Raw genomic sequence first — 115,343 nt, forward strand, 5'->3', positions numbered from 1 at the left:
CTGACTAAAACAACATTCGTTTGGTTTAGTTCTCTAGTCTTCTGGTTTAATGCATCATTAATGGACTGTAATTCTTCGTTAGTAAAATTGACTTCTTCGTTCATTGTCTCCAATTCTTCATTAGTAGATTGGAGTTCTTCGTTCATTGTTTCTAATTCTTCATTAGTAGACTGGAGTTCTTCGTTGGTTGTCTCTTGTTCTTGTTTAGAACGTTGTAAATCTTCTTGAAGCTGAATATAACTAGTAACATCCTCAAAGGTTATACTCACACCTGAAATTACATCATTATTATCTAATAAGGGTTTAACTCGCACATCTAGAGATTGAATTTCAGTATTAGACCAATATCTCGTTACATTAGGTATGATGATGGGACGGCGCTCGTTATAAACCTGGTCAATCAGCGATCGCAATTCTAGAGGGCGGTAAGATATTTCCAAATCTTGAAAGGTGCAATTCAAATCTTTATTTGAGAGATTGAATAAAATTTTGGACTGTTCGTTGATCATCACTAATTTATTATCAGTATCAACGACTATTTGGGCGATGGGTGTAGCATCAAACGCTAAATCTCGCAGACGCACTTGCTTAGATAAAAAATAGCTCGATTCCGCTTCTCCCGAATTTGCCATAAACAAGAGGCGCTCGCGTCTACTAGGTTGTGATGCTTTAGTAAATATACGGTTCTTTAAATCTAAAGGCGTAAACATATTAGCATACGTCAACAACATTTCCGCTTTACCCAAAAACAGATAACCTGTATCTTTCAAGGCAAAATGAAACCCTCTCAGAATCCGCCCCTGAGATTCCGAATTAAAATACATCAATGTATTGCGAGCAACCAACAGGTCTAAGCGAGAAATTGGGGCATCTTGCAACAAGTCATGACGACCAAAAATTACATTACGGCGTAAATCTGGCTGAAAAACATAACGGTTATTGATAACTTCAAAATATTTTTTCTGTAGGTGTTGTGGTACTAGATGGATATCTTTAGCTGAATATATAGCTTGCCGCCCTTGGTTGAGAGCTTCTTCATCTACATCAGTAGCATAGATTTTGACTCGATTGCGAAATTCTTCAGCCCCCAACATTTCCGTCATCAGCATGGCGATGGTGTAAGCTTCTTCACCAGAAGCACAACCTGCACTCCAAATCCTGATTTTGTCAGTTTTGTTCTTGCCTTGGATGATATTAGGCAAAACTTTCTCAACTATGGCTTCCCAAGCTACGGGATCGCGAAGAAAACTGGTGACATTGATTAAGATAATATTAAACAAATAATTGAATTCTTCTGGATGTACTTCTAAATAGTCTAAGTAATTTCCAAAAGCTTCTAAATTCAATGATTGCATTCGCTTGCGTATACGCCGCATCAAAGTCGAATACTTGTAACCTGTGAAATCAAAGCCCCGATTTTGCCGCAAATATACAAGTAGATTTTCAAATTCAGGATCTTTATCTTTTTCTATGTAATTCATAAAAAAATCAGCAATCAATCAGTACATAAATCATTACCAATTAGCGGATAAATTTAATTGTGGTAGATTCATCCTCTTGGTTTATTTTTTTTATTTATAGCCGTGGCCAGGGTGGTTAAGCTGTTGCGCTTTTAATTTGTATATCTAGGACGGGCAGGATGTCTAGCCCACAAGAGTTACATTAAATCATGCTATGCAAATTATAGGCTTTTTAGCTTAGGACATCAATTGATAATGAAAATCTCACTACAAGAGGGTTTTACTCCTGACTCCTGACTCCTGTACAGACGTTTCGCCGAAACGTCTCTACTGACTCCTGCTATAAACACCATCCATAACCAAACTCACCAGGGCTGGTGATATTTTATTTAAGGGCAAAATAAAATCTACATTACCGCTTTCAATGGCCGAGCCTGGCATTCCAAAAAATTCAGCCGTGTTTTCATCTTGAGCAATGACAGTACCCCCCATTTTTTTCACTGCTTGTACTCCCATCGTTCCATCACTACCACTACCAGTCAAGACAACAGCAATAGCACGGTTTTTGTAACTATCTGCAACTGATTCAAATAATACATCAGCCGATGGACGCGAGAAGTGTACCACTTCTGACTGTGATAAAGAAAGTGTGCCGTCACAGTTAACTAGCAGGTGTCTGTCGGGAGGGGCAATATAAACTGTTCTTGGGGTAAGCTGATCTCCTTCTTCTGCTTGCTTGACTTGCAACTCGGTACGTCGATCCAGAATATCAGCCATCAGTGAAGGATGACGGGGAGCGAGATGTTGCACAATAGCGATCGCAGCTGTAAAATCTGCGGGTAACGTCGATAGTACGGCACTCAAAGCATTTAACCCACCGGCTGAGGCTGCCATGGCCACAATATCAAAGGCGGCGTTATTAAAGTGGGGTAGATTATTCTTGGCATTGTCAGCCATTTTTTCCTTCTTCTTTAAATATTACTGCCAACTAAGTAGGTAGGCGTTAAGAATTGTCGTTGGGATAAGGCAGGGAGCTTTCTAGCAGGGGGAAAAAGGGTTTTATTCTGCTTACCTACTTACAAGCATCATATTTGATATTTAAAAACTTTTAAACCCAACAAAATCGGTCTATGTTGGATAATGCCCACCCTACGTATATTTTAAAAATCAAATATTAATCCTATATCTAGCATAGCCATCCTAAACCATTTATGAAAAAAAATCATAGTCATAAAGTTTAGTACTGTCAAAAATTTGACGAAGCATTTCTCTGAGAAGTTGGATATCTTGTGGTACGCTATCTGCTTTAGAAGTATCGAGGTAGAGAAGATGACTAAGCTGCGGGTAGGCTTGCTGTTTGGTGGACGTTCTGGAGAACATGAAGTTTCAATAATTTCAGCAAGAGCGATCGCTAAAGCCTTAAGTGCAGAAGACAATAGCAATAAGTACGAAATTCTGCCTTTCTACATTCAAAAAGATGGCTTTTGGCAAACTGGGGAAACTGCACAGCAAATTTTAACATCTGGTGTGGCTATGGAAAATCCCGCCGTTACACCTAATTTATGGCAATTTCCACCACAAACCGCACAAATTGATCTGTGGTTTCCCATTCTCCACGGACCTAATGGAGAAGATGGTACAATTCAAGGCTTACTCACCTTAATGCAAAAGCCTTTTGTGGGTTCTGGGGTGTTAGGTTCAGCTACAGGAATGGATAAAATCGGCATGAAAACCGCTTTTGCCCAAGCAGGGCTACCACAAGTAAAATATAAAGCCATAACGAGAGCGCAAGTTTGGTCAAATTCTTGTGTGTTTCCCAAACTCTGTGATGAAATTGAAGCAACATTGGACTATCCCTGTTTTGTCAAACCTGCTAACCTAGGTTCATCGGTGGGAATTACCAAAGTGCGATCGCGCCGAGAATTAGAAGCAGCCTTAGATAAGGCCGCCACTTATGACAGACGGATTATAGTAGAAGCGGGAGTTGTAGCCAGGGAAGTAGAATGCGCCGTTTTAGGGAACGATAACCCCAAAGCTTCTGTAATTGGCGAAATTACTTTTGATAGTGATTTTTACGATTACGAAACTAAATACACCGAAGGTAAAGCCGATTTATTCATTCCTGCACATCTTCCAAAAGCAATTGTCGAGCAAATTCAAGAAATGGCATTACAAGCCTTTGCAGCCGTTGACGCTGCTGGTTTAGCGAGAGTAGACTTTTTCTATGTAGAAGCTACCGGAGAAATCTTAATTAACGAAATTAATACCTTACCAGGGTTTACAGCCACAAGTATGTATCCTCAACTTTGGGCTAATACTGGTGTTCCCTTTCCCCAACTTGTAGATCAATTAATTCAATTAGCGATGGAAAGACATTCTGCTGCCAAAATATAGCAATTGCCAATTTTATGCGAAGCTGCATAGAATCATGAAATCCATTGATTTATCTGCTTAATCTTCTCTTCTCCTGTCGGAGACACTACGTGAACGAGACGCTGCGCGTTGGCGTTAGCCTCGCTTTTGGCGATACGAGAAGCCACCTAAAAGATATCTCCAGAAAAGAATGTAGAGACGTTCCATGGAACGTCTCTACTAGGAAATGAACATTTAATTTTCACTGCTATGTCTAAAGGGAGTCCATATCTGCGGTCAATTAGCCTTTATCTCTTATTCTATGCAGCTTCATCTTAATTGGGTATAGCCTCGGTTAATATTGACTCTGGCTCTTCTTCTGGCAAACCGTAGATTGATCTGTACAGTTTATCGTATTGCTTGGCAGAACGATACCAACTGAAGTCCTGGTTCATGCCGCGTTTTTGTAATTCTTGCCATTGCGGTTTGAAACGGAAACCTTCCCAAGCACGAATCATGCAGGTAAAAAGGTCTAAGGGTTCATAACGGTCAAAGCAATAACCAGTACCTGCCTCATTTACTGGGTCGTAATGTGATACGGTGTCCACTAATCCACCTGTACGACGGACAATTGGTACAGAACCATAACGCATAGACATCATTTGACTGATACCGCAAGGTTCAAAACGGCTAGGCATTAAGAAGGCATCAGTACCAGCGTAAATGCGACGAGAAAGGGCATCGTTATAGAGCAAATAAGTTGCCATACGTCCAGGGTAGCGAGATGCGAGTTGCCACATTTGGGTTTCATAATAGCGATCGCCTGTTCCCAACAAGACAAATTGAGCATCTGTATAAGCCATAAAGCGGTCTAAAATTTGTAAAACCAAATCCAGACCTTTTTGTTCTACCAACCTACTTACCATGCCAATCAAGAAGGCACCAGAGTTAACTTCTAAACCCATTTCTTCTTGCAAGGCAATTTTGTTAGCTTTGCGTTTGTCTAGGGTATCGGTGGTGAAAGTTTGGGTGATGTATTTATCATTGGCGGGGTTATAAACTTCAGTATCTATACCGTTGATAATCCCTGATAACTTACTGCTAATAAAAGACAACAAACCTTCGATTTGTTCTCCGTAAGCAGGTGTTTTAATTTGCTCCGCATAAGTCGGAGAAACTGTATTCACCTTGTTGGCAAACTGCACTGCTGCGGCCATGGTGTTGTGTCCTTGCATATACCAGGGACACCAAGTAATTTTCTCCAAATACCAACGCCACGGCCCTTGATATGCCAGGTTATGAATGGTAAAGACAGTGGTGATATCTGGAGATTGGTTCAACCATACTGGCAACATTCCTGTGTGCCAATCGTGACAATGGACAACTTCCGGTTTCCAGTAATTCCAGCAAAATTCCGCTGCACCATTGGAAAATAAGGTAAATCTCCAATCTTCATCTTCTCCCGAATAAATACGGCGAGGTAGGAAAGATGGATGTCCAAATAAATATAATGGAACATCAGTACCAGGCAGAACACTTTCGTAAACTGCAAACTCCTGGAACATGGCATATCCGCGCCATACAGGTTCTTTAGGAACCTCCATTTTGTCTGGGAGAAAGCCATAGTAAGGCAAAAATATGCGGACATCATGACCCATTTCTCTTAAAAATTTGGGTAATGCACCTACAACATCACCCATTCCGCCAACTTTAGCAATGGGGGCAGCTTCTGCTGCAACAAATAAAATTTTCATGGTGATTGGATTTTGGATTTTGGATTTTGGATTTTGGGTAAGAATTCAGGAGTCAGAAGGGGCGTATTGCAATACGCCCGTACAGGAGTCAGGAGACGCTTCGCAGACCTTTGGTTCAGAATGCTTATGAAATGAAGAATAGAGAGAAGTGAGATTTTATCCAAATCATCAAAGTTGACTAAAAAAGCCTTTATTCTCCTGAATCGGAGTATTCTCTATCCTGAATACTTACGATTTTGGATTTATTAACTCAAATCTCAAATCTCAAGTTTTTGTTTTGCCTGTTACCTATTGTGTATAACCTATCACCTTATGCACCGCGTTGGATATCGGTAAAGATTTCCTCCAAAATTTCTGTAGCACCTTGTTGACGTAAAATACTGGCTAGTTCTGCTCCTAATTTTTCAGCCTCAGCAGCAGCACCGCTAACAGTATCTTTAACGAGTCGTTGACCATCAACACTGGCAACTAGACCTTTTAGTGTTAATTCATCACCATTAATTTCTGTATTTACACCAATGGGAACTTGACAACCGCCTTCTAAAACTCTTAAAAATGATCTTTCAGCCAAACAGCGATCGCGTGTTTGTGGGTGTTCAATGGCTTTCAGTAAGGAAATTACTTCGGTGTCATCTGCCCGGCATTCTATGCCCAAAGCCCCTTGTCCGACTGCATGGAGGGAGATTTCTGGGGGAAGAATTTGGTGAATGCGATCGCTCATTTCCAATCTTTCTAAACCAGCTACCGCTAAAATTAAAGCATCATATTCACCTTTATCCAGTTTTGCCATGCGTGTAATCAAGTTGCCCCGAACATCTTTAAATGTAAAATGAGGGAACTTATGGCGTAACTGTGCCAGTCTTCGCAGGGAAGAAGTACCAATCACCGCACCTGCTGGTAAAGTCTCGATTTGCTCACCTTTATGCTTTTCATGTAGCACCACCGCGTCTGCGGGGTTTTCCCGTTCTGTAATAGCTGCTAATGTTAAACCTGGGGGTAAGTTCGTGGGTAGATCCTTGAGGGAATGAACAGCAAAATCAATCTCATTATTGATCATGCCCAATTCCAGTTCTTTGGTAAATAGTCCTTTATCGCCAATTTTGGCCAATGCTACATCCAAGATGTTGTCCCCTTGGGTAGACATAGTATGGACTTCAAAAGTAATGTCGGGAAAGCTTTTCTGGAGTTGCGCTTGTACCCAGTATGTTTGAACTAGAGCTAGTTGGCTTTTGCGTGAACCAATACGAATAGTGCGTGCAGGACTAGAAACTGAAGTCATAAAACTATATGTCAAACCAGGCAATAAATTAACATCTATCTAGACTACCGCAGCACGTGACGGACTGGATTAGATCACGCTAATTCTATGAAGATTTTATTTGCCAGTAGCTTTACATTTATTTACAATTTTTGAAATAGATCCCCGACTTCTTTGAGAAGTCGGGGATCTGGAAATTAGATAAATTAGAATATAATTAAGTTAGCAATAATTCGGTTTTAAGAAATTCTATGCTTTTACTTCAAGAATTATCTGAACTATTGCCAGCCGAAGATCCCGAAGCACGGCAAACAATTACCGGCGTTAATTGGGAAAATTATGAAGCTTTACTCAATGATTTAGGATGTTTTAAAAGTCTAACTTGGGCGATTAGAAATCACGCCTACACTGACAAAACCTGCCTACGCAGGTTTGAAACCCTTAATTTTTCATTAGTCCAAGCAAGTGGACTTAGCTTGTGTAGTAGTGTATCCCTTACGGGAGCCGGAGGCTCTATTATATTCGCCGAAAACTTTTAAGACATCCTCTTAGATATATCATCACTATGTTTTGTAACTCATTATCAGCGATACTAAAATAGTCAGAATTTTTCTAGTATTTTATTTTCCCATGTTCAATATTTTTAAACTCTTGCGTATCTGGGTAATTTGTAGCTTACTGTGTTTGAGTCTTTGCTGGTCACTTCCTGCTCAAGCTGATACCAAAATCGATCCCCAACTAGAACAGCAAGTACTACAAATTATCCGCAAACACCCAGAGATAATTATCGAATCTGTGCAAACCTATCAACAGGAACAGCAGCAAAAAGTACAGCAAGCAAGGCAGGAGTTTTTACAGAATTTCAAAACTAATCCTCAAGAGATAATAGGTGATTCTCCCACCACAGGTTCAACTCAATTAAAAACTGTGTTGATAGAGTTTTCTGATTTTGAATGTCCCTATTGTGCAGAAGCACATACAAAACTCAAAGACTTGTTAGTAAAGTATCCAAATCAATTTACTTTAGTATATAAACATTTGCCATTGAGCCAAATTCATGAGCAAGCTTTACCAGCGGCAAAAGCAGCTTGGGCGGCATTTCAACAAGGTAAATTTTGGCAATATCATGATGCCCTCTTTACTAATCAGAAGCAACTAGGTGAGACTTTGTATTTAGATATTGCTAAAAATCTCAAGTTGGATTTAGCAAAATTTAAAACTGATCAAAATCGAGCTAATCAAGCAATTGAAAAAGACCTGGAAATGGCTTATAAATTGGGACTTGCTGGCACACCTTCCTTCATAATCAATAGTCAGAATTTTTCTGGGCCAGTTCAGCTATCAGAAATCGAGAATATATTGACAAGTCAGAAGTAATACCAATTTAATATAAGGTTGCACAAAATCAGATAATCCATGAATTCATCTGGTATCTATTTGCGTACTCTTGGAGAAAATACCCTACAGATATCTATATCTATATCTATAGATAGTTGTTGTCCTGGAAATCTGATTTTATGCAACTTCATAAGAAAAAAGGTATCACACTTTATCCTTTATATATAATAGTCACCATGCCCTCACTTGGGAAGAGTGGGGCTTTTCAGAACTTGTCTCAGGTGTTGGTTAATCTCTTAACATAAAAATTGTTTGCCATAAAATCGTGAGGTTATTAAATGCGTAAATTGGGATTTTGGATATTTTTGCCGATTACTCTGGGAGCTAGTTTTTATGATCAACTGCTGCAATCTAGACCATCAATAGCACAATTGGCTCCAAATATAGTTAAGAAGAATAATTCGACTTTGTTAGCAAAGAACAGTTACTTGTCATCGTTAGAACAACAAGTGATTGATGAAACTAACAAAGTCAGAACTAATCCTCAGTCATATTTACCCATCTTAGAAAACTATAAAAAACGCTTTGAGGGTAATAAAGTCAAAATTTCTAATAATACCTATTTAATTACTCAGGAAGGGGTAAAACCAGTCAATGAAGCGATCGCATTTCTCAAATCAGTCCGCCCTGTAGGTACATTAAAAGCCTCTAAGGGAATGTCTTTAGGTGCTAGAGATCACGTCAAAGACCAAGGAGTAAAAGGTTATACAGGACATAATGGTAGCGATGGTAGTACTTCTGCTAGTCGCATTAATCGTTATGGTAAATGGCAAACCACTGCTGGGGAAAACATCAGCTATGGTATCAACAATGGACAAGATATCGTCATGCAATTAATTATTGATGATGGTGTACCCTCTCGCGGTCATCGAAAAAACATTTTTAACCCGGCTTTTAAGGTGACTGGTGTCGCTTACGGTTCTCATAAATCCTATAGAAATATGTGTGTAATTACTTATGCAGGCGGCTATATCGAAAAATAAACAGGAGTAGTGGCAAGTCATGAGCGATCGCTATCATACTAAATCTGTACCTCTGAATGTTTACATTCAAGGTCAAGGATTTCCTGTTCTGGGTTTACATGGTCATCCTGGAACTGGTCGTAATCTTTCTCTGTTTACAAATCATTTATCAAAACGCTTTCAAACATTTGCTCCAGATTTGCGAGGATACGGCAAAAGTCGCTGCCATAGCAAATTTGAAATGCATAACCATTTAGATGACTTAGAAGCTCTTCTAGACCAGTTTCAAATTGAAAAATGTCTAATATTGGGATGGTCACTTGGTGGTATTTTGGCGATGGAATTGGCACTCCGCCTCCCACAGCGTGTCACTGGGCTAATTTTAGTAGCAACCTCAGCTAGACCTTGGGGTAATCATCCCCCTATTTCTTTGCAGGATAATGTCTATACCGCTATTGCGGGGTTATTAAATTATGTCAAACCTGGTTGGCAGTGGAATATTGAAACTTTTGGCAAGCGATCGCTCTTTCGCTACTTAATCCAACAACACACACCCGCAGCCTACAGCTACATCGCCAAAGAAACTATAGAAGCCTATTTACAAACCTCAACTCATGCTACCAGCGCCCTCTATAGCGCCATTAAAGCAGGGTATAACCGACTTCCAGACCTAAGACATATCGAATGCCCCAGTTTGGTACTTGCTGGTTCCCAAGATCGTCACATTACAGCTGATTCTAGTTTAGAAACAGCGCGACATCTTAAAAATTCTCAGTGGCAATGTTATCCCAACACAGCCCATCTTTTCCCTTGGGAAACTCCCCAAGAGTTGTTATCTGATATTGATGGTTGGTTGGAAGCCCACCCACAGGTAATTAAAGTTTAGACTTTGAATTTTGATTTGAATTTTGAATTGTTATTGTCATCGTTCCCAGAACCAGTCTGAGAAAGATGACCGCCTAATGATTACTTTTAAACTTGACCGCTAAAGGCAGGCTTTACTTTACGGTCAATCCTTTCCCCCAAGTCTTCAGCAATAGTCAAAACATAAGGTTTGCACTGCTTGACATTGACTATAATGCCTTGAGCTTCTTCAATTTCCAAATCTTCTACGTAGCCTTTGCTGGCGGATACCGCCTCTACTGAGCTTAGAAATGGACCGAAATAGTATGTGCAACGGGGATTCTGGGTAACAATCTCTACCCACCAAGCTAATCCTAAACCGTTGGATAAACTAATCAGTCCTTCTTTAAAGTTATGCCAAATTGTTTTCATGGTTTTCACCAGTTTATAAACGTATTACAGGGTGTTCAACAATATGTTGGATTTATTCTCTGTTACATTTCTTTATACTCTTTTCGGCCTATTTTTTCAAAGAAATTGTACGTAGTTTATCAAGATAGTGAGTATTTAACGAACGTTGGCGATAAATTTCATAAAGCGCCATACCCGCTGCCACCGATGCATTCAGGCTGGGAGTCTTACCCTGTAAGGGTATGGATACTAAAACATCGCAACCACGTTGTGTCAACATACTAAGACCTTCGCCTTCAGCACCGATTACCAAAACACTAGGGCCACTGAAAGTTACTGTATGCAAAGGTTCGCTACCTGCCGCAGCAGTTCCATAAATCCAAAACCCAGCTTCTTTGAGTTGTTCTAAAGCACGGCTGAGATTAACGACTCTGGAAACGGAAAAGTTTTCTAAAGCACCTGCCGCCACTTTCACCACAGTGGAAGTGATCCCCGAAGCCCTTCTTTGGGGAATAACTAATCCTTGAGCGCCTATGGCTTCGGCTGTACGAATAATGGCACCCAAGTTATGGGGGTCAGTGATCCCATCAGCGACAACAATTACAGGATCTGAGACAGATTTTGTCTGTTCAATTAAATCTTCTATTTCTATGTAGGCGTAAGGAGCAATTTGGGCTGCTATACCTTGGTGATTAGCCCCTTCAGTGATTTGGTCTAACCGTTTAGGCTCAACTTCATCAATCACTGAGCCATTTTCTTTAGCTTGGAGAATCAAATGATGAAAACGATGGTCATAGCGAAGGCGAGTAGTAATCCAGATGCGGTTGAGATTGCGCTGACTTTCCAACGCACTTAATACTGGATGACGACCGTAAATGAGATCATGATCTTTATCTTGATCTTCTGCGGGTTTGATGACTGGGGAAGGCAGGGAAAGGTGATGAGATATTCGTGGTTTACTAGAGATGGGTTTGCTTTCGCCCTTGGCTTGATGGCGAATCGGGTTAGCAATAACGCGTTTACCCTTAATTTTCACGGGTTGTCCACGTTTGGGTTCACTAGCAGTATTGATTTTTCTTGGTTGATTTGTCATGGAAGTATTTGATGTGAACAAATGGGTGAGCATCACGATGATCTCAAATTTAATGAACTATGACGACAGATTTTCCTATCAGCAGATGTAGCTACTAACTATCTCTCTAGATGGAGTTTTTGTAATAGTTCCGTTAAACGTGGATGATCGGTCAGGTATAGGTAGCCAACTAAAGTTTCTAGACTAGTTGCTTGTTGATAAATTTCGGGATTAAGTCGCTTAGGACGGCTTGTAACAGCGTTGCGACCTCTACGGACAATTTCTAACTCGTTACTCCTCAAGTGAGGAATCAGCGATCGCAAATGTAGCGCTTGTGTTTCCGCTCTGACCTGCGCCACTACCGAACGATGGTAAAGTTCTGACCGCTGCTGTGGCCACAGGTAATACATTCTAACATAAAGTTCGTAAATTGCATCCCCCAAGTAAGCCAAAGCCAAAGGAGAAATCTGTTTAATTTGTGCCGGGGATATTTGCTGGGATAATGCTGCTGTCTTTACTAACAATTCTGTTATCTCTGATGAATCTTCTATGGTAGATTCATCTTCTTGATTTAATCGCTGTTCCTCCTGTGAATTCACAAGTTAATCATTCCTTGACTGACTTTGGGTGGATTATTTTCGCCCACATTTTTTTGTGGGAATTATCAGTTGCTGATGTACTGAGAATATATAACACTAGTAAAAATTACTAAATCTTTGTTTATTCTTGGCGATTGGAATTTGACATCCAGAGGTATCTGGACACAAAAACCTTTCAACGTACTTCGCGGGGTTTACGCGTAACTCGTCATTATTCAAACTTAGTCTGCCAATTCTATAATTTTCCTGGGATAACTAGTATAAATCTTAATTGAACTTTCAAACATATAACTTTTAGCAGATGGAATTCCTATTTGATTTTTGTTGCATAGCGCTTCATTGCCACTAGTACACAACGGCATGAGTCACCTAACCCGTTTAAAAATCCTAAAAAGCTTGCGTCATCTACTTTTTAAATTTTGAATTTTGAATTTTGAATTCCGAGAAAACGGTACTAGTGGCTCAGATAATTTTTTTACCGAAGAGGACGCTCCAGAGTGGGAGACGCGGCGACGCGGTGAGGTTATCCCCGTGTCCCCGTGTCCCCGTGTCTTCTTCAACTCTCCCACAAGGAGAGAGGTTTTTTGCCCAATTGTTAAAAATTAAGCTATCCGATGTTGAATCTGGATAGCCAAATTGATTTTCTTTGGTCAAGCAATCAAGATGACTTGATGTTTTCTAGAGCCGCCTCAACCGTGGATTGAAGGGCGAGAAACTTCTCTAAGCGAACAAGCTTGACCGTTTGAGTGACACGAGCATTGGTGACAATTTGCAAAGTGCCTGTAGCGGTTTGAGCTTGCTTGGCCAACTGTACCAGCGCACCTAAACCAGAGCTATCAACAAAGTCAATTTGTGAGAGATCCAGAATGATGTGCTTTGGACCTTCGTCAATCTTACTGCCCAGTACCTTGCGAAATGTCGGCTCAGAAAAAGCGTCTAACAAACCTGTGAGGCGGAATAGCTGACAGTTATCCCGGGTTTCGCGAGTGCCTCTCAGGCTCACGGTTAGATTTAGTGGTTCAGCAATAATTCCCTCCTCGTCCTTGGAACTGAAAGTAAACGCTCAAGTATAGATGGTTTTGGCGTAAATTGTCTAGTTTGGGTATTGGATTTTGGATTTTAGATTTTGGATTTGGGATGTTAGTTAACTTCAATCTCAAATCTAAACTCTAAACTCTAAAATTTATTTCCTCATCTAGTGACCCATCGAGACATTTTTTTATTTTTACTTCACCTAAGCGATCGCAGCTTGGCGTGCTGTTTGCATTTCTAGCACAAATTGCTCAAATAAGTAATCAGCATCGTGAGGTCCCGGACTAGCCTCTGGGTGATATTGTACCGAAAATACAGGTAGAGACTTGTGACGTACCCCTGCCACGGTGCGATCGTTTAAGTTCAGGTGACTAACCTCTACAACTGCTGACGGTAAGGAATCCGGATCAATAGCAAAACTGTGGTTTTGGCTAGTAATTTCTACTCGTTGTTGTAAACCCGCTGGCTGATTTAAACCACGATGCCCAAATTTAAGTTTAAAGGTTTCTGCTCCTAGAGCATGACCTAAAATTTGGTGTCCCATACAAATACCAAACATGGGTTTTTCGCTTGCCAGCAGGGCTTTAGCGGTGCTAATACCTTCTGTGACTGCGGCTGGATCGCCGGGACCGTTAGAGAGAAAAATACCATCTGGATTGTAGTTGAGGATTTCTTCAGAAGATGTATCGGCAGGGACAACTATCACCCGACAACCATAACTGGCTAAACGGCGCAAGATATTCCGTTTAACACCAAAATCTAGGGCGACAACGGTGAAAGTTTCGCCAATTTTAGCCACAGCCTCTGAGTTGAATTCCCAAGCCGCAGTGGTGGCCTCTGACCATTCATAAACTTTTGATGTGGTGACTTCCCGCACCAAATTTAATCCCGTCATGTTGGGAGCAGCTTGCACCAGTTCCAACAATTCTGATTCATCTAAAATGGATGTAGAAATGCCACCGTTCATAGCGCCAAACATCCTAATTTTGCGAGTCAGGGCGCGGGTATCGATGCCATATATACCGGGGACTTGGTGTTTTTTTAGGTAGTCTGGTAGGGATTGTGTGGAGCGCCAATTACTTGGTTTGTGACAGATATTGCGAGCGATCGCACCCTGCACTTGAGGTTTAGCTGATTCCTCATCTTCGGGATTGACCCCAGTGTTGCCTAATTCAGGATAGGTAAAAATGACAATTTGACCAGTGTAACTCGGATCAGTTAACACTTCTTGATATCCGGTCATGCCCGTGTTGAACACCACTTCACCGATGGCAGTTCCCGTAGCACCGAAAGACCAACCGTGATAAGCAGTTCCATCTGCTAAGACAAGTAGAGCGGGTATTGCATCAGACATAGGTTATTGGTAATTGGTAATTGGAGCCAGAAGAGGGTTTTCTCTCTTCTATAATTTAAATTTAGTTCTTTATAAGACTACAAAATTATATTTTCTCATGGTTTATTCTGGTGGATACTCTACATCTACAATATTCATTTCTATAATTGCAAGTTGCTCTTTCAACTCCTGATCACTAGGTCTTTTAGGGTATTCTTCGTGCGTATAGACCCATACCGGATAAACAGAGCAAGAAGCTTGATGAACAACATACATAAATCGGCCTTTACGAGAAGCACCTTGAAGTTCCGGCATCAAAAACCGAATTTTTCTAAATTCAAAATCTGGTTTGTAAGCACCTTTAGGAAAGTTCTCGCTATCTGAATCATCAAAAAGGGGATCTTGGGCAAGGGTATCTATATAGGTCTTTATCAAAACCTCAAATGAATCTCTAGCTCTTTTGTTTTTTTGTAGTGAGTTTTAACAAGCCTAGCAAGACTAAGCTCAAACTTCTGCAATGGCCTTATCGAATATGTTTCGCAACCAGGCACTACTATCCTCCGGCTTTACTTCTGGAATACGTTCGTAATTTAAACGCAATTCCTCTAAAGTATCAGATAAAACAGCCTGATATTCGGGATCATTCTGCTCAATACAATCAAGAATTGTATCAACTAAGAAATCAATAGCATCAATACAAGCATCATAAGATTCTCTTTGGGAAGTAAGATTCAAAAAGAGCAAATAAATTTTTGCTTTGAGGATATCCAAAAACCCTGTAACTTCTTCCGTTGACTCAATTAAAGAGTAGGCAAAATCTCTTAATGCATCACGTTGTTCAGAAGAAAAATTGTTCCACTCAGCCTTAATCTCCCTAGAAGCTTGTTTAAAATATGAGGCATATTCATCAAATTGTGCAGATGAACTAACTTTATTGCCCCGAACTTGATAAATTTGCTCAAAATCAATTAAAACTGCACTAGACACAGGTAATACCTCTACTTGTATATAAATGACAACCTTAAATACCTTTCTAGAGAATATGACTCTCCACGGGTAATATCTGGTAATGCCAGACATAACTAGACATAAATATTTATATATTCATCAGAAAGTAAGAAACTTCCTGTAATTAGTATACAATCCTTTACAAAAAAATAATATATGTGTATACAAAAATACAAAAAAATCTTATTGAAAATCTTGGTTTGAAAATGATTAAACTTAAACCATATTTAATTCGGTGGGGGCGCTACACTGGGATAGAGCCAGGGCGGTTAAACCGAAAAGTCATTATGCTTCAGCCTTTTTTATCCCGCACAGCCCTAATTATCCTCTCCAGTAGTCTAGCGGTTTTCACTGTTGCCTGTGGTGAAGACAAACAGACAACGACGACTGGTAGTCAACAGCAATCTGTGCCTCTTGGTAATCTGGCAGCAATACAGCCACCTGCAAAAAAGCCAGCATCACTACAAGCTAACCCAAAACCACAGCCGTTAGAACCGTCGGAAATTGACCCAAATGTTTTGGAATCGGCGCTGGATAAAGCTACCAGTGGTTTGACTATCAGTCAATCTGCTCAATCAACGGATGATTGGAATTTAGTAGCAAGTCAGTTTCATGATGCGATCGCTCTCATGAGACAGGTACGCCGAGACAGTCCTAATTTTCCCTTTGCTCAAAGAAAAATCGCCGAATACAAGGGTCAAATTCAGTTAGCACAACAGAAAGCTAACCCTAGCAGTTTCGCATCTTCAGTGACTCAACCCCAAAGGGTTGTTGTTGTTCCCCAAATAAAACCGAAAACACCAAGTAACTCAAGTCTTGCTTCTACTAGACAAAAACCGCAATTACCACCACCACAGCCTGTTTTCCCCTCATCGGAAATCTCCGGCCAAAATCATGAGGTATTCGTAGCACCAATTAAGCGGCGAATTGCTGGCACACCGATTGTGGAAGTTACTTTTAATGGTAGACAGCGATTTGAGATGATTGTTGATACGGGGGCTAGTGGCACTGTGATCACTCAAGAGATAGCGAATGCTTTGGGTGTAGTTCCCGTGGGGACAGCTAAAGCCAACACTGTTAGTTCCAAAGCTGTGGAATTCCCGGTTGGCTATCTGGATTCGATGGAAGTGGGCGGGGTAATGGTAAATCAAGTCCCAGTAGCGATCGCTGGTACAGAATTAGAAACAGGATTGTTAGGACATGATTTTTTTGGCAACTACGACGTTACTATCAAACGCAATGTTGTCGAATTTCGACCCCAAACCCACTCAGAAATTAATCCCCCAGGAATTCAACTAACTGTTCCAACTTTGTCCAAGGGCTACCGGTTTGTAGAATTTCCCTAGCCAATGTTACTCCTTGAGTATGGTTCAGCAGGGGAACTACACCAGCCACTTGCAATGCCAATGACGCATTCAGCGCTACCGCATCCTGTTGGGCTTGAGTCCCTTTTCCTTTCAGCACGTCTTTGAGAATTTGGGCGTTTTCTTGGACATCCCCACCTTTTAAGGCTGTAATGGGCGCAGGTGTGATTCCAATTTCTTGAGGATTTACAGTTGTTAGCTGCACTTCACCATCAGCTAAGACGGCTAAGTCTGTGATATCGCCTAACCCCGCTTCGTCTAATTTTTCTCGCCCATGCAGTACAATCGCCTTTTGCGTTCCTAACTGGTTTAAGGTTTGTGCGATCGTTTCTATCAATTTGGGATCAAATACTCCAATTACTTGCCCAGTCGGACGCAAGGGATTTACTAAGGGGCCAAGTAAATTAAACACTGTCCGTACTTTTAGATTTCTCCGTATTGGTGCAACTGCCTTTAGTGCTGGATGCCAACCAGGGGCAAACAAAAAGGTAATTCCGATTTCTTGGACTGCTGCTTGCACTTTCTCGCTAGAAGCACTTAAATTGACTCCCAACGCTTCTAAAACATCAGCACTTCCAGTTAAACTAGAGGCAGAACGACTACCATGTTTAGCAACAGGCACACCAGCCGCCGCCGCAACAAAAGCAACTGCTGTGGAAATATTAAACGTTGATGCCCCATCCCCACCTGTTCCACAAGTATCAATAAGCCGTAGGGGCGGGGTATCCCCACCCTTATTTGTCGGTACAGCAGACAGAGATTTTAATACTTCAGCCATTCCTGTCAACTCTTCCACAGTTACACCTTTAAAGTGCAGCGCTGTTAAAATTGCTCCCGATAACTCTGGGGGAATCGCTTCATTTATCCATCCTTGCATCAATACTGCTGCTTGAGTACGGGATAATGATTGGCGATCTAATAATTGTTGCAGCAGAATCGGCCAATTAATAGGAATTGGGGGAATAGTCATAGCTTCTGGTTTCACTTGATCGGACTGGGGATTATCCTACCGAAAAAATGGCAAAGTATCAAAATTTAGCCCTAGACATCAAGACTTAACTGCAAAGCTAAATTAGGTAGATTCTTATTTTTTACTGTTTTCTCTACAGTTTGTTTAACTTTATAGTTGCTAATGAATAACTCTTGACCTTTTTCAGCTTTTTTTTGCTTATAGTTATTCATCCCATACTGCAATTGCCACTCAAAAATATTTGCCCCTTGAAAATTTTCGCGGATTTGTGGTGAGTCGTCATAGGTAATTAAATATCGGTGTTCACATAGTTTTAAATCTTCAGCAAATTTTTGATCATCAAATCCAGTATGTAAATCACCATCTTTACCATATAATCTTGACTTTTTGGCAATTAAATAGGGCGGATCTAAAAAAATAAATACATTTTCCCCTTCGGCATTTATCACTTGACTATAATCTAAATTAGTAATTTTGACATCTTCTGTTAATATAGTTTCTAATTTTTCTAACCGATCTATAGATGAATCAGTAAACCTTTTATGAAAAGATTCCAGAGACAAACCACCAGATTCTATAGTTCCCGAAAAGGTAATTCTGTTAAGAACAAAAAAACGCACTGCTCTTTCTAAATCTGATAAACTACTGGCATCAACACTTGTTAATTCTGAAAATAGCAATCTACCATCTTTATAAGTTTTTTTAACATGGCGAATTTCCGAAACTAATTTAGATAAATCAGATTGAGCAAAATGCCAAAATAAAAACAACTCACGATTTAAATCATTAATCCAAATCTTTAAATCAGGGAATTTTTGTTTTAAATAAATAAATACGGAACCACCACCCACAAAAGGTTCTCTGAATTCTGAAAAGCTTTCTGGTAAATGTTCTGATATTTGCTTGATTGCTCTTGATTTACCACCAGGATAACGGAGAGGACTTTTAATCATAATGAACGATATTTAATTTTTTTACCTCAAAATATGTCTGAATAAGTTAAATTCTATTCTCTCTGAGTGATTTATAATCTCTCGGTCATAAATTAGACTTGACAAACATACTCTAATAAAGTTGTATAAGTTACTCCTTTGATAAATTCTGTAAAATGTATGATCTCAGCCATTAATACACCATTTTCTCAAATTATGAACAGCCAAAAAAAATATCTTTCGTCTCTGATTTTATTAGCCCTTTGCACCAGCATTAGTAGTTGTGCTACCAACGATACGGCTGATAATAGTCAAAGTCAAATCTCAACACCCATAACAACACCAAACATTGCAGTTTCCCCAACTCCTCAACTAACTCCAAGCACGACTCCACTAAAGTCTCCACCTAGCAAAGTTGAGCCATATTCAACTACAGAATCTCCCAGGGAAGAGCTACCCACTTCAGAGTCTAAAGCTGTCTCTGGTAAAACTACTAATGTTACCCTATACACAAGTGATGAACAATGTCAAGAATTAATTCCTAAAACAGCTTCAGTGTCAGCGGATGAACCCATGACAGAAGCCATAGGTAAAATCATAGAGCAACGAGATACAGCGGACTTGAGCTTGTCTGGGTATCGGGTAAATGTTAATAATGGTGTCGCTACCGTTGATTTACGAATCTCTCCTGAATCAAAGCGGCAAATAGCTTCTCTTTCCAGTTGTGAACAGTTTGCACTCTTTGGTAGTCTTCGCAAAACCTTAACCAGTAATTCCCAATGGAAAATTAAAGATGTGCGTTTCACAGACCGAGGTAAGGAAATTGTTCTTTAATCAGGAAGTAGTGGGAAAAACAGTTTTATGGGAACTTCAAAACATACAGCAGGAGTCAGGAGTCAGGAGTCAGGAGTAAAACTGGCTTGCTGTCTAGGTTTCAATTTTGATTCTGTACCTCATTGATCTGCAATCTGCTATAAATTATCCAATTTCACAGAATTAAAACAACTTTTCTTCCCCCTGCTCCCTGCTCCCTGCTTCCTGCTCCCTGCTCTGAAAACAATGGGATATTGGGAAGTCCTAAGTTGGACAGATTAGCGGAAAAGGTTTAGAATCTACATTATTAGGGTAATTTTACCTATTGCTCAATGTACCCAAGCATAGTAAAGATTTTCTAGTGATTATGCCCAGATACAGAATTACACTATTAAGATAAAAAAGTCTTTAGTCAAGGAGGGCAAACACATGGATGTTAAGCTGATTTTAGTAGGATTAACCGTTATATTTACTATTTCGTGCTTATTTTTCGGCACGAAGAACGGATTTTATGATTCAGATAACTATCATGGCAACGGTTCTGCACATTGATAGAATTCATTGATCTTTTGTGGGGTTAAGGCTCTTCCTGTGGGCATTAACCAAAATGCCGTTATTTAGATAGGGTGTTATATCAATTCACTTAATTAAACAATACCTTGTCCAAATCGAAAAAAGTCTTGATTTGTAGGTTGGGTTGAGGTACAAAACCCAACAAATGCGTCGGGTTGCGCTGTCGCTTAACCCAACCTACAAAAAATGGACAAGGTATTGTTAAAGCTACAAATGAATCTCCGCGTCACCGCGTTCGTCCATTTGTATCAATCTTAAAGTGAAACGGTATTAGTCTAGATCAAGACTTAAACGCTGTGATTAATCTATCAAAGGCGGCTGGCTTAGTCGTGTCTGCCTGTGGACGGGGAGAAAAACCGACAGTCCCGGAGGAAGCAGGAAGTAAATCTCAATGTCTGGATAATTCTGACGTTGTATTAGTTTTATGGAGCAGGAGAGCATGAGGGATGATCTGTCGGTATCCTCTCACCCTGATACTGGGGAAGCGCCTAGTGAATTAGATTGTTTTCCCTACAGTGTTCAACATCAGGATGAAGGCTTGTGTTTATTAGTGCGGATGGGTCCACACCGCATTTTGTTAGATTGTGGTTTGGCGGATATTTCATCGCTGACGAGAGATTTGACTCAATCGACAGCGCGGGGTAGTTCGGAGCTACCAGCCGATGTAGTATTAGTTAGTCATGCTCACCCAGATCATGCTAGAGGTTTGCTGGGGCTAAATCAAGCTTTTCCCCATTTACCAATTTATGCCAGTGAAGTAACTAGTAAGTTATTGCCACTAAATTGGCCAGAACAAGACACTGAAGTGGTTCCGGCATTTTGTCAGGCGCTGCCGTTGCGATCGCCTGTAGAAATTCAAGAGAATCTGGTGGTAGAATTATTTCCCGCCGGTCATATGCCAGGCGCTGTAGCTATTCTACTCACTTATCATACTCAGCACCGAGATTACAAATTACTTTACACAGGGGATTTTTTCTTATCCAATTCCCGGCTAGTAGATGGATTACGCTTGGAGGAATTGCGCGGATTAGAGTTAGATGTGTTGCTAATTGAAGGCAGCTATGGCACATCTCGCCATCCCCACCGCCGCAATCAAGAAAATCAACTAGCTGAAAGAATTCATCGCGCCATTACCTCCAGTGCCTCAGATGCGATCGCAGATCATTATTCTGTAATTCTCCCTACACCTGCTTTAGGGTTAGGTCAAGAACTACTGATGCTGTTACGCTCTCATCACCATTTTACCGGACGAGACTTAGATATTTGGGTGGATGGTGCTGTTGCTGCTGGCTGCGATGCTTATTTAGAACTTTTATCCCATCTGCCGGCATCAGTCCAGAACTTTGCTCGTCATCAACCTTTATTTTGGGATGAACGAGTACGTCCCCGTGTGCGGCGGTTGAAGGCAGAAAATCTAGCAACTCTGGGCAATTCACCCTGTATTCTCCTCACTGACTCTACAGCGGATTTGGCTAAATACTGCCAGCCCAACACAGGACCTTGGCTGATTCTGCTGCCAGAAAAAATTGATATAAAAGTTAATCAAGAATATTTAGCAAAGACTACTGTGGAAAGCTATCTCATGGCTCAACATAGTGATGGTCCGGGGACAACACAGCTAATTCATAATTTACGTCCCCAGCACGTTGTTTTTGTTCACGGTTCCCCTGCCTACTTAGCCGACTTGACAAGCTTAGAAGAGCTACAAAATCGTTATCATGTGCATTCTCCTGCGGCGGGTATTTTAGTAGAACTGCCCATTGGGGAAACATTTTTACAACCAGCTGCTCCAGAAACTAATTATGAAGGCGAGTTAACAGAGTTGGGAACGGTGATTACAATTACCCTCCCCGATGCGATTACAGCTGATCAACGTTGGCGACAATTTGCGGATACAGGTTTAATTGAAGCCCGTTGGCAAGGGGAAGAATTAGTATTGCGGGGGTTGTCCCAACGAGAACTGCTCAACCAAAATAAAGATCGCTATACATGGTCTGAACTAGAATGTTGTGGTACGTGCAGATACCAAAGAGGGCAACGGTGTTGGAATCCCGCTGCCCCATTGTATAACTTCAAAGTTACCCTTGAAGGTTACTGTCCAGCCTTTGAGAGGCTATCTAATTATGAGTCTTGAATCAGGATTTGCGACTCAAAACTCAGTACTCAGGTCTAAATTAGTCTGGATTTGAGTCTGTGTATGGGTTGCGGATACGCTCCGCCTCAGGACAATCTTCAGTCATGAGAGGTTCCACATTACCCCGTGGTACGGAAGCTAATTTTTGCGTTACAGCGCCAATGCTTTCTAGGCGAACCATCTCTTCCCAAGAACAAACTTCGTCTTCTTCGTCTGTTTCATAGCGTAGAGTCACTAAATCACCCTCTATATCTATGATGCGGGCCCGCTCTATCCAGCGTTGCTGATCCCGCAAAAAAACACATACCTCCCGCCCGTCGCAACACAGTTGATAAATCTTGCGGTGTAGCATGTACTGCTTCTGCCTTTTTAAACAACGTAGTTAAACCTGTCAAAATCCGGGTTTTACCCCAGTAAAATACACCCTTAAGAGGTCAATTCTACAGTTCACAACTAGTACAGTGTGGCGGAAATCAATCTACGATTCAAAATCGATTAAAAGCTTACTTGATAAGATTTTTGAATTTTGAATTTTGTAGTTACCCGTAGACGCAAAGCGCTTTGGCAGGTATTTTGGTTTCAGCGTAGGCGTAGCCTCTCGCAGAGAAGCGGTACTAGTAAGTCTATTGACCCAATCTAACAATAACTCGGTTGTAGTAGTTAGATATAGGGAAAGCTTGGGTCATAAACATATGGTTACTGCATCAGTTGAACTCAGTCTCTTTCGGGTCAATGCTAGAGAATGTCTACTTCATAGAAGTCAAACAATTCTGGAGTTGTCCTAACCAGGTTAATATGTGGTGGTGATTCCTTACTACCGTAATGTAATAAATAGTACTGCAAAGCAAGCGATGATTGCGGTTGTTTGAGTTGCCTACTTGTAGTCATTGGCATTTCTAGGAAGTCTGGGGACTCGGCTATACTTTTAACCCTTAATGTATTTGATCTTAACTCATTCTCTGGCTTACCTTCATTGTTTTCAACAACAATACCTGAAGAGTTTTGAGTTTTACGTTGTAACGCAGGATAATACAAACGTAATTTTTGGATCAGGATCTTTAAAGAAATGTGACTGAATCACTAATCCAGGGTATAGCAGGGGACTCTTGATAGCGGACAGGTAACAGTGTGAAAAGTCTTTTGGTGTCCTAACCACCTTGGCTGTTGTTATAAGATAAAGATTGATTTTGATTGTATTTATGCCATTTACCCAGCGGTAGGGCAGTAGATAGTGGTATTGTGGTAGTTTTAATTAATGTTAACCTGCGATGATTCCCCAAAAAGCAGGCAATAAATTTATATATTCGGGCAATTTCGGCTGTATGTGCTGTATGTTAAGTTTTGTGGCGCAATTTTTAATGAGATTAGTTGAGGATGGGGAATTTCATCAGGTTTTTGGAAGAAGCTTCTCTTTTAATTTTACCAGTGCGAATTGCTTCGTATAGAGATGCAAGCTCTTCTAAATCTTCTGGCCGATAGCACTTAGTCGCTAATACCTGGCGCAGTAAACCCTCAGATTCAACACTAAGATATCCCGTTTGGAAAGCAGATGCAATGAGTGTACGAATCATGATAAATAGGGCATAATAGAGAGTTTATTAGTTCCATTGTGGAGCATTTACTTTCCCAATACATTGATATAGAACAATAAATTCCAGTGATTGTCATTACATTTTTATTGTGATTTCAATCACGAAAATAATACAAGAATACTATGATTGGCAAGGTTTTCACGGAATCACTTAGAAAGAAAAAGTACAAAAAATCCGACTATTTGATTGATGAAGTTAACAAACAGTTCGTGTTCCAATATACTGCTATAGTAATATTCTAAGTAATAAAAATTACTTGAAAGGGCAAATTGCCAAAATATTTAATCAGGGTAAAAACTGGCGAAAATCCTCATCACTTTGACTTAATTGCACCCAATCTAAGTTGAGAGTTTGGAATTTTTGTACCAAGCGATCGCACGCTGGGCGTTCAGTGGCATAATGTCCAGCATCAATGAGAATGAGTTCCCTGTCTCTACTTTCTTGGAATTGATGGAACTTACAATCGGAGGTAAGATAAGCTTGAGCTTCGGTTTTGACGACTTCGGAAATAAAACCTGCACCCGAACCACCCAAAACAGCAACTCGTGAAATCTTCTGCTGCAAATCAACAGTAGGGGAAAAAATCAATTTTGGGGGATTAAGTCGAGTTTGAATGGTGGTCAGTAATTCCTGTAAAGTCAGAGATGGTTCCAGCATTCCTACACGTCCATAACCTAAACCTGATTGGGTAGGGACTATGGGAGATACTGCTTGCAATTGTAACATTTGTGCTAAAACATCCGCTGTGCCATCCTTTACCTGATCAAGATTTGTATGCGCGCTATATACACCAATTTTGTGAGTAAAAGAGAAGCGCACCATTTCTGTGATTGCTTCCCCAGTGCATAAAGATTTGAGGGGATGAAAAATCAGGGGATGATGGGCAAAAATCAGATTAGCATGGAGAGATATCGCTTCTTGCATTACCGCTAAAGTTGGAGTCAAACACACCAACACCCTTGCTTCTTCCGACAACACACCTGGTTCAATCTGCCAACCGCAATTATCCCAGCTTTCACACCAAGCGGGATTTGCCCATTCTTCAAACCAGTTAATTAAATCAGCAATTTTCATAGATGTTTTAGGCGCAGTTATCCGTAATCATATCAAGGGGTATGTTGTCAATTGTTAAGATATATCGTACTTTATCTAAAGCTAAGATGAACGACAAGAGCGTGAAAATTAAATGTGCGTTTCCTAGAACCCTTGTAGAGACGTTCCATGGAACGTCTCTACATTCTTTTCCGCCAGATATCTACTGTACTGATAGCCTATCCAGAAATGTGAACTACCAACTCTCTTGTTTGACTGCGCTGACGATGTTCCCAAATATAGATTCCTTGCCATGTTCCCAATACTAAATAACCGTTATTAATAGGTATTTGTTCGGAAGTATGAGTTAAAACTGTGCGAATATGGCCTGGCATATCATCTGCACCTTCGGCATCATGGATATAATCGTTGCCTTCTGGGACTAATTTAGCCATGAAATTTGCCAAATCTATTAATACATCAGGATCTGCGTTTTCTTGAATGACTAAACTGGCTGAAGTGTGACGCAAAAATAAAGTACAAAGTCCAGTTTTCACTCCTGATTCGGCAACTATGGCTGCGATTTTGGCGGTAATGTTTTGAAATGATTTCCCAGTAGTGGAAACTTTCAATAATTTTTGGTAGTGAGTCATACCAATTTTAGATTTTAGATTTTAGATTTTGGATTTTAGATTTTAGATTTTGGATTTTGGATTTTGGATTTTAGATTTTGGAAATATTACAGCAGATTGCAGATCAATGAGGTACAGAATCAAAATTGAAACCTAGACACCAAGCCAGTTTTATTCCTGACTCCTGACTCCTGACTCCTGACTCCTGCTGTATCTACATTGATTGAAAATAATTTATCACAGATTTAGCTATAGTTTCATTTCCATCTTTGGCTAGGGTTTGATTTTGTTTTGGTGGTTGGGGTGAGTCATGAAGAAAATCCCAATTTCCTTGAAAGAAATCTTTTGGATTGATGATTTGATGTTGGTTGTAATTTTTTATTCCTTCTAAGAGTAAAACAGCTTCGGCAAAGTCATCACGAGGGATGGTAATAATAGGTAATCCTAAGCGTGTAGCTTCTGCAAAAGTACTATAACCTGGTTTAGAAATTACTCGGCCACAAATTTGCATAAAATCAACTGGACGATATTCACGATTTGTGACTTTCACTAAGTTTGGTAAATCAGGTGCAGAAGAATCAAAGGTGATAAATTGCCAATCGGAAAACTTATCAATATTATTATAAGGAATTTCCTGTAAACCTAAACCACCAAAAGTAAGTAATATAGTTTTTTCTTGGGGTGCTGTTATTCCCCAATTAGCGCGTAATTCCTCAGCAGGGAAGTTTGGAGAACTACCGGTTAAACCTACATCTGTGATATTAGCAAAAGCTGGCATGGGTTCGTGAAAGGGAAAACGAAACAAGCGATCGCTTTTTGCATACCAATCATTAATCCAATCAGCAATTTCTATAAATTCCCCACCCCAATCTCGATAAATAAAGTCCCAACCAAAGTTACTCATCATCCAGCAGGGAATATTTGCTGCTTTTGCGAATCCAGCAGCGAGAAAGGGAATATCTGCCAATATAAGATTAACACGATTTTGACGAATAAAATTAACTTCCGATGCAATTAAAGAATTTTGATTTTTTTTAATTTCTCTTAATTTTGCTAAGGTTGCTGATTTATCCATCGTTAAACTATCAGTTTGGATGACTCCTAAATCAAATGCCCTTTGACGTAGGATAAAATCACCTTTTATATAAGATTCTAACAACCAGCGGGGAGCAGTAGTGACTAAAATCAATAATATTTCTGGACACAGTTTTTGAATTGTTGCCGCTATTGATGCGGTGCGGGTAGCATGGCCAAAGCCGTGATTGGTGATTGCTATATATAGGATAGGGCGTTCCATTTTAGGTTTTAGGTTTTGGGGTTTTTACCGCAGATGAAAAAGACGCGGGGACGCGAAGAATTTCTTTAATTTTGAATTGTGAATTGTTTGATTGCTGTGATTAGTTGGTCAATTTCTGATTTTAAAGTTAGATAATGAACGCTGACGCGGATACAATTTGGATTAGCAATTGTTCGAGTTAAGATTTTTTGCGCTTCTAAAAATTGTACTAACTTCAAACTAGGCTGATTATTGGCAAGTTGAAAAGATACTAAACCGCTTTCGGGTGGGGAATTCTTTAAACATTTAACTTCCGGTAAATTTGTCAATTTTTCCCAAAGATATTCACTATTATGGCAAATTTGCTCATACCGTTCTGCGGCTGTTCCCCATTTTTGATGGATAGCGATCGCTTCCCTTAATCCCACATACAATGGAGTTGCTAGGGTAGAGACTTCATATCTTCGCCCATCTGGTTGCCAATTAACTGGTTGCGCTTGATTATTGGTAATTATTCCGTCCAAACCGATAAAAGTCGGTTGCAAACTTTCCCGCGCTTCTGGACGCACATACAAACCACCTACACCAGCAGGGCCACATAACCACTTATGACCGGTGAAAGCATAGAAATCTACACCCAAATCCGTTAAATTTAAAGGTAGAACACCCACAGATTGTGCAGCATCTACCAACAGCAAAGAATTGTTATTCGTGCATATTTCGACAATTTTGTCAAGAGGCAAAACTTGACCTGTATTCCACAAGACATGACTTAAAACCACAAGCCTAGTATTGGGGCGTAAACTTTCAGCAATAATAGAGAGAGGATCACCCTCATTTAAAGTTGCCTTCAGGGGACAAATAGAAACTTCTACAGCGAATCGGCGGCTAATTTCTTGAGCAGTAGCAATTACTCCGGGGTGTTCACAATCAGAGAGTAAGAGATGATCACCAGCTTGCCAATTGATACCCCACATTCCAATATTACAGCCAATTGTGACATTACCCGTGAGAGTAATCGTGTCAGATGGTACATTTAACACAGAAGCGATCGCTTGTCTAGTAGCTTGCATTTGGGGTGAAATCCAGCCATAAGCCTCAGTTCCAAAAGGCCCGATATCCTGAATATGAGCTTGAGTTTGGGAGATAGCATCCATAGCCCCTTGAGGCATTGGTCCTTGTCCACCATAATTAAAATAAACCTTATTCCCTAAAGCTGGAAATTGTGCGCGATGGTGATGCAACATAGTTAATTTTAGATTTTAGATTTTAGATTCGCCATTTAGCAGGAAACCCCATATTAATACTATTCCCCCCTCCCTCCTACACACTTCCCAGTCAAAAATTACCTATATTCCTTCTTCCTTCTTCCTTCGCGCTCTTTGCTTCGCAACGCTACCGCGAACGCGCCTATCCCTACGGTACACTTCGTGAACGCGGTTCATTAAATCCAAATTCTTCAGAGAAAAGAGTAAAATCAAGTCCGGCTAACTGCTTATCAAAAAAACTCCCCGCGTCCCCATGTCTCCCCGTCCCCGTGTCAGCCCTAATGATCAGTATTCAACCGAACAGGATATAACTTCGGCCGTCTATCCTAAAAACCCATAATTATTGTTAGCTTAAAAGGATGTTAATCAATGCTGAAAACCTACTCCAATATCAACGCTGTAAACGGCGGCCTTTTTTAGATACTCATGGTGACTATAACCAGCGAGTAGTTACCCATGAATTGCTGGTGAAAGTACAACAAGACAAAATCGCTCATCAGCAGAGTGTAATGGAAAACTTGGAGTATCACCAACCGGAATATCCCCGAAAAAACTGGCAAGCCGGCGCAGCAGCAACCATAGAATTAATGCAGCAAGGGGTTGATTTCATTCATCGCGGAGTGTTATTAGCCAATTATGTAGACAAATATACCTTACTGAGTCGTCCAGATTTACTTGTCAAACAACCAGGAAAATCCTGGCTTGGAGATTGGGTTTATGTGCCATTGGATATTCAACTAGGTAAACGTCCTAAACAAGAATATCAAGTTGTTGCGGCTTTTCACGCCGAAATTTTGGCAGCATTACAGGAAAATATAGAGCAAGAAGCTTGGCTGATTTTGCGGAATAAAGACTCAACCTATGTGGTAGATGTGGATAAATGGATACCACAAATGCTGGAGATTTTGGCGGAGTATGTTCAAATGATTGAGTCACCAGAACCGCCAGAGGTTTTTATTGCTCGGCAAAAATGCAATCTCTGCCACTGGTATAATCATTGTTATGCGATCGCACAATCTCAGGAACATCTTTCCCTATTGCCTGGTGTAACACCGATTCGCTACACTCAACTGCAAGCTTTATCGACTACTACGCTGGAAGCACTGGCTAATACGAGTTCTAGTACTTTAGAAAACTTGATTGGGTTTGACGCTGATGTTGCATCTAAATTAATAGTCCAAGCGCAATCGACTTTCAGCAAACAACCCCTCATCCTACCATACCCTGTTGCTGAAGAAAAACTCACATTTACAGCCCCAATCGAGCTATATTTTGATATTGAAGCCCAACCCGATTTAAACTTAAATTACCTTTTAGGGGTTTTGGTAGTTGATAGACAAGCTAACAGCGAACAGTTTTATTCATTTTTAGCAGAAACACCAGCCCAAGAAGAATTAATTTGGCAGCAATTTCTGGATTTAGTCTGGCAATATCCTGAAGCACCAATATATCATTTTTGCGCTTATGAATTTGATACCGTCAAACGGTTAGCAAGACTTTACCGCACACCGAACTCTTCAGTACAGCCCATACTCAATCGCTTTGTAGATATTTATGAACAATTAATCCAAAGCGTGGCGCTACCAATTGAAAGTTATGCTTTAAAAGCGATCGCACGTTGGTTAGGATTTGAGTGGCGTGATAAAGAAGCTAGTGGTGCTAAATGTATATACTGGTATGATCAATGGTTAGAGACAAGCGATCGCACTTTATTAGAACTCATCCAACGTTACAACGAAGACGACTGTCGCGCCACCCGCAAAGTTAAAGATTGGCTAGTCAACTTTTTTCAAAACGAATATGCTAATACCGTAGGGAAGAATTAAAAATTGAAAATTAAAAAAGCAGATTACACAAGCTTTTCAATAGTTTTTAATGGTTGGTTGACGGCTGTTGTTGCGTACTATTGCAGCATAGCGTAATTACTGATACCATTTCTTTATGAGGATGCGCTTTATTGGTGGATGTAGAGACGTTCCATGGAACGTCTCTACGATATTTATTTGGCCTAACTTTACACAGAATTGGTATAAACGCATAGTATTCCATATAATCTTTAAGTTAATTCATGCAGCTTTTCAAAAAACTCTGGAAACCGCCACTAATTATTTATTCTCTCATTCCTATCCTAATTATTACACTGTTTTTCAGTAATTTCGCCTCTGCATCAGTGACCGTAACTGGCATAGAATTTATTGGTGAAGCCACCTTACCTACTGGTTTATCTTTCCAAAAAACCGAAGTTGGCGGATTATCAGGAATTACCTACAATCATAAAACCGACCTCTATTATGCCATCTCCGACGACCGGGGAGGAAAAGCACCTGCGCGTTTTTATACTCTCAAAATAGACCTCAGCCAAGGTAAATTAACAAAAAACGGGGTTGAACCTGTAGCAGTAACCACCTTATTAAATGCCAATAATACACCCTTTCTGCCAAGTATTACTGATACGGAAGGTATCGCTTTAACCAAAAAATCAACTGTTTTCATTTCCTCTGAAGGTGATGTTCAGCAGTTAATTAATCCTTTTATCAAAGAGTTTTCCCTAGTTTCTGGCCAGGTAATAACTACCTTACCCATACCAGATAAATTTTTACCAGATTCCACAGGACAGAAAGGTGTCCGCAATAACCTAGCTTTTGAAAGTCTCACGATCACACCCGACGAAAATTCCCTATTTACAGCCAGCGAAAACGCCCTAATTCAAGACGGCGCAGCCGCTAAACCTGACGCTGGCACACCTTGCCGAATTTTGCAATATAATCTTTTAACCAACCAGCCAGAAAAAGAATTCCTCTATCAAACAGAACCTGTTACACCCTCATTTAATCTTACAGGTAAGTTTGCCAGTGGATTACCTGATTTACTTGCCCTTGATAATCAAGGACATTTATTGAGTATAGAAAGGTCTTTTACAGGCTTGGGATTTGCAGTTTTCCTATTTCAGGTTTCCTTAGACAATGCCGACGACATTCACAATATTGATAGTATTGTAGCCGTTAAGACAGAATCAATTCAACCAGTGCAGAAAAAACTGCTGTTAGATTTGCGAACTCTGGATGTAGCTTTAGACAATATTGAAGGCTTAACCCTTGGACCGAAACTAGCAAATGGAGAACCTTCGTTAATTCTCGTCAGCGATAACAATTTCAACGGACTGCAAACCAGCCAAATACTAGCCTTTAAACTCAAGATTGCATCCCCATTGACCAAGTTCTGGAACCTGCTACGAGCGAATCCCTAGCAATTAATAGCTGCTAATACCGTATAATTACCAATATATAATAAATACTGATTGAAATTATTAGTAATAATTTACGTGATATTACTGCTAACGAACATTCAGAAAATATGTTACATAAGATTAAGTGACTTTTACATAGTTAACACAGTTAAGAGGTAACAGAAAATAGGAAATCCCCATAAACAAATTGAGGAAATTGGAATCGGATGTTTTTTTCGAGACGCATAGCGCTAGAAAAAATATTTTTTTAGGCGGTAATGTCAAGTAAATTTACTTAATAAACGTAGTAGAGAAGAGTATTAGGGGATTAAGTCAATTTGATATTTTTTTAGATTGATATCTACTTGTATTCTTAACTTGCATCATCATCTTCGCTGCGAAAATACAAGTCTAAAAACCTGATTATTTCGTCTTAAAGGGCAATGCCCACTAACCCTTATTGAAAAGGTGCAAGATGTGAATATATCAATTTCACCTGATTTAAGAGTAAATTTCTGCTAACAGAATTGATAGACTGAAATTATTTAGATTTGTATAGATAAAGATAAATAATAGCTGTAATACTTTAGTTAAAGTATCCTGTTAGTAAATATCTATAGCAGTCCTAAATGATACGTGAGAAAAAATCAAGCCTGTAATGCTTGTAAAAAAAGGTTTTTTGTCTCAGTATTTTATCGTAGATAATCTCGGATCGCTGTATATTTATTGATTTTGTGGCGCAGCATCACATCCAGGATATGAATGAAGACAAAATTGAATCAGACATCTACATTGGAAAATTCTTAAACAACCGTTTTTTAATCAAAAAGTTACTTGGTAAAGGGGGAATGGGTAGAGTTTATCTAGCTGAAGATATTACTAAAGGCGGTATGTTAGTTGCAGTTAAAATACTCTCTTTAAATATAGCCAATCAGCAGACCGCTCAACGCTTTGGCAGAGAAATTTTTATTGGCGCTCAATTGGGTAAAAAAAGTCCACATATTACGAGGGTTTTAACTTACGGTATTACTAATGAAAGAGTGCCATTTTACGTTATGGAATATCTAGGTGGGAAAACTATAAAACAAATTCTTAAACTTGAAAGTTTAACTATTCCCAAAGTTCTAGAATTTACCCAACAAATTTGCTTAGGATTACATTGCGCTCACCAAGGTGTAACACTAAATGGCAAAATTTATCCGATTGTGCATAGAGATATTAAACCAGAAAATATATTCATTAACAATGATGGCAAAAAACCAGAAATAGTCAAAATCCTTGATTTTGGTATTGCCAAATTTTTAACAGAGAGCAGTGGGATGACAATGACTGAATCTTTTGTAGGTAGTCTACCTTACTCTTCTCCAGAACATATGCAAGGAGAAAAAATATTAGATGGGCGTTCTGATATTTATAGTTTAGGCGTATTGATGTTTGAAATGCTGACAGGAAAACATCCATTCTCTACAACAAATCACTCTTTTGGCACTTGGTGTAAACTTCATTGTGTTCAAACTCCACCTACATTTGAACAAGTTAATCCCCTAGTTAAAATTCCTCAAGAATTAGAGCAATTAGTAAGAATCTGTTTAGCAAAAAATGCTAATGATAGACCTCAGAATGTAGGCGAAATCTTAGATAATTTAGCTAAAATAAAGACTCAACTTGAGCATAATTATATCAGCAGCGATCCTGTTAAATTAGTACCTTTAACATCAATTTCCGAAAAAGAATGTTGGCAGAAAATTTGGCCTAACAATAAACCAGTTGCCTTAATTTGTTTTCCGCATATTTTACAGACAGCAAAAGGCAATATAGCTACTTTTTGGGCAATGTTACCTCAAGCTGAAATTATTAAATTTAAAGAAAAAATATATACCACGGAATTTATTAGTAAAATGGATAATTACCCAATGGTGTTATGGGTAACAATGCTATATGATGACCAATCTTCACTGATAAGATGGCTATCTTATTACTTAGATTTAAAAGAAATTAGAGAGGCAAAAATATTACAGACTTTAGCAGGAACAGGCTACTATCATCTGCTATTGTTCACTCTTGAGGAACCTCACAAATGCTTTCATGTTACAACTTTTATACTCACGGCTCAACAACGACAAAATCTGGCAGACAACATAAATTTAAGTCATAATTTTGACCAAAAAAATATTTCTCCCAACCAAGCAAAAAGCATTCTCAAAAAGGAATATGAAAAAATCAAATTAGAAGTTAGCCAAAACCTAAATACACAGGATAAAAAATCAAAAGTTATTTTAAAATCTTGGCTAGTAAAATTATTTGATTTATTTAAAAAATCATCAGCATCTAGCAAAATAAATTAATAAAAAATTCCCCATTCCAATTTAGAGGTTATGAAAGTGAACACAAGCCCATTCGCGTCTCCAGAAAATCAGGAGTTGCTTGCCAACCGTTACCAACTTAAGAAATTAATTGGTAAAGGTGGCATGGGTGAAGTTTTTTTAGCACATGATGTTTTGCTAGGAGGCACACCTGTTGCCATAAAATTTCTATCCCAGACAGTTACTAACCCTAAAGTACAAGAAAGCTTTAACCGTGAAGCTCTTCTGAGTGCTGCTTTGAGCCAAAAAAGCATACATATTGTCCGGGCTTATGATTATGGTGTGAGTAAAAGTGGCAAAGCATTTTATGTAATGGAATATTTATCTGGCAAAAGGTTGAAAGATTTAATTCCCGTACCTCTGCCAATGTTTTTTACTCTAGCACGCCAGATTTGTCTGGGCTTACAGTGCGCTCATAAAGGCATTACTATAGATGGAAAAATCAATCCACTAGTTCACCGGGATATTAAGCCGGCTAACATCATAGTGATTCCTGATCCGATTTTGGGGCAGTTAGTAAAAATTTTAGACTTTGGTATTGCGAAATTTTTAAATTCTGCAAATGCCATTCATACCAAAGGATTTCATGGAACTCTACCATACTGCTCCCCAGAACAATTAGAAGGAGATGAAGTAGACAGTCGCTCTGATATTTATAGCCTGGGTGTGATGATGTTTGAAATGTTGGCTGGGCAAAAACCTTGGCAGCCAGAAACTCAATATTTTGGAGCTTGGTATAAAGCACACAAATTTGAACAACCAAAATCGATTGCTGATGTTAATCCTTATATACAAATACCTCAGCAATTAAATAATTTAATCATGACTTGTTTGGAAAAAGACATAGGCAATCGCCCGCAAAATATAGCGGAAATTCTGCAAATATTGTCAAAAATAGAACAATCTGCTCACCAAAAACCTTCCCCAAGTTTAGATCATCAATCCACCCCTCGTGGTTCATTGAGTTCAGAATTACCAATCACAATTGCACAAACCTGTCGGGAACTTGTGTGGCCTGAAGATAAACCCATTCAGGAAATTGTTTTTCCGCAGTTAATAGATACTAAAACAGCCTCTGTCGCTTCTCTGTGGCTGATGTTACCTCAAAAAGAAATTATAAATCGCGCCCACGCCACCCTTTATAACCAGTTTATCTTTATTACCTCTCCTCACCCGATGTTACTGTGGGTGACAGTCCTTTATAATCAGCCACTCAGCCCCAAGTGGCTACCTTGCTACCTAGATATGCAAAATCCTCAAAATCTCAAGCTGGTATCAGCATTAACGGACTATACGTCTTACCCTTTGATTTTCTTTACCCTAGAAAAGCCGCATAGGAGTGCCAACATTCTCAGCAGTAGCATCGCGCCAACACAGCAACAAAAGTTGAAAAATTGGGTGAAACAAAGTCAGCAACTACCATCTTCTTCTGGTCCCCAAGTCAGCAAAAAGTTGTTAAAGCAGCAGTATAAGCAGATGCAATCTCAGATATTGCAACACCTGGAATCTCAAGCCCAGAGAGTCGTCTAGAGCAATTTTTGGTGTGAAACAGACCCAGAGATAGAAAAAACATCAATATTTTTGCTCCCAACTACTTGACAAATAGAAAAAAAAAAGCAATACTAATAAAGTTGCTAAACACAAGGGACTGTAGTTCAATTGGTTAGAGCACCGCCCTGTCACGGCGGAAGTTGCGGGTTCGAGCCCCGTCAGTCCCGTTCTCAAGTGCTGAGTCATGAGTACTAAGTGCTGAATTTAGATGATTTTGAGTTAATCAAAAAGATTTTAATGGATGAATGGTTTTAAACCAGGACTCAGTATTCAGAACTCAGCACCTGTTTTGCTTTGTGAAAGAGAGAATTAACTGTGACCGTTAGAGTCCGTATTGCTCCAAGTCCAACTGGAAATTTACATATTGGTACAGCCAGAACTGCTGTATTCAATTATCTGTTTGCCCGTCACCACGGCGGCAAGTTTATTCTGCGAATTGAAGATACAGATTTAGAGCGATCGCGCCCTGAATATACTGATAATATTCTGTCAGGTCTGCGCTGGCTAGGATTGAACTGGGATGAAGGTCCATTTTTCCAATCTCAAAGGCTGGATCTTTACCAAGCCGCAGTCGAAAAACTTCTAGAACAGGGATTAGCCTATCGTTGCTACACCACATCTGAAGAACTAGAGGCTTTGCGAGAAGCGCAAAAAGCTAGAAACGAAGCTCCCCGCTATGACAATCGTCACCGTAACCTCACCCCAGAACAACGCGCCGCATTTGAAGCGGAAGGACGTTCTTCGGTGATTCGTTTTCAAATTGACGACGGACGAGAAATTGTCTGGAATGATTTAGTCCGGGGTAAAATGAGTTGGCGTGGCAGTGACTTGGGTGGTGATATGGTCATCGCTCGCGCCTCCGCCGAAGGTGTTGGTCAACCACTGTATAACTTTGTTGTCGTGGTAGATGACATTGATATGCAAATTACCCATGTGATTCGTGGTGAAGACCATATAGCTAACACCGCTAAACAGATTTTGTTGTATGAAGCTTTAGGCGCTCAAATTCCCGAATTTGCCCATACACCGCTGATTTTGAATCAAGAAGGGCGCAAACTTTCCAAACGGGATGGAGTGACTTCTATTTCCGATTTTCAGCAAATGGGTTTTACTGCTGAAGGTTTGGTTAATTATATGACCTTGTTGGGTTGGTCGGCTCCAGATTCAACTCAAGAAATCTTTACTTTGGAAGCAGCAGCCAAAGAATTTACCTTTGAGCGCGTCAATAGAGCCGGTGCTAAATTTGACTGGGACAAACTGGATTGGTTGAATAGCCAATACCTCCATAGTACGCCAGTAGATAAACTCACCGATTTGCTCATACCTTTTTGGGAAACCGCTGGATATACATTTTCTGGTGGTAGAGAGCGTCCTTGGTTAGAGCAACTAGCAGGTTTAATTGGTGCTAGTTTGACTCGGTTGGTAGATGCTGTAGCCATGAGCAAAATGTTTTTTATAGAGGCAGTAGAATTTAGCTCAGAAGGCTCTGCTCAACTTCAGCAAGAAGGAGTGAAAGCTACACTTCAAGGTATTCTCACAGCTTTAGAAAATCAGCCTCAACTGTCAGCAGATACCGCCCAAGAAATAATTAAGCAAGTGGTGAAAGAGCAAAAAGTCAAAAAAGGCTTAGTTATGCGATCGCTCCGAGCCGCTTTAACAGGAGATGTACATGGACCAGATCTCATCCAATCATGGCTGTTACTGAATCAGATTGGTTTAGATAAACAACGCTTAAATCAAGCCATAATTTAGGGGGCAGGTGATAGGTGACAGGTGATAGGTGATAGGTGATAGGTGATAGGTGATGGGTGATGGGTGATAGAAGGCAGGGAGTAGGGAGCAGGGGGCAAGTAATTCTTAATTATCTCCCCGCGTCTCCCCATCTCCCCATCTCCCCATCTCCGCGTCACCGCGTCACCGCGTCACCCCATCACCCCACCTCCCCACCTCCGACATGGGGAACTTGGTATGTAAAATTCATGTCTTTAAAAATACTTAAAATGAATGTAATATAATGCCGACTAAAGCGCTCAATATCATAAGATTATCGTTGATGATAGTTACGGTCTGTATTACATCCGTAATTCATAATATTGTTGATGCTGAAGAATCGCCACCAATTTTTGGGGATATCACTATTAATCGCCAATTTTCCCCAGATCCTTTGAAAGTGAGGGGAATGAGTGGTGGCTCAGTTAAAGCAACTGAAGTGGGTGCAAAAGAAACCCCCACCGGACCATGTGCAGGATTTGTAGATAAAGCCCCAGACCATACTCTCAAGTTAACAAGTAAATTTGACTACCTAAAACTGCAAGTAGAAAGTCCGAGGGACACCACAATAATTATTAAGGGGCCAGGTGGTATTTGGTGCAATGATGACTTTGACGGTAAAAATCCTGGCATTGTTGGTGAATGGCTCAAGGGAACCTACAAAATTTGGGTCGGTTCCTACGAAAAAGGCAAATATCTACCATACACTTTAAAAATTACAGAAGTTAAGTAGGTCAAGGGTTGTGCGAGTTTTGAGGACACGGAAGGGATAGTAAAAGAATTCACCGTGTCTTGTTGATCATGTATTTGTATTAAAATGAGAATTAAGTTAACTTTAATTAAGATTTTTGATAAGCGTTATGGATTTGCCGTAGAGCCTTAAGAGCTTAGAGGTAATACCTGAACGGTGACTCAGATATCCAATTAAACAAAATGGATTTATAAACATCCGTTACAAAGATAAGTCGTACTGGCATTTAGAGGTAAATTAAAGATGAAATTCTCTTGGAGAGTCGTAGCACTCTGGTCATTGCTGGCTTTGGTAATTGGCTTTTTCTTCTGGCAAGGGGCCTTTGCAGGCGCTCCCGTAGATGCAAGCAAGAATGCAGCTAATACTCGCATGACCTATGGTCGCTTTTTGGAATACTTAGACGCTGATCGTGTTACCAATGTTGATCTATATGATGGTGGTAGAACAGCGATTATCGAAGCTAATGACCAAGATATCGAAAACCGCATTCAACGCTGGCGGGTAGATTTACCTACTAATGCGCCTGAGTTAATTAATAAACTCAAAGAACACAAAGTCAGTTTTGACGCTCATCCTATGCGGAATGATGGCGCAATCTGGGGCTTATTGGGTAATCTTGTATTCCCAGTTTTGTTGATTACTGGTTTGTTCTTTTTGTTCCGTCGCTCCAACAATCTTCCTGGTGGCCCTGGACAAGCGATGAATTTCGGCAAATCCCGCGCTCGGTTCCAAATGGAAGCGAAAACAGGGGTAAAATTTGACGATGTAGCGGGGATTGAAGAAGCGAAAGAAGAACTCCAAGAAGTTGTGAATGGTCATCGCTCGCGCCTCCGCCGAAGGTGTTGGTCAACCACTGTATAACTTTGTTGTCGTGGTAGATGACATTGATATGCAAATTACCCATGTGATTCGTGGTGAAGACCATATAGCTAACACCGCTAAACAGATTTTGTTGTATGAAGCTTTAGGCGCTCAAATTCCCGAATTTGCCCATACACCGCTGATTTTGAATCAAGAAGGGCGCAAACTTTCCAAACGGGATGGAGTGACTTCTATTTCCGATTTTCAGCAAATGGGTTTTACTGCTGAAGGTTTGGTTAATTATATGACCTTGTTGGGTTGGTCGGCTCCAGATTCAACTCAAGAAATCTTTACTTTGGAAGCAGCAGCCAAAGAATTTACCTTTGAGCGCGTTCAATCTCTGGTTCCGAATTCGTGGAAATGTTTGTGGGTGTGGGTGCTTCCCGTGTCCGCGACTTGTTCAAGAAAGCCAAAGATAACGCTCCTTGTATCATCTTTATTGATGAAATCGACGCGGTAGGTAGACAACGGGGTGCAGGTATTGGTGGTGGTAACGATGAGAGAGAACAAACTCTCAACCAACTGCTGACCGAAATGGATGGTTTTGAAGGTAACACAGGCATTATTATTATTGCTGCTACCAACCGTCCTGATGTTTTAGACTCCGCACTTTTACGTCCCGGTCGTTTTGACAGACAAGTAACTGTTGACGCACCTGATATTAAAGGACGTTTGGAAGTTCTACAAGTTCACGCGCGGAACAAGAAATTAGATGCTAGTGTATCCTTGGATGCGATCGCACGTCGTACTCCTGGATTCACCGGCGCAGATTTAGCTAACCTCCTCAACGAAGCCGCTATTCTCACCGCTAGAAGACGTAAAGAAGCCATTACCCTCCTAGAAATCGATGATGCTGTGGATCGGGTAGTTGCTGGTATGGAAGGTACTCCCTTGGTAGACAGCAAGAGTAAACGCTTGATTGCTTACCATGAAATCGGACACGCTTTGGTGGGTACTTTGTTAAAAGACCATGACCCAGTACAAAAAGTGACTCTGATTCCCAGAGGACAAGCACAGGGTTTAACTTGGTTTATGCCCAACGAAGAACAAGGTTTAATTTCTCGTTCTCAACTCAAAGCCAGAATTACTGGTGCTTTGGGTGGTCGTGCTGCTGAAGAGGTAATCTTTGGCCCAGCGGAAGTTACCACTGGTGCTGGTGGAGACTTGCAGCAGTTGTCAGGAATGGCACGACAAATGGTAACAAGGTTTGGGATGTCTGATTTGGGGCCTCTTTCACTGGAAAGCCAACAGGGTGAAGTGTTCCTTGGTCGTGACTGGACAACACGTTCTGAGTATTCTGAATCGATTGCTTGCCGCATTGATGCTCAAGTCAGAGCGATCGCAGAAGAGTGTTACGATAACGCTAAAAAGATTATCCGTGAACATCGCAGTGTCACAGATCGTTTGGTAGATTTGTTGATTGAAAAAGAAACCATTGACGGTGAAGAGTTCCGTCAAATTGTCGCTGAGTACACTGTTGTTCCTGATAAGTCACAGTTTGTACCGCAACTGTAAGGGTTTTAGTTAGATATGAAATTGATGGGGATGGTGTAAACTGTCCCTATTTTTTTATGAAGTAATTAACCGCTCAAGACGCAGAGGACGCAGAGAATTTATATCCGTAGGTTGAACCCAACAAAATAAATCAATGTTAATGGTTATAATTATAGAAAAATGGTAACAGGGTAAGAAATATGATCCAAATTATTCTGGATTCAGAACAAGAAAAGTTATTGGAGGAACAGTTAAAAACTGGTAAATATAGAACACCCAATGAAGTGATTACCCATGCTTTAAAAATTTTAGCCCAAAGGCAGCATCTCAATCAAGAAAGTCAAAGAATTGCAATTCTCTCAGGAGAACCAGCACAAAAACTACTAGAGGAAAAAATTAAAATGATGGAGGAAATAAAGAAGAATTATCAACCAGATCCGCACAGACAAAAATTAGCTGAAGAATTTAGCCAATTATGTCAAGAAACCCAGGAATTACACGCTGATAATCCTTTAAGTGATGAAGAAATATAGAATTCAAGAATTTATTAAAAATTTAGCTAACCCCAAAATTTCTGATCAAGATATAGCTGATATTTATAAAATCGCAGATTCTTCTAATTGGAACTTTTTTAAATCCCGATTATTAATTGTTCAAAATGGAATTCAAAATAATCTAATTCAACCGATATATTATAGACCATTCGATATAAGATTTACCTATTTTCATAGTATTCTTAGAAGAATGCAAGAAAAAGTTTTAACAAATTTAATTCAGGATAACCTGGGACTATTAGCAATGAGACAAGTAGCTTCAGGAGATAATCAATATACACATTTTATGGTTTGTAATCAAATAGTTGATAATCGTAGTTTTTTTAGTAATAGAGGTAGGCCAAGTGTTTTCCCTCTCTACACTTATCCAAATACAGAAAATAACCAAACTAATCTTTTCCTAGAAAAAACTCCTAACTTATCTCCAAAATTCTTAGAAGTTATCAAAAACAAACTTGGTAAAATACCAACACCAGAACAAATATTTTACTATGCTTATTCTATTTTTCACAGTCCTACCTATCGCACTAGATACGCTGAATTTCTAAAAATAGATTTTCCTCGTCTTCCCTTAACCAGTAATCAAAAACTATTTAATTCTTTAGCTATAAAAGGAGAAGAATTAGTTAATTTACATTTAATGAAATCTGAGACACTCGATAATTTAATTACAACCTATCAACAAATAGGAGAAAATCAAATTACCGAAGTTACTTATAATTCAGAATTGCAAAGAGTTTATATCAATAAACAGAATTATTTTACAGATATTCCTCAGCACATCTGGGAATTTAAAATAGGTGGATATCAAGTATTAGATAAATGGTTAAAAGATAGAAAAAATGCCAATCGTGGATTATCTGAAGAGGAAATTATTCATTATCAAAAAATCGTTGTTGCTTTAACAGAGACATTGCGGTTAATGCAGGAAATTGATAGTTTAATTCCTGGTTTTCCAATAGAGTAAATATTCATGATAAAATAGTAGGTTGGGTTGAGGAACGAAACCCAACACAATCATGAAAATGTTGATCATCAAAATGTTGGGTTTCCTTGCGTCAACCCAACCTACGCAATTATAAATTTAAAAGTGTATTTGCAATTTAAAATATTTCACTTACATTAATATTCACATCAGGAAAAGCTAAAATTGATAAAACTTGATTCTTCACTAACTTCTGCACATCTAGATAAACTCCATTAACAGGATTTCTATAAACTTCAATAATTTCCTGGTTAACATCCACTAACCAAACTTCAGGAATATTTGCTTCTGCATACAAAGGAATTTTCACTTCCCGATCATATTTTATCGTAGTATCGGCAACTTCTATTAACAAAAATATATCTTCTGGTTGGGGGTGTGAATTTCTATAAAAATCTGTACGGGGTTTTAATAATGCTAGGGTGGATATAGATGATCCAAAATTTACCACAGTTTCAGGTGCAAAAATCGGCGATACAGAAACGAGAATTAAATCTCTTTATCCCGGACAAATTAAAGTTACACCTCATGAATATGTCTCAGGTGGACATTACCTAACTTTAATACCCAGAGATAAAACTGACCAAAATTATAGAGTGATTTTCGAGACTGATGGTATGTAACTCTTTTTCGATCAGGTAAACTGCCAGAAGTAGAATTTGTGGAGGGATGTAGTTAAAATTTGGGAATGGGGAATAGGGAATAATTATTTAGCAATTATCAATTACCAATTACCAATCATTTAACCAAAAAATGGGTTATCGGTTTGTTTCCACACCCACCCGGAAATCAATTTCCGGGCTAATAGCAAAAGTGCGTTCAAACGCACTTTGAAAATAGTCGGTTTTAACCGACTTTAGCTATCAGACAGGGAATTTATTCCCTGGCTATATATCTATATTATCGGTGCGTTACGCTGTCGCTAACGCACCCTACAAATTATCTTTCTACATCGTTAATTTCTTTAGGAACTCCCGCAGTTAATACCTCATTTCCATCTGCGGTAACTAAGACATCATCCTCAATTCTAATTCCAATACCAATCCACCGGGGGTCAATTTCTGGTTGATCTTCTGCGGGTTTGGTATCGGGGACAATATAAAGTCCAGGTTCTATTGTCAGCACTTGGCCTGGTTGTAAAATCTGTGGATTTTCTCCATGTTGATAAACTCCAACATCATGGACATCTAAACCTAACCAATGACTGGTGCGGTGCATATAAAATGGTTTATATTTTTCTTCTTCGATTAATTTGTCAATTTCACCTTTGAGAATACCCAGTTCTACTAAACCTTCTGTGAGGACACGCACGGCGGTATTATGGGATGCATTGAAGGGATTACCTGGTTGTACTTGAGCGATCGCTTGTTTTTGTGATTCTAGTACAATTTCATATAATGCTTTTTGTTCTGCTGTGAATTTACCCCCAACCGGAAATGTCCGCGTAATATCAGAGTTGTAATAGCCATACGCACAACCAGCATCAACTAGCAGCAATTCGTTTTCTTGCATTTGGCAATTATTTTCCACATAATGCAACACGCAAGCATTCTTCCCAGCAGCGACAATGGAAGGATAAGCTGGCCCCATTCCACCCCGCAGACGGAAAATATGTTCTATTTCCGCTTGGATTTCGTATTCATAACGTCCAGGTGCGGTAATTTGCATTGCGTGGTTGTGGGCTTCTACAGCAATATCCGCTGCTTTTCGCATTAGATCTAATTCTGTTTTACTTTTATGTAATCTCTGGCTATGGAGGATAGCGCTAGTATCTGCAATCGCAATGGGGCCTGTCCCGCGCTTGGGATAGGTTCGCAGCAGATTTTGATAATGTTTGAGGATAGTATCGTTAAAAGTGCGATCGCTCCCTAAATGATAATAAATGCGATCGCTCTTTTCTAAATACTGCGGTAACTTCTCATCCAACTCTGCAATGGGGTACGCTTCATCCGCACCATAGATTTCCTTCGCTGCTTCTATCCCACAGCGATAACCACTCCAAACTTCCTTTTCTCTATCCTTGGGTTGAACAAACAAGATAAACCGATGTTCTGCGTGATGAGGTGCTAATACTGCGACTGCTTGCGCTTCATTAAAACCTGTTAAGTAAAAGAAATCACTATCTTGACGATAAACATACTCGACATCGTTGTGCATTACCGCTGTTGGCGCACTCCTAAAAATGGCTGTACCACTACCGATTTTCGCCATTAACTGCTCACGCCGCTGCCGATATTCTGTTTGCATAGCTGACTTACTTCTGAAGATATAGTATCGTTTTTAACTTTAGTAACTATATGATTAGTTACCCGTTTCAGTCATTCTAGCTTTTTTAAACGCAAAGGTTCGCAGAGGTTAGCGCAAAGGTACGCAGAGATTTTTTCAAGATAATTCTCTATGTTCCACAATAATTAGGTGCATCATTTCGACTTGTCTTCTGTGGTCGCTTTTGACCTTATTTGTTTCATATCCATAGAATTAATAAATTTTCTCTGACATTTAGTTGCCATCAATTGAAATTGTCAAGGAAACAAGACTATATTCTTAAATTCTGACATCGATAAACAAATACTACAATCTTTTTTGATTGTTCAGACACAACTTTAATTTTTGCAAAATAGGATTTTTTAACATTAGCTATATTATCTTTAAAGACTGACATTTGCTCAAAAGAATTTGCTAAATGTTTTTGATTAACAGAATCTTTATTGAAACCAAATTAAAACTTTATATTAATTACCCTTAAAAACACACCATGTTTAAAGCAGCAGATCAGTCAGGATTATATTCACAAAGCCTAGCCAATGCAGGATTAAACTCTCTAGCGAAATCAGAAGATTTGACAACTTCTCTTAATACCTCAACTGCCACTAAGAGTTCTGCCAGCACACTAGAGAATGAACAATCCCCTTTCCCACTTGATTCAATACCCCAGTTTCCAGTAGGAAGTTCCAACCCCAATCCTAATCCTTATTTAACTAGTGCAGCCATTGTTCCTGATTTCAATGGTGATGGCAAAACAGATAAACTTTGGGTAAATGCTCAAACAGGTGAAATTGTCGTTCGCTTGATGAATGGTACACAAGTTATGGAACAGGCTTCTTTAGGTACATATGACCTAAATACCTGGAGTTATAAAACCGCTGATTTCAACAGCGATAATAAAACAGACTTTCTGTTACGCAACCAACAAACAGGTGAGAATGTAGTTGTGTTAATGGATGGTGCAAGAGTTTCTAGCTACCTGACTTTAGATAGAGTTGATCCAGGTTGGACTGCTAATATCGGCGATTTTAATGGCGATCGCAAAACCGATATTTTCTGGAATAATGCTACCACTGGTGAAAATGCCATTTGGCAAATGGATGGAACAACAGTAGTTAGTGCAAATGTGCTAGAAACTACAAACCCAGGACTAACTGCAACCATTGTTGACTTCGATGGTAACGGTAAGAGTGACATCTTCTGGCGTAATAGCACAACCGGTGACAATACCGCTTGGTTTATGGATGGTAGCCAAGCCTCCAAGTATGATTTACAAGCACAGGATGCATCCTGGACTTCTACTCTTGGTGATTTTAACGGCGACTTCAAAACTGACGTTCTGTGGCGTAACACCACCACAGGTGAAAACAAGATTTGGACAATGAATGGTATTTTCGTTACCGAAGGTACTGTTAACACACTTGGTACAGACTGGGCTGCAAATATTGGCGATTTCAATGGCGATGGTAAAACCGACATCTTCTGGCACAATGCCACAACTGGTGCAAACACAGCTTGGTTGATGGATGGTACAGCCATTAGTTCTGAAGCTTTCTTACCTAGCAATAGCGCAGGTTTGACAAAATCTCTTGGTGATTTTAACGGTGATGGCAAAACCGATATCTACTGGAGAGATCAACAAACAGGTGCAGATACAATCTGGACTATGAATGGAACTTTAGCCACTGAAACTGCCGTAGGTGATGCAGATAAGCTGACCGCAGAATGGTATACAGGCTAATATAACTGACGATTTTTCGGAAATTTCACCAAGCGATCGCTCTTTTGATTTAATAGAGTGCGATCGCTTTTTTCGTTTCCAGTTCTTTACATATATTATCTCGTTCCCAGTCTCCGGCTGGGAATGCTATCACAGAGTCTCTGACTCTACTATCACCAAATCATCCATCTTAAAGCTTTTATTAAAGACTGCTAATGGGAGATAGAACTTTCATCTTTATCCTGTTCATCCTGATATGGCTTGCGCCACGCTACGCTATCAGACAACTGATGTAAATGTGAACCTGACGCTTAGAGAGGAAGAGAAGTGTTGACATGGAGTTTTAGATGTGTTATGCTGAAGTCGATAAGGAAGAAGTATCATGCAATAAAAATAAAATAATTAAGATCATATTTAAAAATGTTTAATCGTTTGATGCCATCAGGTAGGGGTTTAGCATTGCTCAGTGGTTTCAACTTAGGCTAGTAGGATAGCTTATTTTCTTAGCTGAACAAACCCGCCCGGAACTCAAGTTCTGGTCTAAAAGCTAAAGTGCGTTAAAACGCACTCTGGTTAACTCAAAATCAAAAATTATCCTCTTGATGCCAAAATAGTCGGTTTTAACCGACTTTAGCTTTTAGACAGGGAATTTATTCCCTGGCTTTAAGGAACATCGATTTACATTAAGTTGACCTTTTTTTAATTAAAAGTTAAAAATTTAAGATTAATAATAATTTTTAATTAATTAATTAATTTTGGGTGCAAGCCCCCACTGATTGCAATTTTTAATTAATAACTTTTAATTTTTAATTGGAGCGTTCGCGCAGCGTCTCGTAGAGAAGCGACTTGACACCTATGTTGCCTAGCTGCTAAACCCCTACAAAATATGTGGTTTTGATTTTTATATATCATGTTCGCTTAATTACTTATTAAAAAACTCACCGCGCGGTTCCATAACTATAAGTCTTTAACCGAACAGGATATAACTTATGCACACCTCCACCTTCCCAGAAACCCTCCGTCACCGTCGCCAAAAACTAGCCACCCTGATTAATTTTCCGGCAATTCTTTGGTCTGGTAGTAGCAGTCCCCGTAATTTCCTCGCTAATACCTTTCCCTTCCGCGCCAATAGCCATTTCCTCTATTTCGCTGGAATTCCTCTACAAAACGCCGCCATTCGCCTAGAAAGTGGCAATCTACAACTATTTATAGATGACCCCCACCCCAGCAGCGCCCTGTGGCATGGAGAAATGCCCACCCGCGAAGAAATCGCCGCAACAATAGGCGCAGATGATGCCAGACCAATGGCAGAATTAAAAGATTATTTAGAAAATGCTGCTACTCTTCCTGTTCAAGATGCTGCTACTTGGACACAGCAAACACAACTTTTAGATAGATGGGTGTTACCGAAAAATCAACTTGCAGGAATTGATTTAGAACTAGCTAAAGCCATTGTTTCCTTACGTCTCACCCACGATGCAGCGGCGCTAGTAGAATTACGTAAAGCAGCGGCTGTGAGTGTAGAAGCACACAAAGCCGGAATGGCTGCAACACCTCAAGCTAAACTAGAAGCAGAAGTCCGCGCCGCAATGGAAGCAGTAATTATGAGTCAAAATATGACCACTGCTTACACTAGTATTGTGACAGTACATGGCGAAGTTTTACACAATGGGCATTATTACAACTCTCTGCAACCAGGGGATTTACTTTTAGCTGATGTCGGTGCAGAAACTGAGACCGGTTGGGCTGCGGATATTACCCGTACTTTTCCGGTTTCTGGTAAATTTTCATCTACCCAAAGAGATATTTATGATATTGTTTTAGCCGCCCATGATGCTTGTATTGAAAATATCGCCCCTGGTGTGGAATATGCAGAAATTCATCTGTTAGCGGCAACTGTGATTGCTGAAGGTTTGGTAGATTTGGGGATTTTACAAGGTAAGCCAGAAGATTTAGTCAAAATGGATCTTCATGCGCTGTTTTTTCCCCACGGAATTGGGCATCTTTTGGGTTTAGATGTTCATGATATGGAAGATTTGGGCGATGTAGCAGGATATGATGAGGGCAGAAGTAGAAGTAGCCGCTTTGGTCTAAGTTATCTGCGGTTAAATCGTCCCCTCCGTCCGGGAATGTTAGTCACCATAGAACCAGGATTTTACCAAGTTCCAGCGATTCTCAATGATCCGAAAACTCGTTCTCAATATCAATATTTAGTCAATTGGGAAAGACTAGAACAATTTGCAGATGTGCGTGGAATCCGCATTGAAGATAATGTATTAGTTACAGAAACAGATAGGGAAGTTTTAACCGCTGATTTACCAAATCAAGCTAGTGCTGTCGAAAATTTGGTAGTTAGTTAAACTTAATCGTGAGACAAATTCAAAGTTATCAGGAACAAGCCAATGCGATCGCTACTCGCCGGAGTTATTATCAGCTTAGGACTATCGCCATTCTTCGTTCAAGCACAGCAACCAGTTGCAGATCCCAAAGTTGTAGCAATGGTAGAAGCACTGCGACTAGCTGCACCCCAGACCAACAAGCCAAATGATGGATATTATAGTCAATGGCAAGTCAAACCAGAAACTCTCAAAGGTTGGTCAAAAACTTGTCTCAAAAAAGAATTAACACCAACTCAGTTTGAAAATAACCCCAACATAGCTCGTCAAGTTATCTCCTGCATCACACAACGAGAATTAAATAATCAATTTCAAACTACAAAAAATAACGAAACCGCCGCTGTGCGTGGAGTCGCTTGTTGGTGGATGACTGGTAATTATACAGGCTGCAACCAAGGTTTTACTGCTAACTACGTTCAAAAAGTTGTCCGTCTTTATCAACAAGAACGTTCAAAACCAGCAGCCAATCAAACAAAAAAAGGCAGTTCTTAAATAATTCGTAATTCGTAAACAGGGAACAGGGAACAGGGAACAGGTAATTCTTAATTTCCCCGCGTCCCTACTTCTCCGCGTCTCCGCGTCTCCGTGTCCCCGCGTCCCCGCGTCCCCCCATCTCCCCATCTCCCCCTGCACCCTGCTGTTAGCAACTTCACCATAGATATAGGCATACCGTTGCTACACTCGCCGTGAAAACCACTAAGCTGTTGACACTCCCCGGCGTGAACGCACGGGGATTCTTGAATCTAAGACATAACTTGCTCAACCAGGCTTGCGCCAGATAGAGTAGAGGTTTCATCTCCCCAAGCGTTACTTGCGTCTAGCGCAAAAGTTCCCGTATGCCCTACGGTACTCAATCCCCGACTAAGGATGATTAAGGCTGCATTTTTGTCTCTATCCATTACACACCCACACTGACAAACGTGAGTTCTAGTAGATAGAGTTTTCTTGACAACTTCACCACAGCTAGAGCATTCCTGGCTAGTATATTGTGGATTTACCGCTACCGTAACTTTCTTAAATACGAGTCCAAAGTATTCAAGCCAGACACGAAACTGATACCAGGATGCGTCGTTAATAGACTTAGCTAAACAATGATTTTTCACCAGATTTTTAATTCTCAAATCTTCATAGGCTATCAAGTCGTTAGACTGAACTACGCACCGTGCTAACTTCACAGCATGGTCTTTACGCTGCCTACTTATTTTGAGATGGCGTTTCCCTAAAATCTGTCTAGCCTTACCCCTATTTTTTGACCCTTTGACCTTTCTGGAAACACGACGCTGTGAACGTTTAAGAACCTTTTCTCCAATACGCAGAAATTTAGGATTCTCAACCATTACCCCATTAGAATCAGTGTAGTATTCTTTCAAACCTACATCTAACCCAATAGTGTTACCAGATGGTTCTATGTTTTCTTGACGGATAACATCAATACAAAATTGACAATAATAACCGTCAGCCCGTTTTACCAATCTCACCCGTTTTATTTGGTTGATTTGGTAGAAATGAAGGTCACGAGTCCCTTTAATTTTTAATCTACCAATACCCTTTTTATCGGTAAAAGTAATGAATTTACGATTATCTGCAAGCTTCCATCCTGATGTTTTATATTCAACAGAACGACAATCTTTTTGGAACTGAGGAAACCCCTTTTTACCAGAAATACCCTTTTTGCAATTATCATAAAACCGGGTGATAGAAGACCATGCTCGTTCTGCACTGGCTTGTCTAGCCATTGAATTGAGTTCATTAGCAAATGGAAAATTAGCAGCTAAAACAGCACAATATTTCTGCAAGTCGTTTTTACCTGTATCTTTAACGTCCATCCACAGCCGAATACAGCTATTACGAACGAATTGTGCAGTCCGAATTGCATCATCTATTGCTGTTAGCTGAACTGATTTCCCATAAACTTTAAACTCAAAAACAAGCATCTCTTTACCTCCTATCTTATACTAACACATCTGGTATAAGATTAATAAAAGTACAATAAAAAGCCGTCCTACAAGGACGGGGTTTTAGACCCAACTTTTTGGTAACTGAATTATGTTTGATGCACTGTCTGACCGTTTAGAGTCCGCCTGGAAAAAACTGCGGGGACAAGATAAAATCTCTCAATCCAACATTCAAGACGCTTTGCGGGAAGTGCGCCGCGCCTTGTTGGAAGCAGATGTCAACCTCCAAGTAGTTAAAGATTTTATTACCGAAGTTGAAACCAAAGCTCAAGGAGCCGAAGTAATTGCAGGCGTGCGTCCTGACCAACAGTTTATCAAAATTGTTTACGATGAACTGGTGCAGGTAATGGGGGAAGAAAATGTTCCCCTGGCAGAAGTTGAGGGTAAAACCACTGTTGTCCTCATGGCTGGTTTACAAGGTACTGGTAAAACCACAGCTACCGCTAAGTTAGCTTTACATTTACGGAAATTAGAGCGTAGTTGCTTGTTAGTCGCCACAGACATATATCGTCCCGCAGCTATTGACCAGCTAATCACACTCGGTAAGCAAATTGACGTACCAGTATTTGAATTAGGTAGCGACGCAGATCCTGTAGAAATTGCCCGCCAAGGTGTGGAACGCGCCAGGGCTGAAGGGATAAATACAGTCATTATTGATACCGCAGGTCGGTTACAAATTGACCAAGAAATGATGGCGGAATTAGCCCGCATCAAGTCAACAGTCCAACCTGATGAAACCCTATTGGTTGTTGACTCAATGACTGGTCAAGAGGCAGCAAATCTCACCCGCACCTTCCATGATCAAATTGGGATTACTGGGGCAATCCTGACCAAAATGGATGGTGATAGCCGAGGTGGTGCGGCCTTGTCAGTACGCCAAATTTCCGGTGCGCCGATTAAATTTGTCGGTGTCGGTGAAAAAGTCGAGGCGCTGCAACCGTTTTATCCTGAACGGATGGCTTCCCGGATTCTCGGTATGGGCGATGTTCTGACTTTAGTAGAAAAAGCCCAGGAAGAAATAGACTTGGCAGATGCCGAGCAAATGCAAGAGAAAATTTTGTCGGCGAAATTCGACTTTACAGATTTTCTCAAACAGATGCGTCTGTTGAAAAATATGGGTTCTCTGGGTGGGATCATGAAGATGATTCCCGGCATGGGCAAGCTTTCCGATGACCAGCTAAAGCAGGGGGAAACCCAGCTAAAACGCTGTGAAGCCATGATTAATTCCATGACAGGCAAAGAACGGCGTGATCCAGATTTATTATCTAGTTCTCCCAGTCGGCGGCGGCGAATTGCTTCTGGTTCAGGCTATAGAGAAGCAGATGTCAGCAAATTGGTAGCTGATTTCCAAAAAATGCGATCGCTCATGCAACAAATGGGTCAAGGCAATTTCCCCGGTATGCCAGGAATGTTCGGCGGCGGTGGCAACCCCTTAGCCGCAGGCAATCGCCCCTCTCAAGGTTGGCGCGGTTATCCCGGTGGCGCACTACCCGCCCAAAAGAAAAAGAAAGAGAAAAAGAAAAAAGGCTTTGGCACTCTTTAAGGATTGGGAAAAACTCTTCCCCAATCACCGAAGAGGACAAGGAGACGCGGGGAGTTCCCGTGTTAGATGCCCGACGCGGGACATGAAGCACCCTTGGGAACGAATGTTTATGGGTATGAAGCCCCTTCTGTATCGAAGATTCAGACGCTTGGAATTGGGTTCTGTTGCAATCGGAGTCCAATTCCTGTCTTGAGCGTCTCCCCATCTCCGCGTCCCCCCGTCTCTTCATGAATCATCACCCAATAATGCCTAGCAAGTGCTAAAATTGTCATTTCAACATCAGAATTTTTGAAGAGAGGCAGTCTAGCCTAGTCACTGCTTCATCCACTAGTCACAAACTAGGCACTTAACCAAACAGGAGAACGATTTCTCGACATGATCAAACTGCGCTTGAAGCGATTCGGTAAAAAGCGGGAAGCAAGTTACCGCATTATTGCTATTAACGACCTGTCTCGCCGTGATGGTCGTCCCCTAGAAGAACTAGGATTCTACAACCCCAGAACCGATGAAGTCAGACTAGACGTTCCCGGCATCGTCAAACGACTACAGCAAGGCGCTCAACCCACCGACACTGTACGTCGCATCCTTGTAAAAGCTAATGTTTTTGAACAGGTCAGTGCAACAGCCGCATCATAAACTTGAGATGAAATCACTAACAGCCAGTCCTAACTATGTTGGGCTGGTTAAGTTTCTTGTCCAACCGTTTTTAGAATCTCCAGAGTCTTTAAGCGTCGATTGTGAAATATCTGAAAACCTTAAACGGACTTGGATTCGCATCGCCTTTGAAGCCACAGACAAAGGAAAAGTCTTTGGTCGCGGAGGACGCAATATTCAGGCGATTCGCACGGTAATCGCCGCCGCCGCAGAATTAGCAGGGCAATCAGTATACCTGGACATCTACGGCAGCAGTTCTCAAAGTCGAGATGGTATGTCTTTTGATGAAGAACAGGAAGAAAGAATACCACCACCAAAATCGAGAGAAAGAAGTGGCAGCATTCTCATGCCTGTTCCTAAACCCCGTTCTCGCTTGGTCTAAACTGGGAAATTTGATAAGACTTAACCAGTAATCAGTTGTGGGAAAGATTGAGACAGGTAGCAACAAGATTGTCAAATATTTTCGGAATCTTTCGTTACTAGGACGGAATTATCGGTAAAGTATAGACATCTGTTGCTGGCCTATTCTCAGAATTAACTGTTTTGACAGGAATAAATTTTTAAGCATATTTTAAGTTAAAATATTATAAATTTATTTATTTAGAAAAATTTTAAAAAATCTTTTGTTGGCTTCTTTAGAAAAATATCAACTTTGTCAAAAACGGCTCCTCACCTAATTGCTAAAAAACTATGGCAGGTGCTTTAACAATTCAACTGCCTAATATTCCTAGTGCGATCGCACTAGCAGGATATGGGGAAGCAAATCTCAAATTCCTATCTCAACAAACAGGAGCCAGCTTAGTTTTACGTGGACAAGAACTCCTCATTGCTGGCACCCAAAACCAAGTTGATCTAGCCGTGCAGTTAGTGCGATCGCTCGAAAATCTCTGGAGTAAAGGTAATAATATCTCAACTGCTGACATTTTAACAGCCCGTCAAGCCATAGAGAGCGATCGCCAAGGTGAACTACAAGACCTACAGCGAGACATCCTTTCCAAAACTCGCCGGGGTCAAGAAATCCGCGCCAAAACCTTTCGTCAGCGACAATACATCGAATCAATCCGCAAACGTGACCTCACCTTTGGTATTGGACCTGCTGGAACTGGTAAAACCTATCTCGCCGTTGTTGTCGCCGTCCAAGAACTCCTCTCCAATCAGTTTGAACGCATCATTTTAACCCGTCCAGCCGTCGAAGCCGGTGAAAAACTCGGATTTCTACCCGGAGATTTGCAGCAAAAAGTCGATCCCTATCTCCGCCCTCTCTATGATGCCATTCATGAATTCATCGACCCTGAAAAAGTCCCCAATTTGATAGAACGTGGTGTAATTGAAGTTGCACCCCTCGCCTATATGCGGGGGCGGACTTTGAGTAACGCCTTTGTAATTGTCGATGAAGCCCAAAATACCACACCCGCCCAGATGAAAATGGTTTTGACTCGCTTGGGTTTTGGTTCTCGCATGGTGATTACAGGTGACATCACCCAAACCGATTTACCAATGAACCAACAATCAGGTTTATCTGTAGCTTTACAAATTCTTAAACACGTTGAAGGCATTGCCTTTTGCGAATTTACCCAAAAAGATGTCGTGCGTCATCCTCTAGTGCAGCGTATTGTTGCTGCCTATGAACAGTACGAAAAATAGTTAATGAGTCAAACAATGTTGAATTTTAGATTTTAGATTTTAGATTTTAGATTGATTCCATAAATCCGTGGGCTTCTAACATCAATAAATCATTAGTCATTAGTAAAAAAACAGCTTATGAATACCACTTTGAGAGAATTTATAGAAGATTGCCAAAACTTAGGTAATGTCAGGCTCATCGTCACCAGCAGCGCCACTGTATTGGAAGCAAGATGTAAAATTGAAAAAATATTTTATGCCGAATTGCTCAAAGGCAAATATGCAAATATGCACACAGATGACTTTGAATTTCACCTGAATATGGACAAAATTACTCAAGTCAAATTTGAAACAGGTGAAGCCAAAAGAGGCAACTTTACAACCTATGCAATTCGGCTTTTAGATGAAAAACAAGAACCTGCATTAAGCATATTTCTACAATGGGGCAAACCCGGAGAATATGAACCAGGTCAAGTAGAAAATTGGCAAGCTTTAAAAGAAAAATATGGAGAAGTTTGGCAACCTTTACCAATTGAAACTTTGTAATCCCTCGTTCCCTCGTTCCCAGTCTCTGACTGGGAATGCAATCAGGAGGCTCTGCCTCCCTAAAAAATATCAATTAACACCAATCATTAACGCTAAATTTTACTAAAATATAATATTAATATGTTTATTAAAATAAGTTTTAGCTGTTTTTTAATGCTTTTACTCCTACTAGGAAATAGCGAAGCTAAAGCAGGAGAATTAGCAGAACGATTAGCAAATTTTCCTCAATGGGAAAAATTAACTTCAGTCAAACCAGCCGAAGGGGATTTAGTATATCCTGATTGGATGGCAGGAAATTGGCAAGTTACTAGTACCTTAGTAGATTTAGCCGCACCTTTAGCACCAGATATCATCACACCTGGGTTTGAAGGAAATCGTCGTCAACTAAATCAGCCTGTCAGTTTTTTAGTGAGATTTATAAAAGTTAAACCGCAAGTTTCCGGTTCAAAACTTATCCCCAAAATAGATAATAAAAATCAAATATTAGTTGCTGATAGAGTATTTAATAGCTTAAATTTATCAAGAGCTTATTTAGGAAATGAAGCTGTATTATCAGTCAAAGTAGATCCAGAATCTCCTAATCGTCAAATTACATTTTTACAAAATGAACGTCAATTAGTTTCTATTGTCACTGCACGCGCTACAGAAACACCCTCTAATCAGTTTATCACCACAGAAGTATTTCAACAATTATTTAAAGGTGGTTCTCGTCCCTATTTCAATACAGTAGAATCGACAACAGCCTACCATCAACTACCAGCATCTAACCCAGCAATTGAAGCAGATCAAGTTACTGCTGTCTACCTTTCTCCCCAAGATCCAGATTATTTTACCGCAGGTTCTCGACCGGTTGCGCTTTATCGTTATCGACTCGAATTTTTCCCACCAGCACAGCAAAATACGTCTCAAGAATGATTTAATCGTTTACAACTTGACTCTTTTGTAGTATATTTGTAGTATAATATTTTCTAGCTAATGGTTATGCTTTGGGATATTGTTCATCATGGCGAATTTTCGAGATATTCTCAATTATTTTCGTCCTTACTGGAAGCTGAGTATTTTCAGCATTACCGCATCCAGTCTTTACGAAATTATTGATTTAGTTGTACCTTATGCGATTGGACAAATATTAAATGTTTTGTCTAATCAAGCCTTAGACAAACCAGTACAAGACGCGATTGCTACTCTTGCAAATATCACAAATTATCCAGTTAATAAATCTCTATCGCTGGCTTTATTACTGGGTTTAATCTTTTTTGTTACCGTAGTTAAAGCGCCCACCCAGCCTTGGTTAACTCTTTGGTTTCATTGGGATATAGCCTTAAGAGCGCGTCGAGATAAAACCCAAACAACCATAGCCAAAATTCTCACCCTTCCTCTTGAATTTTATGATGAAAATAACCCCGGACGTATAGCAGGAAGAATAGCTAGAGGTCTTGCTAACCACACCTGGGGTTATCCTGAAATTGCCGGTCAATTTATTCCTAAGTTATTACGAGTATTGGGAATATTTGTATTTATTGCCTTTATCGAATGGCGAATTGCAGCATTATTTCTGATTTCTTTTGTACTTATTCTCAGCTTTAGCTTGAAGCAATTGCAGCAGCTAATTGCGTCTGAAATGCGACTAGATAAGTATATGGAGAACACAGAAAGCCGCACATCAGAAATTGTCACAAACATCAAAACAGTTAAAGCATTTGCCACAGAAGCTAAGGAACTTGAGCGACAAAAACAACGTTTGCATCGAGAATTAAAAGTAGTTGATTACCGACTTCACAAAGGTTATGTGAAACTGGCAACTTGGCAAAAGACTGTAATTCAGTTTTGTGTGTTTATGATTTTAGGTCTAACTCTAGCCGCCACACTAAATGGTAAAATTTCTATTGGTCATTTTGTAATGACTTTAACTTTTTCTAGTATGGCATATTCTGAGTTAGAACCGATCAGCAACCTAGCAGAATCTTTTGCTCGTCGCTATTCTTCTATGATGCGGTTTCATGAATTTCTGCAAACACCATCAGGAATAGATTCAGATGGTCTTATCTCAGAGGAAATTCCGACACAAATCCCTTATGAATTTACTGGAAAATTAGAATTTTCTCACATTAGTTTTGGATATGATAGCAACCGTCAAGTTTTGCAAGATATTAATATTTTGATTGAGCCATATCAAACAGTAGCCTTAGTGGGAATATCTGGATCTGGCAAATCTACTTTAGTAAAGTTGCTTTTGCGTTATTTTGAACCGCAAACAGGGCAAATTTTAATTGATGGTGAAGACATTCGCACTTTAGATGTAGGTAAGTATCGGCGCAGATTAGCGATCGTTCACCAAGAAGTAGATGTTTTTAACGGTACTATCTTAGATAACCTCAAATATGGTCGGCCAAATGCAACTTTTGAGCAGGTACAGGAAGCTTGTCGAATTGCCAAAGTTGACGAAGTAGTTCAGCACCTACCCCAAGGTTATTACACAGTTGTGGGTGAAAGAGGTGTGAGGTTATCAGGTGGACAAAGACAGCGCTTAGGAATTGCTAGGGCGTTGTTGGTAGAACCGGACATACTGATTTTTGACGAAGCTACCTCTAGCCTAGATTACGAGTCTGAGCGTTCTATTCAATTAGCCATGCGTTCCATTCAAGGAACTCGTACCACAATTATCATCGCCCACCGTCTCACCACAGTGAGAGAAGCCGATAAAATCGTGGTTTTAGACAAAGGGAAAATTGCCGAAGTCGGTAGCCACGCTGAGTTATTGCGCCAAGAAGGCATTTACCACCGCTTACACTCCCTGCAAGAAACTGGAGATATCATCGTTTAACCACTCGAAACTCTTTTGGTATAGCCCTTCTAGGTTTTACAGAAAAAATTGTTTTTAACCCTTGCTAAATCTAGAAGCTAGTGATATTATTGTAAAACGTGGGACAGAACGGGTCGATGTCCGAGTGGTTAATGGAGACGGACTGTAAATCCGTTGGTTTACGCCTACGCTGGTTCAAATCCAGCTCGGCCCACCACTTCTAGAGATGTGAGTTACAATAGCTGAGTGTCGAGTAAACTTCTCAGCTTTGTAACTTATATTTCAAAAATCAAGTCTAATTTTCGCCCGTGTGGCTCAGTGGTAGAGCACACCCTTGGTAAGGGTGAGGTCACGAGTTCAATCCTCGTCACGGGCTTTTTGTTAAAGTATTGCTGTGTGTAGGTTATGAGGTTTTAATGGTTCTGGAATAACTGCTTTTGTAGTGTTGACCTTTAAATCGTACCAATAAAGTACCAAGTAGGGACATTTTTAGAGGATTTTTGAAGAATTTTTCACATATATAGGCATGAAATTAATAAGTAAGTACTTACTCACTAATATCTCTATAAATATTGATTTATAAGTAACTTGGTGGTGAACACGGCAAAGTCCATAGTTAAAAGTTATGAATAGTAGTTGATAGATAGAACTTACTACGCTTTATTGATGTAAAAGCCTTATAAGCCTTACTGTGTATAGGTTTTAAGTCACTACACCTTAATTGATAAGTAAAACTTACCAGCAATCTTAAATGATTGGGTTTTTACTTATGAATGGTTTTAGGGCTGAATATTTTAGGTGAGAGTATATGTTTTGAAACGTAATACAAATTCCTAATACAAAAACGTAATAGGATTTCCTAATACGTTTAGAAAACTACCCTAGGATATACCCAGAGAATTATAAAAATACTTGGAGTCCTTGCTAGGTAAAGGTTTTAGACGTAAAGCTCGTGTTACCTACTTTGTTGTTGATCGGAATAAATGAAAATGAGTGAATCTGTCAAGCTTGAGTTTTCTGATGTTGTCACCGTCCCGAAACAGAAAAGCCCTTTAAATGCCTCTTCTTTCAAGGTATCTGAAATGTCGGCTTACTTGGCAGGGCTTTTAGTTACTTATATCCGTAAAGACTTAACGGGATGGGATTCACCGGGAATTGAGTGTGAAGTCTTACAGGTGTCTGGTGGTGGATGGCGCAAGGGGAAGGTTAGAGTTTCCCTAGATTTTATACCAGACGAACCAGAAGAGGAACCACAGGAAGCCGTGCTACTCCCACCTGCTAAAGAAAAATCGCCACTAGATGACCTGAGAGCCGAACTTCTGAACAACGAATAATTTACAGCTATTTACAAAGCACAAATCCTACCTTGACTAGATGCAAATTAGGATTTTATTTTTTTTGGTCATTGACCTGTGCCTAGTGAGATTTTGCCATGAGCTTATTTTGGGGTTATCTGCGCTTTCTCATGGGCTGAATCAAGCACCTAAAAGTAGCTACATTATCAAAACAAGTTTTTAACACCTTAAGGTATTGAAATATTGTTTTGAAGAAGAAGCTACTTTTAGCTGTTACTTTTACCTATTTTCTACACCACATTGACTACCCGCACATGGCTGAACTTGATAGCGGTGGTTGTTGCGTAATCAGGATTTTTCTTACCAGTCCCAACCTTGGGAATAGAAAGTTTTACTCCATACCCAGCGCAAATTTCAGCTACAACGGCGCGCGTACCTTTTGAGACTCCGCTCACCTCATTAGAGACAATCTGACCTATGGCTTACGCCACGCTGCGCTATCGGTTCAGGAGTCAGGAGTAAAACTGGCGAATGAGTCTAGGTTTCAATTTTGATTCTGTACCTCATTGATCTGCAATCTGCTGTATACAATCAATGACACCCAAAACCAAAGCCCAAAAGTAACAACAAAACCTCCGCGTGCCTCTGCGGTTTCCTCTGTATTCCTCTGCGTTAAAAAAAATTCTGAAGACAAAAGAGTGAGAGATTTGCCTCTCTCGAACTCACAACCGATAATTATAAAAATTATAGTTTGGTGATAATTTAAAACACCACATCCTAAGAATAGATAAAAAAATTTTTACAGCCTTATAGCCAGAGTATACAAAAAGTACACAACAATGGCTATAAAGCGGAGATATGTCCACTAGGACATGATATCTCGGAGAAATTCCAAAAGGATAACCGGGTAGCAATTCCGTCGAACTGGCAAGAAATTGCCAATACTGAATTGTTTGGTCTTTATTTACACTGCTATAAATAAATCAGCGGGAATTAAATCCGATTCAGCACGTTATCCTTAGGGGTCAACTGAGTTTTTGACTAAGTTGTTGAGTGATAAAGGGGATCTGGTATTAGATCCCTTTGTAATTTGTAAGACGAAGGAATATCTTGCCAAGAAGCAACAATGCCGATGAACATCTTTTGAACTGAAGGAGGTTTATTTAATAGGAAGTTGCTATCGATGTAGTCAAGGTAGATATTTCTCAAAAGCATAGACATTTAATTTATGCTTAGAGTTTGCCGGGTATAAAACCGACAAGTAACACTACGAGACTTCCTTTCACAAACCTACTAACATTTACCTAAAGCAGGGCATTTGTAAAAAAATGCATTGATATTGATGACGAATCAACCATCACAGGCACAAGGGATCGTGCGGCTATTCCCGAACTAGTGTTGAGAATAACTTGGGTGCGGCAAATTCATATGTCACCATTGACCTGCATTTGATGGACTTGATCTGCTAACTCTTGACGACCTTGGTCATCAAGTTTATCAATTGCTAACATCCCCATGAGAATGACTTCTTTGAGGGTTAAACGTGTAGAATGTGCCTGTTTTTGCACAATCTCTTTGATAATGGGACTTACACCGATTGCTGTACTAGCTCTAGCCACGGAAGAACAGGGAAACATTAACGACTTCGCATAAATCTTAGCACTTTAAAGGCAGTTATTGTACATCGCTAAAATTTTTATAAAAATAAATACAGTCCTAATTGATACCAAAAATTCAAAAACACTATTCTGACGGGGGATATTGATACCAGACCAAGGAAAGTAAAATTTTCCTGAACTCAGCCAGAGAAGGCTGTCATAAGGAAAAGCAGTGAGTACTTACGAGGAAAGAAAAAACGATGACGGAACCTTATCTGTTGGCAGCAAGCTTGTTAACAGGATTGGCAATACCAGCATCGGCTCTCCCAAAGATGTCGAGTATCCCGCCTGAGAATATTGGATTCCTGGGGGATTTACCACAAGATTCATATACACAAGTAGGTAAAAAAGTCATCCCCAAAGTTGACATTTCTTTACCAGAATTCAGTAGTCAAGCTGTTTCCACAAGGGATTCGCAGTCAAAAACGGCTGAGAAAATGATCTCGTGGGCAGAATTCAGTAGTAAAACTGTATCATCAAGGGATTCACAGCCAGCCCCAGGTGAGAACATAATTTCTAGGGTTGACATTTTGTTAGCACAAGTCAAGAATTACGTTTTGCCAACACCGATAAAATCATCACTGAACTTCAGTTCTCAACCGACTAACCAAATTCCCGTATCTGGGAATCAACTTTACCACCTGAGATTAGCGTCTTTGAGAACTGGTCAAATTTACACCCGTGTAGATGATGAGGATTTACAGTCTTCGTGGAAGTCCACTAAAAAACCGAAACTCAGTTATGAGGATTGGAAAGACTTATTAGCTATGGAAGCCAGAGCTATTTCTCAAGGACAAGGTACAAATCGTTTGAGTATCTTGGTGGGTGATTCTTTGAGTATGTGGTTTCCTAAAGAAAAACTGCCTTCTGGTAAATTGTGGTTAAATCAAGGCATATCTGGAGATAGTTCTGTCGGAGTTTTCAAAAGATTAGCGGCATTTTCAGCCACCAAGCCGGAAGTAATTTACCTAATGGTGGGCATCAATGACTTACTCAAGGGTGCTAGTGATGTGTCAATTTTGCGTAATCAACGCCTGATTATCCGCCGTTTACGCCAGACTCACCCCAAAAGTCGGATCATTGTCCAATCAATTTTGCCGATTCGCAGGACGAAAATTCCCAATAGTCGCATTCGTCAGATCAATGCCCAAATTGCTGTGATTGCTAAACAAGAAGGTGCTAATTATTTAAATATCCACCATTGGTTTACAGATGCTCAGGGCAACTTACTTTCAGAGTTAACAACCGATGGGGTGCATTTGTCTCCAGAGGGATATGATGTCTGGCGATCAGCCCTCCAGCAGATAGAATATAGAGTTGCTCAACGGGCGAATTGAGCCTAAGCTCATATATCTTTAAGTTGCAGAATCCGCAGTGTCAGAAAAACGCGGTAGGAAATGCTCTGATGCAGTTTAAATGATGATCAGCTGATACGTAGCATTCCTATTTGATTTGCTGCCATGTAAAGGTTCAGATACCCGACTTTGCCAAGAAGCTTGGTATCTGGTAGTTTAAAACCTGATTTAACTTACCACTGCGATAACCTTCTAAATCGAGGGTGACGTAGATAAATCCCAAATTCTGAAATGCACTAACTAAAGTGGGTAAATCTGTAGTCAAGACAAAATCTTTAATTTTTTCTGGTGGTAATTCAATGCGTGCTATATCATCTGCTGAACGCACTCGTAAATTCTCCCAACCCAATTTTCGCAGATAAATTTCTGCTCTACCAACTCGCTGTAACTTGGCGATAGTGATTTCTTCACCGTAGGGAAAGCGAGAACTCAGACAAGGTTGAGCGGGTTTATCCCACCAAGGTAAACCGAGTTGTTGAGAAAGTTGACGGACTTCGGCTTTGGTGACACTAATTTCGGCTAAGGGCGATCGCGCACCTCTTTCTTTTGCAGCCTGAATTCCGGGGCGATAATCATGCAAATCATCTGCATTTACGCCATCTACCACATAGGGATAGCCTAACTCTAAGGCTAAAGGCTTGAGTGTATCGTGTAGTTCACTTTTGCAAAAATAGCAGCGGTTAACAGGGTTAGAGGTGTAATTAGGATTTTCCATCTCGTGAGTCTGGACGATTTGATGGTGAATCCCGATAGTTGCGGCTTGAATTTTCGCGTCTTCCAACTCTTCTGGTAATAGGGAAGGAGAGACAGCAGTTACAGCCAAAGCGCGATCGCCCAACACATCATAGGCAATCTTGGCTACTAATGTACTATCAACTCCTCCTGAGTAGGCGATCAAAGCCTGCTCCATTTCTGTAAATAAAGCTTTTAATTGTTCGAGTTTTTCTGTTAGTGTCATTTCTCAATCCTGCCAAAATCTTATAGCACCCGACAACTACTATTGTATTCATCCCATGCTCTGTCAATATAAATGATGTCTGAATCAGGATTAGAGGATTTTCAGAATGGGATTTTGTAGATTTTATGGTCTTTCAATTCAGAGACGGGGAACAAGATATAAACTGGTATATACTTGTATATAACTCAACTTAATATACCAAAACCCACCCATGAATCAGATATGTTGTCTGAACCCAGATTGCCATAATCCACCAGTTCCCGACAACACAAAATTTTGTCCTAACTGTGGTGTTCTCTTGGTTATCCTCAGAAACCGCTATCATCCTGTTAAAACCTTGGGTGGTGGGGGTTTTGGTAAAACTTATTTAGCAGAAGATATTGACAAATTAAATGAAAAGTGCGTAATTAAGCAATTTGCACCCCAAACCCAAAATACCTACGCATTAAATAAAGTCAAAGAACTATTTGCAGAAGAAGCAAAGCGACTCAAAGACCTCAAACATCCCCAAATTCCTCAACTACAAGCCTATTTTGATGTAAATGATTGTTTATATTTAATTCAGGATTTTATTGATGGAGAGGATTTATTAATTGAGCTAGCAAACCAAGCAACTTTTAATGAGCAAAAAATCCGTACATTGTTACTTAATTTATTACCAGTTCTTAAAGTAGTTCATAGTCAAAATATAATTCATCGAGATATTAAACCAGAAAATATCATGCGCCATCGGGGCGATGGTAAATTATTCTTGATTGATTTTGGTGCATCTAAACAACTTCAGGGAACCATGCGCCCAGGGACGGTAATTGGAAGTTTTGGTTATGCGTCTTTGGAACAAATGGAGGATAGACAAGTTTACCCTGCTAGTGATTTATTTAGTTTAGGTGCAAGTTGTTTTCATTTAATGACTAGGGTTCATCCTTGGAATTTATGGAAAACACAAGGTTATAGTTGGGTGAAAGAATGGCGTAATCATTTACAGCAATCTGTCAGTTTAGAATTAGGACAGATTTTAGATAAGTTATTAAAACTAGAATATCAAGAACGTTATCAATCAGTTGACGAAGTTTTACTAGCTTTAAAACCACAACAAGTACCTTCTATTAAAGTACCTCCTACATCTCCAAAGTCTCAAAAACCTCTAAATCTACAAACTTCACAAACTTTACAAACTTCCAAACATAGACTGATACCACAGTTAATAGTTATTTTAGGGCTACTTTTAGGAGCAGGTTCATTGGGATATTGGCTCAAAATCCAACGGCAGTTATCCCCGGATTTCTCACCACCAGTTACTCAACCACCAGCACCTTAGTAATTTTCATCATCGTAATTGTATATGATAAAGCAGGTGAAAAACAAAATCAAAAATTCACTTCCTGGACAAAATTTATTAAGAAAGGCAGGAGGAAGAGGACAGAAGGCAGAAAAACCATATTGGTAAAAAATCCTGTAAATCCTGTAAATCCTTAAATCCTGTAAATCCTGATTCTGACAAATAATCAAAAATCATTATCCTGTAAATCCTGTTCGCGTAGCGTGGCGTTAGCCATATCTGACAATTAGCTATACTTGGCTACCATGCTACCTAAAAGTTGTAAATCTATCGGTTTAGAAATATAGTCATTGACACCAGCAGCTAGACAAGTTTCTCTATCTCCTTTCATAGCCATTGCTGTTTGAGCAATTATGGGTATATTTTGGTATTGAGAATTTTCTCGCAGTTGTTTTACCAAGTTTAAACCATTGGCATCTGGGAGACTGACATCGATTAAAATTACTGCTGGTTGCATCTGTGGGAGTATCTTCCACATTTCCAAAGCATTCTTAACACAAGTCACTTGATAACCTAATCTACCTAGATAAATTCGCATTAATTCAGCATTGGCTAAATCATCTTCTACCAATAAAACTTTTCTTGAAGAACTAATAACAACACCAGATTCAGCAAGAGATGCAGAATAATTATTTAACTCTTGACTAATTTCTAAATCCTTTGTGGCCTTGATTTCTATAGCTTCTAAAACTTTTCCCATTGGCTTCAGGGGAAGAAGGATAGTAAAACAGGAACCGCCATTTACTTCTGATTCCAATTCTAAAGAACCACCATGAATTTCCGCCAGTTGCTTAGTCACGACTAACCCCAAACCAGTACCTTCATTGCTACTAGATGCAGAGTTAGCAATTTGGCTATAAGGACGAAATAGTAAGGTTTGATTTTCAGGAGAGATGCCAATCCCAGTATCCCAAACTGTAAAACGTAAATATAAATCTTGCGTAGTTACTCGTAAACCGACGCTGCCTAAATTTGTAAATTTGACGGCATTAAAAAGTAAATTTAATAGCATTTGTTTAAGTCGCAAAGGATCTGCTACTAAATTTTTGACATCAGCATCTATTTCTAGACGTAGTTTTAAACCTTTATTAGCAGCTTTTTCTTTGACCAAAGCTAAAACATTGCGGCATAGTATTGGTACATCGACCACATCCCATTGCACTTCCATTTGGTTAGCTTCAATTTTGGAGAGATCCAAAATATCATTAATCAGACCTAGCAAATGTTTACCACTGGATTGAATGATGTGTAAATACTCTTGGTGACGCTGTTTCTCTGGTTCATAGCCTTGTGCCAACAGCAGATGGGTGAATCCAATAATAGAACTAAGAGGGGTGCGGATTTCGTGACTGGTATTAGCCAGAAACTGGTTTTTGAGTTGATTGGTGCGTTCTAGTTCCTGATTAAAGCTTGCTAATTGTTGACAATGTTGTTGACAAGATTGTATTTGCTTAATTTGTGCTAAGGCTTGTTCACAATACTGGACTGTTTTTTGGATTAATTGCGATCGCAGTTGATTTAGGGTTGGGTTGAGTGGTTCACAATTAGTGTGGGGGTTGGCTGTGGCAATAATTAGCCATGCCGTCATACCACTAGAATCCTTAAGCAAAGGCCAAGCGCTGGCAGGTTTTTGTCTCTCTATCTGCTGCAAATCTTCAAGTCTGATGGCAGCTTGTAATCGCAATCGCAGCTTTGTTCCTTTTGTGGATATTACTTCCAAGCTCAGAGTTTGTGAACTGGGAGAACCAGAAACATAGCAGATATGACCAACTGTTTCTTGTGGCTCAAACAAAGCAATACCTACGGCACAGTGCATCCGACTGCCACTTAAAGCCTTGTGGAGTAAGTTGACCACGGTTTGGAAAATTTCTGCTTCTGGAGGTCTTGTCTGTGACATCTGGGTAGAAGCAGAAAGTACACAATCGTTGAGACGACAATGTAACTGGTTCAAGCTGCTTTCTAACCACAATTGCTCCCGTAGTTGCTGGATTGTTGTCAAAAGGGCTGGAGTTTTATCTATCTGTGAGTTCTGTTCTGGTAAGCTTGAAGACTGCTGCATGGTCAACTAGACCGCTGAAAAATTGAGCTTTGCAAGAAAATATGATCCTGATTTTATGTATATTAACGTACTAATTTTTTTTATTTGTCAAAGATAACTGATAGTGTCAATTTTAACTGCTAATCGCACCATTATTGAAGGAAATTACACACCGATTTTTTTTTAATAGGAACTTAAAACAATGGATACACAACTAGCTCAATTAATGATTAACGGTATTGCTGTGGGCAGTATTATTGCTCTAGCAGCAGTTGGACTCACGCTTACTTATGGCATTTTGCGATTATCTAACTTTGCTCACGGTGACTTTCTCACTTTGGGAGCTTATCTTACCCTACTGGTAAATAACTTCGGTCTAAATATTTGGCTATCAATGATTTTAGCGGCGGCGGGAACAGTAGCAGCGATGTTAGTGGCAGAAAAATTGCTCTGGTCAAGAATGCGGTCTATCCGTGCTACTTCGACAACACTAATCATTATCTCGATTGGACTGGCTTTATTTCTCCGCAATGGCATTATTTTCATTTGGGGCGGTAAAAATCTTGACTATGATCTGCCTGTAATCCCGGCTTTAGAAATTGGGCAATTAAAAGTACCACAAAATCAATTATGGGTACTGGGGTTAGCAGTACTGGCTATTGTGTTATTACACAACCTGCTCCAAAACACCAAAATTGGTAAAGCAATGCGGGCTGTTGCTGACGATTTAGACTTAGCGAGAGTATCTGGCATCAATGTTGACAGAGTAATTCTTTGGACTTGGGTAATTGCGGGAACTTTTACTTCTTTAGGCGGCAGTATGTATGGTTTGATTACTGCTGTACGACCGAATATGGGCTGGTTTTTAATTTTGCCTATGTTTGCTTCTGTGATTTTAGGGGGAATTGGCAATCCTTACGGTGCGATCGCAGCTGCTTTCATCATTGGCATCGTACAAGAAGTGAGTACTCTTTGGCTAGGTTCTCAATATAAACAAGGTGTCGCCCTGTTGATGATGATTTTGGTGCTGCTCATTCGTCCCAAAGGTTTATTCAAAGGCACGATTTAACATTGAGCAGTTTTCAGTTACCAGTTACATAGCGGGTGTAAAAAACTACGCCATGTCCCTGATAACTGTTCACTGATGTGAGCAGCACCAGTCCACTTCTAACTACTCAATGATGTGGAAATAATAAGCTGCTACCAAAAAATTGATAGCCAACAGTAGCAACGCCCAACCTGTACGAAAGACGTAACTAGGTTTAGCAGCAGTTTTGCCTTTAGCTGTCATAAGCAGTTCTCCTAAATTTCGTGACTTTTTAAGAAATACCAAACAGCAGCGCCAATTGCCCAAATTCTTTAAAAATATTTTTGTAAGAACAGGGAACAGACTGTTTACGGTTATAGCAACGGACAAGGCTGTTAGGACATCAACAAAAATTAGTATCATTGGAGGAATTAGATTATGTCCAAGCTGGTAATTGTTTCTCCTGAAGATATTCTTTACCATATCAAAATCTCTTGCCAAATTCCTAATTTGCTAGAAGCTATTGCTACCAGAAAAATTATTGCTGATACTGCTGTCAAAGAAGGTATTAAAAACCAATGCTAAAACTTAGACCACCTGTCACCTGTCACCTGTCACCTGTCACCTGTCACCTGTCACCTGTCACCTGTCACCTGTCACCTGTCACCTGTCACCTGTCACCTGTCACCTGTCACCTGTCACCTGTCACCTGTCACCTGTCACCTGTCACCTGTCACCTGTCACCTGTCACCTGTCACCTGTCACCTGTCACCTGTCACCTGTCACCTGTCACCTGTCACCTGTCACCTGTCACCTGTCACCTGTCACCTGTCACCTGTCACCTGTCACCTGTCACCTGTCACCTGTCACCTGTCACCTGTCACCTGTCACCTGTCACCTGTCACCTGTCACCTGTCACCTGCTATGACTGTTAACTGACCCCGCATGGTAGGAACTACGAACTAAAGGGGCAGAACGGACATGGCTAAATCCCATATCTCTGGCGATGGTGCCAAGTTGCTCAAATTCCTCTGGTGTCCAGTATTTTTGCACTGGCAGATGTTCTAAAGAAGGGCGCATATATTGACCCATAGTCAAGCGATCGCACTTTACAGCCCTCAGATCCGCCATTGTTTCCATTACTTCCTCAATCGTTTCTCCATGTCCCAGCATCAAACCTGATTTAGTGGGAATAGATGCATCGATTTCTTTGACTGTCGCCAGCACTGCTAAAGAGCGATCGTATTTCGCCCCCCGGCGTACAGGAGCAGTTAGAGAGCGTACTGTTTCCACATTATGGTTAAAACAAGCTGGTTGAGCGGTGACAATCATCCCTATCCGCTGGCGTTGTCCTGCCACACCCGCACCACTCCAAAAATCTGGTGTCAGGACTTCAATTTCAGTTGCTGGGTTGATTTGGCGGATAGCCGCCATCGTCGTCACAAAATGACTCGCACCCCCATCTGACAAATCATCACGGGCTACAGAAGTCAGCACCACATATTGCAAGCCCAAAATCTGTACTGCCTCTGCTACCTTTTGCGGTTCTTCCATATCTAGAGGCATTGGTGCATGACCTTTATCTACTTGACAAAAAGCACAAGAGCGCGTGCAAGTTGGTCCCATGAGTAAAAAAGTAGCAGTTTTTTGGGCGTAGCATTCCCCCCGATTGGGGCAGCGTCCTTCTTCACAAATTGTGTGAATTTGCCGCTGCTTAATGATACGTTGTACAGTAGAGATTTCACTAGCTTTGCCAAGAGGACGACGTAACCAGCTGGGCATGGCTGTAATTTCTGATTTGAGTTCGGCTTGTCGTGAAGAAAACATAGATATCAGGAGTGAGATCCAAAAATAAAGATAAAAGATATACTAGTCCAGGTTGGCAGAAATCATGGAGCATCTGAAATCAGATGGAAAGCCTGTAACATCAGACTTTTAAAGCTACTGATAACGGCTTACTGACATGAGTACGAGTTTTCCACTTTATTAAATTACTATGATACAAATTGATCACAGCGCAGGCAGCTGTTTGATAAACTACTTGCGTTTTTGACAGTTATACAGAAATATACTCTCCCCCAATTTACATAAATTTTGTATATAGTGAGAGAATTCTTCATTTCAATCGGCAACCAGCCATCTACACTTAAACTTTCTGGTAGAGTAATCAGTCGTGGCAAACAAAATTCTAGTTATCGATGACACCACAGTTGTTAGGGTAAAAGTACGAGAAATGTTGCCTCAGCAAGGCAATTTTGAAGTCTTGGAAGCAAAAGACGGGCTAGAAGGATATAATCTCATCCTTCAGGAAAAAGTCAGCTTGATCATGTTGGATTTCATACTACCGAAAATGAGTGGCTGGGAAGTTTTCCAGAAAATTCAAGCCAACTCAGAATTAAAGAAAATTCCTTTGGTGATCATGTCTGGCCGCAAGGAAGAGGTAACGGAAAAAATTCCTGAACCATTTGAATATTTTGAATTTCTCAACAAGCCTTTTGATCAGAGACAGCTGATTAATGCTATTAAATCAGCTATGGCTATAGCTGCTAAAAAAGTTCCTACAGGTACTGCTTCCCCAGGGTTGACAGCGCCTAAAAAAGAACTAGTAGTTGTGAAACCAACTGTGGAAGCCAGTAGTTCTTCGGTGGATATTGATGCACTAAATGCAAAAGTTGTCAAGATGCAAGCGGAAATCGATAACTTGAAGAAACAGCTAACTCAGGTAGTAACATTTATTAAACAGAAAATTAAGTAGTAAGCTGATCATCATTTAAACTGCATTAGAGCGTAAGAGCTTCTTGCCAATGCTGCTGATAGAAACAACTTAAAGGCATATTAGCCTATTGGCTCTTTCTATTATCCTAACGTCCGAAAATACTTCAGTCGATAAAAGCAGTTATCGACTGATTAAACCTGGTAGTTTATACTTAAATTAAGAAAATGGCAGGTTTTTTGGCTGGGGAGAAAGTCGCAGTTACACGAATTCGTAATTCGTAAGGGTTTTAGACTTGAACTATCGGTGGCTTATTTACGCACGACTTTACTAGTGTGTCGTGGGAGCATATCCAACATTATATTAGATTTATTTCATAGGAAGAAACCTTTATTGTGAACTAACGTCCTAGTTCATACAGCTTAAAGTTTAATGTAATTGTTTATTGACATAGCCATCAAATCTATGATCAAACTGTTAACTCAACCCAACAGCACCCGCAAATTACCTCAAGCGATTATTCTCACCCTGATCTTAACAAGTTTACTAGCTTGTGGGATGGGAATTACTAACAACAATACATCTGTAGCTGTTCCTACTACAGAACAGAGACAAACTTCTGCAAACAAATTACCTAAAAGTATTTCTAGAAAATTACTACGGGATGCATCCAAACGTTCTGGGCTGAAAACACGTGATTTGAAAATTACTCAAGTTACAACTAAAACCTTTGGAAATCCTTGCGCTTTTCAATTTGGAGAAATTTGCACTAGGGAATATAGACCGATTCCAGGTTGGGAAGTGGTTGTTAAGGTAAAAGATAAATCATGGACTTATCATGTCAATAAATCTGGTTCCCAAATTATCTTAGATCCCAAAGTCAGCACTAATCAACTACCGAAAAGTATTGCTGATAAAATTTTGAGAGATGCTGCTCAACGTTCTAGCTTACCGATTAATGCGATAAAAATTACTCAAAGCACTCAGAAAACCTTTAGTAATGCTTGTGTGTTGAACTTTGGTGAAATCTGTACTCAGCAGTATGATCCCGTAGAAGGCTGGGTAGTAATCGTAAAAGTGAAAAACCAATCTTGGACTTACCATACAGACAAAACTGGCTCAAGCGTTGTCTTAGATCCCAAAATCAACGCCACTTTAAAAAATTAAATTTCTTTCCTCTGCGCTCCTGGGGTGCTGCGGTTAGTTCATTTCAATTTTTTTAGTGTATACTATTAGATTGTGTCGAATCCAAGCCATCCCATGCCTAAACTCAAGACTCGTAAAGCAGCAGCCAAGCGATTTCGTGCTACCGGCACCGGTAAAATCGTCCGTCGCAAAGCTTTCAAAAGCCACCTTCTCGAACACAAGTCTTCTAACAAAAAGCGCGGTTTGCGCCAGTCTGCACTTGTACATGAGCGCGACGAAGACAATGTGCGCTTGATGCTTCCTTATTTGTAAAACATCACAGGTAGTTAAGATATGACCCGGGTAAAACGCGGTAATGTAGCTCGTAAACGCCGCAATAAAATTCTCAAACTAGCTAAAGGTTTTCGTGGTTCTCACTCAACTCTGTTTAGAACCGCTAACCAACAGGTAATGAAGGCGCTTCGCAGTGCTTACCGCGATCGCAAAAATAAAAAGCGCGATTTTCGTCGTCTGTGGATCACTCGTATTAACGCGGCTTCCAGACAACATGGCTTAAGCTACAGCCAGTTAATCGGTAATCTGAAAAAAGCCAATGTGGAACTAAATCGCAAGATGTTGGCACAATTGGCAGTTCTTGATCCTACAAGTTTCGCCAAAGTTGCTGAACTGGCAAGCTCAGTTAAAGGATAAAGGTGGCAACGGATGAATAACGGATGTAACCAATGGTCAAAAATTAATCAGTTACATCTGGTATTATCCGCTACCTTGTTTCTGGTTTTATGCCTGTGCTTTGGGGGGAAAGAATTGACTGCATCTGCCGCCCCACTGTCAGAAATTGAGCGCCGAGGCTATGTAAATATTGCTGTTAAAGATAACTTGCGTCCGCTGGGATTTAGGGATAGTAAAGGCAATTTACAAGGCTTAGAAATTGATTTAGCCCAGCGTTTAGGAAGTGATTTGTTAGGTAAAATCGATGCTGTGAAGTTGCAACCAGTGGCTAACAGCGATCGCTTGTCTGTAGTCTTAGAACATAAAGTTGATCTCACCATTGCCAAAGTCACAGCAACTGAATCCCGCTCCCGCATAGTCAGCTTCAGTGTTCCTTACTATTTTGATGGTGCAGCAATAGTCACAAAAAATACAGCCATTAATCAGCTAAAAGATTTAGAAAAACGTAAAATAGCCGTACTCAACAACTCCAGCACGATTGATTATATAAAATATTTTATACCAAAGGCTGAATTAATAGGAGTGAACTCCTACATTCAAGGACGAGAGCAAATAGAAAGTAACAGTGCTGATGCTTTTGCTGCTGATACCAGCGTTCTAAGTGGTTGGGTACAAGAAGATTCCCAATATCGGCTACTACCAACCAAGCTATCAGCCGAACCTTTGTCGGTGGTTACACCCAAGGGATTGCAGTACGATGAGTTAAGAAGAAAGGTGAATGAAGCGATCGCTCATTATACAGCAACTGGTTGGCTCAAAGAACGCGCAAAATTTTGGGGATTATCATAGGTAGACGTGAATATTTATCGTTAGGATAAAACAGTAGGCAGAAGGCATAATTACGAATTACGAATTACGAATTATTTTTTTATTTCCTTATTGTCCCAGAAAGCTGAATAATAGATAGAGAAAGCACTTTTAATATTTGTATTTGTAGGTAATGGATAACAATCTAGTCCTTGTTTATCTCTCAATTTTCGTCGGATTGCTCGCATTTGCAGGTGTGAGTGTTTTTCGCCAGATTTTCAAAACTCGCAAACTAGAAAGTTCTCTTTCTAAGTTGAAAACCAAGTTAACTAAAGAAAAAGGAACAGCACAAGAGTATTACGAATTAGCCAGTATTTATTCTGAAAAAAAAGTTTTTACTCTAGCAATACCGCTTTTTCAAAAAGCTTTAAAAGCTGCTGAGGAAGAGGGAGAAGAGAATATAGCTCCAGTTTACAATGGCTTGGGTTATGTTTATTTTGCCCAAGAGCAATATGACTTAGCGATTCGTCAATATAAAGAAGCCATTAAATTGAAACCAGATTATGTGTCAGCCCTAAATAATCTTGGACACGCATACGAGAAGAAAAAATTACCTGCCCAGGCATTAGAAATGTATGAAACAACACTCAAAGCCGCACCCAACAATGCTACTGCAAAACGCCGGGCAGAATCTTTACGCCGCTTAGTTTCAGCTTAAAATTGCCCAATCTCAAATTGATATATGCCTCTTAATTTGGCGGTTTTTTGCTCAGAACATAGGAATTAATAACTATGTTTTTATCAAAGAAAATCAACCGTAATGATTAAGAGGCTGAATCATTTTTTTAAGGTAGTTATTACCATTTTTCTTTTTTTTACAATCTCCCTGGGATTTCCAGAAATATTATCTGCTCAGGAATCAGTAATTTCTCATCCTCTAAATCCATTAACTGAAGTAGAAATCAACGCGGCTGTAGACATACTCAAACAGAAAAAAGCATTGAGTGAAACAGCATTTTTCCCCATAATTGCTTTGCAAGAACCTGATAAAAAAGAAGTCTTAAATTTTACACCTGGAAAACAGTTTCAGCGCCAGGTTTTTTTGGTAGTTTATGAGCGCGAACTCAATAAAACCTTTGAAGGCATAATTAACCTTACCACGAATAGCTTAACATCCTGGCAAGAAAAAACGGGTGTTCAACCTGCAATTCTTCCTCCAGATTATGAACTAGTTAGAGAGATAGTTACCTCTGATATTCGCTGGCAAAAAGCCATGATAAAGAGAGGACTTAAAGATTTTGATCAAGTACAAATCAGTTGTTGGTCATCAGGAATACTCACCAAAGAAGAAACAAAAGCAGGTAATCGTCTTTGTCGAGCATTATCTTATTATCGAGGTAAATCATGGAATTATTACGCCCGTCCCATTGAAGGAATTTTAGTTACCGTCAATTTAAATAAAGAAGAAATTGCTAGTTTTGTGGATAACGGTGTAGTTCCTATTTCCCAAGAAAACTGGGATTATGACATTAAGTCATTTAGCAAAGTAATTCCACCACCCAAACCATTAAAAATTGTCCAATCTGATGGTCATACTTTCCAAATTCAAGGCAACGAAATTACTTGGCAAGGTTGGAAATTTCGTTATTTAATGCATCCTCGTGAAGGCTTAGTTCTGTACCAGGCCAGTTATAACGATGGTGAAAAAAATCGTCCTGTATTGTATCGTGCCAGTTTATCAGAAATGGTAGTACCTTATGGTGATACAAATCCTAATTGGTCATTTCGTAATGCCTTTGATGTTGGTGAATACAACATTGGTTTATTAGCGAATCAAATGGAATTAGGTCAAGAAATTCCCGAAAATGGAATTTTACTGGATGCGGTGTTTGCTAATGGTGAAGGAGAAGCTTATACCATGCCAGGAGTAATTGGTATTTACGAACAAGATAACGGCGTATTGTGGAAACATTTTGATTACAGTACCCAGAAAAATTATGTGCGTCGCAGTCGTGAATTAGTAATGAAGATGACGACGGCAGTTGATAATTATGATTACGGCATCAATTGGATATTCCACCAAGACGGTACTTTAGAAGTACAAAATGAGTTAACAGGGATTGTATTAGCCCAGGGAACAGCAGCAAGAAAACAGGAAAATAATAACTTTGGACGATTGATTGCTAAGAATATTTTTGGAGTCAATCATCAGCATTTCTTTAATTATCGTCTGGATTTAGATGTTGACGGACAGTCTAATTCTGTGATGGAAATGAATGTTCAATCTTTGCCAATCAGTGATAAAAATCCTTTAGGAAATGCCATTACCGTAGAAGACACTCCCTTAACAAAAGAAAAAACTGCTGTCCGTGATTTAGATATCAAACACAGTCGAGAATGGATGATTGCTAGTGCAGATAAACCGAATAGTTTAGGTGTTGCTCCTGCATATATGTTGATGCCGGGAGGAAATACAATTATGTATGCTGTAGAAGGTGCGAATATCCGAGAAAAAGCTGCTTTTGCAACTCATCATCTTTGGGTGACAAAATATAAACCCGGTGAAATGTATGCAGGTGGAGATTATCCCAATCAAACAAAAATGGGAGAAGGTTTACCAAAATATATTGCTGATAATGAGTCTTTGCAAAATGAAGATATTGTTGTGTGGTACACAATGGGAATGACTCATGTTCCCCGTCCAGAAGATTGGCCAGTAATGCCACGACACCAAGTTGGGTTGAAGTTGATGCCGAGGGGGTTTTTTAGTAGGAATCCCGCGATTAATTTGGGTGAGTAAATTAATTGTGTAGAGATGTTCCATGGAATGTCTCTACATTGCAGCAATCGCTACCAGGAAAACTAATACCCCTGTTTGACCTAATGCCTGTAAAAAATCTCCCCTTTGAGAATTGTCATTCATTGTCCTTATTCTTATTTATCTTGAGGCTATTCATCAAAAGCTTTCCTGGTAGATGATCCTGTCGAATCCCTTATTGCGGAATTGCTGAAGCTGGTAACAACCTCAAGCACAGGGTTTTTTAAAGATAGATTAGACGGAGCCAATCTGTTGCATAAACCTTGCCTTCGATAGATATCATATAAGCTGAAAAGGGCATAACCTAAGTTATATAGGAATCAAACCGGATTCCTATAGCTTTAGTCAATAAAAATAACCAAATATATGAATAACTCTCAACAACAGACAACTAAAAAAACTTTCTGGAGTAAATTTAGTACTAATACACTAGTCCGTTTCTTACTGTTTGCTGCTTGTGGTTGGGTATTAGTAAAAGTTTTTTGGTATTTCAAAGATGTAGTTTTTATATTTACCTTTGCGACAATTTTAGCACTCATTCTTAACTATCCTATATGCTATCTGGAACGCTTCTTGAGGCGAGGTTTTGCCTTGGGTACAGTCATAGCTATCAGTCTCTTAACAATCATTCTTCTATTTGTATTTGTTGGTAATATATTAATTACACAACTACAACAATTAGCAGGTTTGTTATTACAAATTATTAATTCTTCTAACAATCCTATTAATCAATTAGAAAGCGCGTTATCTAATCGAAATATCCCCATAAATTTAGAGGCAATAGAAATACAAATTCGCAACTGGTTTGTGTCTGGCATGAATATGATTTTAGGGTTTTTGCCCAATATATTAGGAAGTTATGTCGGATTTATCATTATTATTGTAATTGCCTTTTTTATGCTGACTGATGGAGGAAGAATCTGGCAACTGATTCTTAAGATGATTCCCCATAATCAACGCGATCGCTTTTCAACCGCTATTCAGAAAAACTTCATCGGTTTCTTACGAGGTCAATTGCTAATCTCATTTATTCTGAGTATTGCCACTTTTTTAGTTTTCGTACTTTTTGGTATTCCATTCCCATTTCTGCTAGCTATAACTGTGGGAATTTTTGACTTGATTCCTGGTATAGGAGCTACACTAGGAATTACTTTAGTTTCTCTAATTATCTTAATACAAAGTGGTTGGATTGTTGGTATTAAAGTATTAATAGCTTGTATAGTTTTGCAACAGATTCAAGATAATTTGCTTGCCCCTCGTGTAATGCAGAGTACAGTCCATTTAAATCCTATAGTAGTATTTTTTGCTCTTTTAATTGGTACAAAAATAGCTGGTTTATTAGGAGTATTTCTTTCTATACCCATTGCTGGAGTTATTGTAAGCTTGTTGGAGATTGAGGAATTGCAAGCTAATTAAAAATTTTAGTGTAAGCATTCAGCTAAAACCGGATTTAAGGGGTTTTGAAGTGGGGAGACTGACATCAATAATTAATAAATTCTTGCTGATAGCTGATAGCTGACGGCTGAATGCTCACATTTTAGTCTTGATTTTGCACAATTGGAAAGTTTATACAGCGATACCTTCGGTCAGCTTCGCTATCGCGCTCCATCTGCTCCACCAGTGTAAACCCACCAATAATCAATGTCTACCTTGCCTGTGCGGTCAAGATTAAGGATTGTGAAAGCTAAAGCAGTAGCGACTACCGCCATCACTGCTGGTATGAACCAGTAACTTGAGTGCAGCTGATCCCACAGTTTGCTTATCTTGACATTTCTCATTATTCGTTGGTTTGAGAATCTACTTTACCGTTGTTATCTTCAAAGGAGCGCACTTGAGCAAGTAACCGAAGGGAATCGCTAATGCGGCGAGGCTTCGGTACTTCACCTTTACCTGCTGGCCAACCTTCACGCTGACGGGAGCGATCGCCATCCGTCTCTTCAGTCTGGTCATGAAATAGAATTTGTTGTGTTGGGTAGGGCAAATCAATGCCGTTTTCAACATATAGCTTTTGCTTAATTGCAGACAGCACTTTGTCCCGTGATCTCAGATCGTCTATCCGTCGTGGTGGATGAACCCACCAGCGAACCCGGATGTTAACAGTGCTTTCGGCAAGTTCCATGACTAGTACATCAGGAGCGGGATATCTTAAAACCTCATTTACACTAAGCATTGCGTCTAACATCAACTGTTTGGCTAAGTCAATGTCATCGCCGTAGCCAATGCCGACATCGTACTCTAATCGGCGGTTATCAAAGGCAGTGTTTACAGTTACTGAATTAGTAAACAATTCCGAGTTAGGAATGACAATCCGCCGACCGTCGTAGGTTCTGATTGTTGTGGCTCTTGTTTGGATATTTTCAACTGTTCCCTCAAATCCTTTAAAAACAATTTGGTCATCAAGTTGAAAAGGTTCAGTCAGCAGAATTAAAATTCCAGCTAAGAAGTTTTGCAAAATATCGCGGAAAGCGAAACCAATTGCCACACCACTAATTCCCAAAAGTTGTATCAAATCACCAGCTTGAAATGTAGGAATCACAATGGAAAGGGCGATAAACAACCCAATCAAAATTGTTAGCCCTTGGGCTAACCTTCCTAGAACTAGTCCGAGATTTCGCGCAGAACGGTGATTGCGAGTTAACCGCTTGACCAGTACCTTAATTCTGCCAGCAATAAACAAAAAGAAGATGAAGACAATTAACCCTAATACAATATTCGGTAGCAAAGCTATCAAACCGTTAATCATGCTTTGAATCTTATCCCAAGCTGTGGATATTTCTGCATTCATGAACTTTCCTCACTAGTTAATTTTTGCTAACGTCAACGCTCAGGATTTTGATGCAATAATTCTTGAATCTCCCCGCGCAATGCTGCGATTTCACTCTGAAGCATTTGAATTGATTTCGCTCCAGCTAATTCTGCTTCGTCATCATCAGCATCACGACCGATAAAAAACGTTGCCAGAGTTGCAGTCACATAACCAAATACGGCAAACGCATATAATGCTAAGAAAAAACAAAGCACCCGACCTTCGGGCGTTTTGGGCCAATAATCAGAACCCATTGTTGTCATTAGCATTGCTGTCCACCAAAAAGCAGTGCCGTAATTGTGCAGCCCTGATTCCACAGGAACTTCGTTTTCAAATGTATACATCCCTGCTGCTCCTATTAAAGTAACAATCATTGTTGATGCCACAACATAACCAAATCCTCTACGGCTAATACTTGCTCCTAAAACCCGCATTCCTCGGTTAGTACGAGTCATAACTCGCAACAATTGTAAACTTCGCACAGCCCGTGCTGTTCTTAATATCCGTACCAGCCGTATAATCCGAAAAGTACGCAGTGCTGGTAACACCAAAGAAATAGCTGTTAGCCAGTTGCTTTTGATATAGTCAGGTTTATGAGGAGCGATCGCTAGTTTAAGTAGAAAATCTAATATAAAAATAATCCAAATAGTGATGCTAAAGGCTTCCAGTAAAGAGTTTAATCCCCAGATGATCTCGATGATGAATAGTGCTAGCCATACAAAGCCCAGCACCAGCATGGGAATTTCTAGCCAATCTTCCAACTGCTGCAAAACTTCATTACGTTCTTTTTCTAGGGCTTGTTTTTCTGAAAGCTTCAGACTACTCATGAGATTAATTCGTAATTCGTAATTTAATGTCGAATTTTAAAGTATTGGTTTTATTGTTTACTAGCAGGTGTTTCTAGCAAGTTGACATCAACTAAAGAGATTTGGCAATATCGATAACAGCTTTTCCATTTCCCCGTGGCACTTGGATAATGAGTTGACGCATTCTACCCTCCTACCGCTAACCATCTTGTTTTTTGAGACAATAACTCTACTACCCAAAGAAAGATTTTTTGAAATATATAGGAATCCGGTTTGGTTTCTGTTCGCGGTAGCGTGCCGTAGGCATATTTACTCGTAGAGGTAGGGAACTCTTAACAGGGAACGGAGAAGAAGGAATCAAGGTATACGGAGTTTTGTAAGCGCAAAGCGCAGGCTGCGCCAACAAAATTCAAATAGGAGTCCTATACAGCGGTTTCCGCTCTTATGAAGTACATCTTAGCCCCCTCATCGCTTGCGGGGAGGGGGTTGGGGGTGGGCTTGACATTGCATTTTAACACCGGGAAGTGCTGTATATCTAAATTCAGAGGGAACTCTTAACTCTTAACTCTTAACAGAAAAAACTCATGTTTAAAAACATGAGATTGAAATAATGACACTGTTTTTTGAGATGCGTAGCACAAAAAAACATCTTTTTTTTTGACTGAGCTTTAAACTCAGAACTAAAGTTTCTTATCTGTTAAGAGTTAAGAGTTCCCTTTTTTTGTAAAGCTCTATTTAGGTGAGTGCTAAAAATTAATCAAAATATTTGTCAAATCATTAAGATTTATTTACTTAAACAACATCAATATTGTTTAAATCAACAGCCATAACCCAGTCAGCAACTAGGTCTTACCGCCTCCCGCATCAAATAACCTCGCAACAAACCTTATTTGTTCATAGCGGTTAGGTTTGAGAAAATCAGAAACGATTTAATAATCAAGCACTTATAGTTATTTGACTTGTCAAGGGAGAACACAGGATGAAGTTAGCTTACTGGATGTATTCGGGTCCCGCACACATTGGTACTTTGCGGATTGCTAGTTCTTTTAAAAACGTTCACGCAATCATGCACGCCCCTCTAGGTGATGACTACTTTAACGTCATGCGTTCCATGCTATCGCGGGAGAGGAACTTTACCCCAGTTACAACCAGCGTTGTTGACAGAAACGTTTTAGCGAGAGGTTCTCAAGAAAAGGTGGTAGACAACATCACTCGCAAAGATGCTGAAGAACACCCAGATTTAATTGTCTTAACTCCTACCTGCACTTCCAGTATTTTGCAAGAGGACTTACACAACTTTGTGGAAAGGGCGCAGTTGGAAGCAAAAGGTGACGTAATGCTGGCGGACGTGAACCATTACCGCTACAACGAACTACAAGCCGCAGACCGGACTCTACAACAAATCGTTCAATATTACATTGAGAAAGCCCGCAAAAAGGGCGAACTCCCAACAGGAAAAACAGCTAAACCCTCGGTTAACATCTTTGGTATTTCTACCCTTGGTTTCCACAACAACCACGACTGTACCGAACTGAAGCGGTTAATGGCTGATTTGGGAATTGAAGTAAATACTGTCATTCCTGAAGGTGCTTCGGTACACGAGTTAAAAAGTATGCCTCAAGCTTGGTTTAATCTAGTTCCGTACCGTGAACTTGGGTTAACAACAGCTAAATATTTAGAAGAAGAATTCGGGACTCCTTACGTAGATATTACGCCGATGGGTGTTGTGGAAACTGCAAGATGTATCCGCAAAATTCAGCAGGTAATTAATGCCCAAGGTGGTGAGGTTGATTACGAAGACTTCATTAATGAACAAACTCTGCACGTATCCCAAGCGGCTTGGTTTTCCCGTTCTATTGACTGTCAGAACTTGACAGGGAAGAAAGCGGTGGTTTTTGGTGATAATACTCATGCGGCGGCTTTAACGAAGATTCTCGCGCGGGAAATGGGGATTCATGTGGTGTGGGCGGGTACTTATTGCAAATATGATGCTGACTGGTTTAGAGAACAGGTGAGCGAATATTGCGATGAAGTATTAATTACAGATGATCATGGTGAAATTGGGGATGCGATCGCTCGCGTTGAACCTTCTGCTATATTTGGTACACAGATGGAACGTCACGTTGGTAAACGTTTGGATATTCCTTGCGGTGTGATTGCAGCACCTATTCACGTGCAGAATTTCCCCATTGGTTACAAACCATTTATGGGTTATGAAGGTACAAACCAAATCACAGATTTAATCTACAATTCCTTCACTTTGGGAATGGAAGATCACCTGTTAGAAATCTTTGGTGGACACGATACAAAGGAAGTAATTACCAAAGGAATTTCTGCGGAATCTGGTTTGAATTGGACAAAAGATGGACAAGCAGAATTGAATAAGATTCCTGGTTTTGTGCGCGGGAAAGTGAAGCGAAATACCGAAAAGTTTGCCCGTGAACGTGGGTTTAAAGATATCTCGGCTGAGGTGTTGTATGCTGCGAAGGAGTCTGTAGGAGCGTAGGTTTGGGGGTTGGTTAAGAAGATTAAGGGGTAAAGATTCATTAATGATCTTTCCCTCTTAATTTCATGATTTTTAATCATCAGATAAAAATTATTAAAGTTGTTGATAAATGAGACAGAATTTTAATATTAGTCTGTTAGTTTTATTTATAAATCACACTACTGCCTGATATTAGAATAGATAACTGTAACCATCTTTTCTGTGAACTGTTTGGCAATATTTATAACTAACCCCTTGCTTTTTATGTCTATCTTTGATGGAGATATCAAAACTACCATTAGAACGTATAGCTACTCTACCAATATAACTACCTACATTTTTACCTTTAGTCACAACAGCTTTCACAATGTCACCAGTACGAAAACCAAAATGTAATTTTTTTCTTGGGCGATGTTTTTTTGGAAAACCAAACTTATCAGTTATACATAATTTACGGTTTCCGTTTCCTTCAGCTTTGATTAATAAAGGTTTAATATTTTTAGCAATTAAACGCGGTGTAGATTGACCAACGCAAGCTGCATCTATCCAATGAGTCTTTTTTAATCCTTGCTGAGTTCGATTAAATTTTGTCAATCCACCACTGCCTGTTTCTACAGGTAAACCAGTGGCTTCCAAACTTTTTAATAAAGCATACTTAGTTGTGTTCACAGCAGCAGTATCAGCTAATGGTTTTTTAACTTGTTTTAAAATAGCATCTAATCGTTGGGGGTCTTTTTTTAGAAAATCTTTAATATATTTAGTCCCTTTCTTGACATTGCATTTTTCACAACTCAAAGTTAGATTTGATATTCTATTACTACCTCCTTTTGCTAGAGGACATATATGCTCAACTTGCAAAGGCACATTTTCTGTATCACAGTAAGCACATTTTCTACCCCACTTTTCCAGTAAATATTCTCGTGTTTCGTATCCTGCTAAAGTGCCTTGTTGATATTCTTTACCTGTGATTTCTGGATTTTGCATTATTTGAGTATCAAACTTAACTAACTCTTGGCTAATCGCACCAATTTCAGCAAATTTCCTCAGCCGAGACACCCAAGTTAATATGTTATCAACTCGACTTTGCAGGCTTGGTGCTAACCATCCTTCTTTACGGCTACGGTTTTTATATCTTCGCGCACGGTAACGAGTCTTACGACTTCTGCGACTTCTCCTTAGTTGGCTACGAGATGTTAAGAGATGCTTAATTTCAAAACCACGATGTTGTAATTCTGCTGCAAATATAACTTCACCACTTAAATCATTAATCAATGCTAAACCTGTAGTTTTTGCACCAGGGTCAATTTTAATTCGCAGTTTGTCAACAAGTGTTTCTGGTTGCTCTGTTTTCAGAATTAAAGTAAATGGAAAACGTCTAAAAATAGCAGCTTTGCCATTTCTTAGCATCTGCCTCGCTTGAGCGGGGTGAATTGGATTTAGTGGTCTTTTTGCTGTATCAATTAGAAAAATTTTGGACATAAGTCCCTCCATTTCTGGGTGATGTTAGCCTCGACGTTGTTACAAGTCGGTACTTTCCAAATAGCACTGCCTCCCAAATGGCTGTTTAACTATTTGGTTCTAGGGTCACGGAACTGGCAACGCATCCCGGAGTAGGAACTTTAACACTTACTTGTAACGGCTGCTTAGTTTCCTAAGCCGTACTGGTCAACTAGGGCTGTTTTAACGACCCCCAGAATACTCAAAGCATTGATGGTGGGTTGTTGACGTTCGAGTCGAACATTTAGCTACGCTATACTTAGGTATTCTATCATCATGAATAAAAAATATGCTATTCTATTTTTAGTAATTGTTCCTTATTACAATCACCATGAAAAAGTTTAGAGATTTATATATATACCTAAATAACTATGATATTGACCAATTAATCAAATATTTAACCGATAATTGTACAAACAATTGGTCAAGAGCTTACGAACGTGAAAAAAACGCAGTTCTATTAGAAGAAAAAGCCTATTGTTTTGAGCATACAATAGGAGATGGTTTAGAATCTGCTGGTTTAATACTTTTTCAGAAAGATACAAATACTTGGTTTGTATCTAACATTGTACCAACAGAAAAAGGTCAATTATCTGTTGATGAATACAATCAAATTTTAGTAGATTTTTTTGAAAAAATTGTCCAACCTGCCATTAAAAATACTCCTGTAACCACAGAACTAACAAACGATCAAGAATTTATTGAAAATCTGATCGGTAATGATGCAGCAGCATTATTAAATCAATTTTCTGCTTGTGCCAATAAATTTACCATCACCTCACATCCTTTAGATAGAAAAAGATGGTTTGATTTCATCCTAAAAGTGAATGCTAAAGGTGTAAAATTAGATCCTAATTTATTGAGTGTATCCTTAATTGAAAAAGGATGGTCAAAAGAAGCAGTAGATAAATTAGTCACAGAATACGAATTTGCAGATGCTTTGTTGAACTATACAAAAGGACAATAACGAATGTTTATTAGTTCAACAGAGCTAAGTGAAATTATTATTTCTGCACCTGCACCAGTTTTATTTTTAGACACTTGCATAATTTTAGATATTATCCGTTCTCCATTTAGAGATAAGATATGTACTAATGAGATATCAGCATCTTTAGAATTAATTCGTAAAGCAGAAGCAAATAATCGTAGTGTATGGTTAGTGACAAATGAAATTGTCTATACAGAATGGAAAGAAAATATAGAAAATGTCAAAATGGAACTTACAGAAGAAATAAAAAATGCAGAACTAAAAAGAGAAAAAATGGTTAATGCTGCAAATATTATCTTTGATTTTAACCATAATTTTGGACAAATAATAAAAACGCTAAATCTCCCTGAACATCTGGGAAATCTTTCCAAAAGTCTCCTAGATAAATGTGAGAAAATAGCAATAGATGATTCTCATTATGTAGAAGCAATGAAGAGAATTAATAAATGTGATGCTCCTGCTCAAAGAGGTAAAAATTCAGCTAAAGACTGTCAGATATTTGCGGCTTTTTTAGATATCGGTAAGCAATTGAGAAATAAAAATTTCCATCAGAATATTTGCTTTATCACCACAAATTTTCAAGATTATGGAAAACCTAATGCTCCTAAATCACCTCTTGCTCAAGAGCTTGTTAGTATTAATGCCAAATACTTACATCAATTAGCATGGGGTTTAGCTATTATTGAAGGTAGAGTATAATTCTGAAAATGGAGGCGTAAATATGACAAAAAATCCTTATATTGGTTCTTCTCTTGATGCGTTTTTAGAAGAAGAAGGAACATTAGAAGAAATAAATTTAATAGCTATTAAAAGAGTAATTGCTTGGCAAATTAAAACAGCAATGGCTGAGAAAAATATTACTAAAACAGCAATGGTTGAGAAAATGAAAACAAGTAGATCATCTGTTGATAGACTTTTATCTCCTGATAATCATTCTGTTACCTTAGAGACGATTGATAAAGCTGCTAGAGTAGTTGGTAAGAAAAATTCATTTTGAATTGATAGATGCTGTTTAAAGCCGAAAGAATCAAACTCATGGCTGATTATGAATGTTACCCATTATGGTGGGTAAATTCTGATAAAGCTGGAGATATTAACCCAGAAACATTACCACTAAATCAAGAAACTATTACCAGGTTGGAAAAATGGGCAGATATTTATGATGCAAAATTGAACTGGGAAGATCCTGGTAATTCAATAGGTTTCAGTGCAGAAGAAAAAACGGCTTTTGAACAAGAAGGTATTAGTTTGTGGAAGCAACTGCAAAAAGAACTTGCACCTAATTATGAAGTTGTTTATTTCAGCGAAATATTACGTAAAGTTGTAAATCATCCCAATGATATATTTTTATATCCCTTTTAATAAACTTTTAGTAAAAATTATTACAATTAACTTGACAGCTATTACACCTTGACAAATTCCGCTATTACAGGTTAGGAGTACATTTCTACTATTTCCCAAATAGAATATTTACTGATAAATAAAAATTTATAGCAGATAAATATTACAATACAAACTTATTATTTCCACCATTCAACCGCCCAAATCACCAATTTGTGTATTCACCGAAGTATCTCTCAAAACAATGTAATAAAAGTATCATAAAAATAACGCCAATTCTTCTATAGAAAATCAGCAGATGCGTGTTAAGGTTTTAATTTCGTTGTCTTCCTCTACCGCCTCTGCCCATGCATCTGCATTATTTACACCCCCAACACCTTGAAGAATTAGTCAAGGGCAATGGTATTTCTTTACACATAGCTCAATTAAATTTTAAATCGCTTCAAGGCGTGAATGCCTATGAATATCTGTTGATTTCCGATCAACTGCCTCGCACCAATACTGGCATGATAAAAAACGGCTGGTTACAGCGTTACAGCCACATTACAGAAGGTGGTTGGTGGTGTTCTGGACGAGACCCTCTTAACAATTGGCAAATGATGGAATGGGGATGCTTTAAACCCAGTCAACCCCGACAAAATCAAAACGGCAAATCCATTAAATATGAACATCCCCCCAGCACACCAACGCGGGTGTTTTGTTTGCGGGTGACATTGCAAATTTGGCAGCAAGTTTCCCAACGTTATCAAATTGCAATGCCTGACAATATTAACATTACCGAAGATGGCGAAGCAATCGGTTTTTGGCAATGGGTAATGGCATCTAATATTGCGATCATTATTTGCGAAGGTGTGAAAAAAGCAGCCGCATTATTAACACAAGGATATGCTGCTATTGCTATTCCAGGAATTACCAGTGGTTATCGAGTTATTAAAGATGAATTTGGTAAAGTTACTCGTCGTCAATTAATACCTGATTTAGCTATATTCGCTAAAACTAAACGTAATTTTTATATTTGTTTTGATTTTGAAATTCAAGCTAAAAAAATTGCTGCTGTTAATAATGCTATTTCCCAACTTGGTTGTTTATTTCAACAAGAAAACTGTTCTGTAAAAGTTGTTGAACTACCAGGAAAAGAAAAAGGCGTTGATGAGTTTATCGTTGCCAAAGGTGCAATCAGTTTCGATAAAGTTTATCGCCAAAGTGTGGATTTAGAAATTTATCTTGCCCAAACCAAACCTCACACAGATTTAACAATTTCGGCTGCATTAACTGTGAATGTTCCCTATTTAGGTGAATTACCTTTTCCTACCTCTGGTTTAGTGGGAGTTAAATCAGCTAAAGGCACAGGTAAAACCACAGGATTGCAAGCTGTTGTTACTAAAGCCAAAAATCGTAATCAACCAGTTTTATTAATTACTCACAGAATTTTGTTAGGGCGGTTTTTGTGTGAAAAGATCGGGATTAATTGGGGAATAAATAAAACAGAATGGTTTGCGGAAAATGAACCTGAACTACCAATTACTCAATCTTTCGGTTTATGTATTGATTCTATTTGGAAACTGAAGCCAGAAGATTGGCAGGGTGCAATAATTATTTTAGATGAAGTCGAACAATCTTTATGGCATTTACTCAATAGTAATACTTGTAAACAAAAGCGGGTAAGAATTCTTAAATTATTCCAAGACCTGATTTCTACAGTTTTAAAAACTGGGGGTTTAGTAATTGCCCAAGATGCAGATTTATCAGATGTTTCACTAGAATATTTACAAGGATTATCAGGAATAAAATTAACTCCTTGGGTAGTTGTCAATGAATGGAAACCTCAGCAAGGTTGGGATGTGACTTTTTATGATTCTCCTAACCCAACTCCTTTAATTCATCAACTAGAATTAGATTTAATTGCTGGACGTAAATGTTATGTGACTACAGATAGTCGGACTGGACGTTACAGTTGTGAAACTATTGAAGGTTACTTAAGACAAAGATTACAGAAATTGAGAAAAGAATTTCCTAACACATTGGTAGTTAGTAGCCATACTACTAATACACCTGGTCATGCAGCGGTTGATTTTATAGGTGCTATTAATCAAAAAATAACTGATTATGAAACTGTTTTTGTTACTCCTAGTTTGGGGACAGGAATTAGTATTGATGTCCAACATTTTGACCGGGTTTATGGGATTTTTCAAGGGGTAATTCCTGACTCAGAAGCACGACAAGCTTTAGCTAGAGTCCGGGATGATGTACCGCGAGTTGTTTGGTGTGCTAAACGCGGTATTGGCTTAATTGGTAGCGGAAGTACAAATTATCGGTTGTTATCTTATTGGTATCAGGAAAATCAAAAAGAAAACTTGGCTTTGCTGAGTCATTTACATAAAATAGATGTTGATTTACCTTTGGTTTATGATCCAATTCATTTAAGAACTTGGGCTAAATTATCTGCTAGAGTAAATGCTTCTATTCGTCTTTATCGTCAATCGATGCAAGATGGTTTAATTACAGATGGGCATCACATCCAGATGCGGAGTAATGCCGTTCAAAATAATATTCTTCGGGATTTACGTTTGGCATTTTATGCAACGGATTCTAGTGATGTAGAAACCCGAAAAAGGTTAATTGTAGAAATTGTGAAAGTGCAGAAAGATTGGGCGCAAAGTCGCCAAAAGGCTAAAGACATAAAACGCAAAATTCAAGATATTAAAATCCACAATCAATTATGCGCTGCAACTGCTGTTGCTAATGCGAAAGATATTGATTATGTGGAATATGAACAACTATTGAGTAAGCATTCTCTGAGTGAAGCCGAACGTCAAGAAATTAATAAATATATCCTCAGACAAAGATATGGAGTTAAAGTTACTCCGCTGTTGAAGTTACAAGATGATAAAGGATATTATGGACAATTGCTAATTCACTATTATCTAACTCATGAAAGTGAATATTTTCATGTCAGAGATGAGCAAGAATGGTATCAGCAATTATCTTGGGGTGAGGGTAAGGTTTTTCTGCCAGATTTAAGGACTTATACTCTGAAAGTAGAGGCTATGATAGCTTTAGGAATGCTCCAGTTTTTGGAACCAGAAAGACTGTTTAGTGAAAGTGACGCTGATTTAATTTGGCTAAAAAATGTTGCTGTTCAGAATAGTAAACATATTAAAAGAGCTTTGGGTATTGATTTGGTGAGAGGTAATGAGGTTGTTTCTGGAATTAAGATCATTAGCCGCATATTAAATTTGTTGGGTTTGCGGCTGAAACAGGTAAATAATGTTTATAAAATTGATTTAGAATCATTAATAGATGGTAGAGCAAAAATCTTTGCAGTTTGGCAGCAAAGAGATGAGTTGATGTTAAATCATTTGCAAGGTGTTGATTGTGTTTTAGAATTGAAGGGTGGGCGATTAGAAGTTGCTGCTACTTAAACAATTCAAAATTCAACTTTTTTACAGCGATTTTCGGGTAAATGAACCACATTTTATATCTCACGCAATCGCGCTTTTCTGCGAAACGCTACGCGAACGCGATCTCGAAGAGTAGGCGCAAAGACGCAAAGGAAGAAAGGAATAGAAAAATTAGCGTGTGGTACAAATACATGAAAACTGCTATAAACGCAAAGGTACGCGGAGGTTAGCGCAAAGGTACGCAGAGATTTTATTAAGATAATTCGCTATGTTCCAAAATAAGTAGGTGCATCTTCATAGAGAATTGGTATTAATCACACAAAAAATTACATGAATGCTGAAGAGTTGATAAATCAGGGATTAAAGAAAAAGTTAGGAGGGGATTTTCAAGGAGCTATTGCGCTATTTAACCAAGCAATAGAGTTAGAACCCATACTAGCTCAAGCTTACCAAGGAAGGGGAAATTTGTACTTGGTTTTAGAAGAATATGAAAAAGCGATCGCAGATTATCAGCAAGCAATAGATAATAGTACTCAATTGGAGTCGAATTTCAATTTCGATATTGCTAAGGCTTTCCATGGACGGGGGTTAGCTAATTTTAATCGCGGGAGTTATCAGGAAGCTATTGCAGATATCAACAAAGCTTTGGAGTATTATCCTAATTTTGCCGTAGCTTATAGCAATCGGGGTAATATTTACCATAGTATCGGTCAATATACAGAAGCGATCGCAGATTATAATCAAGCAATAGCCTTAAATCCCAACTTTGCCGAAGCTTATCATAATCGTGGTAATACCCGTTACGCTCTTCAAGAATATCAGGGTGCAATCGCAGATTATAATCAAGCAATAGATCTAAAACCTAACTTTGCGGAAGCTTACTACAACCGAGCTTTGCTTTTTTGTCATCTTGCCAGATATGACAAAGCCATGCAAGACTTTAACCAAGCTATCAAACTCAATCCTGATGATGTTCAAGCATACTACCAACGGGGTTTGCTGCGGAGTACTTTGGGAGATGATGAAGCAGCAATTCAAGACTTTAACCAAGCATTGCAAGAAAATCCTACCCTAGATGTAGTTTACGGTTTTCGGGCTAATGCGCGTCAGCGATTGGGAGACTATCAAGGTGCAATAGAAGATAGCAATCGACAAATACAACTTAATCCTACTTTAGCCACAGGATATTGCGATCGCGCTACGGCTCGATATTCTCTAGAAGATTATCAAGGCGCAATTAAAGATTATAATCAGGCATTGCAGATAAATTCAAATTTAGCAGATGCTTATTATGGAAGAGCTATTGCTAATCAAGCTTTAGAGGATTTTTCCGCAGCAATTGCAGATCATACTCAAGCAATCAAAATAGAACCGCATTTTCCCCAAGCTTACTGCAATCGGGGTAACACTCGGTGGTTGCAAGGAGATGAACAGGGAGCAATTGCAGACTATAACCAAGCAATAGCACAAAATCCCGATTTAGTCACAGCTTATTACAACCGGGGTTTGAGCCGCTATGCCTTAAAAGACTTTGTAGGCGCAATCCAAGATTATACTGAAGCATTAAGGTTAAATCCCCAATCGGCCAGATTTTATAGCGATCGCGCTAATGCCTACTATGCCCTACAAGACTATAAAAAAGCAATAGTCGATTACAACCAGGCAATTATCATCAATTCTCAGGTAGCTCAGGACTGGTTTAACAGGGGTCGGAGCCATTTTTGGTTAGGAAACTCAAAAGCAGCGCTAAGAGACTTAAATCAAGCCTTAAAACTCCAACCATCTTCAGCTTCCGCTTATCTAATGCGAGCAAATATTCGCCGACATTTAGGAGATAAGCAAAATGCCATTGACGACTTTCGCAAATCAGCTAACCTTTATTATCAACAAGGAAAAATCAAAAACTACCGACAAATTATTAAACTGATAGAAGACATCCAAACTTAGTCCTATTACTAACAACAGTGAAAGATTAGTTATCTTCTTCCTTCTTTGCTTCTCCGCGTCCTTACTTCTCCGCGTCCCCGCGTCCCTATTTCTCCGCGTCCCCGCGTCTGTCCATTTGTATCAATCTTAAAGTGAAACGGTATCAGAACCATAGGCAACCCGTAGACTTTGGACTAAAATCACCAAAGAAGCCACAGCCATCAAACCACCCCAAAACCAATAAGGTAAAAGCAAATACCGCTGCATTTGAGCCGTATCAGAAAGCCCCAAAGAACCAGCACTATAGCTAAATAGATAATTTAATTGATGATAGGTACTCACACAAGCTTGCACACCTAAAAATTGAATTGCAAACCCTTGTACCCAACGGGGAGCCTTCAAAGCAATTCCCAGAATAATAATACCCAACACCGGAATTGCAATCAACCCAAACCAAGAACGCACCCAAATTAATGTTGACAGCAGTAAAAAACCGCCTAAAATCTTCAAACTCAAAGAAGCTGCTTTAAAACTGCGAGAAGCGAGAATCAAAGCTGCACCAGCGATAGGTGGACCCATTGGCCCTGCGGCAGCTACCATAGCTGGCCCAATCGGAGCTAATGTAGAACGCATAGTATAAGTAGCTACACCAGAACCATTACTAAAAATTTCCAACTTCTGAAAATTTCCCCCTATAGCTATAGCCATCAAGCCGTGACCCATTTCGTGAAACCAAGTTGCTAAAATGGTAAATGGGTATAAAATATAATCGCCGTTTGGTAACTGCCACAAAAATACAGTAGCGATCGCTGCGCCTATAAGCCAATTTAACCCCATGCGTTCAACTTCGGTGGGGGCTTCTTGAGTCAGGAAGGGTGGAAAATCTTTTGGTTCCCTCATTGGTTAGGTTCCTAATTATGAATTCGTAATTGGTAATTATTCATTATTAATTACCAATTACAAACTAAGAATTACGAATTATTTGTCTAAGAAAGTTGAAATAAGAACGTTACCAAATCTCCTTTACCCAGACTGATGCGATCGCCTGGACGTAAGCGGTGTCTGTTCCCTGGTAATAGCGGCAAATTATTAATGTAAGTGCCGTTGGAACTACCCACATCTTCAATATAATGAGCGTCTCCCTCAACGCGAATATCTGCATGAATCCGCGAGACAATTTCGGAACTTGGAAATCCAGCTACATCGATATCGGGAGGAATCCGATCATTAGGCTTACCAATATGCACCACAGAGAGATTTTGCGGTAATTCAATTTCCTGATTACTTTGGACATGAAATAGCCGCGCCACAACTTGCTGTAATTGAGTTCTCGATGCGGTGACTGTTTGTAGTACTGGTTCCGGTTCCGGTGCAGATTGAACCACAAAAACTGGTTCTGGCTCAGTTTCTGGCTCAGGTTCTGGTGGCGCTACAGGTGGTAGTGGAGGGGTAATTTCCACCACAACTGGTGCTGCGACAGGTGGTAGTGGGGGGGTAATTTCCGCTACAACTGGTGGGGCTACAGGTGGTAGTGGGGGAGTTGGTATTGGTTCTGGCGCCACAACTGGTGGGGCTACAGGTGGTAGTGGGGGGGTAATTTCCACCACAACTGGTGGGGCTACAGGTGGTAGTGATGGAGTTGGTATTGGTTCTGGCGCTGCTGAAATTACTGTAGGTGGAAGGGTCGAGTTCGCAGGAGCGCCGAGTCCCAAAGCGTCAGGTTGTAAAAGTTCTAACATTGGGTCAGGTGGAACCAATGGTGGTATTTCCACTGGGATGTCAGGAGCAACGGTTGCTGCTACTGCCGTGGCTACCATTGCAGCGTTTGAGTGTAGGTTATAGCCACACTGACCACAGAAAGCAGCATCTGCCTGCACAGTTGCCCCACAGCTAGGGCAATTAGTAGTCGCTGGCAAGGGTGTATAGCAAGCTTCACACTGAACAGCGCCGTCTGGGTTGGGATGATTGCAATTAGGGCAGACGATCATGAATTTAAGCCTTTGTCAAGGTCATCGTAAGATATAGTACTAGCAAGCAGAATTGAAGAAGACACGGGGACACGGGGACACGGAGAAAGAGGGACACAGGGACACGGGGACACGGGGATAATCTCTCCGCGTCACCGCGTCTCCCCATCTGGAGCGTCCTCTTCGGTTAGTTATCAGTTTCTTCACTGTTGACTGATTTAAGGTTTTAAGGTTTCAGTTCCAAACCAGCTGCTGCATCCAGGAGCCATAGTAGTTCTCCTTGGGGTTTAATTAAGCGAGATGGATAAGCGAAATCATCAGCTTCGGGTGCGAAGACTTGGGCTAAAGCAGGTCTTTTATTAGCACCGGCAGCTAAGAAAATCACACTACGAGCAGCGTTGATGAATGGGTAAGTGAAGGTAAGGCGCTGACTACTGTCTTTATTACCTACAGTAATCAAGCGATCGCATACTTTAAGCGCTTCTGTATGGGGAAACAATGATGCAGTATGGGCATCATCACCCATTCCCAGTAAAACTACATCCAATGCGGGGAACTTTCCTGGTGCAGAATGGAAAAATTCTTGCAGATGCTGTTCATATTTAGCAGCATCTACCGCTGGATTGGCTGATAAAGTTGGTACAGCATGAATGTTTGCTGCTGGAATAGGAACACGATCTAGCCAAGCGCGACGTGCCATCAGTTCATTGCTATCAGGATGATCTGGTGCGACATAACGCTCATCTCCCCAGAACACATGAATTTTATCCCAAGGCAACTTTTGATTACCTATCGCTTCATACAACGGCTTAGGTGTACTACCACCAGATAAGGCAATAGTAAATTTTCCTTGTTGCTGAATGGCCGTTTCCAATTTCGATAAGATCAAATCTAGCGCCCGTGCAACCAGCGCTGGTTGATCCGGTAGAACTTCAACCGTTTTGTTCATGGCTTCATCATCGCATAACCGGCTTCCAGCAATACAATACCGAACTTCTGACAGTTTCCCTTTTTAACTTTTGAAACTTTTAACATCATCCAGTTAATTGGGAAATAATCAACCTAGTGGTTCTTTATCACCATTCATGGTTATTTGTCAGTAGTCAGTTGTACTAACCGCCAATAATCAGCGCAGAGGACAGCTTTTAGAATCAGGACTTACGCAAAATACCTTTCAAACTCTCTTTCCCCTTGCTCCTCTGCCTGTGCGTTGAAGAAGTTCAAAGTATAGGCTGCTCAAACAGTAGCAACGCCAGTACAAAATCCATCATAAAAATTGCTACCCAAGTAGTCACAACCGCTGTTGTTGCAGATTCTCCTACTTCTTTAGCGCCACCTTTAGTAGTTAATCCCCAGCTACAGCCATTAACAGCAACTATAGCCCCAAAAATTAACCCTTTGAGTAAAACAATTAACACATCTGAAGGTAATAAAAAATCTCTGACTGACTCTAAAAATGTCTCTGGAAGCACTTGATAAAATTGAAAAGCTGCAAAAGCTCCACCAGTGATACCCATTAATAAAGCGAATATCATCATTAAGGGCATCATCAAACAGCAAGCAATAACTCTTGGTAATACAAGATAATCAATAGGATCAGTTTTGAGCATATACAGTGCATCAATTTGTTCTGTTACTCGCATTGCGCCTATTTCTGCCGCAAAAGCTGAACCGACTTGTCCAGCAATAATACTAGCGGTCAAAATTGGCGCTAATTCTCTGCAAAAGGCTAGAGCAAAAGCACCGCCGACACTCTCTACTGCACCAAATCTGACTAATTCTCTTGCCGTTTGAATGGTGAAAATCATCCCAGCAAAACCACTGACTAGCAGCACTGGTGAGAGGGAAGCCGGTCCTGCTGTCACCATATGCTCTAAAATTTTCCGGTAGTAAGTTTTTCCTTGAAGTAAATGCAGGCAGATTTGACCAAATAGGAGGACTGCGGCAAAACAGCGAACAATCCACAATTGCTCTGAATTTCTTTTTGGTTGCAATTTTACCGCCAATTAATATTGAATTTTCTTATTCAGTTAGTATTGATCACAAATAAACATGGATTGGAAATATTATTCCTAATTTCTTACAAATAAATTATCCCAGTCAGCAATCGCATTCCGTTGAGCAATTAATAATTCCTGAATGCCTTTTTCTGAAAAATCTAGTAATTGATTTAACTGGGTACGGCTAAAGCTACCTTCTTCTGCTGTTCCCTGAACTTCAATGATGCCAAGTTTGTGGTTCATGACAACGTTAAAATCTACGGTTGCGGCTACGTCTTCAATGTAGTTAAGATCCAAAAATGGCTCTTCTTGCAATAAACCTACAGAAACTGCTGCCACTTGACCACACAAAGGCGATCGCTCTAATACTCCATCTTGTAATAATCTAGAAATTGCTTGAGCTAAAGCTACAAAACTGCCTGTAATTGCTGTTGTCCTGGTTCCAGCATCTGCTTGCAACACGTCAGCATCTACAGTCAGTGTCCGTTCTCCCAAAATATCAAAATCCAAAGCTGCTCTTAAACTGCGTCCGATTAAACGTTGAATTTCTTGTGTCCTTCCCGATAATTTCATAAATTCCCTTTCGTTCCTTTGTTGAGTGGCAGATGGTAACATCCGATATTCAGCAGTTAACCAACCTTTACCAGTTCCTTTTAAAAATTTCGGCACTCCTTCAGTAGCGCTGACAGTACAGAGTACTTGAGTATCTCCGCTTTTAGCCAAAACAGAACCGGGAGTAAAGCGAGTGAAACCGGGTAAAAAACTATGGGGGCGAAGTTCGTAGGGTTTTCGACCGTCTGGACGCTGCCAAGCCATTGGAGTTGCCTCAAAATTTGGAATGCTTTTAGATTACCGCAGGAGAATGGAGATATGGAGAGATAAATTTGAGATTGGAGTTAATTACAGCAGGAGTCAGGAGTCAGGAGTCAGGAGTCAGGAGTCAGGAGTCAGGAGTCAGGAGTCAGGAGTCAGGAGTCAGGAGTCAGGAGTCAGGAGTCAGGAGTCAGGAGTCAGGAGTCAGGAGTCAGGAGTCAGGAGTCAGGAGTCAGGAGTCAGGAGTCAGGAGTCAGGAGTCAGGAGTCAGGAGTCAGGAGTCAGGAGTCAGGAGTCAGGAGTCAGGAGTCAGGAGTCAGGAGTCAGGAGTCAGGAGTCAGGAGTCAGGAGTCAGGAGTCAGGAGTCAGGAGTCAGGAGTCAGGAGTCAGGAGTCAGAAGTAAAACTGGCGAATGTGTATGGGTTTCAATCTAGATTCTGTACCTCATTGATCTGCAATCTGCTGTAAATACAATCCAAAATCCAAAATCTAAAATCCAAAATCCCATTACCCAAGTAAAGTCAGAATATTGTGCTGTACTTGTTCTGGGGAATAGTCACCATTAATAGTTAACAGACGGCGACGACGGTCATAATATTCTAAAATAGGGACAGTGCGATCGTAGAATAACTCTACACGGCGCTGCACTATCTCTGGTTGATCATCTGGGAGCGATCGCCCTAAAGATCGGCTAACCATCACTGCCTCTGCTACTTGCAGATAAATTGCCCAATTTAGTTTTTGTTCTAAACTGTCTAACAAAAAATCTAATTCTTCAGCTTGGAAGGCTGTTCTAGGATAACCCTCTAATATCCAGCCACTATTTACATCATCCTGGTTAAGGCGAATTTTGATAAATTCAATCATGATTTCGTCTGGGACTAATTCCCCTTTTTCTACGTATGGCTGGGTGAGGCTGCCTAACTGATTCAGTGTAGTGTAGCCATTACCTGATTTTTCACCAGATACCGCTGACCGTAAAATTTCACCTGTGGAAATCAAAGGAACATTAAAGTGTTTACAGAGCATTTCTGCTTGAGTGCTTTTTCCAGAACCAGAACCTCCTAGAATCACCAATTTCACAACCATTTACTCCTCTTAATCTTAAATTTCTGACTTTTTAACTCTTTTTTGCCAAAATCAACTGATAAATCCCATATTGTAATGATTTTCAGTCCCTAATTTCAGTAGTTTAATTAATGTACACAAACAAAGGGTAGTTTTTATTTTTACAACTACTTTCATCTAAAAAACCAAAATCTCAATTTAATTAGAATAAATCTAGTGTTTGACTAAAAATGTCAATCGTAAAAATACACTCAATCTGTACAAAATAGATTAATCATACAGCGTAAACTTGCTATTACTATTCACAGCAAAAGCTATTTAATGTATTGTGACTTTTTCACCTGATCTCTATGGTTGCCCAGCTAGAACCCTCAAGTATCAATTCGAGTCTCAGCCTACCATATTCAGTTCAAGGACTAGTGCAAGTTTTCACTACCTCCCAGCGTAATTTTTTTACAGCTGTTATGGCGCAAGCGCTGAGAATTGCTGGTCAAGGTACACCAGTTTTAATAGTTCAGTTTCTCAAAGGCGGTATTCGTCAAGGAGCGGAAAGACCTATACAAATGAGTCAACATTTAGATTGGTTTCGCTGTGATTTACCGCGTTGCATTGATACACCACAGCTAGACGAAACGGAAACCGAAGCTTTACAGCAGTTGTGGCAGTATACACAAAAAGTAGTGTCTGAAGGTAAGTATTCTCTGGTTGTTTTAGATGAATTAAGTTTAGCTATTAACTTTGGCTTAATTCCAGAAGCAGAGGTTTTAGAGTTTCTGACAAAACGCCCTCCCCATGTTGATCTTATTCTCACTGGGACGGAAATACCCACATCTATACTTGATGTGGCAGATCAAATTACAGAAATTCGTCGTAGTCATCAACCCTAAATCTGGTATCGTCGGCTAATATTACAGCTTTTCTATTTCGTAAATACTACTTCCCTGTCCTGAGTAAGACTCATAGATATGCTGATAATTTTCTAAACTTTTGTAACAGGTAATAGTAATTTATATAGATTTCTGGAAAAGCCTATGATTGTAGGGGCAGGATAATCCCAACCCTACAGATATCTTGGCTAAACTAACCGATACGTTGAAACCAAAATTCCCCAACCAAAATTAGTATTACCCGTTTCAACCACAGGAGGTAGATTTGAAATTGATGTTTCCAGCTATAATCCCAAAGTGTTGCTATTCCCCTCCATTAGGAGAACACTGGGAACAAAAATGAGGGCTGAATTTACAAAACTGACTATGAGTCAAGGCATAAGCTGTACAATAGGGAAAACTTGTTATTTCTATCCGGGTGGGTTGTAAATTAGAACCCATTGATGATGGCTCAGATAATTTAGTTTTAGGAGCCAAAAACATAGATAGAAGCTTGGGGAAAGCTAAACAAGCTACCATATTCATGACTGTGATGAATAATACATCAATTAAACCTATAGGTAATCACCCCCTCGATAAATTAGGTGGTAACAATTTATAATTCGTAATTCGTAATTCGTAATTAAGGCGGTAAAGAAACGTACAGCATATTGCTGGTACATTTAGTAGAGAATATAGGCGAAAAGCCAAACATCAAGCTTGTGTTACTGCTGACTCGTGAAGAAATAAATTAGGCTGGAATTGATTTCTAGAAATCATGAACGCCAAGCAATCTGATTTTCTCTCTTCCTCATTCATGAATAGGAGAATTACGAATTACGAATCACCCATTATTGGGATATTGATTGACTCTGACTGTAAAATGTATGGAACCGCCTAGAAACCAAACCATTACATTTAGTCTATATAAATGCAGTTTAGCATAATTTTTTGTAATAAAACCGTTGAAATTGCTGCACTGTCATACATCCAAGATGTGCAACTTTCTAAAATAGAACAAGGTTTTCAGCATCTTTTGTATAAAATCCTCATCATTAAAGCTTCTATAATAGTGAGCTTGAAAAAAGTTGCACATGAGGTTATACAGAGTAGACACTGTAAATATTACAGCAGATTGCAGATCAATGAGGCTTCGCCGTGAGCGTCAGCCATACGGTACAGAATCAAAATTGAAACCTAGACACATTCGCCAGTGTTACTCCTGACTCCTGAACCGATAGAGCAGCGTGGCGTAAGCCATAGGTTTGCGAAGCGTCTCGTGACTCCTGAATTCTGCTGTAAATACTGTTAATACAAAGAAAAACCAAATTACTTTTCAAACAACCTAATTATGACAAACACCCAACCTGCGTCTTCTTTGTTATCTAATATCCCTGAGCGTGAACGTCAGGCATTCAACAGTTTGGTAGATTATACAAATGTAGAGTCAGTGGCAGAAATTTGGCCTTTAGCTGGCAAGCAATTTGGTAGTACTGTTGCCCTCTACAACCCCCACAGCAAACCAGAAATTAAGATTACCTATAGTGAGTTAGCAGCCCAAATTCAGCGATTTGCAGCCGGGTTACAGGCGTTAGGCGTAAATGTAGGTGAACGCATTTCCCTAATTGCTGACAATAGTCCCCGCTGGTTTATTGCCGATCAAGGTATCATGACAGTTGGGGCAGTGAACGCAGTGCGTAGCGCCCTAGCTGAACGAGAAGAATTACTTTTTATCATTGCTAATAGTGGTAGCACTGCGGTGGTATTCGAGGATATCAAAACATTCCAGAAACTAGAGGAACGCTTAAAAGACTTACCCATTAAACTGGTAATCTTACTTTCCGAAGAAGCAGCACCAGCAGCAGAAAATTTTCAAGTGCTGAACTTTTCCCAATTGCTAGAAATTGGTAGCAGCCACAGTTTATCCGTCATTAAACAAAGTAGCGATACCTTAGCAACGCTAATTTATACCTCTGGTACTACAGGAAAACCCAAAGGTGTAATGCTGTCTCACAAAAACTTGTTGCACCAAGTCAAAACCTTGGGAGTTTTGGTGCAACCACAAGCAGGAGATATAATCCTCAGCATTCTCCCCACATGGCACAGCTACGAACGGAGTGGTGAATATTTTTTACTGTCTCAAGGTTGCACACAAATTTACACAAATTTACGTGCTGTTAAAGATGATTTAAAAAAATTTAAACCCAATTACATGATTGCTGTACCCAGGCTGTGGGAATCGATTTATGAAGGAGTGCAGAAGCAATTCCGCTCACAACCAGCCAAAAAACAGAAATTAATTAAATTTTTACTGGAAATGAGCCAGAAGTACATTCAAGCGCGGCGAATTGCTCAAGGATTAAGTTTAGATCACATCAATGCCTCAGTCATTGAGCGCTCAAAAGCTAAAATAGCAGAGTTGGCTTTGTTACCATTTCATGCATTGGGAGAAAAATTAGTTTATGCCAAAGTGCGGGAAGCTACAGGTGGACGCATTAAGCAGGTAATTAGCGGTGGGGGTGCGCTTCCCAGACATATAGATAATTTTTTTGAAATTATTGGGGTAGAGATTTTACAAGGCTATGGTTTGACAGAAACCTCCCCAGTAACTCATGCGCGTCGTTCTTGGCGGAATTTGCGGGGTTCATGTGGACAACCAATTCCTGCTACAGAAGTAAAAATTGTGAATCCGGAAACTCGTCAGCCCCTCCCAGTAGGAGAACGGGGTTTAGTATTGCTCAAAGGGCCACAAGTTATGCAGGGCTATTACCAAAATCCCGAAGCGACAAAGAAAGTAATAGATGCTGAAGGTTGGTTTGATAGCGGTGACTTGGGTTGGGTGACTCCCGAAAATGACTTAGTGCTGACTGGTAGAGCTAAGGATACGATTGTATTAACCAATGGCGAAAATATCGAACCACAGCCAATTGAAAATGCTTGCTTGCGATCGCCCTACATTGATCAAATCATGCTGGTAGGACAAGACCAGCGCAGCATTGGTGCTTTGATTGTTCCCAATCTCGAAGCCTTGGAAAAATGGGCAGAAAGTCAAAATCTGAATTTCAGTACAGAGAATGATAATCTTACCGCCTCAGTTAGTCAAAAAGTTAACATAGAGAGTAAAATAATCCAGGATTTATTTAGGCAAGAGTTGAATCGGGAAGTGCAGAATCGTCCAGGCTATCGAGCCGATGATCGCATTGGCCCTTTCAAACTAATTCTGGAACCGTTTTCCATAGAAAATGGTCTGATGACACAAACCCTCAAAATTCGACGACACGTTGTCACAGAACGGTATCACGATATTATTGACGGAATGTTTGCCAAATAATTCCACTTGCAAACTAGTAAGAGTGAACGTGAAATTTTTATGGATGTCTCCAACCCGCAATTGCTTTTAAAACGTGGCGTTAATGTGAAAGTTATCGTCACTCCCCTCTGGAAAGAGGAAGTGCAACAGCAGCTACAGACTCAGATCAATCAACTAGATCAACAGCTGCAACAACTAGATGTTGAAGGACAAAGAGCAGTTGCTGCAATTCAAAAGCAAAGTTTACAACCACCAGGCCCCCAGACCCTCCAACAAATTGACAATATTCAACTTCAAGTCAATCAAAAGAAAAGTGAACTGCTAGAGCAGAAAAATCAGTTACTACAAAATCTTCAGCAAGTACAGTTTCTGGAGTTAGATCAAGAAGTCAACCAATTTCAAATGGAAGGCTTTTTCCGGGCAGAAATCGGGGATAACTTGATTAGCAAAATGCAGGTGGAAATCGTGCTACGAGATGGCGTTGTCGAAGAAATTCGCGGTGATATCTAAAGATTTAGTCATTAGTCATGGGCAATAACTAACGACAGGAGTTACTCAATTTATTTTGGGCTGGATTTCTAGAGAAACATTTTACCTGGGAGCCAGCCCAGATAATTTCCCAGATGGGGGGAGAACTCACTAAAAGCGATCGCCCAAAGCGGCTCATTTCTATGCGATATCTAATGGCACTCCCCGAATTATCTTTAGCCTGCTTGACTTGTGTAATCGTCACTAAGGCTTGATTAGGTTGAGGATAAGCCACCTCTACTTGACCTATTCTCGCCCCTGATGCCACCTCATCAAGAGCATTCAGAGCTAAAGTTGCAGGATCACTGCCTTGGAGTGCAGAATTGATACTTTCTAAAGGGATGGTTTGATAATGAGAACGCTCAGGGTAAGCCAGGAGTTCTGAAGATTGCTTTTCTACAGAAAATTTCTGCTGTTGCCCATTAGCAGTTCCAGTAATCAATGCCGATGGCTGATGCTGGATTACATACACCCCAGCAGTGGCAAAGACGCTGAGTATCAAAATTAAAAACAATTTGAACTTTGCCGACATAACACTATTAAAGGGGAATTTCAAACAGGTTAACGACCAATTTTGAATTCTAGATTTCGCTCTCACTCTTAGCCACTGCTAATAAGCAGCTTTTATACATTCCCAGTGGTGAGGAACATACCGATATAGCAATAATTTTAGTTGCTCTTGACTAACTATCCATAATTGCTATGTATATAGACATCACCCGACTCTTTAGGTTCCAATTGGGGCAAGAGGCTTCAAAGCAGAAGGTAATTTTCCTTTATCCCTCTTTTGACTCAATTTGTCACCAATCCCCAGACCCTTTCATAACCTAAAATTCTCGTGCCAAGATACAATTCGATCTGGCAACAGCTGTTAAAGTCCATAAAATTATTGATTCTGAAACCACCATTATGAGCATTCATGAAGTATTTATGCCGGCGCTGAGTTCCACCATGACAGAAGGGAAGATTGTCTCTTGGGTAAAATCGCCAGGGGATAAAGTGGAAAAAGGCGAAACAGTGGTGGTTGTAGAGTCCGATAAGGCAGATATGGATGTGGAATCCTTCTATGAGGGATTTCTAGCCCATATTATAGTCCCCGCTGGTGAAAGCGCCCCTGTTGGAGCAGCGATCGCTTACGTAGTAGAAACGGAAGCTGAAATTGAAACAGCAAAATCTCAAGCTAACCCAGGAAGCACTGCTGCTTCTGCTACACCCGCTTCCGTACCCGTCGCCGCTGCAACTGTCGCCACACCTGCCGCAGTCTCTCAAAATGGTTCTAACCACCGGGAAGGAAGGCTAGTAGTTTCACCCCGCGCCCGCAAATTGGCAAAAGAACTGAAAGTAGATTTAAATACCCTCCAAGGTAGTGGTCCCTACGGTCGGATTGTTGCCGAAGATGTGGAAACATCCGTTGGTAAAGTTAAGCAAACTCCTACTCCGGCTCCTGCTATTACCCCAGTCACTCCCATCGCCCCAGTGACATCTGTAGCAGATACAAAACCATCTCCTGCGCCTGTGGTCAACAGTGCCGTTCCTGGTCAAACAGTGCCGTTAACTACTCTGCAAAATGCAGTAGTACGGAACATGATGACCAGCCTATCTGTACCGACATTCCATGTCGGTTACACAATTACCACTGATGGATTAGACAAACTTTACAAGCAAATTAAATCTAAAGGGGTGACGATGACAGCGCTATTGGCGAAAGCTGTAGCGGTGACATTACAAAAACACCCTTTATTGAATGCCAGCTATTCAGACCAAGGAATTGTGTATCATTCCCATATCAATATTGCCGTTGCCGTAGCGATGGATGATGGCGGTTTGATTACACCAGTATTACAAAAAGCAGATGCAGTAGATATCTATTCTCTATCTCGCAATTGGAAAACTTTGGTTGATAAGGCTAGAGCTAAACAACTGCAACCAGAAGAATACAACAGTGGGACTTTTACCCTGTCTAACCTGGGAATGTTTGGTGTAGATACATTTGACGCAATTTTGCCACCTGGACAAGGTTCAATTTTAGCGATCGCTGCCTCTCGTCCGCAAGTAGTAGCCACTGCTGATGGTTTGCTTGGTGTGCGTCAACAAATGAAAGTTAATATTACCTGTGATCACCGGATTATTTACGGCGCTAATGCCGCAGCATTCCTGAAAGATTTGGCTAATTTGATTGAAACCGATCCTCAATCTTTGACACTTTAAGGAAAAACTTTAGAAACCAATAAATCTTACTTAATTTCAGACTTGGAGTTTTTTAAATTCCAAGTTTTTTTTATCAGCTATCGCACTGTAGATGTTGACTACTGTCAACTCAAGTTACTCTGAAAAGTAAGTGACAAAAGTTGACAACAAAATTAAACCAAAGACAACATGGTGACAGAGCATAGTTTAATTCTAGATTTAACAATTGTTTTAGTAAGTACAGCACTCGGTGGATTTGTAGCAAATCGGCTGCATCAACCTGTGATACTTGGTTATTTAGTCAGCGGATTTGCTATAGGCCCTTTTGGCTTCAAGTTATTAAGCAATATTTCTGACATTAAGTCCTTAGCAGAAATTGGTGTCGCTTTCCTGCTGTTTGCACTGGGTGTAGAATTTTCTTTAGCAGAATTAAAACGAGTTAAAGAAATTGCCATCAAAGGTAGTTTACTGCAAATTGGATTGACAATTGCTTTAGTAACACTAGTAACATCAATTACAGGTTGGGCTGCGGGAATCACACAAGGAATCTTCTTAGGAGCAGTTTTATCTCTTTCTTCCACAGCAATAGTATTAAAAACACTCACAGAAAGGGGTGAAACTAATACAGTGCATGGGCAAATTATGCTGGCCATTTTAATTACCCAAGATTTAGCATTGGGTGTAATGTTAGCAATACTTCCTGCTTTGAAACAACCTGAAAATATTGCTATAGCACTAGGATTTGCTCTTCTTAAAATTGCACTTTTTGTAATAGTCGCAATTATCTTGAGTCGGTGGATAGTACCCCATATTTTAAGTAATATTGCCGCTACCGAAAGTAATGAATTATTTCTGTTAGTTGTAATTGCCTTATGTTTAGGAGTGGCATTAATAACTGAACGTTTAGGTCTTTCAATTGCGATGGGGGCATTTGTCGCTGGTTTAATGATTTCTGAAATTGATTATGCTGATCAGGCATTAGCAAAAATTTTACCGTTGCGAGATACATTCGCAAGTCTGTTTTTTGCATCAATTGGAATGCTAATTGATCCTGCTATCCTTATCAATAATTTTGGACTAATATTAGAACTTGTAACTTTAGTCATGCTGGGTAAAGCAGCAATTATTTTAGTCATTGTTCTCAAGTTTGGCTACTCTCTAAAAAATGCCATTATAGTCAGTTTTGGTATCAACCAAATTGGAGAATTTTCTTTTGTATTATCCTTAGTAGGTTTAAAATTAGGACTGATATCTCAACAAACCTATTCTTTATTATTAGGAACAACAGCAATTACACTCCTACTCACTCCTTTATCGCTCAATGTTGCACCTTTAATTGCAGATAGTTTGAATAAAAACCCCTTCCTAGCAAAGTTATTACAACGCTTTTCTACACCAAAAACAATATCTATGCCAGAAATAATTACTGGTCACGTAGTAGTAGCCGGTTACGGTAGAGTGGGGCAAGTAATTGTCAACATATTACAAAGCGAAGGATATCCAGTTTTAGTAATTGAAAACAGCGAAGCATCTGTACAAAGACTACGAATGCACAAAATACCTTACATTTTCGGAGATGCCGATTCTGAATTAGTATTAGAAAAAGCACATTTAGAAACTGCCAAAGCTTTAGCAATTGCCCTTCCAGATCCTGCCAGCACTCGCTTACTTCTGAAAATTGCTTTGACTATTGCACCTCATTTAGATGTAATTGCTCGCTCACACAGTAACAAAGAAATTGACCTCTTAACCCAAATGGGTGCTAAAGAAGTAGTACAACCTGAATTTGAAGCAGCATTAGAGTTAGGAAATCATTTACTAAAAACCTTGGGTGCAGCAGAAAGTTATATCCAAACTGTTATCAAAACTATTCGCAAAGATAGATATTTAAGTGTTAGACCTGAGCAAGAATAGACATCTTTTAAAAATTATCAGCTATATAGCGGTTCTCGGTTGAGTGAGATACAAAAACCCCACCCCCAACCCCCTCCCCGCAAGCGAGGAGAGGGCTATGATGTAGCTTATTCAAGTGTATACCGCTATAAACTCCCCAATTTTATCCCTACTCTCAGCGTTCCTCTGCGCTAACCTCCGCGTACCTCTGCGTTTAAAAATAAAAAAGGTGGGCATTGCCCACCCTACAAATTTAACCTTTGACACAAAGAACTTGTTTAAGAGTTGCCACTATTTCCACCAAATCAGCTTGATTTTCCATCACTTGCTCAATGGGTTTATAAGCACCAGGAATTTCATCAATAACACCTGCATCTTTACGGCATTCTACACCCTGAGTTTGTTCAATCAAATCATCAAGTGTATAGACATTTTTTGCCTTACTTCTGGACATCAAACGCCCTGCACCATGAGAGCAGGAGCAAAAACTATGAGCATTACCTTTACCTTTGACAATGAAAGATTTTGCTCCCATTGAACCAGGAATAATCCCATAATCTTCTGTTTGAGCGCGAACTGCACCTTTACGAGTTACATACACATCTTCGCCAAAATGTACTTCTTTTTCTGCGTAGTTGTGATGACAATTTACCTCTAATAAAGGTTTGCTTATTTTTCCCCCTGTAAGATGTTTTTCGACAATTTTTTTAAATCGTGACATCATCACATCACGGTTAAAATGGGCATAATTTTGCGCCCATTGTAAATCTTGCCAATATGCTTGAAATTCTGGTGTACCAACTACAAAGTGAGCTAAATCTGGATCTGGTAATTTATTACCTGCCATTTTTGCTAATTCTTTGGCGGTATTAATATGGCATTGTGCGAGTTTATTACCAATATTTCGTGAACCAGAATGCAACATTAACCAAACTTGATTTTCTGTGTCGAGACATATTTCGATAAAGTGATTCAATTTGTTACGGATTGCTGGTTAAGCAATCGATCAAGTCATTTCTGCTTGATTCTATACCTTCAAATTCGGTATAGTTCGGAGTACACCTTCATCCTAAATATATATATTAGGATGCCCAAGTCCCTCTACTCTCTACGGGGCGTTTTACCGCTTCCCTCGGTATTAGCAGGTAAATATTTAAAATTTTACCCATTCGCAGCTTTCACCGATTTGGACGAGTTTTTAATCTTACATTACTGTAAGATGGGGCAATCTTTCACCCCCACCAAGAGAACCCATTTGTTTCATTGCTTTGCTTTCTAAATCTTGCACACCACGATGCAAGTTAGCAAAATCGCGCCAACGTTGCCAGTTAGTTACTGCTTTTTCTACATCTTTGTTTTCATTAAATCCTGTGGGAATTGCAGCTTCAATATCTAGGCGAATTTTCTTGAGTTTGCCTTCTAGTTGTTCACCTGTAAATGGTGTTTTGATGGCACTCATACCACAACCTAAATCTACGCCCACAGCAGCAGGAATAATGGCATCTTTGGTGGCAATGACTGAACCAACTAAAGCACCTTTTCCTAAATGCACATCGGGCATTAAGGCAACGTGTTTAAATACAAATGGCAAGGAGGCAACGTTCTTGGCCATTTTGGTTTCATCTGAGCCTAATGAATGATTTGCCCAAGATAAAACGGGTGATGGTGTGTTAATTTCTAATTGTTCGTAGGGCATAATTTGAGTTTTGGATTTGAGATTTTGGATTGGGAAAATTCATAGATAGACTATTTGCGGAATTGCCAACACAATAGTGTATATAGCGGTTCTCAGTTGAGTAAGATACAAGAACCCCACCCCCAACCCCCTCCCCGCAAGCGATGAGGGGACTATGATGTATCTCATTCAAGTGCATACCACTGTATTACTAGTATAAATTTAGACGTTACATAGAATATTTCCAAATTGCTGTAACTTATTTGTAATACAAAAGTAATATGCTTGTCAAGCGATCGCTCACATTAACAGACACCAGAATGGATAATAATAATTTTCAGGATATTGCTTCTTCAGTGTTTGGCATAGTGGCATGAGTTTAAAGGCAGTTCTGTTCGATTTTAATGGTGTGATTATTAAAGATGAGCCGATTCATCTGAAACTGATAGATGAGATTCTGGTGGAGGAAAATATTCAACCCCAAAGGGTGCAAGAGCGTCAAGCTTCTCTGGGAAGGAGCTATCGCGCTTGTTTTCAAGACTTGCTGAAAAATCGTGGTAGAGTTGCAACCGAGGAGTATTTGATTCAGTTGCTCAACCGCAAGGCTCAGGCTTATGTGCAGGAATTGGAGAAATTAGAAAAACTGCCTTTGTATCCGGGAATAGATGACTTAATTTTTCAGGTGCGATCGCAAAATCTTAAACTAGGGTTAGTTAGTGACGCTCTTTGTCAAGAAATAGAATTTGTGCTAGAACGTGGCAAACTGGCTGAATATTTTCAGATTATTGTTACTGGGGATGACACTAACACTAGTAAACCCCAACCAGAAGGTTATCTGCTGGCGGTAGAACGCTTTAATCAAAAGTTTGTAGAATTAAACTTGCAACCCCAAGAATGTTTAGCGATTGAAGATACTCCAGCGGGTATTCAAGCAGCAAAACGCGCCCAGATGCAAGTAGTTGGTGTAGCCCATACTTACCCTTTTCATATGCTTCAGCGTCAAGCCAACTGGACTGTAGATTATTTGACTGATTTGGAATTGGAACGGGTACAGGAGGTGTATTTGCAAAAAGATGTGAAATCTGCCGTGCCTGAGTGTTAAGATAGAGTACGTCTGTCAGAGTTTGCTACTCTGCACTCACAAGGGGAATTAGCTCAGTTGGTAGAGTGCTGCGATCGCACCGCAGAGGTCAGGGGTTCGAGTCTCCTATTCTCCATTGTACATATGTACATTAACTAATTATTTGTCACTGTTAACAGATTGATGTCATTTTTAACAAATTAATTGTCACTTTGACTTATTCTTGTTTTTTAAACTGATGTTAACAGATTAATTGTCCTTAATTTTCCGATCAAGCTACTATACACACCTGATGCTGTGTACGATCGCAGCACTCCTTTCAACCCACCTTAATTTTAAAACACAATTCTAATTCATTAGGCTTTGAAACACAATGCAAAAATATTATGCCAGCTTTCAACCCACCCCACTCCGGGAGGGGTGTTGAAACTTCAGAATCACAAGGTTGCGCTGGTGTAAAACCGTGCAGGTTGCCCCATGAAGCGCGGATCATTTTTCAAAGGTTCACACAGTTCTTTGACTAAGTAGGTTAACAGAAAAATTTAAAGGTATGTGAAGAAAAGTAAAATCGCCCAAAGCTCTCTTCCTGTTCCCTGTTAAGAGTTCCCTGTTCCCTTGCCCCAACGACAATTTTTAACGCCCTCCTACTTATACCTGTGGGGTGTTTACCTTGTTGTCGCCACGTTTCAAATTCTGGGTGTTTACCAATTTGACTCAGTAATTCGTTAATCAGTGGCGTGTTTTTCTCTGCCATCAACTGCCATAGCTGTTGACGGGTGGATTCACTGGCTACTAAACGACACTGAATAGTGATTTGGCTCATACCTAATAAACATATTTGTCTAATACTAACATATTTGTATTATAACTGCTTTCTGTAAAATGTTTTTATGCAAGAAACATTTTTCACAAGTAAGGAAGCGGCTCAAATTACAGGTTGTACTCTCCGTCAGATCCAGTATTGGCGAGAGAAGGGGATTGTTGTGCCTGTCATTAGTGATACAGGAACAGGACGCAGTATTTATTACTCCAGGTCTAATCTGGTGGAACTGGCTGCTTTGGTATATTGGTTGTCTACGGGGATAAGCTTTGATATTGCCTGTGAAACCCTCAAAAGGCTGAAGGCACAAGAGCCGGAGTTGTTTATTTCAGGTAAGGGTAAGCGGTTTATGCTGTTGTTATCAGCACAGGATAAGTCGCTTTCTCTAGTAGAATTTGACAGGAAAAGAGCGATCGCATTCCTGGATGAAGGTAAAGCTGTTATTCCCGTGTGGTTAGATGTTATTTATCAGAACTTAGCAAGTAGGTTAGCTAAATAGAGTCATGTCCAGCGACAATAGGCTTTGCATTTACGCTAATCTGTTAATTGCATAAGACTTTTGTTTATTTTTATAAGTATCCAGGCTACTGCCTTTATGAGAAAAATTACCCTATCTCAGTTAGAACGTCACCTCTTTGCTGCTGCTGACATCCTGCGTGGCAAGATGGATGCTTCTGAGTATAAGGAGTATATCTTTGGAATGCTCTTTTTAAAACGCTGTTCTGATGTGTTTGAGGAGCAGTATGAGCAGATTATTGAAGCGAATAAAGCAAAAGGTAGAACGGAAGCAGAAGCAAAACAACGTGCTGAATCACCTGTTTATTATGATGGAACTTTTTTTGTCCCAGAAAGAGCGCGTTGGAGTTATATCGAAAAAGAATTACATAGTGATGTTGGTAATGGCTTAAATAAAGCTTTGGGTTATTTAGAAAATGAAAACCCGATTTTAGAAGGCGTTGTTAGCCACATTGATTTTAATAAAACAGCAGGTAAAACCAGAGTTTCTGACCAAAAATTGCGGGACTTAATTCGGCATTTTAGTAAAAATCGTCTCCGCAATGAAGATTTTGAATTTCCTGATTTGTTGGGTGCAGCTTATGAGTATTTGATTAAACATTTTGCTGATTCAGCAGGTAAAAAAGGCGGCGAATTTTATACCCCCCGTGATGTAGCGCGGTTAATGGTGCGATTACTGAAACCACAACAGGGAATGCGGATTTATGATCCCTGTGTAGGTTCAGGAGGTATGCTGATTCTCTCCAAAGAATATGTAGAAGAACATCAAGGAAATGCCAAAAATCTTAGTCTTTATGGACAAGAAGCTAATGGTGGAGTTTGGGCAATTTGCAAAATGAATATGATTTTGCATGGCATAGTTACTGATGAGAAAGCCATTCAAAATGATGATACTATTGCTAATCCACTACATTTAGAAGGTGGGGAACTAATGCGTTTTGATAGGGTAATTAGTAATCCCCCATTTAGTCAAAATTATTCAACTGATGGATTAAATTTTAAGGAGCGTTTCCGTTTTGGGTTTTGTCCTGAAAATGGTAAAAAGGCAGATTTGATGTTTGTTCAACACATGATAGCGGTGTTGCGAAATACGGGAATGATGGCAACGGTAATGCCTCATGGTGTGTTGTTTCGGGGCGGAGTAGAAAAGGAAATCCGCCAGAAATTTATTGAAGATGATTTATTAGAAGCGGTGATTGGTTTACCGCCAAATTTGTTTTATGGAACTGGTATTCCTGCTTGTATTTTAGTAATGAGAGGTTCAAAAGCAGCAAAACCTCAAGAACGTCAAGGTAAGGTTTTATTTATTAATGCTGATGCTGAATTTCAATCAGGTAGAGCGCAAAATTTCCTGAAACCTGAACATATTGAAAAAATTGTTTCCTCGTTTGAGGCGTTTGTAAATGTTCCTGGTTATGCAGCAGTAGTTACTAAGCAACAGTTAGCTGAAAATGATTACAACTGCAATATTCGCCGTTATGCTGATAATGCACCACCGACCGAACCCCATGATGTGAGAGCGCATCTTTTAGGAGGTGTGCCTAAAACGGAAGTGGCAGCTAAACAAGAACCTTTTATTGCTCATGGTTTTGAACCCAGTGCTTTTTTTGTAGAAAGAGATCAAAATTATTTCGATTTTTTACCAACTCTCACAGAACGTAGTCAAATTAAAGATTTTGTAGAATCATATCCAGGTATAGCGCAGCAGGAAAAAAGCCTAAAAGATGCTTTTTTGAATTGGTGGGAAATTCACGAAAACCAATTATTACAGTTACCAGAAACTAAAGATTTAATGAAAGTTCGTGCTGATTTTCTGACATCTTTTAGGGGCGTATTGCAATACGTCCCTAGACAAACTGGTAGCCGTTACAGTAGAAATGGTAGAACACATCCGTCAAGAAATTAGCATAGTTGATTTCTGGAGAAACGCCCATGCTCAAAACCTATTGCGGGGGTGGATTGTCCGATTCTTAGATGACGAAGATGTGATACCCTTTTCTCGACAACAGGCAGTGAGCGATCGCATCCTAGAATTAGCCAAACACCTTCATGGGAAATTAACCATAATATGAGTAAATCCCTGGTAATTGATGATTTGTACTTTGTATTAAATCGGAGTAACAAACGAAAAACAGTAGGTATTACCATTGACCGAGGTGGAGAATTAATCGTCAATGCTCCTTATGATTGTCCTTTGGAAATAATTGAGCAAATTGCCTTAGAGAAACGCTTTTGGATTTACACGAAATTAGCAGAAAAAGAATTACTTTCCCAAAATCAGTCAGAGAAAGAGTTTGTCAACGGTGAAGGATTTTATTATCTAGGTCGCAGCTATCGCTTATTATTAATATCAACAAAATCTCCCACTCCTTTACGTCTTTACCAAGGTAGATTTATGCTTAGGTCTAATGAACAAGACCATGCCAGAAAGCATTTTATTCATTGGTACACACAACACGCGGAACTTTGGTTACAACGTTGGGTTTACCTATTCTCTCCCAGACTTAGCGTAGCTCCCAGCATCATAAAAATCCGAGACTTGGGTTTTCGTTGGGGGTCATGTGGTAGTGACGGAAATCTTTATTTTCACTGGTTAACTATTCTCTTACCACCCCGAATAATAGAATATATTATTGTTCATGAATTAGTGCATTTACATGAATCACACCACAATGAACAGTTTTGGAAGTACATAGAGCGGGTTTTGCCGGATTTTGGATTGAGGAAGCAGTGGTTAGCTGAAAATGGTAGTCGCTTCGTAGTATGAGAGGCGAAAAAAACTTCTAATTTTTTTAAAATTTATGGTTTCTGTATTTAGAGCCAATGAGTAAATAGCAAAAGAACACATAGAGCTTAATTATGATGAGAGAGATAGCTGTTGTTGTAAATAAACAATAATTTCTTGTTGATTATTTTTAAAGTTAGGAAACTGTTTTTCACAAACTTTAGAGAATTTTCTTAAAACTTTTTTACTGATTTGGCTTTCATCTTGAAAAATTGCTATCGGGTAAAAATTATTTTCCCATTTTTCAAATTGAAATAAAGAAATAGTAGTATCTCTCACTTTATTATCATTAGGCAGTGCATAAATATATAAAGGTCTTTCTAAATTATTAATATAACAATCAACTTCATAAACTCCTTCTCGATCATGTTGATGATCATACCATTCAAATGTATATCTATTTTTAGGAACATTTTTTTCAATTAAAGCCCTAAAATCTTCATAGAAAGTAGATTTAACTCTTTCCCTAGAAAGATAACTAATATCAGATATTTTTAGTAAAGCTTGAGAAAATCTAAATAAAGCATCTCCATATTCATCTTCACTGATTCTAATAATTAATTCACCATATCTATCTTCTACTTGAAACTCCTGTAACGCATAATCAATAAGTTCTCTGCGTGTACCAGTTGCCAAGTCAATAGGATCAATTCTATAACTTAAATGTAAATAAGTATGTCCTTCATCTGAAAGTAACCAAGTTCCTCTTTCTTTTTTGAAAACAATAGCTAAGTGATCACCATCATCAAAACGAAATGGTGTAAAGACACGAAACCGATCTTTACCTTCTTCTAAAAGGCGTATTTCTTCACAAACCTTCCTTTTGAATTCCTGTGTAATTGCTTCTGTAATCATAGTATCCACTTAGCGGAAAAGCTCTAGCTGGGGATTATTAGGTAAAATAAAAGCACAATCTTCTACCATACAATCTAATGCTTCCCCATAATTAGTAAATCTCTCTGTTGGTTGTGCATATTTATCTTCTTCTCCACTTCCATAATTTTGATAACGCGAGTATGATCACACTGCCAAACTTGGTTGCTGTATTCTACTTGTAAATCTTTTCCATCACGGGTTTTTACTGATAAACGTGAACCTCGCCAACCAGGACTGCGAATGCTTTTTGCCTTTTCTTGCTTTTCAATCACAGGTTCAAGAATACGGTAAACAGTCATGTGTGAAGGAGGTTTAACACCTAGATCATCTGCTCTAACCTTTACTCTGACTGCTACTTGTTGGCGACTCATGCGTTTGCCACCCTTATTTCCTTCTTTGTAAGTCTTAAGAATAAACTCCTGCCAATTTTCATCAACTCGGTGCTTACCCTTATCAACCCGTTCAGTTTGCGTTAGACCAACTAAGCCTTCTTCTTCCCATTTATCAATCAGTCGTCTTACTGTTCGCACTGATTTACCCAGTTTTACTGCTGCTTCTTTGAGTCTTTGAGCATAAGTAGTGCGATCGCCTGCTTCTAACAGGCTTTGAATAACCTCCATTTTTAGTTTTGCTTCGCCAGAAAGTTCCGACACAAGAACTTGAGTTTCTTTGCCGATGCTACTTTCATTTCCCAAATTGCCCGGTGTTAAAGGTGTTTTATTCCTCATATACATTAATGTTTAATTACAACATATCTGTATATCATAGAGCAAAAGTGACATTTAATGTGTGAAATTTTAAGAAGTAGAGTAGTTTACATGGATTTTGGGAATTGACACTTAAATTGTTAATTTAATCTTTTCTGACAATTAATTTGTTAAAAACATTTTCAGAAGATGATTAGAATTTATAACAACTAAACCCTGCTATAATCCTTGTTATAGAAGGGTTTCAATAGTTTTTATTGTTTGTGACAATATTCTGTTAACTTGTCAAATAATTAGTTAATGTACACTTGCTTCCCGTAGGGTATTGCCCCTACAATCAAAGATGTAAGGTGATACTATGTAGTAAATTCAGGAGATTTTTCCATGAATCTTGAGCAAGCTGTGTTAGAAAAGTTACGCCATTTACCTGTTGATAAACAACAGCAATTATTAGATTTTGCGGAATTTTTGTCTCAAAAAATGACTCTTAAAACTCCTTTACAGAATGTTAGAGGATTATGTGCTGATTTAAAAGTAGATATTAGTGAAGAAGATATTTATCAAGCGCGTCAAGAAATGTGGGGTAATTTTCCAAGGGATATAATTTAATGACATCAGTGGTTGCAGATACACATACTTTAATTTGGTACGTTTTTGATTTACAGAGATTATCAGAAGCTGCATTAACAGCATTAGAACAAGCAGTTAATACAGGTAATCCTATTTATATCTCAGCTATTACGGTTATAGAAATTGCTTATTTAGTTGAGAAGGGACGCTTTGCAGAAGAGGTATTAACACGAATTTTAAATGCTTTGGATGATCCCAATGTAGGTATTATACTTGTACCTTTGGATCGTAATATTTCAGGTGCAATTCGACAAATTGATCGGGTAACAGTTCCTGATATGCCTGATAGAATTATTGCAGCTACGGCGTTTTCTTTGGGTATTCCTTTAGTTACTCGTGATTTGAGGATTCAAGCTTTAACCACTATTAAAACTATTTGGTAGAAAAGCGACAAGATACCAGGGATATAGGATTTTTAAAACTTTGCTTGACAGTCACACGGCATGAAGCCGAATTTTGTCCCTGGTTTATATTTAGTATATCATTTTTAGAGCAATTGGTAAATGATATCTTAAAGCAAGATCGGCAAGTTGCTGAGATTAAATTAATTTTGGGGTAGGGGCAATTCATGAATTGCCCCTACAAATATACAAATAATATGAGTGAAGTTTATCCTTTAGTTACCTTGGGCAATGTTATTAATTACAGAAAGGAATTTGTACAAATTGATGATACTAAAACTTATAAAAGATGTCGTGTAAAACTTCACGCACAAGGAATTATTCTAAGAGATATCTTAAAAGGTGCTGAAATTAAAACAAAAAAACAACAAGTTTGTAGAAAAGGTGAGTTTTTAGTAGCTGAAATTGATGCTAAAATAGGCGGTATTGGTATTGTCCCTGAAAATTTAGATGGCGCAATTGTCAGCAGTCATTATTTTTTGTTTGAAATTAATGAATCTTTAATAAATAAGCAGTTTTTAAACTTTTTTATTCGTACTCCTATATTTCGTGATCAAATTGCTGCTCAAGGTTCTACTAATTATGCTGCAATACGTCCCAGTGATGTACTAAGTTATTCAATTCCCCTACCACCACTAGAGGAACAACGGCGGATAGTGGCGCGGATTGAGGAATTGGTGGGGAAAATTGAGGAAGTGCGATCGCTTCGTCAACAAGCACTTGAAGAAACAGAAGCTTTACGGGTATCAAGTGCTAAAGCCATTTTAGCTGAAATAGCTCCATTAGGTACACAACCCTTACAAGAGTTGGTAAATGTTCAAGGAGGAGGTACTCCATCTAAGCAAAATCCTTTTTTCTGGGAAGGTTCAATACCTTGGATATCCCCCAAAGATATGAAGAGTAGAGAAATTAATGATTCTATTGATCATATATCAGAAGAAGCAACTCATAAATCACCAGCAAAGCTACTGCAACCTAGCTCAGTTTTAATTGTTGTAAGAGGGATGATTCTTGCTCAT

107 protein-coding genes, 4 tRNA genes and 8 pseudogenes (2 of these 119 cut by a window edge) are annotated in these 115,343 nt (G+C 39.6%); 72 read left to right on the top strand and 47 right to left on the bottom strand.

The features are described from left to right. Both A9Y75_RS02725 and A9Y75_RS02730 read right to left on the bottom strand, forming a co-directional pair. On the bottom strand, positions 1–1,481 hold the 5' portion of the coding sequence (locus A9Y75_RS02725) for a CheR family methyltransferase (protein WP_071187974.1). 382 nt of this gene lie to the left of the window's left edge; the window shows 1,481 of its 1,863 coding nt (coding positions 1–1,481); the start codon lies at positions 1,479–1,481; its stop codon lies off the left edge, out of view. Between the two features lie 306 nt (positions 1,482–1,787). Next, positions 1,788–2,417: a chemotaxis protein CheB gene (locus A9Y75_RS02730; protein ID WP_071187976.1), complete on the bottom strand. Its 630-nt coding sequence runs from the start codon at positions 2,415–2,417 to the stop codon at positions 1,788–1,790. Between the two features lie 372 nt (positions 2,418–2,789). Between A9Y75_RS02730 and A9Y75_RS02735 the strand changes: the two genes are divergently transcribed. After that, positions 2,790–3,854, top strand: coding sequence for a D-alanine--D-alanine ligase family protein (locus A9Y75_RS02735; protein WP_071187977.1), 1,065 nt, complete (start codon positions 2,790–2,792; stop codon positions 3,852–3,854). A gap of 293 nt (positions 3,855–4,147) precedes the next feature. Here A9Y75_RS02735 and glgA read toward each other — a convergent pair whose 3' ends face one another. Beyond that, positions 4,148–5,566 carry a glycogen synthase GlgA gene (glgA, locus tag A9Y75_RS02740; RefSeq protein ID WP_071187979.1) on the bottom strand — a complete coding sequence of 473 codons (1,419 nt, stop codon included), beginning with the start codon at positions 5,564–5,566 and terminating at the stop codon, positions 4,148–4,150. On the opposite strand from glgA, the gene A9Y75_RS30015 reads away from it, so the two are divergent. Continuing rightward, positions 5,565–5,696, top strand: coding sequence for a hypothetical protein (locus tag A9Y75_RS30015; RefSeq protein WP_269086258.1), 132 nt, complete (start codon positions 5,565–5,567; stop codon positions 5,694–5,696). The genes glgA and A9Y75_RS30015 overlap by 2 nt on opposite strands. A 180-nt stretch (positions 5,697–5,876) precedes the next feature. Here A9Y75_RS30015 and hemC read toward each other — a convergent pair whose 3' ends face one another. After that, complete coding sequence (gene hemC / locus A9Y75_RS02745; protein ID WP_071187981.1) at positions 5,877–6,845, bottom strand: hydroxymethylbilane synthase; 969 nt, start codon at positions 6,843–6,845, stop codon at positions 5,877–5,879. 230 nt (positions 6,846–7,075) lie between these two features. Between hemC and A9Y75_RS29285 the strand changes: the two genes are divergently transcribed. From A9Y75_RS29285 to A9Y75_RS02765, 4 genes are all read left to right on the top strand, one after another. After that, complete coding sequence (locus A9Y75_RS29285; protein ID WP_071187982.1) at positions 7,076–7,363, top strand: hypothetical protein; 288 nt, start codon at positions 7,076–7,078, stop codon at positions 7,361–7,363. A 91-nt stretch (positions 7,364–7,454) separates the two neighbouring features. Beyond that, positions 7,455–8,201: a DsbA family protein gene (locus A9Y75_RS02755; protein WP_071187984.1), complete on the top strand. Its 747-nt coding sequence runs from the start codon at positions 7,455–7,457 to the stop codon at positions 8,199–8,201. Between the two features lie 299 nt (positions 8,202–8,500). Next, positions 8,501–9,205 carry a CAP domain-containing protein gene (locus A9Y75_RS02760; RefSeq protein ID WP_071187985.1) on the top strand — a complete coding sequence of 235 codons (705 nt, stop codon included), beginning with the start codon at positions 8,501–8,503 and terminating at the stop codon, positions 9,203–9,205. A 19-nt stretch (positions 9,206–9,224) separates the two neighbouring features. Further along, positions 9,225–10,070 carry an alpha/beta hydrolase gene (locus A9Y75_RS02765; protein ID WP_071187987.1) on the top strand — a complete coding sequence of 282 codons (846 nt, stop codon included), beginning with the start codon at positions 9,225–9,227 and terminating at the stop codon, positions 10,068–10,070. A gap of 86 nt (positions 10,071–10,156) precedes the next feature. On the opposite strand, the gene A9Y75_RS02770 is transcribed toward A9Y75_RS02765, so the two are convergent. From A9Y75_RS02770 to A9Y75_RS02800, 7 genes are all read right to left on the bottom strand, one after another. Next, a complete protein-coding gene (locus tag A9Y75_RS02770) occupies positions 10,157–10,459 on the bottom strand; it encodes a DUF1816 domain-containing protein (protein WP_071187989.1) in 303 nt (100 codons plus the stop codon). An 88-nt stretch (positions 10,460–10,547) separates the two neighbouring features. Beyond that, complete coding sequence (rlmB, locus tag A9Y75_RS02775) at positions 10,548–11,531, bottom strand: 23S rRNA (guanosine(2251)-2'-O)-methyltransferase RlmB (RefSeq protein ID WP_071187991.1); 984 nt, start codon at positions 11,529–11,531, stop codon at positions 10,548–10,550. Positions 11,532–11,629: 98 nt separating this feature from the next. Further along, complete coding sequence (locus A9Y75_RS02780) at positions 11,630–12,109, bottom strand: ribonuclease III domain-containing protein (RefSeq protein WP_071187993.1); 480 nt, start codon at positions 12,107–12,109, stop codon at positions 11,630–11,632. A gap of 658 nt (positions 12,110–12,767) precedes the next feature. Beyond that, on the bottom strand, positions 12,768–13,139 hold the full coding sequence (locus A9Y75_RS02785) for an STAS domain-containing protein (protein ID WP_083389470.1): 372 nt from the start codon (positions 13,137–13,139) through the stop codon (positions 12,768–12,770). A 204-nt stretch (positions 13,140–13,343) separates the two neighbouring features. Then, positions 13,344–14,495 carry a glutamine-hydrolyzing carbamoyl-phosphate synthase small subunit gene (gene carA / locus A9Y75_RS02790; RefSeq protein ID WP_071187996.1) on the bottom strand — a complete coding sequence of 384 codons (1,152 nt, stop codon included), beginning with the start codon at positions 14,493–14,495 and terminating at the stop codon, positions 13,344–13,346. Between the two features lie 102 nt (positions 14,496–14,597). Beyond that, complete coding sequence (locus tag A9Y75_RS02795; RefSeq protein ID WP_236721313.1) at positions 14,598–14,909, bottom strand: hypothetical protein; 312 nt, start codon at positions 14,907–14,909, stop codon at positions 14,598–14,600. Positions 14,910–14,978: 69 nt separating this feature from the next. Beyond that, positions 14,979–15,461 carry a hypothetical protein gene (locus A9Y75_RS02800; protein ID WP_071187998.1) on the bottom strand — a complete coding sequence of 161 codons (483 nt, stop codon included), beginning with the start codon at positions 15,459–15,461 and terminating at the stop codon, positions 14,979–14,981. A gap of 308 nt (positions 15,462–15,769) precedes the next feature. Here A9Y75_RS02800 and A9Y75_RS02805 point away from each other — a divergent pair, with 308 nt between their 5' ends. Beyond that, entirely contained in the window at positions 15,770–16,828 is a 1,059-nt protein-coding gene (locus A9Y75_RS02805) for a retropepsin-like aspartic protease (protein ID WP_071188799.1), read from the top strand. Here A9Y75_RS02805 and trpD read toward each other — a convergent pair. Both trpD and A9Y75_RS02815 read right to left on the bottom strand, forming a co-directional pair. Beyond that, on the bottom strand, positions 16,758–17,816 hold the full coding sequence (trpD, locus tag A9Y75_RS02810; protein ID WP_071188000.1) for an anthranilate phosphoribosyltransferase: 1,059 nt from the start codon (positions 17,814–17,816) through the stop codon (positions 16,758–16,760). The two genes, A9Y75_RS02805 and trpD, sit on opposite strands and share 71 nt — an antisense overlap. Before the next feature lie 71 nt (positions 17,817–17,887). After that, the gene (locus A9Y75_RS02815) at positions 17,888–18,769 is read right to left on the bottom strand and encodes a DNA adenine methylase (RefSeq protein WP_071188002.1); all 882 of its coding nucleotides are present in this window, start codon (positions 18,767–18,769) and stop codon (positions 17,888–17,890) included. A 159-nt stretch (positions 18,770–18,928) separates the two neighbouring features. On the opposite strand from A9Y75_RS02815, the gene A9Y75_RS02820 reads away from it, so the two are divergent. The 3 genes from A9Y75_RS02820 (at position 18,929) to A9Y75_RS02825 (ending at position 22,268) form a co-directional block, all read left to right on the top strand. Then, on the top strand, positions 18,929–19,582 hold the full coding sequence (locus A9Y75_RS02820; protein WP_071188004.1) for a sporulation/spore germination protein: 654 nt from the start codon (positions 18,929–18,931) through the stop codon (positions 19,580–19,582). Between the two features lie 848 nt (positions 19,583–20,430). Then, entirely contained in the window at positions 20,431–20,577 is a 147-nt protein-coding gene (locus A9Y75_RS28165; RefSeq protein ID WP_177176082.1) for a hypothetical protein, read from the top strand. Continuing rightward, a complete protein-coding gene (locus tag A9Y75_RS02825) occupies positions 20,574–22,268 on the top strand; it encodes an MBL fold metallo-hydrolase (protein ID WP_071188005.1) in 1,695 nt (564 codons plus the stop codon). The genes A9Y75_RS28165 and A9Y75_RS02825 overlap by 4 nt, the downstream gene beginning before the upstream one ends. A gap of 40 nt (positions 22,269–22,308) precedes the next feature. Here A9Y75_RS02825 and A9Y75_RS02830 read toward each other — a convergent pair whose 3' ends face one another. The 7 genes from A9Y75_RS02830 to A9Y75_RS02860 all read right to left on the bottom strand — a co-directional run bounded on the left by A9Y75_RS02830 (position 22,309) and on the right by A9Y75_RS02860 (position 28,047). Then, positions 22,309–22,620 (bottom strand): DUF6679 family protein, encoded by a 312-nt coding sequence (locus A9Y75_RS02830; protein ID WP_016951371.1) that lies wholly within the window; start codon positions 22,618–22,620, stop codon positions 22,309–22,311. A gap of 383 nt (positions 22,621–23,003) precedes the next feature. Continuing rightward, positions 23,004–23,303 (bottom strand): hypothetical protein, encoded by a 300-nt coding sequence (locus A9Y75_RS02835; protein ID WP_071188007.1) that lies wholly within the window; start codon positions 23,301–23,303, stop codon positions 23,004–23,006. A gap of 329 nt (positions 23,304–23,632) precedes the next feature. Further along, positions 23,633–23,839, bottom strand: coding sequence for a hypothetical protein (locus tag A9Y75_RS02840; RefSeq protein WP_071188009.1), 207 nt, complete (start codon positions 23,837–23,839; stop codon positions 23,633–23,635). Between the two features lie 306 nt (positions 23,840–24,145). After that, entirely contained in the window at positions 24,146–24,934 is a 789-nt protein-coding gene (locus A9Y75_RS02845; protein WP_071188011.1) for a Nif3-like dinuclear metal center hexameric protein, read from the bottom strand. A gap of 197 nt (positions 24,935–25,131) precedes the next feature. Continuing rightward, the gene (locus A9Y75_RS02850) at positions 25,132–25,545 is read right to left on the bottom strand and encodes a secondary thiamine-phosphate synthase enzyme YjbQ (RefSeq protein ID WP_071188013.1); all 414 of its coding nucleotides are present in this window, start codon (positions 25,543–25,545) and stop codon (positions 25,132–25,134) included. 193 nt (positions 25,546–25,738) lie between these two features. Beyond that, the gene (locus A9Y75_RS02855) at positions 25,739–26,821 is read right to left on the bottom strand and encodes a glycosyl transferase (RefSeq protein WP_071188015.1); all 1,083 of its coding nucleotides are present in this window, start codon (positions 26,819–26,821) and stop codon (positions 25,739–25,741) included. Positions 26,822–26,886: 65 nt separating this feature from the next. Continuing rightward, a complete protein-coding gene (locus A9Y75_RS02860) occupies positions 26,887–28,047 on the bottom strand; it encodes an aminotransferase class V-fold PLP-dependent enzyme (protein WP_071188017.1) in 1,161 nt (386 codons plus the stop codon). A 380-nt stretch (positions 28,048–28,427) separates the two neighbouring features. Here A9Y75_RS02860 and A9Y75_RS02865 point away from each other — a divergent pair, with 380 nt between their 5' ends. The 6 genes from A9Y75_RS02865 (at position 28,428) to gltX (ending at position 36,960) form a co-directional block, all read left to right on the top strand. Beyond that, the gene (locus tag A9Y75_RS02865; protein ID WP_071188018.1) at positions 28,428–29,894 is read left to right on the top strand and encodes a TM0106 family RecB-like putative nuclease; all 1,467 of its coding nucleotides are present in this window, start codon (positions 28,428–28,430) and stop codon (positions 29,892–29,894) included. Between the two features lie 242 nt (positions 29,895–30,136). Then, a complete protein-coding gene (locus tag A9Y75_RS02870; RefSeq protein WP_071188021.1) occupies positions 30,137–31,315 on the top strand; it encodes an esterase-like activity of phytase family protein in 1,179 nt (392 codons plus the stop codon). A gap of 737 nt (positions 31,316–32,052) precedes the next feature. After that, positions 32,053–33,639 (top strand): serine/threonine-protein kinase, encoded by a 1,587-nt coding sequence (locus A9Y75_RS02875; protein ID WP_071188023.1) that lies wholly within the window; start codon positions 32,053–32,055, stop codon positions 33,637–33,639. A gap of 30 nt (positions 33,640–33,669) precedes the next feature. Then, complete coding sequence (locus tag A9Y75_RS02880; RefSeq protein WP_143046348.1) at positions 33,670–35,187, top strand: serine/threonine-protein kinase; 1,518 nt, start codon at positions 33,670–33,672, stop codon at positions 35,185–35,187. 114 nt (positions 35,188–35,301) lie between these two features. Next, positions 35,302–35,375: transfer RNA gene (locus A9Y75_RS02885), tRNA-Asp, on the top strand. 148 nt (positions 35,376–35,523) lie between these two features. After that, a complete protein-coding gene (gene gltX / locus A9Y75_RS02890) occupies positions 35,524–36,960 on the top strand; it encodes a glutamate--tRNA ligase (protein ID WP_071188024.1) in 1,437 nt (478 codons plus the stop codon). Here the strand turns inward: gltX and A9Y75_RS28170 are convergent. Further along, positions 36,957–37,118, bottom strand: coding sequence for a hypothetical protein (locus A9Y75_RS28170; protein WP_177176083.1), 162 nt, complete (start codon positions 37,116–37,118; stop codon positions 36,957–36,959). The two genes, gltX and A9Y75_RS28170, sit on opposite strands and share 4 nt — an antisense overlap. A gap of 104 nt (positions 37,119–37,222) precedes the next feature. On the opposite strand from A9Y75_RS28170, the gene A9Y75_RS02895 reads away from it, so the two are divergent. The 6 genes and pseudogenes from A9Y75_RS02895 (at position 37,223) to A9Y75_RS02915 (ending at position 41,605) form a co-directional block, all read left to right on the top strand. Then, positions 37,223–37,711, top strand: a complete 489-nt coding sequence (locus A9Y75_RS02895) for a hypothetical protein (RefSeq protein WP_177176084.1) — start codon at positions 37,223–37,225, stop codon at positions 37,709–37,711. A gap of 261 nt (positions 37,712–37,972) precedes the next feature. Next, a pseudogene (locus tag A9Y75_RS27200) lies at positions 37,973–38,539 on the top strand (ATP-dependent metallopeptidase FtsH/Yme1/Tma family protein); the annotation flags it as partial. 1 nt (position 38,540) lies between these two features. Further along, positions 38,541–38,924: pseudogene (locus tag A9Y75_RS27205) on the top strand (glutamate--tRNA ligase family protein); the annotation flags it as partial. After that, a pseudogene (ftsH2, locus tag A9Y75_RS02905) lies at positions 38,924–40,105 on the top strand (ATP-dependent zinc metalloprotease FtsH2); the annotation flags it as partial. The pseudogenes A9Y75_RS27205 and ftsH2, both read left to right, overlap by 1 nt. A gap of 179 nt (positions 40,106–40,284) precedes the next feature. Then, positions 40,285–40,617: a hypothetical protein gene (locus tag A9Y75_RS02910; protein ID WP_071188030.1), complete on the top strand. Its 333-nt coding sequence runs from the start codon at positions 40,285–40,287 to the stop codon at positions 40,615–40,617. Then, positions 40,604–41,605, top strand: coding sequence for a type ISP restriction/modification enzyme (locus tag A9Y75_RS02915; protein WP_071188032.1), 1,002 nt, complete (start codon positions 40,604–40,606; stop codon positions 41,603–41,605). The genes A9Y75_RS02910 and A9Y75_RS02915 overlap by 14 nt, the downstream gene beginning before the upstream one ends. 136 nt (positions 41,606–41,741) lie before the next feature. Here the strand turns inward: A9Y75_RS02915 and A9Y75_RS02920 are convergent. Next, positions 41,742–42,044 (bottom strand): annotated as a pseudogene (locus tag A9Y75_RS02920) (Uma2 family endonuclease); the annotation flags it as partial. Position 42,045: 1 nt separating this feature from the next. On the opposite strand from A9Y75_RS02920, the gene A9Y75_RS02925 reads away from it, so the two are divergent. Continuing rightward, entirely contained in the window at positions 42,046–42,246 is a 201-nt protein-coding gene (locus tag A9Y75_RS02925; protein ID WP_343232342.1) for a hypothetical protein, read from the top strand. Between the two features lie 316 nt (positions 42,247–42,562). On the opposite strand, the gene A9Y75_RS02930 is transcribed toward A9Y75_RS02925, so the two are convergent. After that, positions 42,563–43,870: an aminopeptidase P N-terminal domain-containing protein gene (locus A9Y75_RS02930; protein ID WP_071188033.1), complete on the bottom strand. Its 1,308-nt coding sequence runs from the start codon at positions 43,868–43,870 to the stop codon at positions 42,563–42,565. Positions 43,871–44,378: 508 nt separating this feature from the next. On the opposite strand from A9Y75_RS02930, the gene A9Y75_RS02935 reads away from it, so the two are divergent. The 3 genes from A9Y75_RS02935 (at position 44,379) to A9Y75_RS02945 (ending at position 48,496) form a co-directional block, all read left to right on the top strand. After that, a complete protein-coding gene (locus A9Y75_RS02935; RefSeq protein WP_071188035.1) occupies positions 44,379–45,629 on the top strand; it encodes a VCBS repeat-containing protein in 1,251 nt (416 codons plus the stop codon). 968 nt (positions 45,630–46,597) lie between these two features. Then, positions 46,598–47,968: an aminopeptidase P family protein gene (locus A9Y75_RS02940; protein WP_071188037.1), complete on the top strand. Its 1,371-nt coding sequence runs from the start codon at positions 46,598–46,600 to the stop codon at positions 47,966–47,968. A gap of 42 nt (positions 47,969–48,010) precedes the next feature. Then, the gene (locus A9Y75_RS02945) at positions 48,011–48,496 is read left to right on the top strand and encodes a hypothetical protein (RefSeq protein ID WP_071188039.1); all 486 of its coding nucleotides are present in this window, start codon (positions 48,011–48,013) and stop codon (positions 48,494–48,496) included. Between the two features lie 50 nt (positions 48,497–48,546). Here the strand turns inward: A9Y75_RS02945 and A9Y75_RS30020 are convergent, their stop codons facing one another. Continuing rightward, entirely contained in the window at positions 48,547–48,672 is a 126-nt protein-coding gene (locus A9Y75_RS30020) for a hypothetical protein (protein WP_269086259.1), read from the bottom strand. Between the two features lie 75 nt (positions 48,673–48,747). Further along, entirely contained in the window at positions 48,748–49,938 is a 1,191-nt protein-coding gene (locus A9Y75_RS02950; protein ID WP_071188041.1) for an RNA-guided endonuclease TnpB family protein, read from the bottom strand. Positions 49,939–50,050: 112 nt separating this feature from the next. Between A9Y75_RS02950 and ffh the strand changes: the two genes are divergently transcribed. Further along, on the top strand, positions 50,051–51,502 hold the full coding sequence (gene ffh, locus A9Y75_RS02955; RefSeq protein ID WP_071188043.1) for a signal recognition particle protein: 1,452 nt from the start codon (positions 50,051–50,053) through the stop codon (positions 51,500–51,502). Positions 51,503–51,642: 140 nt separating this feature from the next. Here ffh and A9Y75_RS30025 read toward each other — a convergent pair whose 3' ends face one another. Then, the gene (locus tag A9Y75_RS30025) at positions 51,643–51,774 is read right to left on the bottom strand and encodes a hypothetical protein (protein ID WP_269086260.1); all 132 of its coding nucleotides are present in this window, start codon (positions 51,772–51,774) and stop codon (positions 51,643–51,645) included. Between the two features lie 103 nt (positions 51,775–51,877). On the opposite strand from A9Y75_RS30025, the gene rpsP reads away from it, so the two are divergent. The 9 genes from rpsP to A9Y75_RS03000 all read left to right on the top strand — a co-directional run bounded on the left by rpsP (position 51,878) and on the right by A9Y75_RS03000 (position 58,462). Beyond that, positions 51,878–52,138 carry a 30S ribosomal protein S16 gene (gene rpsP, locus A9Y75_RS02960; protein ID WP_013190489.1) on the top strand — a complete coding sequence of 87 codons (261 nt, stop codon included), beginning with the start codon at positions 51,878–51,880 and terminating at the stop codon, positions 52,136–52,138. A gap of 7 nt (positions 52,139–52,145) precedes the next feature. Beyond that, on the top strand, positions 52,146–52,538 hold the full coding sequence (locus A9Y75_RS02965; RefSeq protein ID WP_071188045.1) for a KH domain-containing protein: 393 nt from the start codon (positions 52,146–52,148) through the stop codon (positions 52,536–52,538). A 308-nt stretch (positions 52,539–52,846) separates the two neighbouring features. Further along, positions 52,847–53,800 (top strand): PhoH family protein, encoded by a 954-nt coding sequence (locus A9Y75_RS02970; protein WP_071188047.1) that lies wholly within the window; start codon positions 52,847–52,849, stop codon positions 53,798–53,800. A 117-nt stretch (positions 53,801–53,917) separates the two neighbouring features. Then, positions 53,918–54,325 (top strand): ChuX/HutX family heme-like substrate-binding protein, encoded by a 408-nt coding sequence (locus tag A9Y75_RS02975; protein ID WP_071188049.1) that lies wholly within the window; start codon positions 53,918–53,920, stop codon positions 54,323–54,325. A 120-nt stretch (positions 54,326–54,445) separates the two neighbouring features. Next, on the top strand, positions 54,446–55,240 hold the full coding sequence (locus A9Y75_RS02980) for a DUF6816 family protein (RefSeq protein ID WP_071188051.1): 795 nt from the start codon (positions 54,446–54,448) through the stop codon (positions 55,238–55,240). Positions 55,241–55,328: 88 nt separating this feature from the next. Next, the gene (locus A9Y75_RS02985; RefSeq protein ID WP_071188053.1) at positions 55,329–57,149 is read left to right on the top strand and encodes an ABC transporter ATP-binding protein; all 1,821 of its coding nucleotides are present in this window, start codon (positions 55,329–55,331) and stop codon (positions 57,147–57,149) included. Between the two features lie 110 nt (positions 57,150–57,259). Beyond that, a tRNA-Tyr gene (locus tag A9Y75_RS02990) sits at positions 57,260–57,345 on the top strand. A gap of 87 nt (positions 57,346–57,432) precedes the next feature. Then, positions 57,433–57,504: transfer RNA gene (locus A9Y75_RS02995), tRNA-Thr, on the top strand. Between the two features lie 613 nt (positions 57,505–58,117). After that, positions 58,118–58,462, top strand: a complete 345-nt coding sequence (locus A9Y75_RS03000; RefSeq protein WP_201788381.1) for a KGK domain-containing protein — start codon at positions 58,118–58,120, stop codon at positions 58,460–58,462. 1,385 nt (positions 58,463–59,847) lie between these two features. Here the strand turns inward: A9Y75_RS03000 and A9Y75_RS03005 are convergent. Beyond that, entirely contained in the window at positions 59,848–60,060 is a 213-nt protein-coding gene (locus tag A9Y75_RS03005) for a hypothetical protein (RefSeq protein WP_071188057.1), read from the bottom strand. A 221-nt stretch (positions 60,061–60,281) separates the two neighbouring features. Between A9Y75_RS03005 and A9Y75_RS03010 the strand changes: the two genes are divergently transcribed. Beyond that, on the top strand, positions 60,282–61,418 hold the full coding sequence (locus A9Y75_RS03010; RefSeq protein WP_071188059.1) for an SGNH/GDSL hydrolase family protein: 1,137 nt from the start codon (positions 60,282–60,284) through the stop codon (positions 61,416–61,418). Between the two features lie 133 nt (positions 61,419–61,551). Here the strand turns inward: A9Y75_RS03010 and larE are convergent, their stop codons facing one another. After that, the gene (larE, locus tag A9Y75_RS03015; RefSeq protein WP_071188061.1) at positions 61,552–62,394 is read right to left on the bottom strand and encodes an ATP-dependent sacrificial sulfur transferase LarE; all 843 of its coding nucleotides are present in this window, start codon (positions 62,392–62,394) and stop codon (positions 61,552–61,554) included. A 211-nt stretch (positions 62,395–62,605) separates the two neighbouring features. On the opposite strand from larE, the gene A9Y75_RS03020 reads away from it, so the two are divergent. Continuing rightward, complete coding sequence (locus A9Y75_RS03020) at positions 62,606–63,712, top strand: serine/threonine-protein kinase (RefSeq protein WP_071188063.1); 1,107 nt, start codon at positions 62,606–62,608, stop codon at positions 63,710–63,712. A gap of 247 nt (positions 63,713–63,959) precedes the next feature. Here A9Y75_RS03020 and hrmK read toward each other — a convergent pair whose 3' ends face one another. Further along, positions 63,960–65,792, bottom strand: coding sequence for a hybrid histidine kinase/response regulator HrmK (gene hrmK, locus A9Y75_RS03025; RefSeq protein ID WP_071188064.1), 1,833 nt, complete (start codon positions 65,790–65,792; stop codon positions 63,960–63,962). A 181-nt stretch (positions 65,793–65,973) separates the two neighbouring features. On the opposite strand from hrmK, the gene A9Y75_RS03030 reads away from it, so the two are divergent. Continuing rightward, positions 65,974–66,840, top strand: a complete 867-nt coding sequence (locus tag A9Y75_RS03030; protein WP_071188066.1) for a branched-chain amino acid ABC transporter permease — start codon at positions 65,974–65,976, stop codon at positions 66,838–66,840. 102 nt (positions 66,841–66,942) lie between these two features. Here A9Y75_RS03030 and A9Y75_RS03035 read toward each other — a convergent pair whose 3' ends face one another. Further along, the gene (locus A9Y75_RS03035) at positions 66,943–67,062 is read right to left on the bottom strand and encodes a photosystem I protein PsaX (protein WP_071188068.1); all 120 of its coding nucleotides are present in this window, start codon (positions 67,060–67,062) and stop codon (positions 66,943–66,945) included. A 174-nt stretch (positions 67,063–67,236) separates the two neighbouring features. Here A9Y75_RS03035 and A9Y75_RS27210 point away from each other — a divergent pair. After that, positions 67,237–67,371 (top strand): annotated as a pseudogene (locus A9Y75_RS27210) (peptidylprolyl isomerase); the annotation flags it as partial. 5 nt (positions 67,372–67,376) lie between these two features. Beyond that, positions 67,377–67,733: a hypothetical protein gene (locus A9Y75_RS29290; protein ID WP_083389472.1), complete on the top strand. Its 357-nt coding sequence runs from the start codon at positions 67,377–67,379 to the stop codon at positions 67,731–67,733. Here A9Y75_RS29290 and lipA read toward each other — a convergent pair. Beyond that, positions 67,714–68,625, bottom strand: a complete 912-nt coding sequence (gene lipA, locus A9Y75_RS03040) for a lipoyl synthase (protein ID WP_071188070.1) — start codon at positions 68,623–68,625, stop codon at positions 67,714–67,716. The two genes, A9Y75_RS29290 and lipA, sit on opposite strands and share 20 nt — an antisense overlap. Before the next feature lie 346 nt (positions 68,626–68,971). Between lipA and A9Y75_RS03045 the strand changes: the two genes are divergently transcribed. The 8 genes from A9Y75_RS03045 to A9Y75_RS03080 all read left to right on the top strand — a co-directional run bounded on the left by A9Y75_RS03045 (position 68,972) and on the right by A9Y75_RS03080 (position 76,367). Then, positions 68,972–69,553 carry a response regulator gene (locus A9Y75_RS03045; protein WP_071188071.1) on the top strand — a complete coding sequence of 194 codons (582 nt, stop codon included), beginning with the start codon at positions 68,972–68,974 and terminating at the stop codon, positions 69,551–69,553. A gap of 423 nt (positions 69,554–69,976) precedes the next feature. Beyond that, positions 69,977–70,678 (top strand): hypothetical protein, encoded by a 702-nt coding sequence (locus A9Y75_RS03050; protein WP_177176085.1) that lies wholly within the window; start codon positions 69,977–69,979, stop codon positions 70,676–70,678. 93 nt (positions 70,679–70,771) lie between these two features. Further along, entirely contained in the window at positions 70,772–70,969 is a 198-nt protein-coding gene (rpmI, locus tag A9Y75_RS03055) for a 50S ribosomal protein L35 (protein ID WP_016951337.1), read from the top strand. 21 nt (positions 70,970–70,990) lie between these two features. Beyond that, a complete protein-coding gene (gene rplT / locus A9Y75_RS03060) occupies positions 70,991–71,347 on the top strand; it encodes a 50S ribosomal protein L20 (RefSeq protein WP_071188073.1) in 357 nt (118 codons plus the stop codon). A gap of 12 nt (positions 71,348–71,359) precedes the next feature. Further along, positions 71,360–72,175: a transporter substrate-binding domain-containing protein gene (locus A9Y75_RS03065; RefSeq protein WP_071188074.1), complete on the top strand. Its 816-nt coding sequence runs from the start codon at positions 71,360–71,362 to the stop codon at positions 72,173–72,175. A gap of 151 nt (positions 72,176–72,326) precedes the next feature. Then, positions 72,327–72,851, top strand: coding sequence for a tetratricopeptide repeat protein (locus tag A9Y75_RS03070; RefSeq protein WP_071188076.1), 525 nt, complete (start codon positions 72,327–72,329; stop codon positions 72,849–72,851). Between the two features lie 102 nt (positions 72,852–72,953). Continuing rightward, the gene (locus A9Y75_RS03075) at positions 72,954–74,933 is read left to right on the top strand and encodes a primary-amine oxidase (RefSeq protein ID WP_071188078.1); all 1,980 of its coding nucleotides are present in this window, start codon (positions 72,954–72,956) and stop codon (positions 74,931–74,933) included. Positions 74,934–75,317: 384 nt separating this feature from the next. Further along, the gene (locus tag A9Y75_RS03080; protein ID WP_071188079.1) at positions 75,318–76,367 is read left to right on the top strand and encodes an AI-2E family transporter; all 1,050 of its coding nucleotides are present in this window, start codon (positions 75,318–75,320) and stop codon (positions 76,365–76,367) included. 182 nt (positions 76,368–76,549) lie between these two features. Here A9Y75_RS03080 and A9Y75_RS03085 read toward each other — a convergent pair. The 3 genes and pseudogenes from A9Y75_RS03085 to A9Y75_RS03095 all read right to left on the bottom strand — a co-directional run. After that, positions 76,550–76,729 (bottom strand): annotated as a pseudogene (locus A9Y75_RS03085) (DUF2254 domain-containing protein); the annotation flags it as partial. Continuing rightward, positions 76,729–77,736, bottom strand: coding sequence for a mechanosensitive ion channel family protein (locus tag A9Y75_RS03090; protein WP_071188082.1), 1,008 nt, complete (start codon positions 77,734–77,736; stop codon positions 76,729–76,731). The gene A9Y75_RS03090 and the pseudogene A9Y75_RS03085, both read right to left, overlap by 1 nt. Before the next feature lie 32 nt (positions 77,737–77,768). After that, complete coding sequence (locus A9Y75_RS03095) at positions 77,769–78,584, bottom strand: ion transporter (protein ID WP_071188083.1); 816 nt, start codon at positions 78,582–78,584, stop codon at positions 77,769–77,771. A 958-nt stretch (positions 78,585–79,542) separates the two neighbouring features. Here A9Y75_RS03095 and bchB point away from each other — a divergent pair. Further along, positions 79,543–81,069, top strand: coding sequence for a ferredoxin:protochlorophyllide reductase (ATP-dependent) subunit B (gene bchB / locus A9Y75_RS03100; protein WP_071188085.1), 1,527 nt, complete (start codon positions 79,543–79,545; stop codon positions 81,067–81,069). A 171-nt stretch (positions 81,070–81,240) separates the two neighbouring features. On the opposite strand, the gene iscB is transcribed toward bchB, so the two are convergent. Continuing rightward, positions 81,241–82,527: an RNA-guided endonuclease IscB gene (gene iscB / locus A9Y75_RS03105; protein ID WP_071188086.1), complete on the bottom strand. Its 1,287-nt coding sequence runs from the start codon at positions 82,525–82,527 to the stop codon at positions 81,241–81,243. Between the two features lie 349 nt (positions 82,528–82,876). Between iscB and A9Y75_RS03110 the strand changes: the two genes are divergently transcribed. From A9Y75_RS03110 to A9Y75_RS03135, 6 genes are all read left to right on the top strand, one after another. Continuing rightward, positions 82,877–83,512: a hypothetical protein gene (locus tag A9Y75_RS03110; protein ID WP_071188088.1), complete on the top strand. Its 636-nt coding sequence runs from the start codon at positions 82,877–82,879 to the stop codon at positions 83,510–83,512. A 3-nt stretch (positions 83,513–83,515) separates the two neighbouring features. Continuing rightward, positions 83,516–84,232 (top strand): PIN domain-containing protein, encoded by a 717-nt coding sequence (locus A9Y75_RS03115; protein WP_071188090.1) that lies wholly within the window; start codon positions 83,516–83,518, stop codon positions 84,230–84,232. Positions 84,233–84,254: 22 nt separating this feature from the next. Continuing rightward, positions 84,255–84,530, top strand: a complete 276-nt coding sequence (locus A9Y75_RS03120) for a helix-turn-helix transcriptional regulator (protein ID WP_236721315.1) — start codon at positions 84,255–84,257, stop codon at positions 84,528–84,530. 8 nt (positions 84,531–84,538) lie between these two features. After that, complete coding sequence (locus A9Y75_RS03125) at positions 84,539–84,895, top strand: hypothetical protein (protein WP_071188093.1); 357 nt, start codon at positions 84,539–84,541, stop codon at positions 84,893–84,895. 326 nt (positions 84,896–85,221) lie between these two features. Continuing rightward, positions 85,222–88,296 carry a plasmid replication protein, CyRepA1 family gene (locus tag A9Y75_RS03130; RefSeq protein ID WP_071188095.1) on the top strand — a complete coding sequence of 1,025 codons (3,075 nt, stop codon included), beginning with the start codon at positions 85,222–85,224 and terminating at the stop codon, positions 88,294–88,296. Positions 88,297–88,605: 309 nt separating this feature from the next. After that, positions 88,606–90,222: a tetratricopeptide repeat protein gene (locus A9Y75_RS03135; RefSeq protein ID WP_071188096.1), complete on the top strand. Its 1,617-nt coding sequence runs from the start codon at positions 88,606–88,608 to the stop codon at positions 90,220–90,222. Positions 90,223–90,348: 126 nt separating this feature from the next. Here A9Y75_RS03135 and A9Y75_RS03140 read toward each other — a convergent pair whose 3' ends face one another. From A9Y75_RS03140 to rph, 5 genes are all read right to left on the bottom strand, one after another. Beyond that, positions 90,349–91,101: a M50 family metallopeptidase gene (locus tag A9Y75_RS03140; protein WP_071188098.1), complete on the bottom strand. Its 753-nt coding sequence runs from the start codon at positions 91,099–91,101 to the stop codon at positions 90,349–90,351. An 86-nt stretch (positions 91,102–91,187) separates the two neighbouring features. Then, positions 91,188–92,189 (bottom strand): FHA domain-containing protein, encoded by a 1,002-nt coding sequence (locus tag A9Y75_RS03145; RefSeq protein WP_071188100.1) that lies wholly within the window; start codon positions 92,187–92,189, stop codon positions 91,188–91,190. 205 nt (positions 92,190–92,394) lie between these two features. After that, complete coding sequence (pgl, locus tag A9Y75_RS03150) at positions 92,395–93,117, bottom strand: 6-phosphogluconolactonase (RefSeq protein WP_071188101.1); 723 nt, start codon at positions 93,115–93,117, stop codon at positions 92,395–92,397. A gap of 271 nt (positions 93,118–93,388) precedes the next feature. After that, on the bottom strand, positions 93,389–94,162 hold the full coding sequence (locus A9Y75_RS03160; protein WP_071188802.1) for an MlaE family lipid ABC transporter permease subunit: 774 nt from the start codon (positions 94,160–94,162) through the stop codon (positions 93,389–93,391). A 78-nt stretch (positions 94,163–94,240) separates the two neighbouring features. Next, complete coding sequence (rph, locus tag A9Y75_RS03165; protein ID WP_071188105.1) at positions 94,241–94,984, bottom strand: ribonuclease PH; 744 nt, start codon at positions 94,982–94,984, stop codon at positions 94,241–94,243. A 68-nt stretch (positions 94,985–95,052) separates the two neighbouring features. Between rph and A9Y75_RS28175 the strand changes: the two genes are divergently transcribed. Beyond that, the gene (locus A9Y75_RS28175) at positions 95,053–95,415 is read left to right on the top strand and encodes a hypothetical protein (RefSeq protein WP_177176086.1); all 363 of its coding nucleotides are present in this window, start codon (positions 95,053–95,055) and stop codon (positions 95,413–95,415) included. A gap of 73 nt (positions 95,416–95,488) precedes the next feature. On the opposite strand, the gene A9Y75_RS03175 is transcribed toward A9Y75_RS28175, so the two are convergent. Next, positions 95,489–96,064: a nucleoside monophosphate kinase gene (locus A9Y75_RS03175; protein ID WP_071188803.1), complete on the bottom strand. Its 576-nt coding sequence runs from the start codon at positions 96,062–96,064 to the stop codon at positions 95,489–95,491. A 335-nt stretch (positions 96,065–96,399) separates the two neighbouring features. Between A9Y75_RS03175 and A9Y75_RS03180 the strand changes: the two genes are divergently transcribed. The 4 genes from A9Y75_RS03180 (at position 96,400) to A9Y75_RS03200 (ending at position 100,735) form a co-directional block, all read left to right on the top strand. Continuing rightward, entirely contained in the window at positions 96,400–96,936 is a 537-nt protein-coding gene (locus A9Y75_RS03180; RefSeq protein WP_071188107.1) for a P-loop NTPase family protein, read from the top strand. Positions 96,937–97,354: 418 nt separating this feature from the next. Further along, positions 97,355–97,537 (top strand): hypothetical protein, encoded by a 183-nt coding sequence (locus A9Y75_RS28180; RefSeq protein ID WP_071188108.1) that lies wholly within the window; start codon positions 97,355–97,357, stop codon positions 97,535–97,537. A 729-nt stretch (positions 97,538–98,266) separates the two neighbouring features. Further along, positions 98,267–100,246: a long-chain fatty acid--CoA ligase gene (locus tag A9Y75_RS03195; RefSeq protein ID WP_071188112.1), complete on the top strand. Its 1,980-nt coding sequence runs from the start codon at positions 98,267–98,269 to the stop codon at positions 100,244–100,246. 39 nt (positions 100,247–100,285) lie between these two features. Beyond that, a complete protein-coding gene (locus tag A9Y75_RS03200; RefSeq protein WP_071188114.1) occupies positions 100,286–100,735 on the top strand; it encodes a YlqD family protein in 450 nt (149 codons plus the stop codon). A gap of 28 nt (positions 100,736–100,763) precedes the next feature. Here the strand turns inward: A9Y75_RS03200 and A9Y75_RS03205 are convergent, their stop codons facing one another. Beyond that, on the bottom strand, positions 100,764–101,285 hold the full coding sequence (locus A9Y75_RS03205; RefSeq protein ID WP_071188115.1) for a hypothetical protein: 522 nt from the start codon (positions 101,283–101,285) through the stop codon (positions 100,764–100,766). A 377-nt stretch (positions 101,286–101,662) separates the two neighbouring features. Here A9Y75_RS03205 and A9Y75_RS03210 point away from each other — a divergent pair, with 377 nt between their 5' ends. Continuing rightward, the gene (locus A9Y75_RS03210) at positions 101,663–102,961 is read left to right on the top strand and encodes a dihydrolipoamide acetyltransferase family protein (RefSeq protein WP_071188117.1); all 1,299 of its coding nucleotides are present in this window, start codon (positions 101,663–101,665) and stop codon (positions 102,959–102,961) included. 168 nt (positions 102,962–103,129) lie between these two features. Then, positions 103,130–104,854, top strand: coding sequence for a cation:proton antiporter (locus A9Y75_RS03215; protein ID WP_071188119.1), 1,725 nt, complete (start codon positions 103,130–103,132; stop codon positions 104,852–104,854). Between the two features lie 232 nt (positions 104,855–105,086). Here the strand turns inward: A9Y75_RS03215 and A9Y75_RS03220 are convergent. Both A9Y75_RS03220 and A9Y75_RS03225 read right to left on the bottom strand, forming a co-directional pair. Continuing rightward, positions 105,087–105,806, bottom strand: a pseudogene (locus A9Y75_RS03220) (RtcB family protein); the annotation flags it as partial. 261 nt (positions 105,807–106,067) lie between these two features. Beyond that, positions 106,068–106,529: pseudogene (locus A9Y75_RS03225) on the bottom strand (RtcB family protein); the annotation flags it as partial. Between the two features lie 352 nt (positions 106,530–106,881). Between A9Y75_RS03225 and A9Y75_RS03230 the strand changes: the two are divergent. Together A9Y75_RS03230 and A9Y75_RS03235 are read left to right on the top strand one after the other, a co-directional pair. Then, positions 106,882–107,610, top strand: coding sequence for an HAD family phosphatase (locus A9Y75_RS03230; RefSeq protein ID WP_071188121.1), 729 nt, complete (start codon positions 106,882–106,884; stop codon positions 107,608–107,610). Positions 107,611–107,652: 42 nt separating this feature from the next. Next, positions 107,653–107,725 (top strand) — tRNA-Ala (locus tag A9Y75_RS03235). A 393-nt stretch (positions 107,726–108,118) separates the two neighbouring features. Here the strand turns inward: A9Y75_RS03235 and A9Y75_RS27230 are convergent. After that, positions 108,119–108,412, bottom strand: coding sequence for a hypothetical protein (locus tag A9Y75_RS27230; RefSeq protein ID WP_071188123.1), 294 nt, complete (start codon positions 108,410–108,412; stop codon positions 108,119–108,121). Between the two features lie 67 nt (positions 108,413–108,479). On the opposite strand from A9Y75_RS27230, the gene A9Y75_RS03245 reads away from it, so the two are divergent. The 4 genes from A9Y75_RS03245 (at position 108,480) to A9Y75_RS03260 (ending at position 111,692) form a co-directional block, all read left to right on the top strand. Next, positions 108,480–108,908 carry a MerR family transcriptional regulator gene (locus A9Y75_RS03245; protein WP_071188124.1) on the top strand — a complete coding sequence of 143 codons (429 nt, stop codon included), beginning with the start codon at positions 108,480–108,482 and terminating at the stop codon, positions 108,906–108,908. 96 nt (positions 108,909–109,004) lie between these two features. After that, a complete protein-coding gene (locus A9Y75_RS03250) occupies positions 109,005–110,831 on the top strand; it encodes a class I SAM-dependent DNA methyltransferase (protein WP_083389475.1) in 1,827 nt (608 codons plus the stop codon). Further along, complete coding sequence (locus A9Y75_RS03255) at positions 110,803–110,997, top strand: hypothetical protein (RefSeq protein WP_071188126.1); 195 nt, start codon at positions 110,803–110,805, stop codon at positions 110,995–110,997. The genes A9Y75_RS03250 and A9Y75_RS03255 overlap by 29 nt, the downstream gene beginning before the upstream one ends. Next, on the top strand, positions 110,994–111,692 hold the full coding sequence (locus A9Y75_RS03260; protein ID WP_071188128.1) for a SprT family zinc-dependent metalloprotease: 699 nt from the start codon (positions 110,994–110,996) through the stop codon (positions 111,690–111,692). Before A9Y75_RS03255 ends, A9Y75_RS03260 begins: the two co-directional genes overlap by 4 nt. 90 nt (positions 111,693–111,782) lie before the next feature. On the opposite strand, the gene A9Y75_RS03265 is transcribed toward A9Y75_RS03260, so the two are convergent. Next, entirely contained in the window at positions 111,783–112,565 is a 783-nt protein-coding gene (locus tag A9Y75_RS03265; protein WP_071188130.1) for a DUF1828 domain-containing protein, read from the bottom strand. Between the two features lie 74 nt (positions 112,566–112,639). Next, positions 112,640–113,314, bottom strand: coding sequence for a helix-turn-helix domain-containing protein (locus tag A9Y75_RS03270; protein ID WP_236721316.1), 675 nt, complete (start codon positions 113,312–113,314; stop codon positions 112,640–112,642). A 363-nt stretch (positions 113,315–113,677) separates the two neighbouring features. Here A9Y75_RS03270 and A9Y75_RS03275 point away from each other — a divergent pair, with 363 nt between their 5' ends. The 3 genes from A9Y75_RS03275 to A9Y75_RS03290 form a co-directional block, all read left to right on the top strand. Further along, entirely contained in the window at positions 113,678–113,902 is a 225-nt protein-coding gene (locus tag A9Y75_RS03275; protein WP_071188132.1) for a DUF2281 domain-containing protein, read from the top strand. Next, positions 113,902–114,306 (top strand): type II toxin-antitoxin system VapC family toxin, encoded by a 405-nt coding sequence (locus A9Y75_RS03280; protein ID WP_071188134.1) that lies wholly within the window; start codon positions 113,902–113,904, stop codon positions 114,304–114,306. The genes A9Y75_RS03275 and A9Y75_RS03280 overlap by 1 nt, the downstream gene beginning before the upstream one ends. A gap of 215 nt (positions 114,307–114,521) precedes the next feature. Beyond that, a protein-coding gene (locus tag A9Y75_RS03290; protein ID WP_071188137.1) for a restriction endonuclease subunit S crosses the window boundary here: on the top strand, positions 114,522–115,343 show its 5' portion. 357 nt of this gene lie beyond the right edge of the window; the window shows 822 of its 1,179 coding nt (coding positions 1–822); its start codon is at positions 114,522–114,524; the stop codon falls past the right edge of the window.

The organism is Trichormus sp. NMC-1, from assembly GCF_001858025.1.
In the GTDB taxonomy this organism is placed as follows: Bacteria; Cyanobacteriota; Cyanobacteriia; order Cyanobacteriales; family Nostocaceae; genus Anabaena.

What these genes read in the sequence shown, in the direction of transcription:
- A9Y75_RS02730 (WP_071187976.1), bottom strand. Translation starts at nt 2,417, where the DNA reads ATGGCTGACAATGCCAAGAATAATCTACCCCACTTTAATAACGCCGCC.
- A9Y75_RS02735 (WP_071187977.1), top strand. Translation starts at nt 2,790, where the DNA reads ATGACTAAGCTGCGGGTAGGCTTGCTGTTTGGTGGACGTTCTGGAGAA.
- A9Y75_RS30015 (WP_269086258.1), top strand. Translation starts at nt 5,565, where the DNA reads ATGGTGATTGGATTTTGGATTTTGGATTTTGGATTTTGGGTAAGAATT.
- glgA (WP_071187979.1), bottom strand. Translation starts at nt 5,566, where the DNA reads ATGAAAATTTTATTTGTTGCAGCAGAAGCTGCCCCCATTGCTAAAGTT.
- hemC (WP_071187981.1), bottom strand. Translation starts at nt 6,845, where the DNA reads ATGACTTCAGTTTCTAGTCCTGCACGCACTATTCGTATTGGTTCACGC.
- A9Y75_RS29285 (WP_071187982.1), top strand. Translation starts at nt 7,076, where the DNA reads ATGCTTTTACTTCAAGAATTATCTGAACTATTGCCAGCCGAAGATCCC.
- A9Y75_RS02755 (WP_071187984.1), top strand. Translation starts at nt 7,455, where the DNA reads ATGTTCAATATTTTTAAACTCTTGCGTATCTGGGTAATTTGTAGCTTA.
- A9Y75_RS02760 (WP_071187985.1), top strand. Translation starts at nt 8,501, where the DNA reads ATGCGTAAATTGGGATTTTGGATATTTTTGCCGATTACTCTGGGAGCT.
- A9Y75_RS02765 (WP_071187987.1), top strand. Translation starts at nt 9,225, where the DNA reads ATGAGCGATCGCTATCATACTAAATCTGTACCTCTGAATGTTTACATT.
- A9Y75_RS02770 (WP_071187989.1), bottom strand. Translation starts at nt 10,459, where the DNA reads ATGAAAACAATTTGGCATAACTTTAAAGAAGGACTGATTAGTTTATCC.
- rlmB (WP_071187991.1), bottom strand. Translation starts at nt 11,531, where the DNA reads ATGACAAATCAACCAAGAAAAATCAATACTGCTAGTGAACCCAAACGT.
- carA (WP_071187996.1), bottom strand. Translation starts at nt 14,495, where the DNA reads ATGTCTGATGCAATACCCGCTCTACTTGTCTTAGCAGATGGAACTGCT.
- A9Y75_RS02805 (WP_071188799.1), top strand. Translation starts at nt 15,770, where the DNA reads ATGCTTCAGCCTTTTTTATCCCGCACAGCCCTAATTATCCTCTCCAGT.
- trpD (WP_071188000.1), bottom strand. Translation starts at nt 17,816, where the DNA reads ATGACTATTCCCCCAATTCCTATTAATTGGCCGATTCTGCTGCAACAA.
- A9Y75_RS02815 (WP_071188002.1), bottom strand. Translation starts at nt 18,769, where the DNA reads ATGATTAAAAGTCCTCTCCGTTATCCTGGTGGTAAATCAAGAGCAATC.
- A9Y75_RS02820 (WP_071188004.1), top strand. Translation starts at nt 18,929, where the DNA reads ATGATCTCAGCCATTAATACACCATTTTCTCAAATTATGAACAGCCAA.
- A9Y75_RS02825 (WP_071188005.1), top strand. Translation starts at nt 20,574, where the DNA reads ATGAGGGATGATCTGTCGGTATCCTCTCACCCTGATACTGGGGAAGCG.
- A9Y75_RS02830 (WP_016951371.1), bottom strand. Translation starts at nt 22,620, where the DNA reads ATGCTACACCGCAAGATTTATCAACTGTGTTGCGACGGGCGGGAGGTA.
- A9Y75_RS02840 (WP_071188009.1), bottom strand. Translation starts at nt 23,839, where the DNA reads ATGATTCGTACACTCATTGCATCTGCTTTCCAAACGGGATATCTTAGT.
- A9Y75_RS02845 (WP_071188011.1), bottom strand. Translation starts at nt 24,934, where the DNA reads ATGAAAATTGCTGATTTAATTAACTGGTTTGAAGAATGGGCAAATCCC.
- A9Y75_RS02850 (WP_071188013.1), bottom strand. Translation starts at nt 25,545, where the DNA reads ATGACTCACTACCAAAAATTATTGAAAGTTTCCACTACTGGGAAATCA.
- A9Y75_RS02855 (WP_071188015.1), bottom strand. Translation starts at nt 26,821, where the DNA reads ATGGAACGCCCTATCCTATATATAGCAATCACCAATCACGGCTTTGGC.
- A9Y75_RS02860 (WP_071188017.1), bottom strand. Translation starts at nt 28,047, where the DNA reads ATGTTGCATCACCATCGCGCACAATTTCCAGCTTTAGGGAATAAGGTT.
- A9Y75_RS02865 (WP_071188018.1), top strand. Translation starts at nt 28,428, where the DNA reads ATGTTAATCAATGCTGAAAACCTACTCCAATATCAACGCTGTAAACGG.
- A9Y75_RS02870 (WP_071188021.1), top strand. Translation starts at nt 30,137, where the DNA reads ATGCAGCTTTTCAAAAAACTCTGGAAACCGCCACTAATTATTTATTCT.
- A9Y75_RS02875 (WP_071188023.1), top strand. Translation starts at nt 32,053, where the DNA reads ATGAATGAAGACAAAATTGAATCAGACATCTACATTGGAAAATTCTTA.
- A9Y75_RS02880 (WP_143046348.1), top strand. Translation starts at nt 33,670, where the DNA reads ATGAAAGTGAACACAAGCCCATTCGCGTCTCCAGAAAATCAGGAGTTG.
- A9Y75_RS02895 (WP_177176084.1), top strand. Translation starts at nt 37,223, where the DNA reads ATGCCGACTAAAGCGCTCAATATCATAAGATTATCGTTGATGATAGTT.
- A9Y75_RS02910 (WP_071188030.1), top strand. Translation starts at nt 40,285, where the DNA reads ATGATCCAAATTATTCTGGATTCAGAACAAGAAAAGTTATTGGAGGAA.
- A9Y75_RS02915 (WP_071188032.1), top strand. Translation starts at nt 40,604, where the DNA reads ATGAAGAAATATAGAATTCAAGAATTTATTAAAAATTTAGCTAACCCC.
- A9Y75_RS02930 (WP_071188033.1), bottom strand. Translation starts at nt 43,870, where the DNA reads ATGCAAACAGAATATCGGCAGCGGCGTGAGCAGTTAATGGCGAAAATC.
- A9Y75_RS02935 (WP_071188035.1), top strand. Translation starts at nt 44,379, where the DNA reads ATGTTTAAAGCAGCAGATCAGTCAGGATTATATTCACAAAGCCTAGCC.
- A9Y75_RS02940 (WP_071188037.1), top strand. Translation starts at nt 46,598, where the DNA reads ATGCACACCTCCACCTTCCCAGAAACCCTCCGTCACCGTCGCCAAAAA.
- A9Y75_RS02945 (WP_071188039.1), top strand. Translation starts at nt 48,011, where the DNA reads ATGCGATCGCTACTCGCCGGAGTTATTATCAGCTTAGGACTATCGCCA.
- A9Y75_RS30020 (WP_269086259.1), bottom strand. Translation starts at nt 48,672, where the DNA reads ATGCCTATATCTATGGTGAAGTTGCTAACAGCAGGGTGCAGGGGGAGA.
- A9Y75_RS02950 (WP_071188041.1), bottom strand. Translation starts at nt 49,938, where the DNA reads ATGCTTGTTTTTGAGTTTAAAGTTTATGGGAAATCAGTTCAGCTAACA.
- ffh (WP_071188043.1), top strand. Translation starts at nt 50,051, where the DNA reads ATGTTTGATGCACTGTCTGACCGTTTAGAGTCCGCCTGGAAAAAACTG.
- A9Y75_RS30025 (WP_269086260.1), bottom strand. Translation starts at nt 51,774, where the DNA reads ATGACAATTTTAGCACTTGCTAGGCATTATTGGGTGATGATTCATGAA.
- rpsP (WP_013190489.1), top strand. Translation starts at nt 51,878, where the DNA reads ATGATCAAACTGCGCTTGAAGCGATTCGGTAAAAAGCGGGAAGCAAGT.
- A9Y75_RS02965 (WP_071188045.1), top strand. Translation starts at nt 52,146, where the DNA reads ATGAAATCACTAACAGCCAGTCCTAACTATGTTGGGCTGGTTAAGTTT.
- A9Y75_RS02970 (WP_071188047.1), top strand. Translation starts at nt 52,847, where the DNA reads ATGGCAGGTGCTTTAACAATTCAACTGCCTAATATTCCTAGTGCGATC.
- A9Y75_RS02975 (WP_071188049.1), top strand. Translation starts at nt 53,918, where the DNA reads ATGAATACCACTTTGAGAGAATTTATAGAAGATTGCCAAAACTTAGGT.
- A9Y75_RS02980 (WP_071188051.1), top strand. Translation starts at nt 54,446, where the DNA reads ATGTTTATTAAAATAAGTTTTAGCTGTTTTTTAATGCTTTTACTCCTA.
- A9Y75_RS02985 (WP_071188053.1), top strand. Translation starts at nt 55,329, where the DNA reads ATGGCGAATTTTCGAGATATTCTCAATTATTTTCGTCCTTACTGGAAG.
- A9Y75_RS03000 (WP_201788381.1), top strand. Translation starts at nt 58,118, where the DNA reads ATGAGTGAATCTGTCAAGCTTGAGTTTTCTGATGTTGTCACCGTCCCG.
- A9Y75_RS03005 (WP_071188057.1), bottom strand. Translation starts at nt 60,060, where the DNA reads ATGTTTCCCTGTTCTTCCGTGGCTAGAGCTAGTACAGCAATCGGTGTA.
- A9Y75_RS03010 (WP_071188059.1), top strand. Translation starts at nt 60,282, where the DNA reads ATGACGGAACCTTATCTGTTGGCAGCAAGCTTGTTAACAGGATTGGCA.
- larE (WP_071188061.1), bottom strand. Translation starts at nt 62,394, where the DNA reads ATGACACTAACAGAAAAACTCGAACAATTAAAAGCTTTATTTACAGAA.
- A9Y75_RS03020 (WP_071188063.1), top strand. Translation starts at nt 62,606, where the DNA reads ATGAATCAGATATGTTGTCTGAACCCAGATTGCCATAATCCACCAGTT.
- hrmK (WP_071188064.1), bottom strand. Translation starts at nt 65,792, where the DNA reads ATGCAGCAGTCTTCAAGCTTACCAGAACAGAACTCACAGATAGATAAA.
- A9Y75_RS03030 (WP_071188066.1), top strand. Translation starts at nt 65,974, where the DNA reads ATGGATACACAACTAGCTCAATTAATGATTAACGGTATTGCTGTGGGC.
- A9Y75_RS03035 (WP_071188068.1), bottom strand. Translation starts at nt 67,062, where the DNA reads ATGACAGCTAAAGGCAAAACTGCTGCTAAACCTAGTTACGTCTTTCGT.
- A9Y75_RS29290 (WP_083389472.1), top strand. Translation starts at nt 67,377, where the DNA reads ATGCTAAAACTTAGACCACCTGTCACCTGTCACCTGTCACCTGTCACC.
- lipA (WP_071188070.1), bottom strand. Translation starts at nt 68,625, where the DNA reads ATGTTTTCTTCACGACAAGCCGAACTCAAATCAGAAATTACAGCCATG.
- A9Y75_RS03050 (WP_177176085.1), top strand. Translation starts at nt 69,977, where the DNA reads ATGATCAAACTGTTAACTCAACCCAACAGCACCCGCAAATTACCTCAA.
- rpmI (WP_016951337.1), top strand. Translation starts at nt 70,772, where the DNA reads ATGCCTAAACTCAAGACTCGTAAAGCAGCAGCCAAGCGATTTCGTGCT.
- rplT (WP_071188073.1), top strand. Translation starts at nt 70,991, where the DNA reads ATGACCCGGGTAAAACGCGGTAATGTAGCTCGTAAACGCCGCAATAAA.
- A9Y75_RS03065 (WP_071188074.1), top strand. Translation starts at nt 71,360, where the DNA reads ATGAATAACGGATGTAACCAATGGTCAAAAATTAATCAGTTACATCTG.
- A9Y75_RS03070 (WP_071188076.1), top strand. Translation starts at nt 72,327, where the DNA reads ATGGATAACAATCTAGTCCTTGTTTATCTCTCAATTTTCGTCGGATTG.
- A9Y75_RS03075 (WP_071188078.1), top strand. Translation starts at nt 72,954, where the DNA reads ATGATTAAGAGGCTGAATCATTTTTTTAAGGTAGTTATTACCATTTTT.
- A9Y75_RS03080 (WP_071188079.1), top strand. Translation starts at nt 75,318, where the DNA reads ATGAATAACTCTCAACAACAGACAACTAAAAAAACTTTCTGGAGTAAA.
- A9Y75_RS03090 (WP_071188082.1), bottom strand. Translation starts at nt 77,736, where the DNA reads ATGAATGCAGAAATATCCACAGCTTGGGATAAGATTCAAAGCATGATT.
- A9Y75_RS03095 (WP_071188083.1), bottom strand. Translation starts at nt 78,584, where the DNA reads ATGAGTAGTCTGAAGCTTTCAGAAAAACAAGCCCTAGAAAAAGAACGT.
- bchB (WP_071188085.1), top strand. Translation starts at nt 79,543, where the DNA reads ATGAAGTTAGCTTACTGGATGTATTCGGGTCCCGCACACATTGGTACT.
- iscB (WP_071188086.1), bottom strand. Translation starts at nt 82,527, where the DNA reads ATGTCCAAAATTTTTCTAATTGATACAGCAAAAAGACCACTAAATCCA.
- A9Y75_RS03110 (WP_071188088.1), top strand. Translation starts at nt 82,877, where the DNA reads ATGAAAAAGTTTAGAGATTTATATATATACCTAAATAACTATGATATT.
- A9Y75_RS03115 (WP_071188090.1), top strand. Translation starts at nt 83,516, where the DNA reads ATGTTTATTAGTTCAACAGAGCTAAGTGAAATTATTATTTCTGCACCT.
- A9Y75_RS03120 (WP_236721315.1), top strand. Translation starts at nt 84,255, where the DNA reads ATGACAAAAAATCCTTATATTGGTTCTTCTCTTGATGCGTTTTTAGAA.
- A9Y75_RS03125 (WP_071188093.1), top strand. Translation starts at nt 84,539, where the DNA reads ATGCTGTTTAAAGCCGAAAGAATCAAACTCATGGCTGATTATGAATGT.
- A9Y75_RS03130 (WP_071188095.1), top strand. Translation starts at nt 85,222, where the DNA reads ATGCATCTGCATTATTTACACCCCCAACACCTTGAAGAATTAGTCAAG.
- A9Y75_RS03135 (WP_071188096.1), top strand. Translation starts at nt 88,606, where the DNA reads ATGAATGCTGAAGAGTTGATAAATCAGGGATTAAAGAAAAAGTTAGGA.
- A9Y75_RS03140 (WP_071188098.1), bottom strand. Translation starts at nt 91,101, where the DNA reads ATGAGGGAACCAAAAGATTTTCCACCCTTCCTGACTCAAGAAGCCCCC.
- A9Y75_RS03145 (WP_071188100.1), bottom strand. Translation starts at nt 92,189, where the DNA reads ATGATCGTCTGCCCTAATTGCAATCATCCCAACCCAGACGGCGCTGTT.
- pgl (WP_071188101.1), bottom strand. Translation starts at nt 93,117, where the DNA reads ATGAACAAAACGGTTGAAGTTCTACCGGATCAACCAGCGCTGGTTGCA.
- rph (WP_071188105.1), bottom strand. Translation starts at nt 94,984, where the DNA reads ATGGCTTGGCAGCGTCCAGACGGTCGAAAACCCTACGAACTTCGCCCC.
- A9Y75_RS03180 (WP_071188107.1), top strand. Translation starts at nt 96,400, where the DNA reads ATGGTTGCCCAGCTAGAACCCTCAAGTATCAATTCGAGTCTCAGCCTA.
- A9Y75_RS03195 (WP_071188112.1), top strand. Translation starts at nt 98,267, where the DNA reads ATGACAAACACCCAACCTGCGTCTTCTTTGTTATCTAATATCCCTGAG.
- A9Y75_RS03200 (WP_071188114.1), top strand. Translation starts at nt 100,286, where the DNA reads ATGGATGTCTCCAACCCGCAATTGCTTTTAAAACGTGGCGTTAATGTG.
- A9Y75_RS03205 (WP_071188115.1), bottom strand. Translation starts at nt 101,285, where the DNA reads ATGTCGGCAAAGTTCAAATTGTTTTTAATTTTGATACTCAGCGTCTTT.
- A9Y75_RS03210 (WP_071188117.1), top strand. Translation starts at nt 101,663, where the DNA reads ATGAGCATTCATGAAGTATTTATGCCGGCGCTGAGTTCCACCATGACA.
- A9Y75_RS03215 (WP_071188119.1), top strand. Translation starts at nt 103,130, where the DNA reads ATGGTGACAGAGCATAGTTTAATTCTAGATTTAACAATTGTTTTAGTA.
- A9Y75_RS03230 (WP_071188121.1), top strand. Translation starts at nt 106,882, where the DNA reads ATGAGTTTAAAGGCAGTTCTGTTCGATTTTAATGGTGTGATTATTAAA.
- A9Y75_RS27230 (WP_071188123.1), bottom strand. Translation starts at nt 108,412, where the DNA reads ATGAGCCAAATCACTATTCAGTGTCGTTTAGTAGCCAGTGAATCCACC.
- A9Y75_RS03245 (WP_071188124.1), top strand. Translation starts at nt 108,480, where the DNA reads ATGCAAGAAACATTTTTCACAAGTAAGGAAGCGGCTCAAATTACAGGT.
- A9Y75_RS03250 (WP_083389475.1), top strand. Translation starts at nt 109,005, where the DNA reads ATGAGAAAAATTACCCTATCTCAGTTAGAACGTCACCTCTTTGCTGCT.
- A9Y75_RS03255 (WP_071188126.1), top strand. Translation starts at nt 110,803, where the DNA reads ATGGTAGAACACATCCGTCAAGAAATTAGCATAGTTGATTTCTGGAGA.
- A9Y75_RS03260 (WP_071188128.1), top strand. Translation starts at nt 110,994, where the DNA reads ATGAGTAAATCCCTGGTAATTGATGATTTGTACTTTGTATTAAATCGG.
- A9Y75_RS03265 (WP_071188130.1), bottom strand. Translation starts at nt 112,565, where the DNA reads ATGATTACAGAAGCAATTACACAGGAATTCAAAAGGAAGGTTTGTGAA.
- A9Y75_RS03270 (WP_236721316.1), bottom strand. Translation starts at nt 113,314, where the DNA reads ATGAGGAATAAAACACCTTTAACACCGGGCAATTTGGGAAATGAAAGT.
- A9Y75_RS03275 (WP_071188132.1), top strand. Translation starts at nt 113,678, where the DNA reads ATGAATCTTGAGCAAGCTGTGTTAGAAAAGTTACGCCATTTACCTGTT.
- A9Y75_RS03280 (WP_071188134.1), top strand. Translation starts at nt 113,902, where the DNA reads ATGACATCAGTGGTTGCAGATACACATACTTTAATTTGGTACGTTTTT.